Raw genomic sequence first — 113,937 nt, 5'->3', positions numbered from 1 at the left:
TGGGCAAATCCTCCTCTTCGCTGGTCAATGCCTCGACCTGGGCGCTGATGCTGACAGGGCGCGTGTTGCAGGATGGCGAGGGCATGGCCAACGTCCTGCGCGGTGCCATGCGCCGCCTGGGCGAGCCGGTGATCCGCGCCGCCGTGGGCCGCGCCATGCGCGAGATGGGGCGGCAGTTCGTGCTGGGCGAGACGGTGAACGCGGCCATGTCCCGCGCCGCCGGAATGGAGGCCAAGGGCTACAGCTATTCCTACGACATGCTGGGCGAGGCCGCGATGAGGGCGGACGATGCGCAGACCTATTTCGAGGCCTACGCCCACGCCATCGACACCCTGGCCGCCGCCTGCCGGTCGGACGACATCCGCGACAATCCCGGCATCTCGATCAAGCTGTCGGCCCTGCATCCCCGCTACGAGGAAGCGCAGCGCGACCGCGTGATGGAGGAATTGGTGCCGCGCGTGCGCACCCTCGCCCGCGCCGCCCGCGCGGCGCATATGGGCCTCAACATCGACGCGGAAGAGGCCGACCGGCTGGACCTGTCGCTGGACGTGATCGAAGCCGTGCTTTCCGATGACGCCTTGGCGGGCTGGGACGGGTTCGGGGTCGTGGTGCAGGCCTATGGGCTGCGCGCCGCCCCGGTGCTTGACTGGCTGCACGCGCTGGCGGACCGGCTGGACCGGCGCCTCATGGTGCGGCTGGTCAAGGGTGCCTATTGGGATACCGAGATCAAGCGCGCGCAGGTCGAGGGCTTGCCCGGGTTCCCGGTCTTCACGCGCAAGGTGGCGACCGACGTCTCCTACCTTTGCAATGCGCGCAAATTGCTGGGCATGACGGATCGCATCTACCCTCAATTCGCCACCCACAACGCGCAGACGGTCGCCGCGATCCTGGAAATGGCCGATGACCCGACCGCGTTCGAGTTCCAGCGTCTTCACGGCATGGGCGAGACGCTGCACGAAGAGGTCCGGCGCGGCAACGCCACGCGCTGCCGGATCTACGCGCCCGTCGGTGCGCATCGCGATCTGCTGGCCTATCTCGTGCGGCGGCTGCTGGAAAACGGGGCGAATTCCAGCTTCGTGCACCAGGTGCTGGATGCGGATGTGCCGGTCGCGGCGGTCGCCGCCGACCCGTTCGAGCAGATCGCCACGACTGGTGCGAATAGCGCCGTCACCCGGCCGAATGCGCTGTTCGGCAAGGGGCGGGTGAACTCAAAAGGCTTCGACCTGGCCGACCCGCTGACGCTGGCCGAGATCGAGGCCGCCAGAAAACCCTTTGCCGGGCATCGCTGGACCGCCGCGCCGCTCATTGCCGGCGACCTTGCCCCCGGCACCAGCCGCGAAGTGCACGCGCCCGCCAATCCCGAGGACAGGGTCGGCACCGTGCAGGAGGCCAGCCCACAGGACATCGCCACAGCCCTTGACCATGCCCGCCCATGGGATGCCCCCGCCGCGACACGCGCCGAGGTCTTGCGGCGCGCCGCCGCCCTGTACGAGGCGCATTTCGGAGAACTGTTCGCCCTGCTCGCCCGCGAAGCCGGCAAGACGCTGCCCGACGCGGTTGGCGAACTCCGCGAAGCGGTGGATTTCCTGCGCTACTACGCCAATGAGGCGGACGCCCTCACCACGCCGGCCCGAGGCCTTTTCACCTGCATCTCGCCGTGGAACTTCCCGCTTGCGATTTTCACCGGCCAGATCTCTGCCGCGCTGGCGGCAGGCAACGGTGTGTTGGCGAAACCCGCTGAAACTACGAGCCTGATCGCGCACCGCGCCGTGCAATTGATGCACGAGGCGGGCGTGCCGCGTGCCGCGCTGCAACTCCTGCCCGGCGAGGGGGGCGTGGTGGGCGCGGCACTCACCTCCGACCCGCGTATTGCCGGGGTCTGCTTCACCGGCTCGACCGCGACTGCACAGGCGATAAACCGTGCCATGGCCGACCACCTGCCGCCCACCGCGCCGCTGATCGCGGAAACCGGCGGGCTGAACGCGATGGTGGTCGACTCCACCGCCCTGCCGGAACAGGTCATCCGCGACATCCTTGCCTCGGCCTTCCAATCCGCGGGGCAACGCTGCTCGGCGCTGCGGATGCTTTATGTGCAGGAGGATGTGGCCGACGGCGTGATCGACATGCTGAAGGGCGCGATGGCGGAATTGCGCCTTGGCGATCCGTGGCACCTCTCCACCGATATCGGCCCCGTCATCGACGCCAGGGCGCAGGCGGATATCGAGGCCCATATCGACACCGCCCGATCCGAAGGGCGCTTGATCGCCCAGCTCGGCCGCCCCGCGCAGGGCCATGTCGTGCCGCCCACCCTCCTGTCACTGCCGGGCGGCATCGCGGAGCTGACGCGCGAGGTCTTTGGCCCCGTCCTTCATGTCGCAACCTACAAGGCGCGCGATCTGGACAAGGTGATCAAGGCCGTGAATGCCAAGGGCTATGGCCTGACCTTCGGCATGCACAGCCGCATCGACGACCGGGTGCAGCAGGTCTGCGCCGCCATCCGGGTCGGCAACACCTATATCAACCGCAACCAGATCGGGGCCGTGGTCGGCAGCCAGCCCTTCGGCGGAGAGGGCCTGTCAGGCACCGGACCCAAGGCGGGCGGCCCGCATTATGTCAGCCGGTTCACGCAAGCCCCGCTGCGACGGGAACGGGCGACGGACGCCCCCGCCGTGGATCGCGCCATGCTGGACAAGGCGCTCGCCGCCCTGCCCGATCCACGGGATGAAACCTTGTCCGCACGCTCGCTTCCCGGACCGACGGGGGAGTCGAACCGCCTGAGCACACATCCGCGCGGGCGGGTCCTTTGCCTCGGCCCCGGCAAGGAGGCGGCGGAAGACCAGGCACGGCTGGCCCGGGAGGCGGGCTGCACCGCGCTGGCGGTGGCGCCTGGGGTGGATGACGGACTGTCCGGGCATGTGCCGTCCGACTGGCTGGAAACGCTCGCCCCCCTCGACGCGGTGATCTGTTGGGCCGAGGACGCCACCCTGCGCCCGATCGCGCAGGCGCTGGCCAAGCGCGACGGGCCGATCCTGCCCCTGATCGCCGAGGCCGACCCGACCCCGCGCCTGACCCTCGAACGGCATCTGTGCATCGACACGACGGCGGCGGGCGGAAACGCGCAGCTTCTTGCGGCGGCGGGCTGACCGCACCCCGCGAACGAGCGACGTGATGACAGCCGTCACACAGACGGTTGCTTGGTGTGAATTTTCCCGCCATGGTGGAGAAGCCGCCCACCGGTATACCGGTGAGGGGCCAAGAAAAGTGTCACAAACACGGATTACGCCGAACCGGCACACCGACAGTAAATGATCCTTCAGGGAGGATAGACCGTGACCCGATCGAAATTCGCCGCGTCCACCGCGCTTGCAACTGGCCTGATCGTGCTGGCCGGCGCGGCCAGCGCCCAGGAAATCCGCTTCATGTGCTACTCGGATGGCAATGAATGCGAAGTCTATGACGACGTTCTGACCCGGTTCGAGGCCGAGAACGACGGCGTCGACGTGATCGTCGACGTGGTGCCTTACCAGGCGATCCTCGAAAACCTGCCCGTGCAGCTCGCCGCTGGCACCGGCCCGGACCTGGCCAAGGTCACCGACCTCGGCGGGTTGAACGAATACTACCTCGACCTGACACCCTACGTGGATGCCAACGCCTGGGAAGAGGCCTTCGGCGGCACGCTCGACTGGTATCGCGGCGGCCCCGATGACACGGGCATCTACGGCATGCACAGCCAGCTGACCATCACCGGCGCCTTCGTCAACGCCACGCTCTTCGAGCAGGCGGGCGTCGAGATGCCTGGCGAAGACGCCACCTGGGAGGACTGGGCCGAGGCCAGCCGTGCCGTGGCCGAAGCCACCGACACCCCCTTCCCCATGGCGATCGACCGGTCGGGCCACCGTGTCGCCGGTCCCGCGATCAGCTATGGCGCGGCGCTTTTCGGCGAGGACGGCACCCCCACGCTGTCCGATGACGGCTTCGCCGCCTTCGTCGCGCAATTCGTCGCCTGGAACGAGGACGGCACCATGGCGCGCGATGTCTGGGCTGGCCAGGGCGGCGCGACCTACCAGGACGCGGCGCAGGAATTCATCAACGGCGAATTGGTATTCTACTATTCCGGCAGCTGGCAGGTCGGGCGCATGGACGAACAGGTCGGCGATTTCTTCGACTGGCAGGTCGTGGGCTCCCCCTGCGGTCCGGCTGGCGCCTGTTCCGGCATGCCGGGTGGCGCGGGCATCGTCGGCTTCGAGCAGACCGACCACCCCGAGATCGTCGCCGCCGTGATCGACTTCCTCGCCCAGCCCGAGATCTATGCCGAGGTCACCTCGCGCACGCGCAACCTGCCCGCGCATCTCGGTGTCGGCGACATGGTCGAATACCAGGACGTGTCGGCCCCTGCCGCCGCCGCCCTGACGGCCTTTGCCGCCGATCTGCCCGACGTGGCCCCGGCGGCCTTCGCCTACCAGGGCTATGCCGGCAACCGCGCGATGTTCGGCATCACCGTCGAACGGGTCAGCCAGGCCATCGTGGGTGAGTTGAGCGTCGAAGACGCCGTGGGCCGCATGGCCGATGACCTCGCCGCCGCGATGGCGGAAACCCAGTAACACAGGTTCGGTCCCCGCCCTCTCGGGGCGCGGGGACCTGCCCTGACGGTCACGACCCGATGCTCAGCCTCATCTCTCCGCTCATGCGGATCGTCGAGATCCCCATGCTGGCGCTTCAGCGCCTTCTGGGCATGAACAAACTGGCCTGGGTGTTCCTTGCGCCGAACCTGGTGCTGTTCGGCCTTTTCGCCTTCCTGCCCGTCATCCTGAATTTCAGTTATGCCACCACGGGCGGCGACAACGTACTTCTGGCCGACCGCCCCGATGTCGGCCTGCGCAATTTCGTGCAACTGACCGATTGCACCAACCATTTCGACCCCAACTCCTGCCGCGAGGACAAGTTCTGGCGCGCGGTGTGGAACACGACCTGGTTCGTGACGCTTCAGGTCGGCTTCATGGTCGGCTTCTCGCTGCTGACCGCGCTGATCCTCAACCGCGACATCCGCGCGCGCGGCTTCTTCCGGGCCGTCTTCTTCTTTCCCGTCCTCCTGTCACCCGTCGTCGTCGCCCTGATCTGGAAGTGGATCCTGCAACGCGAGGGCGTGCTGAATGCCTTTCTCGACTGGACCGGCGCGGGTGGGATCAACTGGCTGGTGGACGCCGGGTGGGCCTTCGCGTGGTCGGTCTTCATTTCGGTCTGGGCGCATATGGGGTTCTACACGCTGATCCTGCTGGCCGGGCTGCAAGCGATCCCGCGCGATGTCTACGAAGCCGCGATCATGGACCGCGCCAGCCCCTGGCGCAGCCTGACGCGGATCACCCTGCCCTTGCTCGCCCCGACCATGCTCGTCGTTCTTGTCCTCGCCCTCATCAAGGGCGTGCAGACCTTCGACGAGGTCTATGCGTTTACCGGCGGCGGCCCGGGCACGGCGACGACTTTCATCATCCAGTATATCTACGAACGCGGCTTTGCCGGGGCGCCGCGCCTCTTCGGCCTTGCCGCCGCGGCCTCGCTGCTGGTGGCGCTGGTGCTGATCCTGCTGACGCTCGTGCAACTGTGGCTCAACCGGAGGAATGTCGATGGCTAGGGTCTGGGCCTTCCTGACGAACACGCGCGGCGGCGCACGGCTGCACTGGACCGACTGGGCCAGCTACGCCTACCTGACGCTTGGCATTTTCCTGATGTTCGGCCCCGTCGTCTGGCTGGTCATGTCCTCCTTCAAGACCGAGGCCGACCTGCAACGCTATCCCCCCACCTTCCTGCCCTACCAGCAGCAAACCGTGATGGTGGACGGCTATGACGACCCCCTGCCCCTGTTCCGGATGACCGGCGGGGAGTATGAGGGGCAGGTCCTCGCCCAGTTGCGCCGCGTGGGCCTGCAGGCACAGATGATCGACCCGGAAAACCCCACCGAACGCCTGCGCGTCACCATAGACCAGCGCGAGCCGGTGGACCGCATCGCGCTGGCGACCGAGAACTACACCGACCTCTTCGAGCGGTTTTCCTTCCTGCGCTATTTCTGGAACTCGACCTTCATCACCATCATGGCTACCGCGCTGATTCTGCTGGTCAACTCCATGGCCGCCTTCGCGCTGTCGAAATACGAGTTTCGGGGCCGCACCACCGTGCTCCTCCTCGTCATCTCGACCCTGATGATCCCGCAGACGGTCGTGCTGGTCCCGCTGTTCCTGATCGTCACCGAACTGGGCCTGTTCAACTCCCTCTGGGGCGTGATCATCCCCGGCGCGGCCACGCCGACCGGCGTCTTTCTGCTGCGTCAGTACATGCTGACCATCCCCGACGAGATCCTCGATGCCGCGCGCATGGACAAGGCCTCGGAATGGAAAATCTACTGGCGCATCATCCTGCCGCTCTCGGCACCCGCCATCGCGGTGTTGGCCATCCTCGCCATCATGTGGCGCTGGAACGATTTCCTCTGGCCGCTGATCGTGCTCACCCAATCGGAGAATTTCACCCTGCAACTCGCGCTCAACTCCTTCCAGGGAGAGCTTCAGACAGATTGGTCCTCGCTTCTGGCGATGACGGTGCTGACGCTTCTGCCCATCGCCTGCGTCTTCATGTTCCTGCAGAAATACATCGCGACCGGGATCGCATCGACGGGGGGCAAGTAAGTGGCAAAGCTGGACCTGCGCGGCGTGCGCAAATCCTATGGCACGGTCGAGGTCATCAAGGGCATCGACCTGACCGTCGACCATGGCGAGTTCTGCGTCTTCGTCGGCCCCTCGGGCTGTGGGAAATCCACGCTTCTGCGCATGATCGCGGGGCTGGAAAGCATCACCGGCGGCGAGGTCGCCATCGGGGAGGAGGTCGTCAACGCCATCCCCGCCGCCGACCGGGGCCTGGCCATGGTGTTCCAGTCCTACGCGCTCTATCCGCACATGACCGTGCGCCAGAACCTCTCGTTCGGGCTGGAAAACATCCAGACGCCCAAACCCCAGATCCGCGAGAAGGTCGAGGCGGTCGCCAAGATGCTCCAGATCGACATGCTGCTCGACCGCCGCCCCAAGGACCTGTCCGGCGGGCAGCGCCAGCGCGTCGCCATCGGCCGCGCCGTGGTGCGCGAACCCAACATCTTCCTCTTCGACGAGCCGCTATCGAACCTCGATGCCGAGTTGCGCGTCGACATGCGCGGCGAGATCGCGGCGCTGCACAAGCGCCTTGGCAACACGATGGTCTACGTCACCCATGACCAAGTCGAAGCGATGACCATGGCCGACAAGATCGCCGTCCTGCGCCTGGGCGAGTTGGAACAGTTCGGCCGCCCGCTGGACCTGTTCAACAATCCCGCGAACCTGTTCGTGGCCGGGTTCATCGGCAGCCCCAAGATGAACTTCCTGCAAGGCCGCACCGATGCCGATGACCGCAACCGGCTGATCCTCGACACCGGCGACACGATCGACCTGCCCGAGGGGCGGTTCACCCAAGCCCCCGGCCAGACGGTCACCCTCGGCCTGCGCCCGACCGAGCTTCAGCCCGACCCCGACGGCGCGTTGCATGCCCATGTCGGCGCAGTGGAACAGCTCGGCTCGGAAAGCTATCTCTACGGCACGTTCCAGAACGAAACCCCGGTTACCGTGCACAATCCCGGCCAAACGACCATCCGCCCCGGCGACAAGGTCGCCCTCACCGCGAAGTCCACCGCGATGCACCTGTTCGACACGGAAACCGGCCTCACCCTGCGCGGTTAAGGCCCCCCTTCATCTTGGCCGAAAAACTCCGTGGGTCCGGGGGCAGCGCCCCCGATGCGCGGACAAGGCCCCCGGACGGGGGCACGCAGGCCGCGCAGCCCCCCCTACGGCACCTCGTGGCCAAGCGCGGCGGTGTAGATCTCGAACCAGTCCTGCCGGTCCAGCGTGACCTTCAGCGCATCCGACAGCCCCGCGATCCGGTCGAGGCTGTTGGTGCCCATCACCGGCAAGATCTTGGCCGGATGCCGCAAGAGCCATGCCACCGCGACAGCCGCCGCGTCGACGCCCTGCTCTGCACCGATCCGCTCCAGCACCGCGCGAACGGCAGCGCCCTCCTCCGCGAACAGCCGCCCCCCGGCCAGCGGCGACCACGCCATCACCGGCACCCCCGCCTGCTGATGGAAGGCCAGGTCCCCATTGGTGAACGGATCAATGTGCAGCACGCTCATCTCGATCTGGTTCGTGACCAGCGCCTCGCGCATCGCCGATTGCAGCAGCTTCCAATCCCAGGGGCGGAAATTCGACACGCCCACCGCGCGCACCTTGCCCGAGGCGACGAGGCCATCCAGCGCGCGGCCCGTCTCTTCGTGGTCCATCAGCGGGTCGGGGCGGTGGATCAGCAAAAGGTCCACCCGGTCTGTCGCCATCTCTCTCAACGACCGCTCGACCGATGCCGTGATGTACCCCGCCGAGGTGTCGTAATACTTCACCCGCTTATCCGCGTGATACCCGGCAGGCGCCACGATATCGCATTTCGTCACCAGCTCGACCCGGTCGCGCAGGTCAGGGGCGGCACGGAAGGCCGCCCCCAGAAGCTGCTCGGCACCGTAATCGCCATAGATATCGGCCTGGTCCATCGTGGTGATGCCTTGTGCAAGACAGGCCTCGACCTTCGCCTGAACATGCGCGGGCGAGGTGTCCGCGTCATCCCCCAGCCGCCACATGCCATAGACGATGCGCGACAATTCCAGCGGTCCAACTGCGATCCGGTCCATCAGCGTCTCTCCCCTGCGCCAAGCGGTGTGTTCGGCAGGCCCTCTGGCATCCGGCCATATACTTCGGGCAGCGAACAGGTTTTCAATTCCGGCAAGACCAGTCTTCCGAACTGGCGGCATTCATCCAGGTGCGGGTAGCCCGAGAAGATGAAGGCGCGAATGCCCATCTTCCTGTAGGCCTCGATCTCCGACAGCACCTGGTCGGCGGAGCCCACCAGCGCCGCGCCGCAGCCCGAGCGCGCGCGCCCGATCCCGGTCCAAAGATGCGGCTCGACATAGCCGAACTGGTCGGCCAGTTCCCGCGCGCGGGCCTGGTGACTGACGCCAAGCGATCCGGAATCATGGGCGCGTTCCCGGATCAATTGCCCCAACTCGTCATCCAGCTTCGAGGTCAGGTGGTCCGCATACTCGCGCGCCTCGGCCTCGGTGTCGCGCACGATCACATGCACGCGCAGCCCGTAATCCAGCGTCCGGCCGTAGCGTTCGGCGACCGCGTTCACCGCTTTCATACGCTCGGCGATCTGCTCCTTGGGCTCGGGCCACATCAGGTAGACGTCGCAATGCTCGCCGCACAGTTCCAGCGCGTCGGGCGAATATCCCCCGAAATACAACAAGGGCCCGCCGGTCTGGTAGGGCTTGGCCGGATCAGTCGTCAGACCTTTGAAATCATAGACTTGTCCTGCGAAGTTGATCTCGTCCCGCGTCCAGGCCTGTTTCAGGATTTCCACAACCTCGCGCGAGCGCTGGTAGCGGAACGCGCTGTCGGCCTTCTCGCCCGGAAAGTCGGACGAAATGATGTTCACCGTCAGCCGCCCTTCCAGCATGTGGTCGAGCGTCGCGATGGTGCGCGCCAGCATGATCGGCTGCATCTCTCCGCAGCGCACGGCAGCCAGCATGTTGATTGTCTCGGTCACCTGGCTGCCCGCGGCCACGAAGCTGAGCGTGTCCTGGCCCACCTGGTAGCTGGAGGGGCACAGGATGTTGCGAAACCCCTGCGCCTCGGCCTCCTGCAAGATAGACGAGCAATGCGCCCAACTGGATCTGAGCCGCCCGTCGGGCACGCCGAGATACTCGTAATCGTCGGAACAGAGTGCGGCGAACCACGATACCTCGGCGGCGTCGAGATCGGCGGATGTGACGGGGACAACGGTCATTCTGGGCTCCTCCCTGCCTCGAATTCACCCTTTGCGTAGCAGCCCCGCCACGTGTAGATCAATGGTATAACAATTTGATCCGCGCCACCGCTTCGGGGAGGAGGAGCATGGCCACGCCGCCGCACGCAGAGCCGGGCGCCCTGCCCGCCTATCTGCGCATCGCAGAACACCTGACCATCGAGATCGGCACCGGGCGGATGGCCCCGGGCGACCGCCTGCCGCCCGAACGGCAGATGGCGGACGGCTATGGCGTGTCGCCCGTCACGCTGCGCAAGGCGCTGGCCGTCGTGACCGAACGCGGGCTGATCGAGCGGCGGCACGGGTCGGGCAATTACGTTCTCGGCGGCCCGCGCGATAGAGGCATCTACGCCTTCTTCCGGCTGGAAAGGATCGAGGGCGGCGGCCTGCCCACGGCGCGCGTCATCTCGCTCGACGGCATGACGAAACCCGGCGACCTGCCCGATATCGGCGCGGCCAACTGGGCCTGGCGCATCCGGCGCATCCGCGCGCTCGACGGCACGCCCGCCTCGGCCGAGGAGATCTGGCTCGACCCGCGCCATGCGCCACGGCTTGCCCCGTCGATGCTGTCGGAGTCGCTTTACAAGACCTATGCCGAGAAACTGGGCTTCACCGTCATCCGGGCCGAGGACCGCGTGGGCGTGGAGCCGCTGCCGGCCTGGGCCGCGCCCGAGATCGGCCTGCCCGAGGGCCAGCCCATGGGCCTTGTCGCCCGGCTCAGCTTCGACCAGGACGGCCAGCCCATCGAGTATTCGCAAAGCTGGTTCGATCCGGCCCGCGCGCGCTACGTCGCGCGCATTCCATGACACCGCGCTGCAGGGGAGGACAAGGCGCATGACCCGATACGGCATCCTGGGATGCGGGATGATGGGGCGGGAGCATATCCGCAACATCGCCCTTCTGGCGGAGGCCGAGGTCAGCGCCTTCGTCGAACCCGACGAGGAGCAGGCGTTGTTCACCCGCGCGCTGGTGCCGGGGGCCACGCGGGCCAACGACCTGCCCGCGCTTCTGAACCGCAACGACGTGGATGCGCTGGTCATCGCCTCGCCCAACCACCGCCATATCGGCCAGTTGCAGGAGGTCGCGGCGACACGCCCCCTGCCCGTTCTGGTCGAGAAACCCGTTTTCACCCGGGCCGAGGATGCGCCGCACCTTGCGAAACTGGCGCGCAGCTTTCCCGCCCCGATCTGGGTCGCGATGGAATATCGCTACATGCCCCCCGTCGCCCGGTTCCGCGAGATGGCGGATGCGGCCACCGGCGGCATCCGCATGCTGACGATCCGCGAACACCGCTTTCCCTTCCTGAAAAAGGTGGGGGACTGGAACCGGTTCAACCACAATACCGGCGGCACGCTGGTCGAGAAATGCTGCCATTTCTTCGACCTGATGCGCGTCATCCTGAATGATGACCCGGTGCGCGTCATGGCCAGCGCCGGTCAGGCCGTGAACCACCTCGACGAGAGCTATGACGGCGCGGTGCCCGACATCTGGGACCACGGCTATGTCATCGTGGATTTCGCGCGCGGCGCGCGGGCCATGCTGGAACTGTCCATGTTCGCCGAAGGCTCGGAATACCAGGAGGAGATTTCCGCCATCGGCCCCGAGGGCAAGATCGAGGCCAAGGTGCCCGGTCCCACCCGGTTCTGGAACCACGATATCGGCCCCGCCCCCATCCCGCGCGTCATCGTCAGCCCGCGCAACCCCACAGGCCCGCGCGAGATCGAGATCCCGGTTGACCGCCAACTGCTCGATGCGGGGGATCATAACGGCGCGACCTACTACCAGCACCAGCGCTTTCTGGAGGCGATCCGTCACGGCCGCCGCCCCGAGGTGACGCTGGACGACGGCGCGTGGGCGGTCAAAATGGGCCTTGCCGCGCAGGAATCGGCCCGGACCGGGCAGGCCGTGGCGCTGGATTGAAGGACGGGCATGGACGAGCGGATCGATATCGGCATCGACGGCGGGGGCACGGGCTGCCGCGTCGCCCTGTCGATTGCGGGGGGCGCACCGATCGAGACACGGGGCGGCCCGGCCAATATCGTGACCGATCCCGCCGGGGCCGAAGCCGCGATCCGCGAGGCGCTGGTCGAAGCGCTTGGCGCGGCCGGCCTGGGGTGGTCCGACCTTCCCCGGGCGCGGATCTGCGCGGGCCTTGCCGGGGGGCGCTTGCCCGGCGCGGCCGACAGTTTCGCGACCCGCCTGCCCTTCCTTGCCTATGTCGTGGACGATTCCGTGACAGCCATGGAAGGCGCGCTGGACGGGGCCGACGGCACCCTGGCCAGCCTTGGCACCGGTTCCTTCTTCATCCGCAAGGCGCAGGGTGACACCCGCCATATCGGCGGCTGGGGCTTTCGCCTCGGTGACGAGGGGTCGGCCGCGTGGCTGGGTCGCCGCGCGCTGTCGCGCGCCCTGCGCGTAAGCGACGGTCGCCTGCCCGAAGACCCCCTTGCCGACGCGCTGATCGAGGCGACGCCGCCCCACCCGGTTCTCTTCGCCCGCGACGCCGTTCCCGGCGATTTCGCGCAACTGGCCCGGCTGGTGCTGCGCCACAAGGAAACCCCGATGGCGCAGGGCCTGATCGCGGACACGGTGGCCGCGCTGAGGGAGGGGCTTGCGGATGTAGGCCATGTACCGGGCGAGCTCCTGGTACTGTCGGGCGGGATGGGTGAGTTGCTCGCGCCGCTTCTCCCCGACGAGTTGACCAAGGCCTGCCGCCCCGCTGCCGGACGCCCGCTGGACGGTGCGCTCCGCCTCGCCCGGGCGCTGCCATGAAGCTTGGTTCGGTCGACCTTCTCGATGGTGCCGGCCTGCACCGGGGCATGGAGATCGAGATCAAGGGCGGGCGCATCGCGGCGCTGCGCAAGGGCAAGGCGCGCGAGGACGCGCCGCTCCTCTGCCCCGCGCCCTTGGACATTCAGGTCAATGGCGGCGCGGGGCGGATGCTGGGCGAGTGCGAAGCGCCCGGCGACGTGCTGGAGATCCTCGCCGCCCATCGCCACCTCGGCACCGGGGCGATCCTGCCCACGCTGATCTCGGACACCCCGCAGGCCATCTCCCGGGCAATCTCGCTGATCGCGGCTGCGAAAGCGGCTGATCCCGGAATCCTTGGCCTGCACCTGGAAGGGCCGCACCTCGCCATTGCCGGGGCGCATGACCCGGGCCGGCTGCGCGACCTGACCGACGCGGATGTCGACCGCTATCTTGCTGCGAGGGCGCGCGTCGGGGTTCTGATGATCACGCTCGCCCCCGAACGCGCCAACCCGCAACAGATTGCGCGGCTGTCCGAGGGCGGCGTCATCGTGGCGCTCGGACATTCCGATTGCGACTACGACACGGCCTGCGCCGCGCTGGAGGCCGGGGCGCGCATGGTCACGCATCTGTTCAACGCGATGTCGGGGCTGCATCACCGCCGGCCGGGTCTTGTCGGCGCGGCGCTGGACCGGGCCGCGTGGTTCGGCCTGATCGCTGACGGCCATCATGTGCATGACGCGGCCCTGCGCCTCGCCCTGCGCGCCCGGCCCGAGGCCGCGATCCCGGTCTCGGACGCGATGGCCGTGGCGGGCACCGACCGGACAGGCTTCACCCTCAACGGTCGCGCGATCACCCGCAAGGCCGGTCGCCTGACGCTGGAGGACGGCACATTGGCGGGCGCCGACCTCAGCCTGGTCGAGGGGCTGCGCCATATCCGGCAGGTGATGGAGTTGCCTTGGCAGGAGGTGTTGCCCATGGGCTTCGACCGGCCGCATCGGCTGCTGTTCGGAGTGCCGAACCGGATCACCGAAGGCGCACCTGCGCACCTGCTGAAACTGGAAAAGGGCAACCTGTCGGTTCTGGACGCCAAGGACTGGCGCGCCCTGTCGGCACAGTCCTAAAGCGCCTGCCCCACCAGGGCCCCGATCCCGCCGGTCACCAACATCGCCGCAACGCCCCAGAAGACCACGCGCATCGCCGCCGGAAGGCGCGGTGCACCCCCCGCCTGCGCCCCAAGCGCCCCCAGCAACGCAAGCGCCAGCAGCGTCGCGGTGGCCACGGTGTATTTCACCGCCTCGAGCGGCGCCAGAACGGCGACGGCCAAGGGAATCGCCGCCCCCGCGGCAAAGGTCAGGGCCGAGACGACGGCGGCCTGCACCGGCTGCGGCGGGGACAGGTCCGTCAACCCGATCTCGTCGCGCAGATGCGCGCCGAGCGCGTCCTTTTCGGTCAGTTCCTGCGCCACCTGCCGGGCCAGATCCGGCGACAGCCCGCGCTGTTCGTAGATCGCGGCCAACTCGTCCAACTCACCCTGCGGATTGGCCTCCAGCTCGGCCAGTTCCCGGGCGACATCGGCACGTTCCACATCCGCCTGGCTGGAGACCGAGACATATTCGCCCGCCGCCATGCTGAGCGCGCCCGCGCTCGTCCCGGCGATCCCGGCCAGAAGGATCGTTACCTTGTCACTCGATCCCGCCGCGACCCCGACCAGCAGCGAGGCCGTCGAAAGGATGCCGTCATTGGCCCCCATGACAGCCGCGCGCAGCCAGCCGGAGCGCCCCGAAAGATGCGGCTCGTCATGGGCCGAGGGAATGCCGTGTCCGTTCGGGCGCATCAGTTTGGCAACCGCATCTTGCCGGGGTTGAAAATATTGAGCGGGTCGACCGCCCGCTTGATCGCCGCCATCATCTCCATCGCGCCCGCGCCCAACTCCGCTTCGAGATACCCCGCCTTGCCCTGGCCGATTCCGTGTTCGCCGGTGCAGGTGCCATCCATCGAGATCGCCAACTCGTTGAGCCAGCCGATGTAGTTCTCGGCGGCGGCGATCTCCTGGCTGTTATCGACATCGATCAAGAGCAGGACATGGAAATTCCCGTCGCCCACATGGCCCACGACCGGCGCGACGAAGCCCATCTCGGCGGCCTTGTCCTGCGCCGCTGCAACGCAATCGGCCAACCGGCTGACCGGCACGCAAACATCGGTCGAGATCCCCTTGGCCCCGGGCCGCAGCCCGAGCGAGGCCCAATAGGCGTCATGACGGGCCTGCCACAGGCGGCTGCGTTCTTCCTCATGCGTGGTGAAGGAAAACCCAGTTCCCCCGGCCTCGCCCGCGATCTCGCCAAAGACCTCGGCCTGTTCCGCGACGCCCCCCTCGGTGCCATGGAATTCCAGCAGCAGAAGCGGCGTTTCCGGCAGGCTGAGCTTGGAATAGGCGTTCACGCCCTTGACCGTCAGCGTGTCCAGCAACTCGATCCGGGCGACGGGCAGGCCGTATTGGATGGTGGCGATCACCGCGTCGCAGGCGTCCTTCACGCTTGGGAAGGAACAGGTCGCGGCCGAGACCGCTTCGGGGATTCCCTGCAGGCGCAGGGTCATCTCGGAGATGATCCCCAAGGTTCCTTCGGAGCCGACGATCAGCCGCGTCAGGTCATAGCCCGCGCTGGTCTTGCGGGCGCGCGAGGCCGTCTTGACCACCTCGCCCGAAGGCAGCACGGCAGTCAGCGCCAGCACGTTGTCCTTCATCGTGCCGTAGCGCACGGCGTTGGTGCCGCTGGCGCTGGTGGCCGCCATCCCGCCAAGCGAGGCATCCGCGCCGGGATCGACCGGAAAGAACAGGCCCGTGTCGCGCAGATGGGTGTTCAGCGCCTTTCGCGTCACGCCGGGCTGGATCACCACGTCCATATCCTCGGGATGCACCGCCACGATGCGATCCATGCGCGACATGTCCAGCGTCACGCCCCCCGCAGGGGCGTTCACATGACCTTCAAGCGAGGTGCCGGTGCCGAAGGGAATGATCGGAACGCGGTATTCGGCGCAGACCCGGACGATCTCCTGCACTTCCTCCGTGCTTTGGGGAAAGATCACGGCGTCGGGGGGCTGATTGCGCAGCCACGTGGTCGTGTGGCCATGCTGTTCGCGCAACGCCTGCCCGGTCTCGACCCGGGCCTCGCCCAGTTTCTGACGCAGGACATCCAGCGCGGTGGCGATACCGCTTTCGTTCCGTGGCAGATCGACGATCAGGGCCATGGCCATTCCTTCTTTCGTGGTCTCGCGGAGGGCTGACGTGCCGTTACTCGGCGGCCTGCGTTTCGGCCGCGCGGGCCGCTTCCAGTTCCTCTGCCTTCTTCTCGACCTGCTCGACGATGTGGTTGATCATCTGGTCGTTCGACATCTTGTGGCTCTGCTTGCCGGCCAGGTAGACCATGCCGGATCCGGCCCCGCCGCCGGTGAAACCCACATCCGTCATCAGCGCCTCGCCCGGCCCGTTCACCACGCAGCCGATGATCGAAAGGCTCATCGGGGTCTTGATATGCTCCAGCCGCTTTTCAAGCGTCTCGACCGTCTTGATGACGTCGAACCCCTGCCGCGCGCAGGATGGGCAGGAGATGATGTTGACGCCGCGATGGCGCAGCCCCAGCGATTTCAGGATCTCGAAGCCGATCCGCACCTCTTCCACCGGGTCGGCGGACAGGCTGACGCGCATCGTGTCGCCGATCCCCATCCACAAGAGGCTCCCCAGCCCGATGGCCGATTTCACCGTGCCGCCGACGAAGCCGCCCGCCTCGGTGATACCCATGTGGAAGGGCGCATCGGTCTGTTCGCTCAACTGCTGGTAGGCCGCGGCGGTCATGAAGATGTCCGAGGCCTTCATCGAAATCTTGAAGTTCAGGAAGTCGTTGTCTTCAAGGATCTTGATATGATCCATGCCGCTTTCGACCATCGCGTCGGGGCACGGCTCACCGTATTTTTCCAGAAGGTGCTTTTCAAGGCTGCCGGCATTCACGCCGATGCGGATCGAACAGCCATGATCGCGGGCGGCCTTGATAACCTCCTTCACGCGCTTCTCGTCGCCGATATTGCCCGGATTGATGCGCAGGCACCCCGCGCCGGCCTCGGCGGCCTCGATCGCGCGCTTGTAGTGAAAATGGATATCGGCCACGAGCGGCACGGGGCTTTCGCGCACGATTTCCTTCATCGCCTTGCCGCTTTCGGCATCCGGCACCGAGACGCGCACGATATCGGCCCCGGCCTCGGCGCAGCGCTGGATCTGTTCAACCGTGGCCTTCACATCCGTGGTCAGCGTGTTGGTCATGGTCTGCACGCTGATCGGGGCGTCGCCGCCGACGGGCACGTTGCCGACATAGATCTTGCGGCTTTTGCGGCGCTCGATATCGCGCCAGGGGCGGACGGGATTGTGCGACATGTCAGGGCCTTTGCGCTCGGATCCGTTTGGCGCGCAGGATAGACCTGTCGGCGCGGGGCGACAACGCCAGAGCGGCGTCAAACGAGGGGATGCGGCGGAATGATCCGGTCAGGCGCGCCCGATCACTGCCCGCCAAGGACAAGTTCGGCGACCTCGGGCAGGTCCGGGTCGGCATCGGCATCGGCCATCGCGAAATTGCTGCTGATCGCGTCCGCCGACAATTCCACGTCGCGCACGATAGACGCGCCGACCCCGGCCGGGCCGAGCGTCACGCCATTGACCGCGAAATAGAGCGAGCCCGCATTGCCCGACCGCAACAGCGGCGCGCCATCGGTTTCCGGCAGCGCATAGCTGTCGCCCGCGTTCAGCGTGCCTTCGAACAGCGTCGTGCCCGAAGGCGAGGTCACGCGAATCCAGGTCGGGCGCACGGCGAACAGCAACACCTCGTCCGATCCGGTCTCGGTCACCTGTACCGTCCCGGTTGCGGCCTGCTCGCGATCCGGCGCGGCAACGGCGAACTCCGTGCCCTCAAGCTCGGGATTGGCGCGCAAGCCGGTCAGGGTGCCCACCTCGTCGGGGTCGAGCGTGGCCAAAGCCTCGTTGCGCGGCGCGATGACGGGCGCTTCAAGCGGTTGCGGGCGGTACAGGCGGCCAATGCTCTCGGGCTCGGGCACGGCAATGTCGAAGCCCTGCTCGACATCGAACGCCCCTTCGGTCGCCCCGGCAAGCGGGTCGAGCTGTGCCAAGGGCGCGGGGGCATCGTCCACCGGCGCGATTTGCAGGCGCTGAATATCGTTCAACACGGCCCAGGCGCCGTAGCCGATGCCAAGCGCCAGGACGATCAGCACGGCGAAAGAGCCAAGCGCCCCCGGTTCGACCCGGCTGAGGACCGAGTCGCGCATCGGCGCGAAGCCGATCGGCGCACGCGCCATGACCTCGTTCGGGTCCACCCGGCGCGGCACGTCCGGCGTGCTGCGGCGCGCTTCGGCCGCCTGCTTTGCTGAGAAGCCGTGAACCCCGCGGAACCCGGTCTCGTCGCAGAAGCGGCGGAAGGTCCATTCCGGGTCCATCTGCAGGTAGCGTGCATAGGAGCGGACATAGCCGGCGATGAAGCCCGGCGATTGGAACGCGCCCACGTCCCCGTTCTCGATGGCCGCGATATAGGTCGCGCGGATGCGCAATTCGCGCTCCACGTCCAGCAGCGACTTGCCCAGCGTGGCCCGTTCGCCCCGCATCAGGTCGCCCAGGGAGACATCGCTCAGATCGTAATTCTCGAAATCGGGGCTTGCAGGCTCGGTCGTTGACGGATCGTCACCGTAGGACAGCTCTGGTCCCTCGGTGTCCTCGTCCCAATACTGACCGTTATCCTGGCCCATGCGGCCTGCCCCGTTTACGCCCTGACACACCACATATCGCGGTATGCTCTGTAGCTTTATCCAGATGTTACCCCAAAGCGCGGCGATTCCCTAGACTCGCCGCGCGACAGGTTGGGTTTAGCATGGGTCCAAGGGGTGTTGCACCAGCAGAAAGCGCTAGCCGGCCAGTTCGGCGCGATTCAGCGCACAATGGCTCCAGAGTGCATCCATTGCGTGCACAAGTGCGTCCATCATCTTCGGATCATGCACCGGCGACGGCGTGAAACGCAGGCGCTCCGTCCCGCGCGGGACGGTGGGGAAGTTGATCGGCTGGACGTAGATCCCGAACTCGCTGAGCAGCATGTCGGAGATCTTTTTCGTGTGCACCGGGTCGCCCACGATCACGGGCACGATGTGCGAGCCGTGGTCGATGATCGGCAGGCCAAGACCCTTCAGGCGCAGTTTCAGCACCGCGGCGCGCTCCTGTTGCAGATCGCGCAGCGCCTGGTCGGTCTTGAGATGACGAACCGAGGCCGCCGCCCCCGCGGCGACCGCCGGCGGGATTGAGGTGGTGAAGATGAACCCCGGCGCGTAGGAGCGCACGGCGTCGCACATGCGGGCCGAGGCCGCGATATAGCCCCCCATCACGCCAAAGGCCTTGCCGAGCGTGCCGTTGATGATGTCCACGCGATGCGCGATGCCCAGCTGTTCGCTGACGCCGCCGCCGCGCGGGCCGTACATGCCGACCGCGTGCACCTCGTCCAGATAGGTCAGCGCGCCGAATTCCTCGGCCAATTCCACCAGCGCTTCGATCGGGCCGAAATCGCCATCCATGGAATAGACCGATTCGAACGCGATCAGCTTCGGCGCGGCCGGGTCGTCGGCCTCCAGCAACTCGCGCAGATGGGCGAGGTCGTTGTGACGGAAGATCCGCTTCGCGCCCCCATTGCGGCGGATGCCCTCGATCATCGAGGCATGGTTCAACTCGTCGGAATAGATGATCAGGCCGGGGAACAGCCGCGGCAGCGTCGAGAGCGTCGCGTCATTGGCAATATAGGCCGAGGTAAAGACCAGGGCGGCCTCCTTGCCGTGCAGGTCGGCCAGTTCCCCTTCCAGTGCCTTGTGGTAGACCGTGGTGCCAGAGATGTTGCGCGTCCCGCCCGAGCCTGCGCCCGTTGCATCCAGCGCATCGTGCATGGCGCCCAGAACAACCGGGTGCTGCCCCATGCCGAGGTAGTCGTTGCCGCACCAGACGGTGATGTCCTGCTCGGTGCCATCGGGCTTTTTCCAGACGGCGTTGGGAAACTGCCCCTTGCGGCGCTCGATATCGATGAAGGTGCGGTAACGGCCTTCTTCGTGAAGGCGGTCGATGGCGGCGGCAAGCGCGCGGTCGTAATCCACTGGCGGTCTCCCTTCCGGATGAGCCGCCCAGTTCGCGCGGGCGGCCCCAAAAAGACGCTGGCTCTTGATGTAACGGACAGCTTTCGTCCTGTTCGTCACCCCACATAGGACGACACGGCCAGCAGGGCCAAGTTACAAATCGACGCGCTGTGAACATTGACCTGAGTCAACCAACGGATGAGCATCGGGGTTGCTGAGACCGCATGTCGCGTTTGGCACCCACGCCGCCCGCCTCCCCCGGTCGCCTTTGGCTGGACAGTGCCGTCAGGCGGCGTAGTCTCGCGCCGATCCATCGGGCAGCCCGGCTGCCCATATCCCTTCACGAGCACGAGGCCCTATCATGTCCATGGACGCCGTTCTTTCCCGCATCGATTCCGATCTCGACGCCGCCACCGGGCGGCTGTTCGACCTGTTGCGCATCCCCTCGATCTCGACCGATCCGGCCTATTCCGCCGATGTCGCCCGCGCCGCCGACTGGCTGGCCAGGGAATTGTCGGATCTCGGCTTCGACGCTTCGGTCCGCCCGACCGACGGGCACCCGATGGTCGTGGCCCATGGCGGCCCCGAGGACGGGCGTCACATCCTGTTCTACGGCCATTACGACGTGCAGCCCGTCGACCCGCTGGAGCTTTGGTCGCGCGACCCGTTCGACCCGGCGATCGAGGACAAGGACGGCCGCAAGGTCATCCGCGCGCGCGGCGCCTCGGACGACAAGGGCCAGCTCATGACCTTTGTCGAGGCCTGCCGCGCCTGGAAGGCCGAGACCGGCACCCTGCCCGCCCGCGTCACCATCTTCCTCGAAGGCGAGGAAGAATCGGGCTCACCCTCGCTCGTGCCCTTCCTCAAGGCCAATGCCGAGGAACTGAAGGCCGAGATCGCGCTGATCTGCGACACCGGCCTGTATGCCGAGGGCGTGCCGGGCATCGTGACCCAGTTGCGCGGCCTTCTGGGCGAGGAGATCACCGTCACCGGCCCGGACAAAGATCTGCATTCCGGCCTCTTCGGCGGGATCGCGATGAACCCGATCCGGGTGCTGACCCGCGTGCTCGCCAATCTCCACGACGCCCATGGCCATGTGCAGGTGCCGGGGTTCTACGACGGCGTGGCCGAGCTGCCGCCCGAGTTGAAGGAGCAATGGAACAACCTCGGCTTCGACGCCGAACGCTTCCTCGGATCGGTGGGGCTGACCCATCCGGCGGGCGAGGACGACCGCACCGGGCTGGAAATGATCTGGTCGCGCCCGACCGCCGAGATCAACGGCATCTGGGGCGGCTATACCGGCGCGGGCTTCAAGACGGTTCTTCCCTCGCAGGCCCATGCCAAGGTCAGTTTCCGCCTCGTCGCGGGCCAGGACCCCCATGTTCTGCGCGAAAGCTTCCGCGACTGGGTGATCCAGCAAATGCCCCTCGACTGCCACGTGTCCTTCGAAGGGCACGGCGCCTCGCCCGCCTCGCGCATGGATATCTCGCACCCGGCCTTCGAGATGGCGCGCCAGGCGCTCAGCGCCGAATGGCCGGGCGAAGCGGCCTTCATCGGCGGCGGCGGCTCGATCCCGGTCGCGGGCTATTTCAAGACGGTGCTTGAGATGGATGCGCTCTTGGCCGGGTTCGGCAAGGATGACGACCAGATCCATTCCCCGAACGAGAAATACGACCTCGACAGTTTTCACCGCGGCACGCGAAGCTGGGCACGCATCCTCGGCGGTTTCGCGTCCTGATCCCCTCTTTATCCCCGAAATATGCTCGGGGAGAGCGCGAGAGGGGCAGACAGCCCCTCTCGCCCCGGTCGCCCGGCGCGCAGCGCAGGGCGAAAAACCTCAAAAGCGGGTCGCCCGGCGCGCAGCGCGGGGCGAAACACCTCAGACGCGGGGCGCGGGCGTGATCGGTTGCGCCGCCACGACGCGCCCTGTCCCGCGCCAGAACCGCGTCATCATCAGAACGCCCGCCACGACCAGCCCGATGGTCAGGCCCAGCCAGATCCCGACGCCGCCCAGACCCGCCGGAAACCCCAGCGCCCAGGCGCAGGGGATGCCGATCACCCAGTAGCTGATCACCGCGTAGATCATCGGCACGCGCGTATCCTGAACCCCGCGCAACAGCCCCAAGGCCATCACCTGCGCCGCGTCCACAAGCTGGAACAAGGCCGCCACCAGCAGCAGTTGCGCGCCAAGCGCGATGATCGCGGGCCGCAGCGGATCGTCGGGATCGATGAACAGCGCCATCATCTCTTCCGGCACGCTGACGAACAGCGCCACCGTTGCGGCCACCGTCAGGCCCGACAGGGCCAGGGCCGCCCAGGCCGCCATCCGCAAGGCCTCGGCATCGCGCGTGCCCCAGGCCCGCCCGGCCCGGACCGTCGCAGCCGAGCTCAACCCGATATGCACCATGAAGGTGACCGAGGTGATCTGGAGCGCGATGCCATGCGCCGCCAGATGCTCGGTGTCGATCCAGCCCATCATGACCATGGTCGCGATGAACAGGCCCGACTCGCTCAGAAGCGTCAGCGCGATGGGCCAGCCCAGCTTGAAGACCGAGGCGAAGGCCTCCCAGTCCGGGCGCCATAACCGCGCGAAGAGCGTGTATTCCGCCAGCCCCCGCGCGCGGGCCGCGTAGACCGCCAGAACCAGCAGGATCAGCAGATGCGTCCCGAGCGAGGCGATGGCCGCCCCCAGCACGCCCAGCTCCGGTGCGCCGAGATTGCCGAAGATCAGCACCCAGTTCATCGCGATGTTCAGAACCACCCCGGCCAGCCACGCCCACAGCACCACGCGCGGCCGCTCCAGCGCCGACAGGTGGCTGCGCAGCACCGTGATCAGCACCGCCGGCCCGATCGCAAGCCCGGCCACCCGCAGATAGGTCTGCGCGAGGGCCGACAGGTCGTCTTCCTGCCCAAGCCCCAGCAGGATCGGACCCGAGAACCAGAAAACCGGAACGGCCAGGATCGAGAACAGGATCGCGATCCACAGCCCCATGCGCGTCACCCGCCGCACCTGCCGCACATCCTCGTTGGATGCGGCCGAGGCCACCATAGGCATCACGGCCAATCCGAATCCCATGCCAAGGATCAGCAGCATGTGAAAGAAGGAGGACCCCAGCGCCACGGCGGCCAGTTCCTCGACCCCGTACCAGCCCATCATGACCGTATCGGTCAGCCCGATGGCCACCTGCGCCAATTGCCCGCCGATCAGGGGCAGGCCAAGGGCGAGGGTCCGCTTGATATGCTCGGCAAAGGTCATGACCCGGCTTTATGCCCGCCCCTTCGCCGGGGCAAGGCTCAGAGAGCAGCAATCGCGAGGCTGCCCGCGATCCATGCGATGATCAGGCCAACGGCAATCTCGATCCCCGGCTGGATCTGCGCCAAGCGCCCCGCGCCGCCGCTCAGCCCGCCGACCACGCCGCGCCGCGCCCAGACCGCCGCGGCCGCCACCGCGACGGTCACCGAGGCCGTCCCGAGCGCCATGGCCACCACCCCGGCCACGCCAAGCGCAAAAATGCCCATCTGCGCGGTCAGGATCAGCAGGAACAACGCCCCCGTGCAGGGCCGCAGCGCCACCGCCCCGATCAGGGCGGCCACCTCGCGCCAGGAGGTGGCGGCGGCCACCGCGGCCGGGTCCGGCGCATGGGCATGACCGCAGGTCGCGCAGACGGCGCCTTCGCCTGAATGTGCGTGATCGTGGTGATGCGTCGGCGCCACGCCGCGCCGCAAAGCGCGCAGCCCCCGCGCGGCCAGCCACAGCCCGACCAGGGCAATCGCGGCGAAACTCAGCGGATCGAACAGGCGCTCGGCCAGGTCCGTCATCCGCTCCCGCGTCCAGCCCACCAGCCACAGCCCGGCCCCGACCAGCAGGATGGCCGTCCCCCCCTGCGCCAGGCTTGCGGCCAGCGCGACACCCGACAGGCGCAATGCCCCGACCGTCCGCGCCGCGCCGTAGCCCCCGATCAGCAGCTTGCCATGCCCCGGCCCCACGGCATGAAAGAAACCATAGCCGAACGAGACCCCCAGAAGCGCGGCCAGGGCCCCCGGCTCTCCGGCCCGCAAAGCGCGCAGGGCGCGCGCCATCGCGTTCTGCGCCGCGCGCTGCCCTTCCGTCGCCCAGGCGACAATCACCCTGTCCCCGCCGGTCAGGTAGAGCAGTGCCAGCACGCCCAACACAGCCATCAGGGTCACCGCAATCACCCGTCGCATGTAACCACCAGCCGATCCGCGAACAGCTCCCCCACGGCAGGGAAGTTGTCCTCGGCGGCCACCGCGCCACCGATATCGGCAATCGCGGCCTCCAGCCCCGCATAGGCGGCGTCCAGATCGGCACGGACAAGTGCAACCTCGCAGGGCGCCTCATCGCCCGTTTCGTCCATGACCGCACTGGACAAGGTGGCCTCGAACGCGACGAAGAAGGCCGGGTCGAACACCCCGGCAACCAGTTGCGCCGCGCCGCCCGGATCGCCGGACACCAGCCTGCGATGCACGGTTTCGATCTGGCCCTCGGGCAACAGCGTGAGGGACACCGCCTCGGGCGCGCCCAGCGTCAACTCCACGCCATCGCGCAACAGCTCAAGCCCGCCCTCGAACCCGCTGTTCCAGTTCAGGTCGAAGCCCAGGGTCTCCGCGATCTCGCTTTCGGTCAGGACGCCGTCGAAATCCGGGTCCAGCCCGAAATCCTGCAAAAGGATCAGGGTATAGAGTTCATCATAGCGCCACGTCACCTCGACCGCGGTGACCTGTCCGTCGGTATTGCGGCTGAGCACCAGCCCCGCGTCGATAAAGACATGCGGGTGCGCCAGCGCCATGCCGGGGGCCAGCAGGCTCAGGACAAGGGCGGAGAAGCCAGCGAGGGTCCGCGAGAACATCATGGGTCGCATGTGCCGTGTTGCCGGCGAGGGTTCAAGGTCGACGGGACGCGCGCGCCCCGGTTCGGCAGCCCGACGCCGACGCGGGCACGTTAACGATCTGTTAATTTTTCCAGGCGCTTTTACTGTTTACGCCCGAGCAGGGGATTGTTGACTAAAATCAAGACAGTCTGCCACATTTTTGCCTCTTTCAAAGCCGATTTTGGTCGTATGTTTTTGTGAGGGATAATTGCGTGAAAAAAGTGTTTTCAAATTTCCTCCACGACGAGGGTGGTGCGATCACCGTCGATTACACCGTGCTGAGCGCGGCTGTGGTCGGCATGACGATTGCTGCGACCGCCGTCGTGACGGGTAGCATTGAAAACCTGACGCAGCGGATCGACACCGAACTGCGGACGCGCCAACTCAACGACAGCTTCATCGGCTTCGACTCGTCCCATTTCGAGGCGCTTTACGAGGCCGGGCTTGTCACCGAGGAAGGGGCCGCCGACCTCTTCGCGGCCGCGAACGGGATGATGAACCAGGACATCATCAATGCGCTCGAGGCCGGGCTCGAAAGCATCCAGAACGGCACGATCACAATCGAGGAAGCGGCAGAACTCTACGCGATCGCCTCCGTGGCCTACCAGCGGAACATCGTGCCCGACGAGATCATCGACTATTACTTCAACTTCTCGGGCGGCAGCGGCTACGGCATGGTCGAAACGAACTGATCCGAAGCCCTCGCAGGTTCCTTGACAAAGCGCGCCGCCCGGTCGGGGCGGCGCGCTTCGTTTCAAGGGTGGGTTCGGTCAGGTCCGCGTCTTGCGCGTGTCTGGATGCAGCGACGCGCCCAGGATGTGGTCGGCCTTGTGGATCACATGCCCCGCCTGTCCCACGATCAGCGGATCGGGCGCGTGGGCGATGTGAAGATCCTTGTCCGGGTAATCGAGACTGTCGAGGAAATGCAGCATGCAGTTCAGCCGCGCGCGTTTCTTGTCGTCGGACTTGATCACCGTCCAGGGCGCATCGGCCGTGTCGGTGTAGAAGAACATCGCTTCCTTCGCCTCGGTATAATCGTCCCATTTATCGAGCGACGCCTTGTCGATGGGGGACAATTTCCAACGCTTCAGAGGGTCGGTCTCGCGCGCGGCGAAGCGGCGGCGCTGTTCCTCCTGCGTGACCGAGAACCAGTATTTGTAAAGGCGAATGCCCGAGCGCACGAGCATCCGTTCGAGGTCCGGCGTCTGGCGCATGAATTCGAGGTATTCGTTGGGCTCGCAAAAGCCCATGACCCGCTCGACGCCCGCGCGATTGTACCAGGAGCGGTCGTAGAACACCATTTCGCCCGATGTCGGAAGATGCTGGATGTAGCGCTGGAAATACCACTGGCCGCGCTCCTCGTCGGTGGGTTTGTTCAGCGCCACCACGCGGGCCTCGCGCGGATTCAGGTGCTCGTTGAAGCGTTTGATCGTGCCGCCCTTGCCGGCGGCGTCCCGGCCTTCGAACAGAATGACCATCTTCTGCCCGGTCTCGGCCACCCATTTCTGCACCTTCAGCAACTCGGCCTGAAGCTTGGCCTTCTGCGCCTCGTAACTGCGGCGGCTGAGCTTGGTCTGGTACGGATACTCGCCCGTCTCAAAGGCCTGCCGGATCTCGGCCGGGGACGGCGCTTTTCGGCGCGGGCGCCCCACGGGCTTGGATGCGGGCTTGGCCGCAGGCCTTTCGTCCGGCCGGTCGATCTCTGCTGCGCCCGCAGCTTGGGCCTCGGCCCCGGCGGTTTCGGTGACGGGGCTGGAGGTCTCGGCGGCAATATCGTTCACGGGTATTGTCCCTTCGCTACGGGCTGTTCGCGGTTTTGGTATGTGCACAGTCTGCCACTCCCGCGCAGGTTGCGCCTTGAGGCATGTCAAGAAAGCGTCATAAACGGGCGGCCGAGCAGCGGGAAATTTGGTGATTACGCCCGCTCCATGTATTCTTTCGGCATTTGAACGGGGCGCGATTGACCAGCCCCAAGCAAGGGAGGGAACGCCATGCGCCTGCATGCACCCCATCGTGCCCTTTACTCGGTTCTGCTGTGCACCGTTTTCGCAGTCATCGCGGCCATAAGTATCCCTCAGCCGCTTCGCGCCCAGACATCTTTCGAAACCGCCATCGACCAAGCGCTTGAAAGCCTTGGCGAAACCTTCGAGCCGGGCGAGGTGGAGGCGTTCGCGGCCTTCCTTGCCAGCGACGCGCCCGATGCGATGACCGGGGACACGATCGGTCACCTGTTGTTCATGCGCCGTCATTTCGATCGCGCCGCCTGGTTTTTCGGAACCGACGCCCGGGCGGCGCCGGACGCCGCCAGCCTGTCGAATTTCGCGGCCACGCTGGCCGTCACGGCAGACGATCTCGGCGATGGCGCTCCGGCGGAATGGATGCGCGCGGCCGAACTCGCGGCCAAGGCGGCAGCCGCGCTCGCGCCCGACGACGCAGCGGTTCAGAACAACCTCGGCACCGTCGCCCGCCTTGCGGGCGATCCGGAAACCGCGGCGGCGGCGGCGCGGTTGGCGACGGAACTCGACCCGAACATGCCGCTGTTCTGGTCGAACCTCGCACGCGCCCTCACCGCGCTCGGTGATTTCGAGGGGGCGGCACAGGCCCTTGACCGCGCCCGCCAGTTGGAGCCCAACGGACCGGCGCATCTGTTGACCGCCCGCGCCTTGCCGCAGGTCGCGCCCAGCTATTCCGATATTCTGCAAAACAGCTGCGACGTGAATTTCCGATGCCAGGAGATCTGCCCCCGGTCGATCATCGGCGGCATCAATTCGGTGACCTGCGAGATAGAACAGATGTCGGCCACCATGGCCTGCCGCGAAGGTCAGCCCTACCCGACCTCGTTCGATTGTTCCGAGGATCTGCCCGAATACGGCATCCTGATCCCGGGACTGAATTCCGGCTTTTCCATCCTCTTTCCCGGCGTCACCGTCCACGTTCTCGTGCAGGGCGACGGATCGGTGGATGTCCGCGTCGAGGGAGGGGTCAATATCGGCCCCCTGAACCTCTACCTGCGCGGAGACGGGCATTATTCGCCCCCCGGCGGCGTTGCGGTCGACAATGTCGGCGGCGGCGCCTCGATCAATCTCTTGCCTGCATCCGAGGCGAACAGGCTGGTCAGCGAGCGGGCGAACATGCCACCCTTCGCGCTTGAACTCGAGGGCATCATTGGACAATCCGTCGACCTCGACGGGGAACTCTACGGCATGCCGGTCATCATGTTCTGAGCGCGCACCTGCCGCACAGGGGCAAAAGGCCTTGGCAGGGGCGGCGCTCTCTTTTCCCCGCCCCCCAAACCTGCCATGATGTGCGCCAACACATACAAGATAGAGCAGCGCCCCATGCCCAACGACCTGTTGTCCGGCACGCCCGAGCCACAAGACTACGACGCTTCCTCGATCGAGGTGCTGGAGGGTCTGGAACCCGTCCGCAAACGCCCCGGCATGTATATCGGCGGCACCGATGAGCGCGCGCTGCATCATCTCGTGGCCGAGGTGCTGGACAACTCGATGGACGAGGCCGTGGCGGGCCATGCCAACCGCATCGAGGTGGAGTTGCACGAGGATTATTCCGTCACGATCCGCGACAACGGGCGCGGCATCCCGGTCGATCCGCATCCGAAATTCCCCGACAAATCCGCGCTCGAGGTGATCCTGTGCACGCTGCACGCGGGCGGCAAGTTCTCGGGCAAGGCGTACCAGACCTCGGGCGGCTTGCATGGTGTGGGCGTCTCGGTGGTGAACGCGCTGTCGGATCGCGTCACGGTCGAGGTGGCGCGCAACCGCGAGCTGTTTTCGCAAAGCTTCTCGCGCGGCATCCCGCAAGGCCCGGTCGAGAAGCTGGGCGCGACGGCCAACCGGCGCGGCACCTCCGTCACCTTCCATGCCGATGACCAGATCTTCGGCAGCCACCGCTTCAAGCCCGCGCGCCTGTTCAAGATGGTCCGCTCCAAGGCCTATCTGTTCTCGGGGGTCGAGATCCGCTGGAAATCGGCCATCGACGATGGCGAAACCCCGACCGAGGCCACGTTCCACTTTCCCGGTGGCCTTGCCGATTACCTGACCGAGACATTGGGCAATTCCGCCACCTATACCGACGCCCCCTTCGCCGGAAAGGTCGAGTTCCAGCCCCGGTTCGGCGTGCCGGGATCGGTCGAATGGGCCATCACCTGGACGCCCGCGCGCGACGGCTTCATCCAGTCCTACTGTAACACCGTGCCTACGCCCGAGGGCGGCACGCATGAGGCCGGGTTCTGGGCCGCGATCCTGAAGGGCATCCGCGCCTATGGCGAGCTGGTCGGCAACAAGAAGGCTGGCAACATCAACCGCGACGACCTGACCTCGGGTGGCTGCGCGCTGGTGTCGTGCTTCATCGCCGAGCCGGAATTCGTCGGCCAGACCAAGGACCGCCTCGCCACGACCGAGGCGCAGCGGCTGGTCGAGGCCAGCGTGCGGGACCATTTCGACAACTGGCTGGCGGCAAACACCAAGGCCGCAGGTTCGATCCTCGATTTCCTCGTGCTGCGCGCCGAGGAGCGTTTGCGCCGCCGGGCCGAGAAGGAAACCGCGCGCAAATCGGCCACCAAACGCCTGCGCCTGCCCGGCAAGCTGGTCGATTGCTCCCGCTCCGCGCGGGAAGGGACCGAGTTGTTCATCGTCGAGGGCGACAGCGCGGGCGGCTCGGCCAAGATGGGCCGGGACCGCAAGACGCAGGCCCTGCTGCCGCTGAGGGGCAAGATCCTGAACGTGCTGGGCGCGGCCAGTTCGAAACTGGGCCAGAACGCCGAGATTTCCGACCTGTGCCAGGCGCTTGGCGTGGGCATGGGCACGAAATTCAACATCGAGGACCTGCGCTACGAGAAGGTCATCATCATGACCGACGCCGACGTGGACGGGGCGCATATCGCCTCGCTCCTGATGACGTTCTTCTTCAGCCAGATGCGCCCGCTGATCGACAAGGGGCATCTTTACCTCGCCTGCCCGCCGCTGTTCCGCCTGACCCAAGGGGCGCGGCGTGTCTACTGCCTCGACGAGGCCGAGCGCGACGCGTGGCTGGCCAAGGGCCTGGGCGGCAAGGGCAAGATCGACGTGTCGCGCTTCAAGGGCCTGGGCGAGATGGACGCGAAGGACCTGAAGGAAACCACGATGGACCCCGCCAGCCGCAAGCTGATCCGGGTGTCGATCGACGACGAGGTGCCCGGCGAGACCGGCGACCTGGTGGAGCGCCTGATGGGCAAGAAGCCGGAACTGCGCTTCCAGTATATTCAGGAGAACGCGCGGTTCGTGGAGGAGCTGGATGTATAGACGCGCCGATACTGGCGCCAGGACATGACACGGCATGGGGCAAACCCCTTGGCAGACGGACGAAATGAGGGGAGGAGACTCGAATGCCGAAGGGTGTAGCAGGGAAAGGTTAAGGAAGGGTTGAGACTGCCCCGTTAATCACTGCGAGATAAGCCGATTTACTCGCGACAATCTGAGCAATTCAAAAATATGGTAAGATCGACGGTTCTCCTTGATGAACTTCAAGCTTATGGCAGCGGATTAGAAAAATCCGAATCCTTCGTATTTCGATGCTCCTCGGAAATTATCCCAACACGATCCTATCCTGAGATTTCCAAGTCCCTTCATCGTTACTCCTTTTTTCTTCCATATGCCATGGAGAGATCCAACACCTTTTTTGAACTTATCCGCCACAGCAAGATTATCGACGCACAGATAGTTGCTCGATCCATTCTCGATTCCCTTGCAAAAACGTGGATATGTTGCATTGGAAACGCGACAGAAGACGAAGAGATCGAAAAAGAATTAAGACGGCTTTTCTATTTTGAATTTCGCCGAAACAGGAGTAAATTTGAAGCAGTTGACAGAAATGCAAGTCTTTTTGGGAAAGAATCGTCACTTTCAAAAATTTCTCATACTGAAAAAGCTTTCGGCGAAAAACTCTCGAGCGGTTCATCCAGCAGAACGAAGAATTTCTTTGAGTTTTCCCGGATTGCAGGTAGAGCAGAAAAGTTCCTTGAACCGTTCAACATAAAGCTTCCAACTGACGAATTTAAATTCTCATATAATCTGCTGAGTTCGTTTGTGCACGGCAGCGGAGCGGCCCTCTTTGAGTTCAATCAAAATATCGAGGAACTCGTCGCCTATGGACATGTAACGGACAGGCTAAATGCTACTGGTACTATTTTTTCTGTTGTTGCCGCTTGGTACTATACGCATGCCATCTATCATCTAAGCGTATATGGACAAAGAGGTAACTTCTCCGAACTGCATTCGAGTTTTAAAGAGATTTACGACCTACTATTGCCGATTGCAGACCGCCAAACACGCGAATTCTCAAAGACAATGCAAGGGTTATAGGTGGTCGGATGCGGATTTCTCGCCTTTGGGCATAGACACTGTTTCGGCTACATCCCTGCGCCGATCCGCCGCCGCGGTGCCGCTTGATCCACCCTGCCCCAAGGTCAACACTCTCCCTGGCAGGGAGGGACAGACCGATGTGCTGGAGCGAAGGGGCGAGCCTCGCCATGGTGGGCGTGGGTGCGGTTGCAACCGTGGTCACGATCAAGCGGGGCGACCCGATCGCCATCCCGGTCACGCTGGCCTTTTTCGCCGCGATGGAGGCGTTGCAGGTCTGGGGCTACGAGGTGATCGACCAATGCGGCACGCCCTCGAACAGGTGGGCGACGATCCTGTCCTGGGTCCATATCTCGCTGCAACCGATCTTCATCAACGCCTTTGCCATGGCCATCGCCGCGCCGATGCTGTCGCGGCGCGCGCGGCTTGCCGTGCTGGCGGCGGCGGGGGTGGCCTCGGTCTTGCTGCTGGCGCGGATGGTGCCCCTGGAATGGGCCGGGATGTGCCGCCCCGGCACCGTGCTGTGCGGGGCCGAGTGGTGCACCATCACCGGCACCTGGCACCTGGCCTGGGACATGCCGCTGAACGACCTGGCGTCGCGGCTGCTGGGGGTCGAGATCCCGGGCGGCTGGACCTATCCCGATTACATGCTGGCGGTGTTCGTGCTGCCGCTGGTCTACGGGGCGTGGCGGCTGGTGATCGTGCACCTCGTCCTCGGGCCCGCGCTGGCCATCATGCTGACGGACATGCCCAACGAGATGCCGGCGGTCTGGTGCCTGTTCTCGATCGGCCTGGTGCTGATCGGGCTAAGCCCGCTGGTGCGCCGGAAGATCGCCCCGGGGCAGCGCGCGGCACCATAGCGCGCGCGGCGCGGCGGGGCGGACCCACCGGAGCCTTCACCGGCTTTCAGCCGGACCGATGCTCACTCCTGACGGCTCTCGAGGAAGGCGACGAGGTCGACGACTTCGGACGAGGTCAGCACGGTCTGGCCGCCTTCGGTGCGCAGGACCTCGGACATGTCGGAAAACACGAAGCCGAAAAGCGGCATGTCCCCCCCATGGCTGAGGATCGGGTCGCGCCCGTCGATGCGCCAGGCGATGCCCGCGCGGGGGAACGTGCCGTCATAGCGTGCCGCGATGCGCGTCAGGTCGGGGGGCCGCACCAGAAGCACCTCGGCCATGGGGCCATCGCCGCGCAGGCCGGCCCCATGGCAGACGGCGCAATTCTCGGCATAAAGCCGTGCCCCACGGGTGGCGTCCTGCGCCGCAACGGGGGGCGCCGCAAGCAGGGCGGCAAGGATCAGACCGGTGCGGATCATTCCTGTATCTCCATCAGGTAGGCCACCAGATCGGCGATCGGGCGGGCCACGAGGATCGGTTGCCCCGTATCGGTGGCAAGCGGCACGTCGGCCCCCTGCCCCTCGAACCAGCGCCCGAATAGCGGCATGTCCCCCCCATGGGCCAGGATCGGGTCCCGCCCGTCGATCTGGCGGATGACCTGAAGCGTCGGGAATTCGCCGCCATTGCGGGCGCTCAGCTGTGTCAGGATCGTCGGCTCGATGGTCAGAAGTTCGGCCATGCGCCCGTCGCCCTGCGCCTCGACCCCGTGGCAGGCGGCGCAATAGGCCTCGTAGAGCAACGCGCCCTCCGCCGTGTCCTGCGCCATGGCCGGCGCGGCCGCCATGGCGATCAAGGCCGCCCAAATCACCGGTTTCATGGCTGTCCTCCTTCTGTACGCGCGATGTCCTTGCGCCAATGGTGGCGCGTGGCGCGTCGCGGGGCCTTGATCGGTGTCAAAGCCGGACCGCCGCTCTCGACATGGGCGGACAAGCGCCTAAGCTGCCGGCATGACCCGTGCGCTGATCCTTCTGTTCTGTGTCCTTCTGGCCGCCTGCGGACGCCCGCTGACCGAGGCGGAGCGCGCCTACATGGCCGATCTGCAAGGCGACAGCTTCGATGCCGACGCGGTGCGGATCGTGGAAAACCCGCTGGTGGGCCTTGGCGTACAACGCTACCCGGCGCGCCCGCAGGTCACCTGCCGCGAGAGGATCTATCCGCCGCCGGACACGCCGATCATCGAGGGGCGGACGGGCGGCATCACGCTGTTCAACACGCTGCATGTGCGCGAGGATATCTTCCTCGACGATTACGTGGGCGGGCGCGATGGACGGCGGAACCTTGCCGCCGCGATGTTCTTTGCCCATGAGATGACCCATGTCTGGCAATGGCAGAACCGCGCGGTCACGGGCTACCACCCGTTCCGCGCCTTCGCCGAACATGCCCGCATCGAGGATCCCTACCTGTTCGACCCGGATGACGCGCGGCGCTTCCTCGATTACGGGTACGAGCAGCAGGCCTCTCTTGTAGAAGAATACGTGTGCTGCCGCGCGGTCGAGCCAAATGGCGCGCGGACTGGCCGGCTCGAGCGGTTGCTGCGCCAGGTGATGCCGGTCACGCCGCTGCAATCGCGGGCCGATCAGATAGAAGAAGTCGTGCCGTGGAACGGCGCGGATTTGCGCGGCATCTGTTCGTGAGAAGGATATGAAATCAATGCCCTACCAGGCGTTCATCATGTTGCTGGCGGGTGTCGGCATTCCCCTTCTGGCAGCGTTGAACGCAAGACTGGGGGCGAATATCGGATCACCCGCCGCGGCGGCGGTGGTGCTGTTCGTCGTCGCCTTCTCGGCAGCGGTCGTGGTGACGTTGATCACCGGCCCAAGCGCGTTGCGGGCGCTTTCGGGACAACCCTGGCACCTGTTCACGGCGGGGCTGTTCGTGGCCTTCTACGTGCTGACGATCACTTGGATCGCGCCGAGTTTCGGTGTCGGCAACGCGGTGTTTTTCGTGCTGATCGGGCAGTTGATCTCGGCCGCGGCCATCGACCATTTCGGCCTGTTCGGGTCGCAGGTGACGCCGGTTTCGGCGACGCGAGTGCTGGGCATCCTCGTGATGGCGGCAGGCGTCGCGATCACCCAACTGGCGCCAAGGGGTTAGCCGCCCGCCTTTTCCTCCAGCGTCAGCCATTCCTCTTCGAGGTCCGAGAGCTTGGACTGCCGTTCCGACAGCGCCTCGGTCGCCTTTTGCGCCTTGACCGGTTCGCGAGTGTAGATCTCGGCATCGGAGAGCAGGTCGGAGAGCTTGGCGATCTCGGCCTCCAGCCGTTCGATCAGCGCGGGAAGCTCTTTCAAACGGTGTTGTTCCGTGAAGCTGAGCCCGGTTTTCGCGGCCGGGACCGGGGCGGCGGCGGGTTTGGCCGCTTTCGCGGGCTTGTCCGATTTCGCCGTCGCTTCGGTTGGCGTATCGGCCCCCGAAGCGGCGCGTTGCGCCAGCATGTCGGACCACCCGCCCGCATAGGCGACGGCGCGACCCTGCCCCTCCAGCGCGACGGTCAAGGTCGCGACCCGGTCGAGGAAATCGCGGTCATGGCTGACCAACAGGACAGTGCCGGGATAATCGCCCAATAGATCCTGTAGAAGATCGAGCGTTTCGACATCCAGATCGTTCGTCGGTTCGTCCAGCACCAGCAGGTTCGACTCGCGCGCCATGATCCGGGCCAGCAGCAGCCGCGCCTTTTCGCCCCCCGACAGGGATTTGACAGGCGCACGGGCCTGCGCCTCGTCGAAGAGGAAATCCTTGAGATAGCCCACGACATGCCGCGGCGTGCCCCGCACCAGCACCTGGTCCGAGCGGCCGGACACGCCGATGGTCGGGTCGTTCGTCAGGCTTTCCCACAGCGTCGCCTCCGGATCCAGCGCCGCGCGGGCCTGGTCGAACACGGCCATCTCGATCCCGGTCCCGAGGGTGACGGTGCCCTCATCGGGCTCCAACTCGCCGGTCAGCATTTTCAGAAGCGTCGTCTTGCCCGCACCGTTCGGGCCGACAAAGGCCACGCGGTCGCCGCGCAACACGCGCAGATCGAAGGGTTTCAGGATCGTCTGATCGCCGTAAACCTTTGAAATCCCTTTCGCCTCAATGACACGCTTGCCCGATTGCGGCCCGGCCTCCAGCGCCATGGCGGCGGTGCCCTGGCGGCGGATCATGTTGGCGCGGGTTTCGCGCAGGTCCTGCAGGGCGCGCACACGGCCCATGTTGCGCTTGCGCCGCGCGCTGATGCCTTCGACGGCCCATCGCGCCTCGGCCTTGATCTTGCGGTCGAGCTTGTGACGCGCAAGGTCTTCCTCTTCCCAGATCTTGTCGCGCCAATCCTCGAACCGATCAAAGGCGCGGTCCATGCGCCGCACCTCGCCCCGGTCGAGCCAGAGCGTCGCGCGCGCCAGCGCCTGCAGGAAGGCCCGGTCATGCGAGATCAGGACGAAGCCCGCCTTGGTGCGGGTCAGCTCGCCTTCCAGCCACTGGATCGCGTCGATATCGAGGTGGTTGGTCGGCTCGTCCAGCAGCATCAGGTCCGGCGCTTCGGCCAGCAGGCGCGCCAGCGCGGCGCGGCGGCGTTCCCCGCCCGAGGCGCGCGAGGTTTCGGCGTCGAGGTTGAGCTTCAGCCCCTCGGCGGCGGCCTCGACCCGCCAGGCCTCGGACGGGCCAAGCGTGGCGGTGGCGAAATCGCCCAGGGTCGCGAAGCCGCTGAAATCGGGGTCCTGTTCGAGGTAGCCGGTCGTCGTGCCCTCGGGCAGGACACGCGCGCCGCGGTCGGGTTCGACAAGCCCAGCCATCACCTTCATCAGGGTCGATTTGCCCGAGCCGTTGCGGCCCACCAGCGCCAGCCGGTCGCCTTCGTGGATCACGAGGTCGAGACCGTCGAAAACGGGATCGCCCCCGAAGGTCAGGGCGATATCGGAAAGTTGCAAGAGAGGTGCGCGCGCCATGGGCGCGGAGCTATGGGGATTGCCGGGCGGCGTCAATGGGCCGGTGTCATTTGGGGCGCGCGATCACTCTGCGCCGAGCATCCATTCCCCGTCCGGCCAGAACGCATGGAAGGCAAAGGCGAACAGGACGTCGTGCACCACGTCCATGCCCGAGGCATCCCGCACGCGGATCTGGCCGATATCGCGCCCCTCGGAGATGCGGGCGGTGTCGAGGGCCGAGGCGGTGCCGGCCTGCCAGGTGATGCTCACCCCCGCCTCGGTCAGCACGCCGGCGTCGGACAGCCGCTGGAGGGGCCAGGCGCGGTCGCCCACCCGCAGGACTCGCGCCAAAGGGTCGATGCCATGGGGCGGATCCTCACCATCATAGAGGAAGGGCCGCGCGCTGGTGTCATAGCCGACATAGGGGTTGCGGCCATAGGGGCGGCGGGCGTCGGGTTCGTCCATCACCAGGCCATCGGGATGCGCTGTGCGGAAACTGTCCCAGCTTTCCACCCATGCAGGCAGCGCGGTCAGCTCCGTTCCCGCCATCTCGCCCACGATGGCGCGGCCAACCGCCTGTTGCCACCAGCTTTCGGTCTCGCGGTCATACATCACCATGTCGGAGAACCGCAGGTTGCCCGAAACGCCGAAGCTGAGCGTGCGCCCCGCGACCCGCCGGTCAAAGACAAGGGCGGTGTTGCAGAGCGGGCAGAAGGTGACGGCCACGGGCTGGCCCGCGACCTCGTCATTCACGATCTCGTGCCAGGTCAGGTAGCGCAGCGGGTAGGCGCGGGGCGTTGCATCCCCGAGGGCAAGGGTCAGGACGGGTTCCGCGTCGCCGAGGCGATCCTCGGCCTGTGCGGGGATCATCGCGGGGTCGTCCAGCGCCGGGATCCCGTCGCGCGGCACGCCGCCCGAGCGGATTTCGGACAGGTCGACAATGGCGTTGTCGAAATCGGTATTGGGCCATTGCCCCCGGTCGAGTGCCGTGGACTGGCCGATGGCCATGCCGGTCAGGGCCACGCTTGCGCCCACGATTGCGATGAATGTGCGTAGAAACACGGCCAACCTCCCTGCGCGGTAACGCAACGTCAGGTTGACAAGAAAAAGGGGGCCGCAACAGCCCCCCTCACGCGCTTGTGGTTGCGCGTCAGATCAGCCTTCGTCGGCTTCGCCCCCGTCATCCTCGGGCGGCGGGGCGACAGGATCTTCCTCCAGCACGCGCAAGGCGACCATGCGGTCGGGCTGACCGATCACTGCACCGTTGCGGCCCCGGCCGCGCTTGATCGCGTCGACCACGTCCATGCCGTCCACGACCTGCCCCACGACGGTGTAGTTCCCGTCAAGCGGCGGGGCCGGCTCGAACATGATGAAGAATTGCGAATTGGCGCTGTTGGGGCTTTGGGCGCGGGCCATGCCGACGATGCCGCGCTCGTAGGGGATGTCCGAGAACTCGGCGTTCAGGTCGGGATAGTCCGACCCGCCCCGACCGGCATAGCGCATATCCATGCCCATACGGCCAAACTCCACGTCGCCGGTCTGGGCCATGAACCCGTCGATCACGCGGTGGAACACCACGTCGTCATAAGCACCTTCCTCGGCCAGCGTCACGATACGCGCGACATGCTCGGGCGCGACCTCTTCAAACAGGTCAATGACGATGGTGCCGCTGGCGTCGCCTTCGACGTCGATCTCCAGCCCCGTGGCCAGCGCTGGGGTGGCTGCAAGGCAGCAAAGCGCGGCGAGGAGCTTACGCATCGGCCGCCACCTTGACGCTGATCATCTTGTCGGGGTTCGCGGGCGGCTCGCCGCGCGTGATGGCGTCGACATGCTCCATCCCTGCGATGACACGGCCATAGACGGTGTATTGGCCGTTCAGGAAATGATTGTCCTTGAAGTTGATGAAGAACTGGCTGTTGGCCGAGTTCGGGTTCTGCGAGCGCGCGGCCCCGAGCGTGCCGCGATCATGCGGGATGCGCGAGAACTCTGCCGGAAGGTCGGGCTTGTCCGAGCCGCCGGTGCCTGCGCGGCGGATGTTGCCGCCCTCGGCCTGCCCATGCTCCACGTCGCCGGTCTGGGCCATGAAGCCCTCGATCACGCGGTGGAAGATCACGCCATCATAGGCGCCTTCGCGGGCCAGTTCCTTCATCCGCGCGACATGCTGGGGCGCGATGTCGGGCAAAAGCTCGATGGTGACGGTGCCGTCCTTCAGCTCCATCAGGATGGTGTTCTCGGGATCCTTGATCTCGGCCATGTGGTGTCCTCTGGTATGCGAAAGCCCGGGCGCGCGGCCTCAGGCGAATTTCTCTTTCAGCGCGGCCTCGACCGCGGGTGGAACGAAGTGGCTCACGTCGCCGCCGAGGCGCGCGATCTCCTTGACCAGCTTCGAGGCGATCGGCTGGCGATCGGCCTCGGCCATCAGGAAGACGGTCACGATATCGGAGTCGAGAAAGCGGTTCATCCCCACCATCTGGAACTCGTATTCGAAATCCGCAACCGCGCGCAGACCCCGAATGATGATATCGGCCCCGACATCGCGGGCGCAATCGATCAACAGGTTCTCGAACGGGTGGGCGACGATCTCGGTCCCGGTCTTGGCCGAAAGCTTGGCGCATTCGGCCTCGACCATGGCGACGCGTTCTTCGAGGTCGAACAGCGGCCCCTTGTCACGATTGATCGCGACGCCGATCACCAGCTTGTCCACCAGTTTGCAGGCGCGCTTGATGATATCGACATGACCCAGCGTGATCGGGTCGAATGTCCCCGGATATAGACCTGTGCGCATCGGCTGGCTTCCCCGTCTCCCTTTTCCGGGGCCGACGCAACATTATTGCGCCGCGGGATGCAACCCGAAAAGGCGCGGCATCGACGACCGAGCGCCGCCGGAGCCGCGCGCATGGCTGGCGTCCCGCCGCAGAATTTTGGCGAAAATTCTGCTGGCCTCAGAAGCCCTTGATCATGCCTTCCAGCGCGTCCTTCTCCATTTCCAGCTTCTGGAGCTGCGCCTTGACCACGTCGCCGATGGAGATCAGGCCGACCATCTCGCCCGCCTCGATCACCGGCATGTGGCGGAACCGCCCCTGGGTCATGCGTACCAGCACGGCGTCCGAGGCATCGGCCAGGCCGCAATGCACGATGTCGCGGGTCATCATGGCATCGACGGTTTCCGCCATGCATTTCGCGCCCTTCTGGCTAAGCTCGCGGACGATGTCGCGTTCCGACACGATGCCCTTGACCTGCTTGCCGTCGGGCGAGACGACGACCGCCCCGATCCGCCGGGTCGCCAGCAGTTTGGCGGCGGCAGCAACCGAGGAGCCGGGCGGCAGCGTCACCACCCCGTCATCGGATTTCGCCTTGAGTATCTGTTGCACGAGCATGCGCGTCTCCTCCCTTGAATGGCGCCGGCGGCCCTCTCCCTAAGGTTGAGCCTCGCGCGGAGTGCGACATTCTGTCAAGAAATAAGGACGGTTGCCCGACAATCAGGCGACGGCCGCCTCCAGGCGGGCCAGTTCCGCGCGCATCCCGTCGCGCAACAGCCGCGCGACCCGGTCGAGCCGCGCGTCACGCGGCCCGGCATGGCTGACCAGCCAGAAGGTGCGGGTCAGCGCCACCTCGCCAGGCAGGACGCGGCGCAGTTCCGGCGCGAAAGGCAGCGCGAAATCATGCACCACGGCCAAGCCCGCCCCGGCGCGGGCAAGGTTCAGCTGCACCGAGATGGAATTCGAGGCCAGCGGCACATGCGCGACCCCGAGCGCCGACAGGTAGTCCAGTTCGGCGTCGAAGATCATGTCGGGGATATAGCCGATCATGCGCGCGCCCTTGAGGTCTGCGGGGCTGGTCGGGGCGCCGTGCCGCGCGATCCAATCGTCCGAGGCGGCGAGCGACAGGCGATACTCCGACAAGGCCTCGGCCCGCAGCCGGTCGGTCTTGGGCCGCGAGACGGCGATGGCGAGATCGGCCTCGCGACGCGACAGGTTCACGACGCGCGGCAGGGCGAGGATCTGGATATCGAGCGCGGGATGCGCCTCGGCGATCCGGGCGCAGACCTGGGGCAGCAGGTAATTGGCGCACCCGTCCGGCGCGCCGATGCGGATGGTGCCGGACAGCCCCTCCCCCGCGCCGCTGGCCTCGCCCGTTCCGGCGCGCAGCGCGGCCTCGGCGGCCTCGGCATGGGTCATCAGCTTCTGCCCGGCCTCGGTCAGCGCGTAGCCCTGTGGCGACTTGGCGAACAGCGTGGCGCCAAGCCCCTCCTCCAGCCGCGCGACGCGGCGACCGACCGTGGCCGGGTCCATTCTCAGGTCACGCCCGGCCCCGGTCAGGCTTTCGGCCCGCGCCGTGGCGAGGAAAACGCGCAGATCATCCCAGTTTCGCACGGCCTATCCTTGCATTCTCGCAAAACGACTTTGGCAACCTTTCTGTTTTGCCCGCGTCTTTGCAAGACTAGACTGCGCCCCGAGAGACGCGAGCCACATTCCCAGGGAGGATGAGATGCAAGAGATCGGACATTGGATCAACGGCCAGCACGTTGCCGGCACGTCGGGCCGCACGGCGGATGTGATGAACCCCGCCACCGGCGAGGTGCAGGGCAAGGTGGCGCTGGCCACGACCGCGGAACTGGACGCCGCCGTCGCCGCCGCCGCCGAGGCGCAGAAGGGCTGGGCCGCGACCAACCCGCAGCGCCGCGCGCGGGTGATGATGAAATTCGGCGCACTGATCAACGAACACATGGACGAGCTGGGCGAGCTGGTCAGCCGCGAGCACGGCAAGACCCTGCCCGACGGGCGCGGCGACGTGCAGCGCGGGCTTGAGGTGGTCGAGGTCTGCATGGGCGGCCCCGCCCTTCTGAAAGGCGAATTCACCGACGATGGCGGCCCCGGCATCGACCTTTACTCGATGCGCCAGCCCCTTGGTGTCGTGGCGGGCATCACGCCCTTCAACTTCCCCGCGATGATCCCGCTGTGGAAGATGGCCCCGGCGCTGACCTGCGGCAACGCGATGATCCTGAAACCGTCCGAGCGGTGCCCCTCGACCTCGCTGCGGCTGGCCGAACTGCTGAAAGAGGCCGGTCTGCCCGATGGCGTGTTGCAGGTCGTCAACGGCGACAAGGAAAGCGTCGACGCGATCCTCGACAACGAGACCGTGCAGGCCGTTGGCTTCGTCGGCTCGACCCCGATTGCGCAGTACATCTACGGTCGCGCCGCCAATAACGGCAAGCGGGCGCAGTGCTTCGGCGGCGCCAAGAACCACATGATCATCATGCCCGACGCCGACATGGACAAGGCCGCCGACGCGCTGGTGGGCGCAGGCTTTGGCGCGGCGGGCGAACGCTGCATGGCGATCTCGGTCGCGGTGCCGGTGGGCAAGGAAACCGCCGACACGCTGCGCGAGAAGCTGATCCCGCGCATCGAGAAGCTGAAGGTCGGCCCCTACACCGCCGGCGACGACGTGGATTACGGCCCCGTCATCACCGCGCAGGCCAAGGATCGCATCCTCGGGCTGATCGACAGCGGCGTGGACCAGGGCGCAGAACTGGTCGTGGACGGGCGCGGGTTCGAATTGCAGGGCTACGAGAACGGCTATTTCGTCGGCCCCAGCTTCTTCGACAATGTCACCCCCGACATGGAGATCTACAAGGAAGAGATCTTCGGCCCGGTCCTGAGCCAGGTGCGCGCCGACAGCTATGAAGAGGCGCTGAAGCTGACCATGGACAACCCCTATGGCAACGGCACGGCGATCTTCACCGCCGATGGCGACACGGCGCGCGATTTCGCCCACCGGGTCAACGTGGGCATGGTCGGCATCAACTTCCCGATCCCGGTGCCGCTCAGCTACCACACCTTCGGCGGCTGGAAGAAATCGGCCTTCGGCGACCTGAACCAGTACGGTCCCGATGCCTTCCGCTTCTATACCAAGACCAAGACCGTCACGGCGCGCTGGTTCTCGGGCATCAAGGACGGGGCCGCGTTCAACTTCAAGGCCATGGACTGAGGCCTGACCGCTCACCCGCGGACGACGCCCCCGTGCCACAGGTGCGGGGGCGTTTTTCATTTCGTCTTCCGGCATCTCTCTCGAACGGCTAGACAAATCGACGGATCAACGGGGAATGCCGTCAATGCCGGTCGATTACAGGGTGCTGCCCGAATACAACCTGGTTTACGTGCGCTATTCAGGTCGCGCGGCGCTGGACGAAAGCTTTGCCGTTTTCGGCAAGTTCGCGCGCGATCCTTTGGCCACGCCGGGTCAGAAGCATTTCGTGGACCTTTCGAAAGTGACCGAAATCGAGGAAGACTTCCCCAAGCTCATTGCCCTGCAGGCCCGGAAGGTCGGGGAATTCATGCGTGGCCTCGCGCCCTCCATGCTGCTCTATTTCGCGCCCGGCCCTGTGCCTTACGCGATGGCGCGCATGGTCCTGCGCAGTTGGGAGGGGCTCGATGGTCCGACCGTTCTGGTGCAGCAGGACGAGATGATGGCCTTTTCCCTGCTCGGCCTTCCGGAAATGACCCTGAGCGACCTCGCTGGTCGCATGGCATGAAAAAAGCCGCCCCGAACAAGGGGGCGGCCAGGGGGAGAGGGAAACGAGGGAGAGGCAATCAGCGCGTGCTGCCCAGACCGCCTTCGCTGGCAAACCCGTCGATTTGCGCGGTCAGGCCGTTGCCGCGCGGGTCGTCCAAACCGGCAGCTTCGGCCGCGAACCCGGTAAAGAGACCGGCGATAACGGCGATGGCGAGGACGGAGCGGATGAACATGGCCCTGGTCCTTTGGCAGAAAGAGCGGTCGTCTTGACCTCAAGCTAAGCGAAGCGCGGCACGGGCGGGATGGCGGAAATCCCGACCCGCCGCCGCGCCGGCCTCGCCATGGGCAGACAAAAATCGGCGCGCCCCGAGGATTTCTCGCGAAAAACCGGGGCGGCTTGGGACAGGGAAGAGAGATCGCGGCACGGGCCGGGCGCGTCGGGGAAACGGGGAGGAAAGAAACGGCCCGACCCATGCGGCGATGGAAAAAAGATACGCCCCGCCGCCCTGCGCCGCCATTGCGGGAAACCCTACCCCCGCGTCGCCTTTTCCCTTGGCAAGCCCGCGCGCAGCCTGTTTCCTGATCCCTGCGCCGTGCTTGGGAGACGAGAGGGGCCGCGATGACCGAGGACGCCTACACGCTGGGCATCGAGGAGGAATACCTTCTCGTGGACAAGGAGACGGGCAACCTCGCCGAGGCGCCCGAGGCCCTGATGGAGGCCTGCTCCAGCAAGCTGGAGGGCCAGGTCAGCCCGGAATTCCTGCAATGCCAGATCGAGATCGGCACGACCGTCTGCGCCGATATCGACGCGGCGCGCTCGGACCTGAAACACCTGCGCAGCACCGTGGCCGCCTGCGCGGGAGAGTTCGGCCTCGCGCCCATTGCCGTGTCCTGCCATCCCTTCGCCGACTGGAAGGTGCAGCACCACACCGACAAGGACCGCTACAACCAGTTGGCGCAGGATCTGGGCGGGGTCGTGCGGCGCATGCTGATCTGCGGCATGCATGTGCATGTGGGCGTCCCCGATGACGAAATGCGCCTCGACCTGATGCGGCAGCTGACCTATTTCCTGCCGCATCTGCTGGCGCTGTCGGCCTCCTCGCCCTACTGGCAGGGGGTGGATACGGGGCTCGCCTCCTACCGGCTGACGGTGTTCGACAACCTGCCCCGGACGGGCCTGCCGCCCGTCTTCCACTCCTGGGCCGAGTATGAACGCGCCACGGGCACGCTGATCGAGCTGGGCCTGATCGAGGACACGACCAAGATCTGGTGGGATCTGCGCCCGTCCCACCGCTTCCCGACGCTGGAGACGCGCATCTGCGATGTCGGACCGCGGCTGGAACACACGCTGGCGCTGGCTGCCCTGACCCAATGCCTGACGCGGATGCTGGTGCGACTGCGGCACCAGAATCTGCGCTGGCGGGTCTATGACCGGTTCCTGGTGAACGAGAACCGCTGGCGTGCACAACGCTACGGAGTGACCGAAGGGTTGATCGATTTCGGCCGTGGCAAGATCACGCCCGTCGGCGAGCTGATCGACGAGGTGATCGAGATCCTGACCGAGGATGCCGAGGCCTTGGGCTGCCTGCCCGACCTGTTACGCCTGCGCGAGATCATCGAAGGCGGCACCTCGTCCGAACGGCAGCGTGGCGTCTATGCCGGGGCGCGCACCGCCGGAAAGGACCATGACGCGGCCATGCGCGACGTGGTCGCCCACCTGATCGAGGAATTTCACGCCGATCTGTAGGGCACCAAGCAGCGCTTGCAAAACTCCTGCAACAGTCGGTAATTAAACGAGCGTTCAATTATACGCATGGACGGTAAGGGAGGGTCTGCCATGGATTTCGCACTCAGCGAGGAACAAGAAGCCATTTTCGACATGGCCACGGCCTTTGGCGAGGCCGAGATCGCGCCCCATGCGCAGGCCTGGGAACGCGAGGGGACGATCCCGAAAGACCTGTGGCCCAAGCTGGCCGAGCTTGGCTTCGGCGGCCTCTACGTCTCGGAAGAGAATGGCGGTTCGGGCCTCAGCCGGCTGGACGCCACGCTGGTGTTCGAGGCGCTCAGCCAGTCCTGCGCCTCGGTCGCGGCATTTTTGTCGATCCACAACATGTGCGCCAAGATGCTGGACAATTACGCCAGCGCGGAGTTGCGCGACCGCTACCTGCCCCGCGCGCTGACGATGGAGACGTTCTTCTCCTACTGCCTGACCGAACCGGGCTCGGGCTCGGACGCGGCGGCGCTGAAGACGCGCGCCGAGCGCACGAACGAGGGCTACGTGATGAACGGCACCAAGGCCTTCATCTCGGGCGGCGGCTATTCGGATGCCTATATCGTCATGGCCCGCACCGGCGAGGACGGGCCGCGCGGCATCTCGTCGATCATCGTCGATGACGGGGCCGAGGGGCTGTCCTTCGGCGGGCTGGAGGACAAGATGGGCTGGCGCAGCCAACCCACGCGGCAGGTGCAGTTCGACGATTGCAAGGTGCCCGCCGGGAACCTGCTGGGCGAGGAAGGCAAGGGCTTTCGCTATGCCATGGCGGGGCTGGATGGCGGGCGGCTGAACATCGCGGCCTGTTCGCTGGGGGCCGCGCAGGCGGCGCTGGACGCGACGCTGACCTATATGGGCGAGCGCAAGGCCTTCGGCAAACCCATCGACCAGTTCCAGGCCTTGCAGTTCCGGCTGGCCGAGATGGAGATCGAGTTGCAGGCCGCGCGCACCTTCCTGCGGCAGGCGGCGTGGAAGCTGGACGAAAACCACCCCGACGCCACCAAGTTCTGCGCCATGGCCAAGAAACACGTCACCGAGGTGGGCAGCCGCGTCGCCGATCAATGCCTGCAACTGCATGGCGGCTACGGCTATCTTGCCGATTACGGGATCGAGAAGATCGTCCGCGATTTGCGGGTGCACCAGATCCTGGAAGGCACCAACGAGATCATGCGCCTGATCGTGGCGCGCCAGATGCTGGCCGAGCGCGGCTGAGTTTCGGGCGCGCCTCGGCGGACCGTCGCTGGGCATCTGTGAAGAGTGAGGAAAGGGGTGATCGTGACGATGAGTGACGACATCGACATCCGGATCGTGGGCCGCGCGGGGCGCATCACCCTCAATCGGCCCGACGCGCTGAACGCGCTGAGCTGGGACATGTGCCTGCGGATCGAGGCCGCGCTGGATGAATGGACCGGCGATGACGCTGTCGCGCTGCTGGTGATCGACGCCGCGGGCGACAAGGCGTTCTGCGCAGGCGGCGATATCGCGGAGCTGTATGCCACCGGCACGGCGGGCGATTTCGCCTATGGACGTCGCTTCTGGGCCGACGAGTACCGGATGAACGCCAAGCTGTTCAATTTCCCCAAGCCCGTGATCAGCCTGATGCAGGGCTTCACGATGGGCGGCGGGGTCGGCGTCGGCTGTCACGGGTCGCACCGGGTGGTCTGCGAGAGCAGCCAGATCGCCATGCCCGAGGCCGGGATCGGCCTGATCCCCGATGTGGGGGGCTCGCTTTTGCTGGCCCGCGCGCCGGGGCGGCTGGGCGAATACCTCGGCGTGACCTGCGACCGGATGGGACCGGGCGACGCGATCCATGCCGAGTTTGCCGACTACTACATCCCGCGCGACCGCTGGCCCGACCTGATCGCGGAGCTGTGCGAGATCGGCGATTGGGAGGCGGTGGACCGCGCCGCCGAGACCGCCCCGGACAGCCCGCTGAAAGAGGCACAGGCCCAGATCGACCGGCTGTTTTCGGGCGAGACCCTGCGCGATATCCTCGTGGATCTGAACCACCATGACGGGGCCGTGCGCGACAAGGCGATGAAGGCCATCGGGCGCAATTCGCCGCTGGCCATGGCCTGCGCGGTCGAGATCATCCACCGCGTGCGGCTGCGCGACTCGATCGAGGCCGCGCTGGAGCAGGAATACCGCTACACCTACCGCGCGATGGAGGACGGCGATTTCCTCGAAGGCATCCGCGCCGCGATCATCGACAAGGACCGCACCCCGACATGGAAGCACGATGCACCGGAGGCACCCGGCCCGGCCGAGGTCTCGCGCATGCTGCTGCCGCTCGGGGGCGAGGGGTTGAAACTCTGACACGACCGGCGAATACGCCGAAATGGGAGGGAGAGGCATGAAGATCGGATTCATCGGACTGGGCAACATGGGCGCCCCCATGGCGGCGAACCTCGTCGCGGCGGGGCATGAGGTGACGGGGTTCGACCTTGCGGCCCCTGCCCCCGGCGGCGTGAGCATGGCCGCCAGCGCCGCCGAGGCGGCGAAAGGGGCCGAGGTGGTCATCACCATGCTGCCCAACGGAACCATCCTGCGCGCCGTCGCCGAGGAGGTTCTGCCCGCGATGGAGCCGGGCGCGATCCTGCTCGATTGCTCAACGGTTGACGTGGCCTCGGCCCGCGACGCGGCGGCGATGGCCGCCGAAAAGGGGCTTGGGTTCCTCGACGCGCCGGTCTCGGGCGGGGTTGGCGGGGCTGCCGCGGGCACGCTGACCTTCATGGTGGGGGGCGAGGATGCGGCCTTTGCCACCGCCAAGCCGCTTTTCGACGTGATGGGGCAGAAAGCCGTCCATTGCGGGCCGGCGGGTAACGGACAAGCCGCCAAGATCTGCAACAACATGATCCTGGGCGTGACAATGATCGCCACCTGCGAGGCCTTTGCACTGGCCGACAAGCTGGGCCTCGACCGGCAGGCGATGTTCGACGTGGTCTCGACCTCCTCGGGGCAAAGCTGGTCGATGAACACCTACTGCCCTGCCCCCGGCGTCGGCCCCACCAGCCCGGCGGACAACGACTACAATCCCGGCTTTGCCGCCGACCTGATGCTGAAGGACCTGCGCCTGAGCCAGTCGGCTGCCGAGGCCGCCGATGCCGACACGCCCATGGGGGCGCTGGCCTCGGCGCTCTACGCGCAATTCGTCGAGTCGGAGGATGGCGCGGGCCGCGACTTCTCCGCGATGCTGCCACGCTTCGAGAAACGGGGGCGAAGCACCTGAAAAGCCACAAATAAAGGTTTTTCTTGACCTGTTGCGAAAATGTGGCACACTCACCTTTGACATCCCAAGACTTGTCCGCAAGTTGAGCCCGGTGTCGACAACAGGAATATTGGTGCACCTCACGTCTTAGGCACCGGGCTGCGGACACCCTCGTAAGACACGACCACTTTGAACCCTGCTTCGGCAGGGTTTTCTTTTGGCCGGACGACCGCCGGGATTTCAAAAAACTCTACATAATTTCAACGCGATACGCGATATGTGAAAAAGATTAACTTTCTCCCCTTGCGAGGAAAGCCTGCATCCCCCACATTTGTAAATGTGATTAACATTAACATTTGCCATCGAAACGGGAGACTTCACATGACCGCACCTGCACCCAACGCCCCCGCCCCGGCCGCCAGCCCCATGGCGCAAGAGGCGAAGGGCTGGTTTTCCCGCGCCGAAGAGTGGCTGGACGCCCGCGGAAAGGGCGCCTGGATCGCCGCCATGGTGCTTGGGTTCATCCTCTTCTGGCCCATCGGACTCGCCCTTCTTGCCTACATGATCTGGAGCAAACGCATGTTCAACGCATCCTGCAAATCCCGCCGCCACGCCATGACGCGCCACGCGTTCAAAAGCTCGGGCAACAGCGCCTTCGACGCCTACAAGGCCGACACGCTGCGCCGCCTCGAGGAAGAGCAGGAGGCCTTCGAATCCTTCCTGCAGCGCCTGCGCGACGCCAAGGACAAGGCCGAGTTCGACGAGTTCATGGACGAGCGCGCCAAGACGGCCAAGACCGACGACAGCGTCGAGGCCTGATCAGCCATCCCCCCGGTCGGGCCCTTCCCCTGCCCGGCCCCGCCGCGCCCCCTCTGTCCCGGATGTTCCCGAGGGGGCGCGGCATATTCGGTTTCCCCCTCTTTTCGAATCTGCCTGGACCCGCCATGTCCCATGCCATGACCTACAACTCCGCCCTGCCCGACCCCGACTATGACCATGCCTATTACGACGGCGTCCCGGCGAAACGCCTGTTCGCCTGGGTCATCGACGTGCTGATCGTGACGCTGATCACCCTGGTTCTGGGCGTCATCACCCTCACGGCGCTGCTCTGGATCTGGCCAGTCGTCTATGTGACCGTCGCGTTTCTTTATCGCTGGGGATCGGTGGCGACATGGTCCGCCACCCTCGGCATGCGATTGATGAACCTGCAACTGCGCGGACGGACGGGCCATGTGCTCAGCACGGGGGAGGCCGCGGCCCATACGGGCCTCTACCTGTTCCTCTCGGCCTCGATGATCCTGCAACTTGTCTCGGTCGGCGCGATCGCGCTGTCGCAACGTCACCAAGGGCTGCACGACCTGATCCTCGGGACTGCGGCGCTCAACCGGCCGCAGTAAGGCGCAAATCCATTTCCTAGAAAAACTGTTGCCCCGCGCCACGCCCCTGTTGCAGTTTGGCGCGGGGATCATTTTCTAGGACGGTATGCGCCACACTCTGCCCATAGCGCCGCAATTCTATGTGACGGCTCCGCAAAGCTGCCCGTATCTCGACGGGCGGCGCGAGCGGAAGCTGTTTACCGCGTTGCAGGGCGACCAGGCCGAGACGCTGAACAATGCGCTGTCCAAGCAGGGCTTTCGCCGGTCGCAGAATGTCCTTTACCGCCCGTCCTGCACTGACTGCGCAGCTTGCCTGTCGGCCCGGATCAAGGTGTCGGAGTTCGAGCCATCGCGCGGCCAGCGCCGGGTGACCCGGCGCAACGTCACGATCGAGCGCACCGCGCGCTCGGCCTGGGCGACCGAGGAGCAATACGCGCTCTTCCGGCGCTACCTGGATGCGCGCCATGCCGATGGCGGCATGGCGGATATGGACGTGTTCGAATTCGCCGCCATGATCGAGGAAACGCCGGTCAAGACGCGGGTCGTGGAATACCGCGACAGTACGGACGATGCCCTGATCGCCGTGTGCCTCACCGATATCCTCGATGACGGGTTGAGCCTGGTCTATTCCTTCTTCGATCCCGACCGGATGAAGGACTCGCTCGGCACTTACGTGATCCTCGACCACGTGGCGCTTGCCCGCGAGGTCGGACTGCCCTTTGTTTATCTCGGCTACTGGGTGCCCGGGTCGGCCAAGATGGGCTACAAGGCCCTGTTCTCGGGGCTGGAGGTCTATGTCGACGGCGGCTGGCAACCGCTTGGCGACCCGGAAGACTATTCCAACCAGACGCATCCCCTGTCGATCGACCCGATCGCGCAGCAGGTGGCGCAGATCAACCTGCCCGACCTGCGCGGCGAGGACTGACACGCCAACCCCGACGGATCCGCGACACGAAAAAGGGGGCCGCGCGGCCCCCTTCTTGATTTCACTCGGCGCAATGCCGGTTACGGCAGCAGGTCCGGGATGATCGTCACGATTCCCGGGAACAACCACAGCAGGACCAGACCCAGAACCTGGATGCCCACGAAGGGGATCACGCCGCGGTAGATATGCCCGGTGGTCACCGATTTCGGCGCCACGCCCCGCAGGTAGAACAGTGCGAAGCCGAACGGCGGCGTCAGGAACGACGTCTGCAGGTTCACCGCGATCATGATCGTCACCCATTTCGGATCGAGCGTGCCCCCGTAGATGACGGGGCCGACGATCGGGATCACGATGTAGATGATCTCGAGGAAGTCGAGCACGAAGCCGAGGATGAACAGGATCAGCATCACCAGCAGGAACACCGCCCATTCATTGTCGAAGGCGCGCAGGAACTGCTGGATGTAATGCTCCCCCCCGAAGGAGATCAGCACGAGGTTCAGAAGCTGCGAGCCGATCAGGATGGTGAAGACCATCGACGTCACCTTCGCCGTCTCGCGCACCACCGGGCCCAGGATGTTCATCCGGAACAGGACCCAGCAGGCGTAGAGCAGGCCGAAGAAGGCGAAGTGATAGGCACCCTGCGCGATGATGTAAGCCAACCAATCCTCGAACGGGACAGTCTCGCGCGTGATGCGCAGGTCGAAATTGACCCCGATCAGGATCATGATGACCAGCGCGAAGGAGGCCCAGATGATCAGCTTGGACCACCCGTCCTCTTCCTTCAGCTTGCGGTAGGCCGCCAGCATGATGGCGCCAGCCGCCCCAAGCGCCGCAGCCGGCGTCGGGTTGGTGATGCCGCCCAGGATGGAGCCAAGCACCGCCACGATCAGCACCAGCGGCGGGAAGACCACGCGCAGAAGCTCGTTCTGCCCCAGCCGCCCCATCGCGATACGGCAGCCGTAGAGCGTCAGGATCGTCGGGATGGCGAGGATCAGGAAGGTCGCCCCCGCCCCGGTCAGTGGCCCGATGAAGGCGATATCGGCCATGAGCGCAAGCACCACCCCGGCACCGCCCACCAGCAGCGGCGTCGGGCTGGACGAGGGCGAGACGCCGCGGGCGATGATCAGCACAAGCGCCAGCAGGATGAAGATCGTGGCCACGCCCGACCCGATCGGCGGCGCGTTTTCCAGCGCCGCGGCGCGGGCCTCGACCAGTTCTTCCTCGGTCAGTTCGACCGGGCCATCGCTCGTCCCGGCGGCGGCGCTGGCCTCGCGTGCGGCGACGGCCTCGTCCCACGCCTCTTGGCCGTGCAGCTCGATCATCGCCATCTGGCACTGTTCCGAGACATTCGTGCGCAGCGTGTTGTTGCGATCCTGCTCGGCATAATCCGAGACGATCACGCTCTGGCTGCCGACGATCCCGGCCGAGGCCGCGAGGACGACGGCAAGGATCAGCCCCACCGGCGCGTAGAGATACCAGGTCAACGCTTCGTTGCGCGTCACCGGCTCACCGGAGCTGGCGGCGAACTGGACCGGCGGCGCGCTGGCCGGGCGGAACAGGGCGAAGCCGAAGGCATAGGCGCCGTAGAGGAAGGCAAGGAACAGGCCCGGCAAAAGCGCGGCCTGGAACAGCGTGCCGACCGACAGAACCGCAGGCTCCCCAAGGTAGGTCAGCGCGTCGGAACAGCCCGCAAGCTGGGCGCGGATTTCCTGACCGGTGGCGTAAAGGTCACCGACCAGCGTGCCCAGGAGAACGATCACGATCGAGGGCGGGATGATCTGCCCCAGCGTCCCCGAGGCCGCGATCACACCCGTGGCAAGCTCGGGCGAGTAGTTGTTGCGCAGCATGGTCGGCAGGGCCAGCAGGCCCATGGTCACCACGGTTGCGCCGACGATCCCGGTCGAGGCGGCAAGGAACGCGCCCACCAGCACGATGGACACGGCCAGGCCGCCCGGAAGCGGGCCGAAAACGCGCGCCATGGTGGTCAGCAGGTCCTCGGCGATCTTCGAGCGTTCCAGCGTGATGCCCATCATCACGAACATCAGAACCGCCAGCAGCGTCTCGATGGACTGGCCCGCGATCACGCGCTCGTTCATGCGGTTCACGATGAACGAGATGTTGCGGTCCATCGCCTGTTCCCAGCCGCCGGGGAACAGGTGTTCCTCGATCCTTGGCAAGTCCGGGTATCGGAAGACGGATATGGCATCTCGGGCCACCCCCTCGGCCACGAGGGCCGAATACTCCGCCGATCCGGTGTCGATGGCCTGGTGGATCAGCAGCCCTGCGGAGTCGAGGGCTGCGATGATGCCGAAGGAAATGACGCCGGCGCCGCCGATGGCGAATGCCACCGGGAAGCCCGTCATGATCCCCGCGAAGAGAGTCAGGAAGACGATGATCAGACCGATCTCGACCCCATCCAAACCGAAAAGCATCTCTCTGATGTCCCCTTAGCTGCGCGGGCTTGGCGCCCGCGTCTTATGATGTCGGATCAGGTCGAACCCGAGTGAATGGCGTGTTCAAGGTCCTCGGCCTCGTCCCCCATGACGTCACGGTCGAGGTATTTGCCCTCGCTCTCCTCACCCTCGAGCCATTCGAGGTAGGAGCGCCAGAAGAAGGACATGGCATGCAGGAAGACCAGCACGCAGTAGGCCACGAGCAGGATCTTGAACAGGAAGTAGGCGTTGAACCCGTTCGGGCTGAAGCCGATGGTTTCGACATTCCAGCGCAGGACGCGCGCCTGCATCAGCATCCGGTCCAGTTCGGCCGAGGCCGACGGGTTCGGCACGACAAGGTGCCGCCACATGAAGAACCAGGCGTACAGGTAAGTCAGAACGATGGCGGGCATCATGAAGATGATGCTGCCGACCATGTCGATCATGCGCTTGGTGCGGAACTTGACCGCCGAATAGACGAGGTCGACCCGAACATGGCCACCCTGAACGAAGGTGTAGCTCACGCAGAGCGTCACGACCAACGCGTTGTAAAGCTTCAGTTCTTCGCCCCACCAGCTGAGATCCTGCACGAAAGCGGTGCCAAGCGGCCCGAGCTGGATCTCGGCCACCCGGAAGATCCGTTGCAGGAACACGATCATGACCTGCTGCAAGACCATCAGAAGGCCGGACCAGGACACGATGCGCCCGATGCCGTTGGCGAACCATTCCAGCCCGCGCACACAGGCCCAGAGGATCTCGCGCTTCCAGGCCATGCCAAGCGCGGTGATCACGAGGAAGGTTGTGAAAACGACGAAGAAGAACTCGACCGAGCCACCGTAATAGATGAACCGCACCAGCGATTCCGGGTTGCTCCAGTCTAGCCATGCAGCGGGATTGGTGATGGCGAGAAACAGGTGATACGGCGCCAGAGCGATATTCTGTAGCACCCACAGGATGAAGTCGATCATGCGGTGGTCCCCCGGACGCGCCCTGCCCCGGGCAGCGTCGACACTCGGATTGGTCGCAAGCAACTATCCCGCCCGGCGCCAGTGCGGCCCGGGCGGGACGAAGCGTCAGGTTCGGATCAGGCCGCGTTCACGCGGTTACGCTGGCGCATGTACTCGCCATCGCCGATTTCGAACCAGTTGGCCGATTCTTCGAGGGACGCGAAGTAGCTGTTGGCGATTTCCGCGTAGATCGGATCGCCCATGTTCTCTTCACGAACCTCGGCCGAGGCGCGACCGAAGGCATCCCAGACGTCGTCGGGGAATTCGCGCACCTGCACGCCGGCGGCCTGCAGACGGGCCAGAGCGGCACCGTTTTCGGCCAGCGACAGCGCGGTGTTCTGCGCGTGGGTGGCCGTGGTGGCAATCTCGACGATCTTCTGCTGCTGCGGCGTCAGCGATTCCCAGACCTCGAGGTTGAACACGAGGGCAAGGGCCGAGCCCGGCTCGTGGAAGCCCGAGGTGTAGTAGTTGGTGGTGACTTCCTGGAAGCCCATGCGCTCGTCCGCGTAGGGGCCGATCCATTCCGCGCCGTCGATCTGACCCGAGGACAGGGCCTGGTAGATTTCGCCGCCGGGGATGTTCTGCACCGATGCGCCGAGACGACCGAGCACCTGGCCACCCTGGCCCGGCATGCGGAAGCGCAGGCCCTGCAGGTCGTCCGCCGAGTTGATCTCGGTGTTGAACCAGCCGCCGGGCTGCATTGCGGTCATGCCGCACATGAACGGTTTGAGGTTGAACAGCGACGACAGGTTGTCGTGCAGGTCCTGACCGCCGCGGCGGTAATACCAGTTGGCCATCTCCTGCGACGTCATGCCGAAGGGCACGGAGGTGAAGAAGGCGAAAGCAGGGTGCTGGTTCAGGAAGTAATATTCGGCCGAGTGATACAGGTCGGCCTGGCCCGACGACACGGCGTCGAACACTTCGAACGCGCCGACGAGGCTGCCGGCCGGGTTCTTGTTGATGGTCAGCTGGCCGTCCGTCATCTCGGCGATGTAATCCACGGCCATCTGGGCCGCGTCGTCGAAGATGGCGAACCCGTCCGGCACGGACGTCACGAGCGTCAGCTCGCGGCGGCCTTGTGCGTAGACCGGTGCTGCCAGCGTTGCGGATGCTGCCGCCGCGCCGCCGAGTGCCGACGTGCGCAGGAATGAACGACGATCCATTCAGGTATCCTCCCCATTAGGATGTCCCGTGGCCCCCCTCGGACCTCGGGTTATTACTTCGAATGCCGGCACGTTAGCGAAGGCATTGGGCGCAGAAAACACATTTCCGCATCCGAACCCCACATTTTTGTAAAATTTCCTTACCAAAATCGCCCGCTTTGCAGGCAGTCAACCTTTGGTTGCACCCCGGATACGGCATGCCCGCGCGAGTCTGCCGTTGGGTGCACCCGCGCCGCGCCGCGAGAGTCGCAAAATCACCTCAGCGCGCGGACCGCGGACCGAAAGTTTCGCGAGAGAGCGCCCATGCGACATATTGTTCAGAAAAATGGCCGGATCGGGCGTTTTCTCGGTTGACGGCCACAGGACGCCTTCCTAGTGTCCCGCGCAGTTTCGGACAGGAGCCTGAAGATGCTTCACCTTATTCTTGTAGTGGTAGATCGGATGCGCATGGGTCGGTGACGACAGCCATATCGGAACCCCATGCGCCCTCGGACACCCGCCGGGGGCTTTTTTATGCCGGAACGCAAGGCCAAGGGGCCAATGGAAGAGAGCGGTAAGTTAGCAATGGAAGGACATCCGCGATGACACGCCAGATGACAGGCGCGAAGATGGTGATCGAAGCCCTCAAGGAGCAGGGTGTCGATACGGTATTCGGCTACCCGGGCGGCGCGGTGCTCCCCATCTATGACGAGATCTTCCAGCAAAACGAGATCCGCCACATCCTCGTGCGTCACGAACAGGGCGCGGTGCATGCCGCCGAGGGTTATGCCCGCTCGACCGGCAAGCCCGGCGTCGTTCTGGTGACCTCCGGCCCCGGCGCGACGAACGCGGTCACGGGCCTTGTCGATGCGCTGATGGATTCGATCCCGCTGGTCGTGCTGACCGGTCAGGTGCCGACCTTCATGATCGGCTCGGACGCCTTTCAGGAGGCCGACACCGTCGGCATCACCCGCCCCTGCACCAAGATGAACTGGCTGGTGAAGGACACCGACAAGCTGTCGGGCACGATCCACGAGGCCTTCCACATCGCCACCGAAGGCCGCCCCGGCCCGGTTCTGGTCGACCTGCCCAAGGACGTGCAATTCGCCACGGGCACCTACACCTCGAAGCCGCAGGTCAAAAGCCACTACCAGCCGCGCGTGAAGGGCGACACCGCCATGATCGAAGCGCTGGTCGAGGCGATGGAACAGGCCGAGCGCCCGATCTTCTACACCGGCGGCGGCGTCATCAACTCCGGCCCCAAGGCCAGCCAGTTGTTGCGCGAACTGGTCGAGGCGACGGGGTTCCCGATCACCTCGACGCTGATGGGTCTGGGCAGCTACCCGGCCTCGGGTGACAAGTGGCTGGGGATGCTTGGCATGCACGGTCTCTACGAGGCCAACCTCGCGATGCATGACTGCGACCTGATGATCAATATCGGCGCGCGCTTCGACGACCGCATCACCGGCCGCATCGCCGATTTCAGCCCCGGCTCGCGCAAGGCGCATATCGATATCGACCCGTCCTCGATCAACAAGGTGATCCACGCCGATTTCCCGATCATCGGCGACGTGGCGCATGTGCTGGAAGACATGCTGCGCATCTGGAAGGCGCGCGGGCGCAAGACCCAGTCCGAGGCGCTGGCCAAGTGGTGGGAGCAGATCGACCAGTGGCGCGCGGTGAAATGCCTGCGCTACACCAACTCGGAGACGGTCATCAAACCGCAATACGCGCTGGAACGCCTTGAGGCGCTGACCAAGGGGCGCGACCGCTACATCGCGACCGAGGTGGGCCAGCACCAGATGTGGGCCGCGCAGTTCCTGGGCTTCGAGGACCCGAACCGCTGGATGACCTCGGGCGGGCTTGGCACCATGGGCTATGGCGTGCCGGCCTCGATCGGGGTGCAGATCGCCCACCCCGAGGCGCTGGTCATCAATGTCGCCGGCGAAGGCTCGTGGCTGATGAACATGCAGGAAATGGGCACCGCGGTGCAGTATCGCGCGCCGGTCAAGCAGTTCATCCTCAACAACGAGCGCCTGGGCATGGTGCGCCAGTGGCAGGAACTGCTGCATGGCGAACGCTACTCGCACAGCTGGTCCGAGGCGCTGCCCGATTTCGTGAAACTGGCCGAGGCGTTTGGCTGCAAGGGCATTCTCTGTAGCGATCCGGCCGATCTGGACGACGCGATCATGGAAATGCTCGACTATGACGGGCCGGTGATCTTCGACTGCGTGGTCGAAAAACACGAGAACTGTTTCCCGATGATCCCCTCGGGCAAGGCCCATAACGAGATGCTCCTGGGCGAGGCCGAGACGCAGGGCGTCATCCAGGAAGGCGGCGCCGTTCTCGTCTAAAAGCGTAAAAAAAGCATGTTTGGAAGGCGGGTCCGGTTCGGCCCGCCTTTTTCTTTGCCGCCCGACCCTTAGCGTCCTTGCCGTCTGGATGCGCCGGTTCATGGCCTGAAAGCGACATTAAAAATGTCGTTTTTCACCCTTTCAAGTCGCCCCTCGACATGTTGTGCTGGAACCTTTCCCGGCCCCATGGGTTGGCGAACGGCAAGAAAAACGAAAACGGGAGGGACACGTGTTCAAACACATCATGGTTCCGGTCGATCTCGGCCATGTCGAAAAGCTCGATCGTGCACTCAGTGTCGCTGCGGACCTCGCGCGCCACTACGCCGCGCGCGTGACCTATGTAGGCGTCACGTCACCGCAACCGGGCTCGGTCGCGCACACGCCCGAGGAGTTCGCCGAAAAGCTGGCGCGGTTCACGGCCGCGCAGGCCGAGGTGCGCCGCATCGAGGATGTCGCCTCGGACCCGGTCACGGTGCATGACCCGTCGGTCGATCTCGACAAGACGCTGGCGAAAACGGGCGAAGACCTTGGCGCCGATCTTATCGTCATGGGCTCGCACATCCCGCGTCGCTTCGACATGCGCAGCCATGGCGGGCATCTCGCGGCGCTGAGCCATCACTCGGTGATGATCGTGCGCGACGACGCGTGAGCAACGGCGACGCCAAAACCAAGACCCCACGAAAGACCGCCCCCCACAAGCCGGACCCCGGCGCCGGGCGGCCCACATCAAAGGGAACGCGTATGACAGAAGAAAACACGGACATGCAGGGGATCCCCGCGCCCGAGGGCGACGCGGACCTGATCTCCACCGACTACAATATCGGACAGGACAATATCGAAGGCACCGTCGGCCCCTTCGGTTTCGACATTCACAACCCGGTCTTCCTGATCTCCGGCCTCTCGGTCGTGGCCTTCGTGTTTTACACGCTGGCGCTGCCGGAACAGTCCGGGGATCTGTTTTCCTGGCTCTTTTCCCAAGTGACGCAGGGCTTCGACTGGTTCTTCCTCGGCGCGGCCAACATCTTCGTCATCTTCTGCCTCGTGCTGATCTTCACGCCGCTGGGATCGGTCCGGCTGGGCGGTGTCGATGCCCGGCCCGACTATACCTATGCGGGCTGGTTCGCGATGCTGTTCGCCGCCGGCATGGGCATCGGCCTGATGTTCTACGGCGTGTCGGAACCGATGAGCCATTTCTCCTCCTCGATGGGCGGCACGGCCGCCGAGGGGGGCGTGCGCACCGACTGGGCGCCGCTTGGCGCGGCAGCCGGCGACGAACAGGCCGCCATTCGCCTTGGCATGGCCGCGACCATCTTCCACTGGGCGCTGCACCCCTGGGCGATCTACGCCGTCGTGGCGCTGGCGCTGGCGCTGTTCAGCTACAACAAGGGCCTGCCGCTGACGATCCGCTCGGCCTTTTACCCGATCCTGGGTGAGCGCGTCTGGGGCTGGTGGGGCCATGTCATCGACACGCTGGCGGTATTTGCCACGCTCTTCGGCCTTGCCACTTCGCTCGGCTTTGGCGCGACGCAGGCCAATGCCGGTCTCAACCACCTGTTCGGGGTCCCGATCAGCAACACCACCGAGGTGATCCTGATCTCGGCGATCACCGCCGTGGCGCTGATCTCGGTGCTGCGCGGCCTGGATGGCGGGGTGAAGGTCCTCTCCGAGATCAACATGGGGCTGGCCTTCGTGCTCCTGCTCTTCGTGCTGCTGGCCGGACCGACCATCGCGATCCTGACCGGCTTTGCCGATTACCTCTGGGCCTATGTCGTCAACCTGCCCGCACTGTCGAACCCGGTCGGGCGCGAAGACACCAACTTCATGCAGGGCTGGACGTCCTTCTACTGGGCGTGGTGGATCTCCTGGTCGCCCTTCGTCGGCATGTTCATCGCCCGTGTCAGCCGGGGCCGCAGCGTGCGCGAGTTCATCATCTGCGTCCTGCTGATCCCCTCGCTGGTCTGCGTGCTGTGGATGTCCGTTTTCGGCGGCGTCGCGATCCAGCAGGTCGTGCAGGATGGCTATACCGCCGCCCAGGAGGCCGATCTGCCGCTGCAACTCTTCTACATGCTGGAAGCACTGCCGCTGGCCTCGATCACCTCCTTCGTCGGGATCATTCTCGTGATCGTGTTCTTCGTCACCTCGTCGGATTCCGGCTCGCTGGTCATCGACACGATCACGGCGGGCGGCAAGATCGACGCGCCGGTGCCGCAGCGCGTGTTCTGGTGCACCTTCGAGGGCGCGGTCGCCATCGTGCTGCTGCTCTCGGCGGGGGGGCTTGCCTCGCTGCAATCCATGGTGATCTCGACCGGCCTGCCCTTCACGGTCGTCCTGCTGCTGATGTGCTGGGCGATCTTCCGCGGGCTTCAGTCGGAACGCGCCAATACCTGATCCGCACCTCGGATCACGGACCAATCACCGCCCCCGCCGGGATCGCGCTTGATCCCGGCGGGGGCATGTGTATTCAGGGCGGACCGCAAAGGGAGACCCGGGTTCATGTCGCCGCTCAATATCGAAAAAGGCTCCACCAGCCATTCCGCCTACGACCTCCGCAGCCACATGTCGGACGAGGTTGAAACCCACACCCTCGCCGTCCTGGTGCAGAACGAGGCAGGCGTGCTGGCACGGGTCATCGGCCTGTTCTCGGGGCGCGGCTACAACATCGAAAGCCTGACCGTCGCCGAAGTCGACCGCGAGGGGCACCGCTCGCGCATCACCATCGTGACCAGCGGCACGCCGCAGGTGATCCAGCAGATCCGCATGCAGCTCGAACGCATGGTGCCGGTCCACGAGGTGTCGGACCTGACCGTCGAAGGTGCCTTCGTCAGCCGCGAACTGGCGCTGATCAAGGTCGTCTCCAAGGGCGAACACCGGGTCGAGGCGCTGCGCATCGCCGAGATCTTCCGCGCCAATGTGGTCGACTCGACGCTGGAGTCCTTCGTGTTCGAGATCACCGGCACGCCGGAAAAGGTCGATGCCTTTTGCGAGTTGATGCGCCCGCTTGGCGATGTCCGCCTGGCCCGCACGGGCGTCGCGGCCATCGCGCGCGGGCTGTGATCCGCACCGCATCCCTCGCCGCCGGGCTGGCCTTCGGGCTGGCCCTGCCGCTGGCCGCGCAAGAGATGGGCGGCGTTGCCCTGAACGCGCCGCTGCCCGGCACCCTGCCCGACCCCGCGGGCCGCGAAGTGCAAGGCCCCTTCGCCTACACGCTCTGGCAGTTTGAGGACGGCACCGCCATGTCGGCCACCGCCGACGCGCAAACGGGCGCGGTCTATTACGCCGAGATCTGGAATGACGAGGGCGGCGCAAGGCCCGCCCCCGTTCCCGGCCTGGTGTTCGGCGAAACCACGCAGGCCGAGTTGGTCGCGCGTTTCGGGTCCGAAGGCATCGTCTTCGAGGATCGGGGCCGCGCCGCGGCGGCCGGCGACATGGCCGCCTTCTTCCACAGCTACGAGATCGAGGGCGGCACTGCCGTCGTCTCCTTCGTCACCATCATGCCGTTGGCCGAGGCCAGCCCCGAAACCGCCGGGGCGGCCCTGCTCGATTCCGTGATCCTTGGGCACGGGCCCTATCTCGACCTGATCTGGGGCGCCAACCGGGGCCGGATCGAGGGCTATGCGCCCATCGCCGACCCCTTCACCGGCGACTGACGAAAACGCATCCGGGAAACGGCGCCGGGACGAACAAGGCCCGCCGTCCCGACGCGGGGTAACTGGGGACGTTCCCCGGATGCCGGCCCGGGCACGAGGTGTCTGCGGGGCCCCGCGCCCGGACCGATCCCCCGGGCGATCAGCCCGCCGGGATCAGGCCAGCCTCTTCGGCCGTCGCGATTTCCTCGGCGCTCAGCATGCCGTCGCCATCGGCATCCAGCGCCGCGAATTCCTCTTCGGTCATCTCCGGCATCGCGGCGAGGACCTCTTCGTAGCTGACCATCCCGTCACCGTCGGCGTCGAGGCTCTCGGCCTGCCCCATGGCAAGGCCCGCCCCCACGATCAGCGCGGTGAAAGCCCCGGTCAGAACGGCGAGCGTGGATCCGCGGCGCGGGGTCAGAAGCATCTCGGTCATGTGTCATCTCTCCTCATTACAGGGTCGCTTGGGCTCACGGCATCTGCCGCACCCGTAAAGGAAGACAGCCGAACGCCGGGTTTCTTCCCTGTCCCGGTCCACCTGCCCTGGCATCGGCATGGCCCCGCGCGCCGGGGCGGTTTCGCTCGGCGCCGCTCCGCGCATCCAAATCGCGCGTGGCAAGGCCTCGCCCATCGCCGCCCGCCATCGGCGGGGCACCGCGCGCGCGGCACGGCGGGTCTGGACGGGATGCGGGACGCAGGCTCAGCCTTGCGCGAGTGCCACCAGTTTCGGGACCGCCCCAGATGATGACCAGCGACGACGACGAAACCGCCCTCCCCGTCCCTGTCGATCTCGTCCCGGTCGATCTGGCCCCGCCCCCGGTGGCGGACCCGCGCGCCTTCACGGCCCTTCTTCCCGACCTCAGGCGGCACGCGCAGCGGCTGGCCCGCAGCGCCGAGGATGCCGACGACCTTGTTCAGGACACGCTCCTGCGTGTCTGGGCGCGGCTGGAAGAAGCGCGGCGCGGCGCCCCCGACGCCAAGCCGGTCGAAGACCTGCGCGCCTATGCCTTCGCCACGCTGCGCGGCCGCGCCACGGCGCGCCACGGCCAGGGCCTGCGCCCCGTGCCGGACAGCCACCGCCTCGCCCCGCCGCCGCCCGCGTTGGTGAACCACGCCGAGGAGGAAGCGCCCAAGGGCACCGACCGCCTGGCCGTGTCCGAGGCGCTGGCCGCCCTCGACCGCTTGCCGCCCCGGCAGGCCCGCCTTCTCAGGATGCGCGCCATCGACGGGCTGAGCTATGCGCAGATCGCCAAGGTCACCGGCCTGCCCATGGGCACCGTCACCTCGCGCATGGCGCGGGGCCGCGCCGCGCTGCGCGACGCGCTCGACCTGCCCGAGGGCGCGTCGGTCACCGATCTGCTCGGCCCGCGCTGACACCACCACCAAGGCCCAATCCCGACATGCCCCATGTCGCCCGCGGGCAAGACGCCCCTGCCCGCCTCCGTCCACCGTTTCGGCCACCCGCACGACAGACAACGGAGGCCGACATGCCCGAGGATATCCGCCCCGCCCCGCTCGATCGCGTCCGCGCCCCGATCGACCGCGCCAACGGCCTGCCCAACGCGCATTACATCGACCCCGCGACCATCGCCGAGGAAAACCGCGCCGTCCTGGAAACCACATGGGCCGCGCTGGCCGTGGGGGCCGACGTGCCCGAACCGGGCGATGCCAAACCGATGGAGTTCCTTGGCCAGCCGCTTCTGCTCTTGCGCGACGACGCCGGCGCGGTCCGCGTGTTCTACAACATCTGCCGCCATCGCGGCATGATCCTGGTCGAGGAGCCCCGCAAGATCGAGGGCGCGATCCGCTGCCCCTATCATTCCTGGTGCTATGCCAAGGATGGCCGCCTGGTCGCCACGCCGCATGTCGGCGGGCCGGGCCAGAACGCCCACCCAGGCATCGAGCGCGCGACCCTCGGCCTGGTCGAGGTGCGCAGCCATGTCTGGATGGATGTCGTCTTCATCAACCTGTCCGGCGACGCGCCCGAGTTCGCCGAGGTGCACGCCGACCTGATCGCCCGCTGGGCCGAGTTCGACCGCCCGCTCTATCACGGCGGCGCGGACAGCACCTTCATGCTGCAGGTGAACACCAACTGGAAACTCGCCGTCGAGAATTACTGCGAAAGCTACCACCTGCCTTGGGTCCATCCCGGCCTGAACAGCTATTCCCGGCTGGAGGACCACTACCATATCGAGCAACCGGGCCAGTATTCCGGTCAGGGCACCCTCGTCTACCGCCAGCTGCGCGGCACCATGGAAGAGGTCTTTCCCGATTTCGACGGGCTGTCGGACAAGTGGGACACGGGCGCGGAATACGTGGCCGTCTATCCCAACCTGTTGTTGGGCGTGCATCGCGACCACACCTTCGCCATCGTGCTGGAACCCGTCGCCCATGACCGCACGCGCGAGCATGTGCATATCTACTACGCGCAGCCGCAGACCGACGAGGTGATGCGCGCCAAGAACGCAACGCAATGGAAAGGCGTCTTCGTCGAGGATATCTTCGTGGTCGAGGGGATGCAGCGTGGCCGCTTTGCCAGCGGCTTCGATGGCGGGCGGTTTTCGCCCGCGATGGACGGGCCGACGCATTGCTTCCACGCCTGGGTCGCTGGCCGGTTGGAGGCCTTGCGCGAGGGCACGGCATGAGCCTCGCACCCGAGGCCTGGCTGCCCGATGGCGGGCCAGTCCCACCCGATCCGGCGCGCGCGGCGCTCGATGCGGCGCTCCTGACCGCGCACGCGATGAATGACCGCGACGCGCTGATCCGCCTCTATGCCGAGGCGGCCGAGATCAGCGACGGCACCGCCGCCGCCTTCTACCTGACCCATGCCTTCGTCTTCGCCTTGGAGGCCGGTGACCCGCGCGCGCCTGTCCTGCGCGCGAAACTGGTCGAGATCGGGGCGGATATCCCCTAGGCGCGCTCAGCCGGTGCCGAGGATGATGCGCACGTAATCCTGCGTTTCCGCATAAGGCGGGATGCCGTTATGCGCCCGCACGGCTTCGGGGCCCGCATTATAAGCCGCAAGCGCGTGATCCCAGCGACCGAAATCGCGATATTGCTGCGCCAGATAGCGCGCGCCCGCATCCAGATTGGCGCTCGGGTCGGTCGGATCGACGCCCAGAAGGCTGGCCGTGTCCGGCATAAGCTGCGCCAGGCCGATCGCGCCTGCATGGCTGACCGCCTCGGGGTTCCAGCCGCTTTCCTGGTGCACGAGGCGCAGGAACAGGTCCTCGGGGATGCCATGGCGGCGCGCGGCGCTGCGGGCCACGTCCAGCCACGGGCCGGAATACCCACCGGCATAGGCCGGGATCCCATCGCGACGTTCGGCATCGGGGCGCAGGCGGGCAGAGAACTGGTATTGCGTGGAGGCGCGGTTATCGAGCAGCGTAAACGCGCTGCCGAACCGGTCGGGCAGGCCTTGCGCCGACGCCACGGCAGGCACCGCCGCGACGACCGCGGCCACGATCACCCGAAAGCTTCCCCGAAAGCGCATCCGATCTCTCCATCCCCGTCAAAACCGGGCGGAATATACGGATTTTGCGCGGAATTTCCAGCCTGCGCCGCGTCAGGCCACCGCGTCGGCCATTCGCCGCGCAGGGACTTGGCGAAAAATACCGCGCCGATAAGCCTTTTATTAAAGTTTTTGTGGTGATCTAAACGCTGAAACCGAGCCGCGGCGGGAATCGTCCCGTGTCCGCGGCGTGACTGATGCAAAGGCGTGGAGGACGAAGATGGCCGGTTCCGTCAACAAGGTGATCCTGATCGGCAACCTGGGCCGCGACCCCGAGGTGCGCAGCTTTCAGAACGGCGGCAAGGTGTGCAATTTGCGCATCGCCACCTCCGAAACCTGGAAGGACCGCAACACGGGCGAACGGCGCGAGCGGACCGAGTGGCACTCGGTCGCGATCTTCAACGAGAACCTCGCACGACTGGCCGAGCAGTACCTGCGCAAAGGCTCCAAGGTCTATATCGAGGGCAAGCTGGAGACCCGCAAATGGCAGGACCAAAGCGGGCAGGACCGGTATTCGACCGAGGTCGTGCTGCGCCCCTATGCCGGCGAGTTGACCTTCCTCGACGGGCGTGACGGCGGCCAGGGTGGCGGCGGCGGCTATAGCGGCGGCGCCTCGGGCGGCGGCTACGGCGGCGGCTCCAGCTTCCCCGACGATCGCGGCGGCCCCTCGGGCGGCGGCTATGGCGGCCCGTCGGGTGGCAACGACATGGATGACGAGATCCCGTTCTGAGGCGGGATGCGTCCAGCAATCACGACTGTTTGACACGAGGGCTCCGCGTGCTTCGCGCCGGGCCGGGGATGGGGCGATGCAGCCGATCAATCCGAACGTGAGGGGCACCTTTCCGCCACCGGTGATGGAGGCGCGCCGCTGGATCGCGGGCAAAAGCTTTCCGCCCGACCGTCCGCTGATCAACCTCAGCCAGGCCGCGCCCGTGGACCCGCCCCCCGAGGCGCTGAAACAGGCGATGGCCCGCGCCGTGATGGAGGATGACGCCACCCATCTCTACGGGCCGGTCCTGGGCAACCAGGACCTGCGCGACGAACTCGCCAGCCAATGGTCCAAGGCCTATGGCGGCACGATCCGCCCCGCGCAGGTCGCCGTCACCGCAGGCTGCAACCAGGCCTTCTGCGCCGCGATGGCGACGATCGCAGGCCCCGGCGACGAGGTCATCCTGCCCCTGCCCTGTTACTTCAACCACAAGATGTGGCTGGACATGCAGGGTGTGGCCACCGTCGGCCTGCCCACCGATGACGACCTTCTGCCCGACCCCGAGCGCGCCGCGCACCTCATCACCGAGCGCACCCGCGCCATCGTGCTGGTGACCCCCAACAACCCCGCGGGCGTCGAGTATCCGCCCGCGCTCATCGCCGCTTTCCGCGACCTCGCCCGCGCCCATGGCCTCGCGCTGCTGGTCGATGAAACCTACCGCGATTTCCATTCCTCTACCGATGCGCCGCATGACCTTTTCACCGATCCCGATTGGGACGAAACGCTGGTTCATCTCTATTCCTTCTCCAAGGCCTACCGCCTGACCGGCCACCGCGTCGGCGCCCTGATGGCCTCGGAGGCGCGGCTGGCCGAGGTCGAGAAATTCCTCGACACGGTTGCCATCTGCCCGCCGCAGGTGGGCCAGGTCGGCGCGCTTTGGGGGATGCGGAACCTGTCCGAGTGGCTGGCCGGCGAACGGCTGGAGATCCTCGCGCGGCGCGACGCCCTGATCGCGGGGTTCCAGCGCCTTCCCGACTGGCAGCTTCTGGGCTGCGGCGCCTATTTCGCCTATGTCCGCCACCCGTTCGACGCGCCCTCGGACACGGTCGCCAAGCGGCTGGTGGATGACGCGGGCCTGCTGACCCTGCCGGGCACCATGTTCGGCCCGCTGAAACCAGAGGGCGGCAGCGGACAGGCCGAGGCGACGCTCCGCATCGCCTTCGCCAATGCTGACGCGGACGGGCTGGCCGAAGTGGCGCAGAGACTGGCCGCGATCACCCCCTGAGCAACCCTTGCCCCGCCCCGGCCTTCCGCGTAAGTCGGACAGGCGGAATTGCGACGATGAAAGGACGAAAAACCCCATGGCGAAATCGGCTGTGAAGAAAGCCTCCAACGTCTTCGTCTGGATCATCCTCGGCCTTCTGATGATCGGCCTTGCCGGCTTTGGCATCGGGTCCTTCGGCGGCTCGGCCACGCGCGTGGGCCAGGTGGGCGATGTCGAGATCACGGCAAATGATTATGCCCGCGCGCTGCAAAACGAGATCCGCGCCCGCATCGCCGAGACGGGCGAGCCGGTAAACCTCGCCGATCTGCGCGCGCAAGGCATCGACACCGCCGTGCTGCAGGCCATGGTCGCCCGCGCCGCGCTGTCGAACGCCGCGATGGAGATGGGCCTGTCGGTCGGCGACGAAGAGGTCGCGCGCCAGATCACCGAGATCGACGCCTTCGCGGGCGTGGACGGGGAATTCGACCGCGAAAGCTATGAGTTCGTGCTGTCGCAGCAGGGCCTCGACCCGGCCGAGTTCGAAGAGGACGTGCGCGAGGACACCGCGCGCTCGATCCTGCAAATGGCAGTTGTGGGCGGCCTTTCGGCCCCTGCCGTCTATGCCGAGACGCTGGTCGCCTTCCAGGGCGAGACGCGCGATTTCTCGATCCTCAGCGTGACCGAGGGCGATCTGGCCGATGGTCTGCCCGAGCCGACGGACGCGGAGCTCGCCGCCTATTACGACGAGAACCCCGAACGCTTCATCCGCCCGCAGGCCAAGGCGATCACCTATGCCTGGATCACGCCAGAACAGATCATGGACGATGTCGAGGTCGACGAAGACACCTTGCGCACCCTCTATGACGAGCGGATCGAGCTTTACGTCCAGCCCGAACGCCGCCTTCTGGAACGGCTGGTCTTTGGCACCGAAGAGGCCGCGCAAGAGGCCGTCGACGCGATCGCGGCCGGGGAGACGGATTTCGACACGCTGGTCGCCGAGCGGGAACTGACGCTGGAAGACGTGGATGTCGGCGAGGTGGCCGAGGGCGATCTGCCCGCCGCCGCCGCCGAGGTGATCTTCAACGACACCGAGAGTGAAATTCTCGGGCCGCTGCCCTCGACGCTCGGCCCCGCGATCTACCGCGTGAACGCCGTGTTGCAGGCGACCGAGGTGCCGTTCGAAGAGGCCCGCGACGACCTGCGCCAGGAACTGGCCGAAGACGCCGCCCGACGCGAGATCGACGACATGCGCGAGATGATAGACGACGAACTGGCCTCGGGCGCGACGCTGGAAGAATTGGCGAACCTCACCGCGATGACCCTTGGGCAGATCGAATATGTCGCCACCTCGGAAGACGATATCGCGGCCTATGACGCCTTCCGGGATGCGGCCGATGCCGTGCGCGAGGGCGACTTCCCCGAATTGCTGGACCTCTCCGATGGCGGGCTTTTCGCGCTGCGCCTTGACGAGGTGATCCCGCCGAGCCTGCCGCCGCTGGACGAGATCGAGGACGAGGTCTCCGCAGCCTGGCGCGCCACCGCGCTGCGCGCTGCCGTGGCCGAGCGCGCCTCGGACCTGGTGACCGAACTGGCCGAGGGCGCCGCGCTGGAGGATCTGGGCGACGTGACCGAGGAACGCCTCATCCGCCGTCAGGATTTCGTACCCGGCATGCCGCCCACGATGGTGGCGCAGGCGTTCCAGTTGGACGAGCCGGGCGATATCGTCATGGTTCCGGCCGCCGAGGCCGCGCATATCGTGCGCCTCGACGCGATCAACCCCGCCGCGCGCGACGCGCCCGACACCTCGATCCTGTTGCAGATCCTGTCCCAGACCGTGACGCAATCGCTGGCGCAGGACATTTTCGAAAGCTACGGGCAGGCGCTTGAGGTGCAGGCAGGCATCGAGCTTGACCAAGGCGTGATCAACGCCGTGCACGCGACGTTCCCGTAATGGCCCTGACCCCGGATTTCCAAACCTTCGAGGCCGGCTGGACAGCCGGGAAGAACCAGCTGGTCTATGCAAGGCTGGCGGCCGATCTCGACACGCCCGTCTCGCTTATGCTGAAGCTGACCGAGGCCGGACGCGATGCCTTCATCCTCGAATCCGTCACCGGCGGAGAGGTGCGCGGGCGCTACTCGATCATCGGGATGAAACCCGACCTGATCTGGGAATGCCGGGGCGAGGAAAGCCGCCTGAACCGCGCCGCGCGCTACGATCGCGAGGCGTTCGAGCCCTGCGACGCGCCGCCGCTGGAAGCCGTGCGCGCCCTGCTGGCGGAATCCGCCATCGACATGCCCCCCGACCTGCCCGCCGCCGCAGCGGGGCTGTTCGGCTATCTCGGCTATGACATGATCCGGCTGGTCGAGCATCTGCCGAACGTGAACCCCGACCCGCTCGGCCTGCCCGACGCGGTGCTGATGCGCCCCTCGGTCGTGGCGGTTCTGGACGGGGTGAAAGGCGAGGTGACGGTCGTGGCGCCCGCCTGGGCCTCGTCCGGCCTGTCGGCGCGCGCCGCCTATGCGCAGGCCGCCGAGCGTGTCTCGGACGCGCTGCGCGACCTCGAACGCGCGCCGCCCGCCGCCGCGCGCGAGATGGGCGCGGCGCTGGAAGTGGGCGAGCCGGTCTCGAATTTCGCCAAAGCCGACTATCTCGCCGCCGTGGAAACCGCCAAGGACTACATCCGCGCGGGCGACATCTTCCAGGTGGTGCCCTCGCAGCGCTGGACGCTCGACTTCCCGCAGCCGCCTTTCGCGCTCTATCGCGCGCTGCGGCGCACGAACCCGTCGCCCTTCATGTTCTATTTCAATTTCGGCGGCTTCCAGGTGATCGGCGCCAGCCCCGAGATCCTTGTTCGGGTCTTCGGCGGAGAGGTCACGATCCGCCCCATCGCGGGCACCCGCCCCCGCGGCGCGACCCCGGAGGAGGATCGCGCGCTGGAGGCCGACCTGATGGCCGACGAAAAGGAACTGGCCGAACACCTGATGCTGCTGGACCTGGGCCGCAACGACGTGGGCCGCGTCGCCAGGATCGGCACGGTTCATCCGACCGAGGAATTCATCGTCGAACGCTACAGCCACGTCATGCATATCGTCTCCAACGTCGTGGGCGAGTTGAGCGAGGAGCATGACGCGCTGTCGGCGCTTCTGGCCGGTCTGCCCGCAGGCACGGTGTCGGGCGCGCCCAAGGTGCGCGCGATGGAGATCATCGACGAGTTGGAGCCGGAAAAGCGCGGCGTCTATGGCGGTGGCGTGGGCTATTTCAGCGCCGGGGGCGACATGGACATGTGCATCGCGCTGCGCACCGCCGTGGTGCAGGATGGCAAGCTCTATATCCAGGCGGGCGGCGGCGTCGTCTATGACAGCGACCCCGAGGCCGAATTCATGGAAACCGTGAACAAGTCCCGCGCCATCCGCAAGGCGGCCGAGGATGCGGGTCATTTCACCGGGCGCGGCAACAGCTGACCATCCGGGGCTTTGCCTGGGTTAACCGTCAGTCCTGCACGGACCGGCGCAGCACCTCGGAAACGGGCGCGACGGCAACCCCTTCGTCACGGCCAGACAATGCCCATGAAAACAATGCCGTTACCGTGTCGGGCCGGGTGCGACCGGCGACGACGACCGCACCTTCCTGCTGCGCGGCGAACTCGGCGCGCCCCAGGTAGCGGGTGATGACGGTCGCGCGCTGATTCTCGTCATCGAGCAGGCGGAACAGCGTCGCGGCGGGCACATCGACCCTGAGCGCGCTTTGCTCGGCGGCGTTCAACCCGCGCGGAAAGGCCAGCAATCCCTGCCCCGCCGCACCGGCCCGCCCCACCACCGCATCGAGCGCCGGACGGTTCGACTGGATGCGGTTGTCCGGCGTGTCGAGGATGGCGATGGCCTCGGGCACAGCCTCGGAAGCCGCGGACAGTGCGACCTCGGCATCCTGCGCCGTCGCGTCGGCGGGCACCGCCGTGCCCAGCATCAGCACCTCGAACCCGGCTTCGCGGAAAGCGGCGGCGCGCATGGCGGCATCGGGGCGCAGCGGGTCGATGGCGAACGCGACCGGGAAGGAAAACCGTGTCAGCGTGGGGATATCCAGGCCCGCCTCGGGATCGTCGATCAGGATGACGGCGATCAACGGGCGGGTCTCGCTGCTGTCGAAAGGCACGGAATAGGCGGCGAGCGCGCCTGTCGCTGCCTCGGCTTCCGGCTCGGGCGCGGCGGCGTCCTCGTCTGCCGCGGGCTCAGACGCCTCAGGGACGGACGCCGTGATCTGAGGCAAGGTCCCGCTCTCGCCGGGGCGCAACCGCCTCGGTTGAACGGGGGCGTCGGACGCGAAGCCGTCCTCTTGCGGCGCGTCGGCCTGCGGCGCCGGATCGGCGGTCGCGGCGGGCGGCTGCGGCACGGCGGGTGCCGGCGCGGTCGGGATCACCGAGGGCGTGCTCAGGTCATCCTCGGTCACGAGGCCGACCGGCGCGCTGCCTTCAGGTTGCACGAGGCGGCGGACAGGCGGCAGAGGTGCGTCGGGGTCGATCACCGGTTCTGGCGAGGCGGGGGCTTCCTCATCGGCAACCGGGCCCTCGGGCGTCGTCGGAGCCGGGTCGACAGCGGCGGCCTCCTCAGTCACCGGGGCGGGCTCCGTGACTGCTTCGGGGGCCGCGTCGGCCTCGACTGCAGCGTCCGGCTCGGGCGGGACAACCTGCGGCAGGGGCGCGGTGCGCGTGGACGGGATCGGCGCGGCCTCGGTGCCCTGGCTGGGCAGGACGGTGGGCTGCGGTCGCGCCGGGCTGGCCGCATCGCCCGCCCCCATGGACGGCGGGGCAAGGTCGAGTGTGGCGAGCGCACCCGGCGCGGGCGCGGTGGGTACGGTCGCGATATCGGGTTGCGGCGCCGGCGCGGTGTCGAGGGCTTGCGGGCTGGTGCCATCGGGCGCAGGCAAGGCGCGCGGCGCGGCGGCGGCGGGGGCTTCGTCGGTCGTGGGAAGCGCGGCCTCTTCCTCGGGCGGCGGGCGATTGAACTCGCTGCCGGAGGGCAGAGGGATCTCGGTGGCGGGACCGCTGGCGTCGGGCTGGTCGCTGCCGGGTTCGGGCGTGGGGGCCGGTTCGGGCGCTGGAGCCTCGGCGGGTTCGGGCGCCGTTTCAGGCGGGGCGGCGTCCGCCTCGGCCTCGTCGGGCGAAGCCTCGTCCTCTGCGGGAGCGTCGCCCTGCCCTGCGCCCGTGCCGAGAGCCGTTGGAGACACGCTTTCGACCTCGGGGGCCGGGGCCGTGGCCATGCGTAGTCCCCGTTCGGGCAGCGGCGTCGACAGCGACACGGCCACCGATACGATCAGCGCCACCAGCGCCCCCCAGATCACGCCCAGAAAGATGCCGCGCCCCATTCGAAGTCCTTCCTGCTCAAGCCGTTTGCCGGGCTGCGTTTCATCCCGGCGCCATCTGCCCCGTCCGCGCCGTCTTGTCCGGTCGTCATTGCCTTGACCCCGAAGCGCGGCTTTGGGAGATGTATACAACGGGCGCGGCGCGCCTTCACCCCTTTTCGCGAAAGGCTGGCGCGATGTTGCTGCTGATCGATAATTACGACAGCTTCACCTACAATCTGGTCCATTACCTGGGCGAGTTGGGTGCCGAGATGAAGGTCGTGCGCAACGACGCGCTGAGCGTGCAGGATGCGCTGGCCCTGCAGCCAGAGGCGATCGTGCTGTCGCCCGGCCCCTGTGATCCCGCGCAGGCCGGCATCTGCGTGCCGCTGACGCGCGCCGCCGCCGGGGCGGGTGTGCCGCTCTTTGGCGTTTGCCTTGGCCATCAGACCATCGGCGAGGCCTTTGGCGGCAAGGTGATCCGCCACTCCGAGATCGTGCATGGCAAGATGGGCGAGATCCGCCACGAGGGCAAAGGCGTGTTCGCGGGCCTCCCCTCTCCGCTTCTGGCGACGCGGTATCACTCGCTGGTGGTCGAGCGCGCCAGCCTGCCCGATGAGCTTGAGATCACGGCCGAACTGGACGATGGCACGATCATGGGTCTGCGCCACAAGACGCTGCCCATCGAAGGCGTGCAATTCCACCCCGAAAGCATCCGGTCCGAGCACGGCCACGCGATGCTGAAGACTTTCCTCGACATGGCCAAGGAGGCCGTTCCGGCATGAGCGATGCGATGAAACCCCTGATCTACGCGGCCTCCGAGGGGCCGCTGTCGCGCGCGCAGGCAGAGCACGCCTTTGACGAGTTGTTCGAGGGCCGCGCGACCCCGGCGCAGATCGCGGGGCTGCTGATGGCCATGCGGGCGCGCGGCGAGTCGGTCGCCGAATATGCCGCCGCCGCCGCCGTGATGCGCGCCAAGTGCACGTCGGTCAAAGCGCCCGAGGGCGCGATAGACATCGTGGGCACCGGCGGCGACGGCAAGGGGACGCTGAACATCTCGACCGCGACGGCCTTTGCGGTGGCGGGCGCCGGCGTGCCGGTGGCCAAGCACGGCAACCGCAATCTCAGTTCCAAGTCCGGCGCGGCGGACGCATTGGGCGAGATGGGCGTCAACGTGATGGTCGGGCCGGAGGTGGTTGAACGCGCGCTGACCGAGGCCGGGATCGGCTTCATGATGGCCCCGATGCACCACCCTGCCATGAAACACGTGATGCCCGTCCGGCAGGAGCTTGGCTGCAAGACGATCTTCAACATCCTCGGGCCGCTGACCAACCCCGCGGGCGTGAAACGGCAGTTGACCGGGGCCTTCGCCATCGACCTGATTTTCCCCATGGCCGAGACGTTGCAGGCGCTCGGCTCCGAGGCCGCGTGGCTGGTCCATGGCGCGGACGGGACGGACGAGATCTCGATTTCCGGCGCGACCTCGGTCGCGGAACTCAAGGACAACAAGATCACGGGGCGCGAGGTGCATCCCGAAGAGGCCGGACTGCCCGAACACCCGTTCCGCGACATCCTTGGCGGCACGCCCGCCGAGAATGCCGCCGCCTTCCGTGCCCTGCTGGATGGCGCGCCGGGGGCTTACCGCGATGCCGTTCTGTTGAATGCCGCCGCCGCGCTGGTGGTGGCGGGCAAGGTCAGCGGCCTGCGCGAGGGGGCCGAGATGGCCGCCGACAGCATCGATTCCGGACGCGCCAAATCCGCGGTCGAGGCGCTGGCGCGGGTGACATCGGCCGCCTGAAACCACCTGAGACGGTGCGCCACGGCGCACCCCAGCCATCGTCAACGAGGGGCCGCATGAGCACCATTCTCGACAAGATCAAGGCCTACAAGCTGGAAGAGATCGCCGCCGCCAAGGCGGCGCGCCCGCGCAGCACGGTGGAAGAGGCCGCGCGCGCAGCCCCGCGCATCCGCCCCTTCGGCGACGCGCTCCGCGCGGCCTCGGCCACCGGCTATGGCCTGATCGCCGAGATCAAGAAAGCCAGCCCGTCCAAGGGTCTGATCCGCGAAGATTTCGACCCGCCCGTGCTGGCCCGTGCCTACGAGGCCGGCGGCGCGACCTGCCTGTCGGTCCTGACCGACACGCCATCCTTCCAGGGCGCGCCGGAATACCTGAGCCGCGCGCGCGCGGCCTCCAACCTGCCCTGCCTGCGCAAGGATTTCCTCTATGACACCTACCAGGTGGCCGAGGCGCGCGCCTGGGGCGCGGATTGCATCCTGATCATCATGGCCTCGGTCGAGGATGGGCAGGCGGCCGAGCTTGAAGACGCCGCGCGGCACTGGGGCATGGACGCCCTGATCGAAGTGCATGACGGGGCGGAACTGGACCGCGCGATGAAACTGAAAAGCCCGCTTCTGGGGATCAACAACCGCAATCTCAACACCTTCGAGACCACGCTGGAGACGACGCGCACATTGGCCGCGCGGGTGCCGGACGACCGGATGGTGATCTCGGAGTCGGGCCTGTTCACGCCCGACGATCTGGCCGAGATGGCCCGCTGCGGGGCGCGCACCTTCCTGATCGGCGAAAGCCTGATGCGGCAGGCGGATGTGACCGAGGCCACCCGCGCCCTGCTCGCCGATCCCCTGCCGGTGGAGGCGTGATGTCAGGCAAGCTCACCCATTTCGATGCCGGCGGGCAGGCGCATATGGTCGATGTCTCCGACAAGGCCGTCACATCGCGGATCGCCGTGGCCGAATGCCATGTGCGGATGCAGCCCGAGACGCTGGCCCTCGTCACCACGGGCGATGCCAGGAAGGGCGACGTGCTGGGCGTGGCCCGTCTGGCCGGGATCATGGGGGCGAAGAAAACCGCCGAGCTGATCCCGCTGTGCCATCCGCTGCCGATCACCAAGGTCACGGTCGACCTGACCCCGGACGCGGACCTGCCCGGCGTGCGGATCGAGGCGACCGTCAAGACCACCGGGCAAACCGGCGTCGAGATGGAGGCGCTGACCGCCGCGTCGACCGCCGCGCTGACCGTCTATGACATGCTGAAAGCCGCCGAAAAATCCATGGAAATCGGCGGCTTGCGCGTCGTGTTGAAGGATGGCGGCAAATCCGGGCGGTACGAGGCCGGGGCGCGCGCATGATCACCGTCGAGGAAGCCCTCTCTGCCTGCCTTGCGCTGACCCGCCCGTTGGAGGCCGAGACCGTGCCGCTGGCCGAAGGCGCGGGGCGCGTTCTGGCCGACCCGGTCTTCGCCAAGCGTGACCAGCCGCCCTTCGCCGCCTCGGCCATGGATGGCTACGCCGTGCGCGATATAGAAGCGATCCCCGGCCGCCGCCTGCGGGTCGTGGGCGAGGCCCCGGCTGGCCGGGCTTGGTCTGGCCGCATCGGGCCGGGCGAGGCCCTACGGATCTTCACCGGCGCGCCCGTGCCCGAGGGCGCGGACCGCATCGTCATCCAGGAAGACGTGACCGTGGATGGCGACACGATCACGCTGGGAAAAACGCTGGATCACGGCCTGCACCTGCGCCCCTCGGGGGCGGATTTTCGCGAAGGCGCCCGGATCGAGGCGCCGCGCCGCCTGTCACCGGCCGACATCGCGCTGGCCGCCGCGATGAACGCGCCAACCCTTTCGGTCACGCGCCGCCCCGAGGTGGCGCTGATCGCCACCGGCGACGAGCTGGTCAGCCCCGGCGAAGACCCCGGCCCCGATCAGATCATCGCCTCGAATACCTATGGTCTGAAGGCGCTGATCGAGGCCGAGGGCGGCCATGCCCGCCTCTTGCCGATCGCGCGGGACAATCGCGAGAGCCTTGAGACGGTCTTTGCACTGGCCAGCGATGCGGACCTGATCGTGACGGTGGGCGGGGCATCGGTGGGCGACCATGACCTGGTGGCAGAGGTCGCGACCGGGCTGGGCCTTGAACGCGCCTTCTACAAGATCGCGATGCGCCCCGGCAAACCGCTGATGGCGGGCCGCCTTGGCGAGGCCGCCCTGCTGGGCCTGCCCGGAAACCCGGTTTCGGCCATGGTGTGCGGGCATCTGTTCCTCGTGCCGATGCTGCGGGCCTTCCTTGGGCTGCCCGCGGGCGCGCGCCGCCGCCGTCGCGCCCGCCTGATGGCCGATCTCGACCCGAACGGGCCGCGCGAACACTACATGCGCGCCGAGGTCGTTCCCGGCGCCGACCTGCCCGAGATCACGCCCTTCGACCGGCAGGACAGTTCGCTCCTGTCGATCTTCAGCCGGGCCAACGCGCTGCTCGTCCGCCCCGTCGACGACGGGCGCAGACGCGCGGGCGAGATCGTCGAATACCTCCCCCTCGGGCCGCTCATCACCTGATCTGTTCCGATTCGTTGACACACAGCGGGAACACGTGTAGAACGCAAGGTGAACGAATGTGAGCAGGCGGGCGGTGCAACGCCGCGAGGCAAGGAGGCTGGATCATGCTGACACGCAAACAGCGCGACCTTCTGGAGTTCATCCACAAGCGGGTGCAGCGCGACGGGGTGCCCCCGTCCTTCGACGAGATGAAAGAGGCGCTGGATCTGCGCTCGAAATCGGGCATTCACCGGTTGATCACCGCTTTGGAAGAGCGGGGCTTCATCCGCCGCCTCGCCCACCGGGCGCGCGCGATCGAGATCGTGAAAATGCCCGAGGCGATGGAAAGCGGCGGGTTTACCCCGCGCGTGATCGATGGCGACCGCCCCGATGCGCCGCCCCCCTCAGGCGCGATGCCCGTTGCGGCCACGGCGACCGATCTGCCCGTGATGGGCCGGATCGCCGCCGGCACCCCGATCGAGGCGATCAGCGAGGTCGCGGCGCATGTCGCGGTCCCGCAACAGATGCTGAGTTCGGGCCGCAGCCATTACGCCCTTGAGGTGCGGGGCGACTCGATGATCGAAGCCGGGATCAACGATGGCGACATCGTCGTGATCGAGGAAAGCTCTGCCGTGGACAATGGCGATATCGTCGTGGCCCTCGTCGAAGGGCACGAAGCGACGCTCAAGCGGTTCCGGCGCAGCGGCGGCATGATCGCCCTTGAAGCGGCCAACCCCGCCTATGAAACCCGCGTGCTGCGAGAGGACCAAGTGGCCGTTCAGGGCAAACTGGTGGGCCTGATCCGCACCTACTGATCGACCGGCCCTTACGGCCTGGATGACCACAGCCTCTGCCCCTGCCGGGCGGAGGCTGTTTCGATTGAGACATCGCCCGCCGCGATGGACAGGGTGATGGCCCCGGTTCGGCGCAGGAGTGTTGCGTCGATCACCCGGCATTGGGGCGGCAGGCCCGAGGCACGCGCCATGCCGGGCGGGTGGTTTTGCGAAACGGGCAGGATCGCGGAGGTCAGCGGCGGGTCCGTCTCTTCCGCGGGTTCGGACAGGACGATCACGTCATGGGTCGCGCAGGCCGCTGCCGCATCCGGCAAGGCCCGACGCCCCGATCCATGCCAGAGGCGCACGCCCTCCACCACCATCGACATGCCGGCCCCCTCAGGCCGCCATCCGTCGCGCGCATGGGCCGCCTCCTGATCGGCGAGATCGCCATCATTCTCCAGCCAGATCCCCGCAACGAACCCGTCGCCGCGGGATCGGGAGAGGGCCCGGCCCGCCTCTGTCATCACGCCGACCAACCGCCCGGTGTCGGAGATCAGCACCTGCGGGCGGGATGCGCCCGTCCACAGCACAAAGGCCAGCAGCGCCGGGAAAAGGCCCAGCCAGCGCGCCCGCCCCTGCCACAGGATCACCCAAAGCGCGCCCAGGCTGATCAGGCCAAGGACGCTTGCGGGCGGCGTGACCACGGCGCGCGTCGCACCCGGCATGGCCGCGATACGCTCGGCCACGGACAGGATCCATGTCAGCCCCGGCTCCATCACGGCAAAGGCAAGCGGCGCCCCCCCGGCTGGCCAGAGAAGCGCGGCGACGACCGCCGCCGGGATGATCAGGCTGCCCATCACCGGCACCGTCAAAAGGTTCGCCACCAGCCCGTAGACCGCGATCCGGTTGAAATGCGCGGCCGCGAAGGGCGCGGTCGCCAGCCCCGCCACGGCGGAGGAGAGCACCAGCGCCGCAATCCACCGCGCCCATTTCGGCCAGGCGGTCATCCCCTCCACCCCGCGCATCGCGTTGAACACGGCCACCAGGGCCGTTGTCGCGGCGAAGGACATCTGGAACCCCGGCGACATCAGCGTCTCGGGCCGGTGCGCCAGAACGATCAGCGCCGCGATGGCCACGGACCGGAGCGTCACCGCGCGCCGATCCAGCAAAACCGCCACGAACATCACGCCCACCTGGATGAAGGCGCGTTCGGTCGCGACGTTTCCCCCCGAAAGCGCAAGGTAAAAAGCGCCGGAGGCAAGCGCAGCGACCGCCGCCCATTTTCGGATCGGGTAGCGCAAGGCCAGTGCCGGGATCAGGGCGAGAACGGCGCGCAAGGCCGCGTAGACGAACCCGGTCAAAAGCCCCATGTGCAGGCCCGAAATGGCCAGGAGATGCGCGATATTGGCGGCGCGCATGTCCTCGACCGGGCTGGCTTCGAGCCCCGAACGATCGCCGGTCAGAACGGCGGCGGCGAAGGCGCCCGGCTGACCGTCGATCTGCGCGCGGATGGCTGCGCTGAGCTGCATGCGGAGATGGAACAGCGGCGCCTCTCCGGGCGGGCGCGGCGCCGCCAGAAGGACCGGCGTGCGCGTGTAGCCGACCGCCCCGAGCGACAGGAACCACGCGTGACGCTGGAAATCGAAGCCGCCGGGTTCGGCCGGACCGGAGGGCGGAGAGAGATGCCCGGTCATCATCACCCGCATCCCCGGCGCCGGGTCCAGCCAGCGTTGATCGCCATGGAGCGCGACGCGGACGCGGCGCGGAACCCGCTCAGGCCGCATGTCTTCGAGGCGGACATCGGCAAGCGTAAGGCGCAAGGCGTCCGAGGCGGAGCGGTCTATGCCGACGACGCGGCCTTCGATCGGCCCGTAATAGCGGAAATCGAGGACCGGACCGGCGACGGAATGGGCCCGCGCCCCGGCCAGCAACAGGCCCGCCGCAACCAGCATCAGGGCGAAGCCGAACGGCCCCAACGCCTCGCGCCGAGCGACGACGAGCGCCAGGCCAAGGACGGCCACAAGTGCAACAGCCAGGTAGGCATTGGCCGTCGGTTCGACAGGCAGGGCAAAATAGATCGCGACGCCGATCGCCAGCGCGACGGGTGACCAAGGCATCAGCGCCCCGCGCTGGCCCTGCTGCACCGCGTTCACGGCGGCGAGGATCGGCCACGCGCGCACCCTTGCACCCCTCCATCGCAGTCGAGTAAGTCCCCCCTGTCTAGCCAAGACAAGGTTTCCAACTGGTTAACGCGGGCGCCTGGATGCGCGCCCGGAAGGGATCACATGGCCGATCACGACACCGTCGTTACCCGTTTCGCCCCCTCGCCCACCGGCTTTCTGCATATCGGCGGCGCGCGCACCGCGCTGTTCAACTGGCTCTATGCGCGCGGACGCGGCGGCAAGTTCCAGCTGCGGATCGAAGACACGGACCGCGCCCGGTCGACGCCCGAGGCCACGCAGGCCATCCTTGACGGGTTGGAATGGCTGGGGCTCGATCATGACGGGCCGGTGATCAGCCAGTTCGCTCGCCACGAGCGTCACGCCGAGGTCGCGCAGGAGATGCTGGCCGCGGGTCACGCCTACAAGTGCTTTGCGACGCAGGAGGAAATCCAGGCCTTTCGCGATGCGGCCAAGGCCGAGGGGCGCTCGACCCTGTTCCTCAGCCCGTGGCGCGACGCAGCGGAGGCGGACCATCCGGCCGGCCAGCCTTACGTGGTGCGCCTGAAGGCCCCGCGCGACGGCGAGACGGTGATCGAGGACGCGGTGCAGGGCCGCGTGACGGTGAAGAACGCACAGCTGGACGACATGGTGCTGCTGCGCTCGGACGGGACGCCGACATACATGCTGGCCGTGGTGGTGGACGACCACGACATGGGCGTGACCCATGCCATTCGCGGCGACGACCACCTGAACAACGCGGCCCGGCAGGCGCAGATCTACCACGCGATGGGCTGGGCCGAGCCGGTCTGGGCGCATATCCCGCTGATTCACGGCCCCGACGGCAAGAAATTGTCCAAGCGTCACGGGGCCCTCGGCGTGATGGAATACGCGCAGATGGGCTACCCGCCCGCCGCGATGCGCAATTACCTCGCCCGCCTTGGCTGGTCGCATGGCGATGACGAATTGTTCACCGACGCGCAGGCGACGGACTGGTTCGACCTGTCGGGAATCGGCAAGTCTCCTGCCCGGCTCGACATGAAAAAACTGGAGAATGTCGCCGGGTGGCACATCGCGCGGATGGCGGATGATGAAATTGTAAGCGAAGTGGAGCGGTTCCTTGCGCTGACGCAGCACGAGCCGCTTTCGCAATCGCAGAAAGATGGATTGTCCGACGCGATGTTCTGCCTGAAGGAACGCGCGAAGTCCTTGCCCGATCTCATTGAAAAGGCAGAGTTTGTTCTGGCGTCCCGCCCCATCCAGCCCGATGAGAAGGCCGCCAAGGCGCTTGATCCTGTATCCCGTGGTATACTGCGAGAATTGACTGCGCAGTTGCAGAATGTTAGCTGGACGCGAGAGACGTTGGAGACCACGCTCAACGCCGCCGCGGACGCCCACGAGGTGAAGTTCGGCAAGCTTGCAGGCCCCCTTCGGGCGGCCCTTGCAGGGCGGAGTGTCACCCCCAGCGTGTTCGACATGATGCTCGTCATCGGTCGGGACGAAACCATCGCCCGCCTGACGGACGCCGCCTCCCGCCCGGAATAATACGGGCGGGGCGCATACTCAGCGTGGGGTCCGCGACTGCAATGTCCGGCCCCTATCCCCTGCCCGCGCCCCGGCGCGGCAGTTCAGTTGGAGAGGGACGACAATGGCAGACACCAGAACCGCCACCTTGACCATCGACGGCAAATCCTACGATTTGCCCGTGCGGTCGCCCAGTGCCGGGCCCGATGTGGTCGATATCGGCAAACTCTATGCCCAGGCAGGCGTTTTCACGCATGACCCCGGCTTTACCTCGACCTCGTCCTGCGACAGCTCGATCACCTTTATCGACGGCGACAAGGGCGAGTTGCTGCATCGCGGCTACCCGATCGACCAGCTGGCCGAGAAATCGCATTTCCTCGAAGTGTGCTACCTGCTTCTGTATGGTGAATTGCCCAGTGCCGCCGAGCTGGAAAAATTCGAGACCACGATCACGCATCACACGATGATCCACGAGCAGATGGGGAACTTCTTCCGCGGGTTCCGCCGCGATGCTCATCCGATGGCGGTCATGGTCGGCGTGGTCGGCGCGATGTCGGCCTTCTACCACGACTCGACCGATATCAACGATCCCCGCCAGCGCGAGATCGCCTCGCATCGCCTGATCGCGAAAATGCCGACCATCGCGGCATGGGCGTTCAAATACACGATTGGTCAGCCCTTTGTGTATCCGCGCAACGATCTGGATTACGCCTCGAACTTCCTGCGCATGTGTTTTGCCGTGCCCTGCGAAGAGTACAAGGTCGATCCGATCCTGAGCCGCGCGATGGACCGGATCTTCACGCTGCATGCCGACCATGAGCAGAACGCCTCGACCTCGACGGTGCGGCTCGCATCGTCCTCGGGCGCGAACCCGTTCGCCTGCATCGCGGCCGGCATCGCCTGCCTCTGGGGGCCGGCGCATGGCGGTGCGAACCAGGCCTGCCTGGAAATGCTCAAGGAAATCGGCACGCCCGACCGCATCCCCGAGTTCATCGACCGCGCCAAGGACAAGAACGATCCATTCCGCCTGATGGGCTTTGGCCACCGCGTCTACAAGAACCACGACCCGCGCGCGACGGTGATGAAACAGTCCGCCCACGAGGTGCTGGACCTGCTGGGGATCGAGAACAACCCGATCCTGCAAGTCGCGATGGAGCTGGAAAAGACAGCCCTCGAAGACCCCTATTTCGCCGAGAAAAAGCTGTTCCCGAATGTCGATTTCTATTCGGGCATCATCCTCGAGGCGATGGGCTTCCCGACCTCGATGTTCACGCCGATCTTCGCGGTCAGCCGCACCGTGGGCTGGGTCAGCCAGTGGAAGGAACAGCTGACCGATCCGGCGATGAAAATCGGCCGCCCGCGCCAGCTTTACACCGGCGAGACGCATCGCGACTACGTCGAGATCGAGAACCGCTGACAGCGCGACCGACGCAATCGAAAAGGCCGCCCTGTTTCGGGCGGCCTTTTTTGTTTCAGAAGCTTATGGCGCGATCTTCAAGCGGCGGCACGCTCTGCTGCCAGGTCGCGAATCCGTCCGATCATCGCCCGCACCCCGTTCGAGCGTTGTGACGAGAGGTGCTCGTCCAGACCCAGCCGCCCCAACTCGGCCTGCGCGTCGACCTTCAGGACCTCGGCAGCCGTGAGGCCTGCGTAAAGGGCGTGCAGAATGGCGATGAGGCCGCGCACGATGATGGCGTCGCTGTCGCCCTCGAAGTCGAAGGTCGCGTCAGCCCCCTCGCCCTCGATCCGGGGCAGGATCCAGACCTGGCTGGCGCAGCCCTCGACCTTGGTCGCGGGCACCTTCACCGCGTCGTCCAGCGCGGGCATCGCCTTGCCCAGTTCGATGACGTGGCGGTAGCGCTCTTCCCAATCGTCGAGGAAGTCGAACGTCTCCGCGATCTCTTCGAAGGCTTCGGTCGCCATGATCTGCCCCTTTCGCTGCTACGCCCCTGAGGTAGGCGGGCTGGCCGCGACAGTCCAGTGGCGCTTTTCATCGCAGGGCCAATCGGATAGACAACGCCGCAACCGAAGCCCGGAGATTGCCCCATGCTGCGCGCCCTTGTCGTCCTGTCGCTGATCGTTTCGCTGTCGGCCTGCGGAAGCCGCCTCAACCCGATGAACTGGTTCGGGGGCGACGAGGAGGAACGCGTGCGTGTCGTCGAAGGCGAGGAGGTCACCTCCTCCGATCCGCGCCCGCTGGTGACGGAGGTCATCGCCCTCAGCGTCGAGGCCACGACATCGGGGGCCATCGCGCGCGCCACCGGGGTGGTTCCCACCCAAGGCTACTGGCAGGCCGAACTGGTGCCCGCAGGCCGCGAAGACGGCACCCTGATCTTTGAATTCCGCGCCGCCCCGCCCGACACGCCGCAACCCACCGGAAGCCCCGCCACGCGCGAAATCATCGCCGCCACCGCGCTCGGGCGCGGCGACCTCGAAGGCGTGCGGTCCATCCTGGTAATCGGGCAGGCCAACCGTCGCTCGGTCACCCGCCGCTAAACCCGCCTAGACCGGGACGATCTTGACCTTCTGACCGACGGCGGACAGCGCGACCTCTCCCCGCAACAGGCGCAGGGCGTCTTCGCCGAACACCTCGCGGCGCCAGCCGGTGGCCCAGATCCCGTCATGCTCGCCATTGGCGATATCGTCGAGATCCGAGGAGGAGGCGATCAGCTTGGACGCCACGCCGGCCTCTTCCGCCTTGGCTTTCAGAAGGACGCGCAACAGGTCGGCAAGGGCCGGGTTCAGGCCCGAGCGGTCGCGCGCCTTCGGCAGCTTCGGCATATCCTCGGGATTCATCTCCAGCCCGCGCTTGACGGCGGCGACAAGTCCCTCGGCAATCGCCCCCTTGCGGGCATCGCGCAGCAGCAGGCGGGATTTCGACAGGTCCTGCACCGATCTCGGCTTGGTCGAGGCCAGTTCCATCAGCGCATCATCCTTGAGGATGCGGTTGCGCGGAATGTTCTTTTCCTGCGCGGTCCGCTCCCGATAGGCGGCCAGTTCCTTGGCGACGGCCAAGAGTTTCGGAGAGGAGGAGCGTAGTTTCAGACGCTTCCACGCATTCTCCGGCTCCACCACGTAGTTCTCGGCATCGGTCAGGCTGGCCAGTTCCTCTTCCAGCCAATGGGTGCGGCCGGATGTCTTGAGGCGGTCGGACAGGTATTCATAGATCTGGCGCAGGTGGGTCACATCGGCCAGCGCATAGGTTTTCTGCGCATCGCTGAGCGGGCGGCGCGACCAGTCGGTAAAGCGGGACGACTTGTCGAGGCTCGCCTTGGCGATCTTGCGCACCAGCGTCTCGTAGCCGACCTGGTCACCGAAACCGCAGACCATCGCCGCCACCTGCGTATCGAAAAGCGGCGCGGGCACCACATCGCCCTCGACATGGAAAATCTCGAGGTCCTGCCGCGCGGCGTGAAACACCTTCACGACGCCGGTGTTGCGAAACAGCTCGTAAAGCGGGGCAAGGTCCATGCCGTCGGCCAGCGGGTCCACCAGAACCGCATCGCTGTCATCCTCGCCCGGCAGGGCCAGTTGCACGAGGCACAGCTGCGCGAAATAGGTGCGTTCGCGCAGGAACTCGGTATCGACGGTGACGTAGGGGGCTTGGGCGGCGCGGGCGCAAAAGGCGGCCAGCGCGTCGGTGGTGGTCAGGGTCTCAGGCACGGGTCATCCGTTCGTGGCACAACTTGGCATCTCGCGGTGATAGGCGAGCGGTCGAGGAAAGAAAAGAGAGGGCGCGCCCTAGCCCGCCGGTTCCGGCAGGAAGACCGGGCGGCGATCCCCGGCAGCGAAGCGGCGCAGCACGGCAGGATAGAGCAGATGTTCCTGCTCCAGCACCCGGGCGGCGAGGTCGCCGGGCGTGTCGCCGGGCAGGATCGGCACCCGCGCCTGCCCGAGGATGGGGCCATCATCGAGGGCCGGTGTCACCTCGTGCACCGTGCATCCCGCCTCGGCATCGCCCGCCTCGATCGCGCGGGCATGGGTATGCAGCCCGCGATAGTTCGGCAGGAGCGAGGGGTGAATGTTCAGCATCCTTCCCTGCCACTGGCTGACGAAGCCTTCGGTCAGAACCCGCATGAACCCGGCAAGGCAAAGCATGTCAGGGGCGTGCGGGGTAATGGCCTCGGTCAGCGCAGCCTCGAAGGCCGCGCGATCCTTGCCAAAGGGGCGATGATCGACGGCCGCTGTCGGGATACCCATTTCGGCGGCTTTCGTCAGGCCACCGGCCGTCGGATCATTCGCAAGGACAAGGCAGGGACGTGCCGGGTGATCCCTGGTCATGGAGCGCGCAAGGGCCACCATGTTGGACCCGCCGCCGGAAATCAGGATCGCGACGCGTTTCGTCACGAAAGCGCCCCGGAGTAGCGCACGCCCTGCCCGGCAACCACCTGCCCGATCCGGCAGACCGTTTCGCCCTCGGAGGACAGGAGGTCTGCGACCGCATCGGCGCGGTCGGCGGCAACGCTCAGAACCATGCCGATCCCGGCATTGAAGGTCTTGAGCAGTTCCGGCGTCTCCAGCCCGCCTTCGGCGGCCAGCCATGCGAAGACCGGCGGCAAGGTCCAGGAGGACAGGTCAATCTCGGCCCCCAGCCCCTCGGGCAGAACGCGGGGCAGGTTCTCGGTCAGGCCGCCGCCGGTGATATGGGCGAGCGCGTGAACCCCGCCCGCGCGAACTGCTGCAAGGACCGGCTTCACGTAAAGCCGCGTGGGCGTCAGAAGGGCTGTGCCGAGGCTTTGCTCCGAAGCGAAAGGGGCCGGCGCCTGCCAATCGAGGCCGGAGCGGTCCACCACCTTGCGCACCAGCGAATAGCCGTTCGAATGCACCCCGTCCGAGGCCAGCCCCAGAAGCACGTCGCCCTCCGCCACGCCAGCCGGCAGGCCCTGTCCGCGCTCCATCGCGCCCACGGCAAAACCGGCAAGGTCGAAATCCCCCGGCGCATACATGCCCGGCATCTCTGCCGTCTCCCCGCCGATCAGGGCGCAGCCGGACAGGCGACACCCCTCGGCGATGCCGGTCACGATCCGGGCCGCGGCCCCAACCTCCAGCTTGCCGGTCGCGAAATAGTCAAGGAAGAACAGGGGTTCCGCCCCCTGGCAGACGAGGTCGTTGACGCACATCGCGACAAGGTCGATCCCGATCGTGTCGAAGGCCTCGGTCTCGATCGCGATCTTGAGCTTGGTGCCCACGCCGTCGGTCGCGGCGACCAGCACCGGGTCGCTGTAGCCTGCGGCCTTGAGGTCGAAGAGCGCCCCGAACCCGCCAAGCCCATCGACCACGCCGGGCCGCCGTGTCGCCGCTGCGGCGGGCTTGATGGCATCGACCAACGCGTTGCCTGCATCGATATCGACCCCTGCCTCGGCATAGGTCAGGCCCGGTTTGCGATCGCCCATGTCAGCGCCTCCATATTTCCTGGCAGGCCCCTAGCAGGGCCTTGCGCGTTCGTCCATGCGGCGTGGGACCTTGCCCCAATTTCGACACAATTCTCGTCGATTCTTTTTTAAAAAGAAAACAATCGAGGCAGGCAGCATGGCGAACTCCGCGGGAGTCGAAGTATTTTTCGTGGTCGATGGTCCGCGTCTGGAGGCTCAGGCCTGCCTGTTGGTCCCGACGCTCAGGGCGCATCTCGATGCGCGCAGCCAGCGCGCGGTGGCCTATGTCCGCAGCGACTATATCGACAAGATCGATCCCCTGACCGCCGAGGTTCTGGAGCGCTCGGGCATTTCCCTGCGCGAGATCCCGCACACCCATCTCGGCCACCTGCCGTGGTCAGCACCCTACCCGCAAGGAAACAAGCTCCTGGCGGCTGCGGATGAGCGGGACTGCGAGGTCTCGGTCTTCATGGATACCGACATGGTTCTGGCGCGGCCCGTGAATTTCGCAAGGGAACTCGGGCGGGCGCAGATCGCGGCCAGCGTCTCGGACTATGCAAGCCCCGGCACCGACGCGGACAGCTGGCGGTCGCATTACGCCCTTTTCGGCCTCGACCTGCCAGAGCAACGCGTCCGATTGCGCGGCGGGCGTCGCCTGACCACCCTGCCCTATTTCAACGCGGGACTGGTCATCTTCCGCGAGGCCGATGCAAATGGCGATCCGACGGGGATCGGGCGTAGCTGGCTTGAGGCGGCCCTGTTGCTGGAGAAGGCCGGAGACGCCGTGGCGGACCGCACCTTTATCGATCAACTGGCCCTCCCGATCCTGGGCTACAAGATCGAGGCTCCGGTCAAGAAGCTGGCGCAGCGGATGAACTTCAACATCCAGGCCTTCGGCGCCGCACCTGCGAGCGCCGCCGACATCGTGCATTACCACAATATCGGGGTTCTCTGGCAGCACGCCGACCACGCCCGCAATGCGCTTGCGGAGTTGCATGCCCTGATCGGGCCGGACGGCATCGAGCGGTTCGCGCAGACCTTTTTCCCGCACATCAAGCGCAAGCGGATGAAGCAGTATCTGCCGGAATTCGCCACCCCGCTCCCACGTCGCGAGGCCGCCTGACCAAGGGCACGGTCACGGCGTCCGGTTGCCCCCGTTTCCGGGCGCGGAGGCACCGGCCGCCCGTTTGCCGATGGACAGGAACAGCGCCAGCATCAGCCCGGTCGACGCGGCCAGGAAGAAGGTATCCCCAAGCCCCTGCGGCTCGGACAGCATCTGCCGCACCTCGGGGATGAGCACGGCGGGCACCACGACGTTCAGCACCAGGTACGGCCCGATCATCACGCCCCAGACAGCCGCCCAGTCTTTCAGCGACAGAAGCCGGTCGGCCGTCCGCGCGGCGCGCATGCCGATATCCACGGCGGGAACCGAAGCAAGGATCACGCCCGCGGCCAGCGAATTCGGCAGCCCCGCGAAGGCCACCAGCGCCGCGAAGACCAGCCGCAATCCGACGAGCCAGACGAGGTAGCGAAGACCAAGAGATGTCAGAGACGGCATGCAGTCACCGGGGATTCGGAACAGTCCTGACACCGGGAATAGGCCACGGGCCGCATACGGGCAAGCGCGCGATCCAGCACATGGCTTGACGGGCGTGGGCGGTCTGCTAAGCGTCTGGCTGGCGGGCCTGTAGCTCAATTGGTTAGAGCAGGGCGCTCATAACGCCTTGGTTGGGGGTTCAAGTCCCTCCGGGCCTACCATGGGCGCACGGCGCCCCTGCCCGCCCCGTCGCCCCGCTATCGCGGCAGCACCAGATCGACCCGCAAGCCCCCCAGACGCGCGCTTTCCGCCAACCGCAAGGTCCCGCCGTGACGCCGGGCGATATCCGTCGCGATGGCAAGACCGAGGCCCACGCCCGTGCCGCGGTCCTGGTTGCGGGCCGAGTCGAGCCGGGTGAAGGGCCGGACGGCCGCCGCGCGATCCTCGGGCGGGATGCCGGGCCCGTCATCTTCTATGGTAAAGCGCAGGGCCCCCTCCAGCAGGGTCAGGGAGAGCACCGCCCTGTCCCCGTATCTCAGCGCGTTGCCGATCAGGTTGGTCAGGGCGCGATGCACCGCATCCGGGCGCATCAAGACCCGATCGCCGCGTTCGGGTCCATCGTAGGTCACCTGCCCCCCTGCCCGCCTTGCATTGTCCACCACCCGGTTGGCCAGCGCGACGACATCCGTCTCGACCGGATCATCCAGGGCCTCGCCCCGCGCGAAATCGAGGAAAGTGTTGAGAAGGACCTCCATCTCCTCGACATCGCGAATGAGATCGGCCGCGCCCTGCTCGTCCTCCATCATGCTCAGCCCGAGGCGCATCCGGGTCAGCGGCGTGCGCAGATCGTGGCTGACCCCCGACAACATCAGCGTGCGCTGTTCGATCTGGTTCTCGATCCGGTTGCGCATGTCGAGAAAGGCGCGCCCCGCGCTGCGCACCTCGGTCGCGCCCGCCGGCCGGTACTCGACGCGCCGCCCCTTGCCGAAGGCCTCGGCCGCCTTGGCCAGACGCCGGATCGGGCGCAGCTGGTTGCGCAGGAAAAGATAGGCCAGGGCTGTCATGAAAATGCCGGTAAACCCCATGATCACGAGAAGCTGGTGCGGGTTGGACGCCGAGACACGCCGGCGGCTGACGGTCATGTCCATGGCCGGGTGCCCTGCCCCCGCAGCGACCGAGATCGTCGCGTCATCGTCGATATTGACGAGATCGACAGCCGTGACACCGGGCACGTTCGACCGCATCACGTCGATCATCACCACACCAGACAGGTCGTAGAACAGCCGACGGTCCCCTGGCTCTGACTGCGGCGGGATGGCCAATTCGATCTCAAGCGCCTCGGCCGTCGCGCGCCCGGCCGCGTCGCCGCCCGAGGCAAAACGCTCCAGCACCAGGTTCATGTCCAGGGCGAGGGCGCGGGCCATCTGTTCGGTGACATTCTCGTAATGGCGTTGAATGAAGACCGACGACACGACAAGCTGCACCCCGAGAACGGGGACGATCAGGATCAGCGCCGCCCGGCCATAAAGACCGCGGGGCAGGAAACGCTTGATCCAGGAGAAGGGCGACATGACGGCATCTAAACGCGCGACCGAAGCGATGGAAAGGGGCAGACCGATGCGGCTGGAGAAGGATCTGCGACTCATCCTCGCCCCCAACCCCTCGCCGATGACCTTCAAGGGCACGAACACCTACCTCCTCGGGACCGGAGAGGTGGCGGTGATCGACCCCGGCCCGGCCCTGCCCGAGCATCTGGAGGCCATCCTCGGCGCCCTCGACGAGGGAGAGTGCATTTCCACGATCCTCGTCACCCATTCGCACAAGGATCATTCCGGCCTTGCCCGCGATCTTGCACGGGCCACGGGTGCCCCGATTCTGGCAGCCGGTCCCTCGGATTGGGGACGGCGAGCGATCATGCAGGAGCTCGCCAGGACCGGAGAGATCGGCGGTGGCGAAGGTGTCGATCCCGATTTCGCCCCTGACAGTCTTGTCCGCGAAGGCGCGACCGTGGTTGGGCGTTGGGGCAGGATCGACGTGCTGGAAACGCCGGGCCACATGGCGAACCACCTCAGTTTCGCGTGGAACGGCGCCCTGTTCTCGGGGGACCTGATCATGGGGTGGTCCACCTCGCTCGTCTCGCCGCCCGATGGCGACATGACGGCCTTCATGGACTCGGTCTGCCGGCTGGCCGCGCGCGATGACCGCATCTACTACCCCGGCCATGGCGATCCGGTGACCCGACCCCAGGACCGCGCACAAGAGTTGCTGGCCCACCGGCGCAACCGCGAAACCCAGATCCGCGCGGCGCTGTCGGAGCTTGCGACTTCAGATGCCACGACGCTCGCGCGCCGGATCTACGACGATATCGCCCCCGAGCTGATCCCGGCCGCCGCCCGCAATGTCCTGGCCCATCTCATTGACATGCTTGAGAAAACGGAGGTCGAGGCGCTCGACCCTCCGCACCCGGGCATGCGCTTTCGCATTGCCCGAACGTAACAGTCAATTTTTCTCGCCTACCCCTCTGGACGGGCAAAAACTGTCTTGCTATACGCACCGCCAGTTCCGGCGTAGCTCAGCGGTAGAGCAGTTGACTGTTAATCAATTGGTCGTAGGTTCGATCCCTACCGCCGGAGCCAAAATCATCTGATAATACTGAATGCTGCGTGATAGCCGTCGCCACTTTTGTGCTTGGCCTGGGCGTTCTTCGCTCTCGCGTGGCAGCGCTCTCGCCTATCATGACATCCGCGGCATCCCTGGCGAAGTATCCGCATCCCGATTCCCGGTCGAAGGCTGTAGCGAAGTCGCACCAGCCCTCCGCAGCAGGCCACGGCCGACCTTTGCCACGCCGCATTCGTCAAAGCCGTAAACAGAGGGGGCAGCGCACTCAGCCCTGGCGCGAACGAAAACTAGATATTTGATATATATCGCTATTTTCAATTATTGCCCTGTGATGAAAATTTCTTTTCAAAATTAAATTTCGTCCCGACGGCGCGCTGGATAATAAATTGCATCTCCCAGATCGTAAGGGTGGGTGTCCGTTGCCCATGCCTGGATTGGGAGGTCCGGGCCTAAAAATCCATGGGAGGATTAAATGTCTGACAAGAATCTCTCGCGTCGTGGCCTGCTCAGGGCCGGCGCCGCTACCGGCGTCGCGCTGTCGCTGCCGACGATCTTCACCAGCAAGGCCTACGGCTTCACCAACGAGCCGGGCGCATCTTCGGTGACGCTCGGTTTCAACGTGCCCCAGACCGGTGCCTATGCCGATGAAGGCGCGGACGAGCTGCGTGCCTACCAGCTGGCGGTCGAGCACCTGAACGGTGAAGGCGATGGCGGCATGCTCAACACCTTCTCCAGCCAGGTTCTGGACGGCACCGGCATCCTTGGCCGCCGCGTCGAGTACGTGACCGGCGATACGCAGACCTCGTCGGATGCGGCCCGCTCCTCGGCACGCTCGATGATCGAACGCGACGGCGCGATCATGATCACCGGTGGCTCGTCCTCGGGCGTGGCCATCGCCGTGCAGGGCCTGTGCCAGGACGCCGGCGTCATCTTCATGGCCGGCCTGACCCACTCCAACGACACCACCGGCAAGGATCGCCGCGCCAACGGGTTCCGTCACTTCTTCAACACGGAGATGTCGGGCCGCGCGCTGGCGCCGATCCTCGAAGCCAACTACGGCTCGGACCGCAAGGCCTACCACCTGACGGCGGATTACACCTGGGGCTGGTCGCAGGAAAACTCCATGCGCACCTACACCGAGCAGATGGGCTGGGAGACGGTCGAGACCGTGCTGACCCCGGTGGGCGCGGGCGACTTCTCGTCCTACCTGACGCCGGTTGCGAACTCGGGCGCCGACGTGCTGATCCTGAACCACTACGGCGGCGACATGGTCAACTCGCTGACCCAGGCCGTCCAGTTCGGTCTGCGCGAGGCACAGGCCAACGGCAAGCAGTTTGAGATCATCGTGCCGCTTTTCTCGCGCCTCATGGCCCGCGGTGCCGGTGAAGCGATCCAGGGGATCTTCGGTTCGACGAACTGGCACTGGTCGCTGCAGGACGAAGGCAGCCGGGCCTTCACCCGCTCCTTCGGCGAGCGCTATGGCTTCCCGCCGTCGCAGGCGGCGCATACCTGCTACGTGCAGACGCTGCTTTATGCCGATGCCGTGACCCGCGCCGGCACCTTCAACCCCTGCGGCGTGGTCGAAGCGCTCGAAGGGTTCGAGTTCGACGGCCTGGGCAATGGTCCGACGCTCTATCGCGCCGAAGACCACCAGTGCTTCAAGGACGTGCTGGTCGTGCGCGGCAAAGAGAACCCGGACAACGAGTTCGACCTTCTCGAAATCGTCGAGGTCACCCCTCGCGAGACCGTCACCTACCCGGTCGATCACCCCGACTTCGCGGGTGGCGCATTGGGCAGCTGCAACCCGGGCGCCTAAGCCCAGGCACGGGATCGACCCGGGCGCCGCCGCGCCCGGGTCTTTTCGCCCCATCCTCCCGACCGCGCCTGACCGCGCCGCCGGGATGCGTGCACAGCAGGGGCACTTCGGCAAGAACATCGGCAGATCGGCAAAGGGACCCGTGCGGCCATGGAAACGATAATTCTGCAAATTCTGAACGGGCTGGACAAAGGCTCGGCCTACGCGCTCATCGCGCTGGGGCTGACGCTGATCTTCGGTACGCTCGGCGTCGTCAATTTCGCCCATGGCGCGCTGTTCATGCTGGGCGCTTTCGTCACGGTCACGCTCAGCCGCGTTCTGACGCTGTCGTTCGAGACCATCGACGAGACGCGCACCGACTTCCTGGGCAACCCGATGCGGGTGGACACCCCCTATGTCGAGGCCTGGTTCGGGCCTGAATTCGGCGGTGCGCTGATCGACTGGGCGGTGCCGCTATCGATCCTTTTCGCCATTCCGATCATGGCGATCATCGGGGTCGCGATGGAACGCGGCCTGATCAAGTTCTTCTACAAACGGCCCCACGCGGACCAGATCCTCGTGACCTTTGGCCTCGCCATCGTGTTGCAGGAGATCGTCAAGGCCTTCTTCGGCGCCAACCCGATCCCGATGCCGGCACCCGACGCCTTCGTCGGGTCGTTCGATTTCGGTCAGCTTCTGGGCTTCGATCCCTATGCGATCATGTATCCCTACTGGCGCCTGATCTATTTCGCCTTCGCCGCCGTGGTGATCGGCGCGGTCTTCGCCTTCCTGCAATTCACCACCTTCGGGATGGTGGTGCGCGCCGGCATGGCCGACCGGGAGACGGTGGGCCTTCTGGGCATCGACATCGACAAACGCTTCGTCACCATGTTCGCGATCGCCGCGATCGTCGCGGGCCTTGCGGGGGTGATGTACACGCCGATCCTGTCGCCCAACTATCACATGGGCATGGACTTCCTCGTGCTCAGTTTCGTGGTGGTCGTGGTGGGCGGCATGGGCAGCCTTCCGGGCGCCGTTCTGGCGGGCTTCCTGCTGGGCATCCTGCAGAGCTTTGCCTCGATGTCGTTCTTCATCGACCTCATCCCCGGCATCAACCAGGTCATCATCTACCTGGTCGCCGTCGTCGTGCTTTTGACCCGTCCGCGTGGCCTTATGGGCCGCAAGGGCGTCATGGAGGACTGATCCCATGCTCGGACTGAACAAGGCGGATCTGAGGCTCTTCCTCATCGTCATCGCGCTGCTTGTCTTTGCGCCTTTCATCATGAACCCCTTCCCGGAATCGGTGGGCCTGGCGCAGTTCAACGGCGGCTACCCCGACCTGCTGCAAAAGCTGGTGATCTTCGGGATCTTCGCCGTGGGCTTCAACATCCTCTTCGGCCTGACCGGCTATCTCAGCTTCGGTCACGCGGCCTTCCTCGGGATCGGCTCCTATGCCGGGGTCTGGATGATGAAGCTTCTGACCATGAACGTGATCCCGGCGCTGATCGTGTCGGTTATCACGGCGGGCATCCTGTCGCTGATCATCGGCTTCGTCGCGCTGCGCCGGTCGGGCATCTACTTCTCGATCCTGACGCTGGCCTTCGCGCAGATGTTCTACAGCCTCGCCTATTCGGTCCTGACGCCGATCACGGGCGGTGAATCGGGGCTGACCCTGTCGCTGGAAGATCCGCGCATCCTCGGCGTCAGCCAGACCGAAAGCGGCAACATCCCGGTGCCCCATATCTTCGGGCTGGAGATGAGCGCGAGCACCACCTGGAATGTCGGGGATTGGTCCTTCACCTTCAATGTCGGCTACTATTTCGCGGCCATCGTGATGGTCGGTGCCATGTATCTCGCCATCCGGCTGTTCCGGTCGCCCTTCGGCCTGATGCTGCGCGCGGTCAAGTCGAACCAGGCCCGGATGAGCTATACCGGCCTGAACGCGCGGCCCTACACGCTGGCGGCTTTCGTGATCTCGGGCATGTATGCCGGTCTCGCCGGTGGACTGATGGTCGCGATGGACCCCTTGGCCGGGGCCGAGCGGATGCTCTGGACCGCCTCGGGCGAGGTCGTGCTGATGACCATCCTCGGCGGCGCGGGCACGCTGATCGGCCCGATCCTTGGGGCGGGCCTCATCAAGTATCTGGAGTCGATCATCTCCACGATCAACGACGCGATCCTGCACAGCTGGTTCGCCGCCCTGCCCGGCTGGTTGGAAAACACGCTGGTCTTCATCCTGCACCCGTTCATCGGCAAGGGCTGGCACCTGACGCTGGGGATCGTGTTCATGCTGGTGGTGATCTTCCTGCCCGGCGGCATCGTCGAGGGCGGCAAGCGGATCGGCAACCTATTCCGCCGCAAACGCGGGCGCGAGGACCAGACCGGCCCCGCCACCCCTGCCCCGAAACCCGGCGAGTGAGGAGAGACGGCCATGGGTATCCTAGAAGTCACGGACGTCAACAAGCGCTTCGGCGGCCTGCAAGCACTGGGGAACGTGAACCTCAGCGTGCAGGAAGGCACCTGCCACGCCATCATCGGCCCCAACGGAGCGGGCAAGTCCACGCTGCTGAACTGCCTCGTGGGCAAGCTCATCCCCGACACCGGGACGGTCACGTTCGAGGGGCAAAGCGTGCTTGGCCGCAAGCCCTACGAGATCAACCAGATGGGCATCAGCCGCGTGTTCCAGACCCCCGAGATCTTCGGCGATCTGACGGTGCTGGAAAACATGCTGATGCCGGTTTTTGCCCGGCGCGACGGCACCTTCCGCCTGCATGCCTACGAGACCATCGCCAACGAGCGGGAATTGCTCGACGAGGCGGAGGGCATGCTTGACGAGGTGAACATGCTCGACAAGCGGCACATGCATTCCGCCTCGCTCTCGCGCGGGGACAAGCGGCGGCTGGAGATGGCCATGTGCCTCGTGCAGAAGCCCAAGCTGCTGCTGCTTGACGAGCCGACCGCCGGCATGGCGCGCGCCGATACCAACAACACGATCGACCTGCTCAAGGAGATCAAGGAAAAGCGCAACATCACCATGGCGATCATCGAACACGACATGCATGTCGTCTTCAGCCTCGCCGACCGGATCACGGTCCTGGCCCAGGGCACGCCGCTGGTCGAGGACATCCCCGAGAAAATCAAGGGCCACCCGAAGGTCCGCGAAGCTTATCTTGGCGAGGCGCAGGTCTGAGGACCGGCAGGAGGAACAGAGATGAACGTCAAACCTGAATGGGACCCGAACGCCAACCATGCCAGCCACGCGCCGGCCTTCCTGTCGGTCTGGGAGATCGACGCCTATTACGACGAAAGCTACATCGTCCAGCGCATCAGCTTCAACGTGCACGAGGGCGAGATCCTCGCCCTGCTGGGGCGCAACGGTGCGGGCAAGACCTCGACCCTGCGCACCATCGCGCGGGTGGACGACCCCGAGTTGCGCCATGGCGAGATCTGGCTCGACCACCAGCCCCTGCACGAGATGAAGGCCCACCAGGCGGCACAGAACGGCCTTGCGCTGGTGCCCGAGGACCGGCGCATCATCCCGGGCCTGACGGTCGAGGAAAACCTCAAGCTTGCGCAGATCGCCCCGCCCCATGGCTGGTCGATGGAGCGTATCTACGAGCTGTTCCCCCGCCTCGGCGAGCGCCGCAAGCAGGAAGGGGTCACGCTGTCCGGGGGCGAACAGCAGATGCTGGCCATCGCCCGCGCGCTTGCGCGCGACATCAAGATCCTTCTGCTCGATGAACCCTACGAAGGGCTGGCCCCCGTCATCGTCCAGGAAATCGCCAAGACCCTGAACGTGATCCGCGACCAGGGTATCACCACCATCATCGTGGAACAGAACGCCGTGGCCGCGCTGGAACTGGCCGACCGCGCCGTGATCCTCGACACCGGCTCGGTCGTCTTTGACGGCGACGCCAAGGAGGTCTTGGATAACAACGAGTTGCGCGAGGAATACCTCGCCATCTGAGATGCCTGCCCGGCGGCTCACCCCGCCCGGCACGTCAACGCCTCGCCCAATCTCGGGCGGGGCGTTTTTCGTTGCGAGTCGCGGGGATCGCCCGAAACCGGCACCGAAACCGCACAATATCGCGGGGCGGCGCCAGAAGTTTCGCTCAAGAATTGTGCAAGTGCCGAATGCCGCGACGCAGCGGCACGCTTTGCCTGTGCGCAGCGCCGAGCCCGTGCGACTTTCAGATTGTCGGACGCCTCGGGATCAGTCTCCTCCCTTCCTTTGCCGATCTCAAAGGCGCCGACGCGAAAAGACTGGCTGACGATCCGCCTCCTCGTCTCTCTTCCACTTGGCCGGATCGTCAGCTTTTTCGCGGAGTAGAAGCAGTCAGGGCGCAAGGGCGTCCGGGTCATTGCTCCCGTTTCACGCGCGGGCCGTCCGGGCCCCGGAACAGGAGAACGACCATGACCGCATCGACCGGCAGCTACAGCTACGACGAATTGAACCGGGAATCCCGCATCGGGGGGATGGGCACCGAGGGAACACATCAGGTCGCCCTGATCGACCTGGGCGAATTCGAGACCCGCAAGGCCGAGATCGCCGACCAGCTGTGGCAGGCCGCGACCACGCTCGGCCTGTTCCAACTGACCGGCCACGGCATCCCGCTGGCACAGATCGAGGAGGCGTTCGCGCTGTCCGAAAAATTCTTCGCCCAGCCCATGGAGGTGAAGGAAACCATGCCGCTGCGCCCCGGCACCAACGCGGGTTGGGAGTTCAAGGCGCAGGTTCGCCCCTCGACCGGTACGCCGGATCAGAAGGAAAGCTACCAGATCACCCTGCCCCGCATGGACGGCCTCTGGCCAGCCGAAGCGGCGCTGCCCGCGTTCAAGGACAAGATGCTGGCCTTCGAGCGCGCCAACCGGGAGGTCGCGATGAAGGTGCTCTCGTGTTTCGCTCTGAAACTGGGGTTTGCCGAAGATCTCTTTACCCGCGCCCATGACCCGGCCTCGCCCGAGTATCAATCCACCCTGCGCCTGATCCACTACCTGCCGATGGAAAACGCCAAGCCCGAGGATTTCGAGGGCTGGCGGGCCGGTGCCCATACCGATTTCGATTGCCTGACGCTCTTGCATCAGAAAACCGGCCAGGGCGGGTTGCAGGTCTGCCCCGGCTACGCCGCCGAAGATGGCGCCTGGACCAGTGTCGAACCGGTCACCGGCATCATCACCTGCAATATCGGCGACATGCTGATGCGCTGGTCCGATGACCGCCTGTTGTCGAACCCGCACCGCGTGCGGATGCCGCGCCCTGACGAGTATCTCGGGCCGCGCTACTCGATCCCCTTCTTCGCACAGGCCAACAAGGATTTCGTCCTGCGTGGCCCGGCCGGGAAATACCCGCCGATCACCGCGGGCGATTACATCCTCGAGCGGATCAAGGCGAATTACGATGCGCTGAAATCCACGGGCTGACAGGCACTTGCCCCTGTGTCCGCCGTGCAACGTTGCGGCGGCGGACACAATTCCGCCACATTGTTTCCCCGGTTTTGCTCGATTTGTGGCAAGAATTAGACTTTCATGAAATTACGTTTCATGACGGTTTGGAGCAATATTATGCCGACAGCACCTCAACCCACCCCGGCGAAGGGCCAGAAGCCCGAAAAACCGCGCCCGGCCCCGGTCCGCTTCAAGGATTGGGCCAGCATCTGATAGGCTGATCTTCGGGAGGTCCCGAGGATGAGCAACACCCCGGCGGAAGACTCCGTCACCACGATCCGCAACATCGGACCGGCCCTCGCCCGCGCGGGCATTCGCACGGCGACCGAGCTGCGACGGATCGGGGCGGAAACCGCCTACACCCGCATGATCGAAACCGGCACGCGGCCGCATTTCATCGGGTTCTACGTCTTGGTCATGAGCCTGCAAGGACGCCCCTGGAACGACTGCAAAGGCGCCGAGAAAGCCGCGCTGCGCGAAACCTTCGACGCGATCGTCGCAAGGACCCGGCAGAGCGGCGGTGCACACCCCGAACTCGAACGGATCCTCGACCGGATCGGGACCGGCGCCCGCCGTTAAAAAGCGAACCCAAAAAGTTTCTTTTTGACGCGACGGAAGTTGACCCATGTCAAACACTTTTCCGTGCACCTTCGCATACTCTGGAATCATTCCAACGGGCTTCCAGGAAGCGCGCAAACCGAATGGAGTGTCATACCATGTTCCGCACCACGCTCACCGCCGGTGTCGCCCTTGCAACCGCCCTTGCAGGTCCCGCGCTGGCGAACGATGAGTTGCGTGAATACGCAAACGAGTTGTTCGAGCCGATCCCGCTGTCGACCCCCGATCTAGCCAACGGCAACATGGTCACCCGCCAGCGTGTCGATCTCGGTGCGATGCTGTTCTTCGATCCGCGCATGTCACGCTCGGGCCTGTTCTCCTGCCAGTCCTGCCACAATGTCGGCACGGGCGGGGTCGACGGCCTGGAAACCTCGATTGGCCATGGCTGGCAGGCCGGTCCGCGCAACTCGCCCACCGTGTTCAACGCCGTGTTCAACGTCGCCCAGTTCTGGGACGGTCGCGCCGCCGACCTTGCCGAACAGGCCACCGGCCCGGTTCAGGCCGGTGTCGAGATGAACAACACGCCCGAGCGCGTGATCGCGACGCTGAACTCCATGCAGGCCTATGTGGACGCCTTCCAGGAGGCCTTCCCGGGCGAGGAAGATCCTGTCACCTTTGACAATTTCGCCCTTGCCATCGAGGCATTCGAAGCCACGCTGACCACGCCGAACTCGCGGTTCGACCAGTTCCTGATGGGGGCCGACAGCCTGGATGAACAGGAACTGGCCGGCCTGAACGCCTTTATCGATCAGGGCTGTGCCGCTTGCCACGCGGGCGTCAACATGGGTGGCCAGGACTATTACCCGTTCGGCCTTGTCGAGCGTCCGGGTGCCAACGTGCTGCCCGAGGGCGACCGCGGCCGCTTTGCCGTGACGGAAACCGCGATAGACGATTACGTCTTCCGCGCCGCACCGCTGCGCAACATCGAACTGACCGCCCCCTATTTCCACTCCGGCGCCGTCTGGGACCTGGAAGAAGCCGTGGCCGTCATGGGCGTCGCCCAGCTGGGTGCCGAACTCAGCGAACAGGAGATCTCGGACATCGCCGCCTTCCTGCGCACGCTGACCGGCGAAATCCCCGAGGTCGTGCACCCGGTCCTGCCGACGCGCACCGCGGATACGCCGCTGCCCGAGCCGATGTAAACACCAGTTTCGGCGCACTCTCCCCTCCCTCCTCCCGGCGGGTCGGGCGCCGAACAGGGGACTGCGACGGGCGCTTCCCCCGCGCAGTCCCCAAAAGACCAAAGGCCGTCTCATACGAGGCGGCCTTTTCTTTTGGAATATCTGATTTATCGGTTTTGTTGCAGATACACCAAACCCACACCCCCATGCGCGCACGGGTCGAAACGGCCCCCGAGTGGGAGGCCGTCGGAACCTATCCCGATGATGACCGTTCCCGTCACAGACAATGACGCAGCCTCACAGGGAGATCATCATGGATATCCTGCGCATCATCGCCTCCATCATCCTGCCGCCCCTTGGCGTGTTTCTGGAGGTCGGCCTGACCAAGCATTTCTGGATCAATATCGTTCTGACGATTTTGGGCTACATCCCCGGCATCGTGCACGCGCTGTACATCATCCTGCGCGACCAGCCGCGCACGGTGTAACCGATGACCGGCCCCGAGACCCAAAGGCACTTGGAACGGCTCGATCGACTGGCGACCCGGCTGGACAGCGCGTTCCGCATTCCCTTCACCGGAATCCGCATCGGGTATGACGGGCTGATCGGCCTGATCCCGGGCGTGGGCGATACGCTCGCCCTCGCCCCTGCCGCCTACATCCTGCTGTCGGCGCGGCGGCTTGGGGCCTCAACACCCGTCCTTTTGCGCATGACCGGCACCTATGCGCTGGATTACGCGGTGGGTCTCGTGCCCGTGCTCGGCGACGTGTTCGACATCGGGTTCAAGGCCAACCGCCGCAGCATCGCGACCCTGCGGCAGCACCTGCACGAAAAAGGGCGGGCGCCGACCGCGGCACCCGCCCCTTCGCAATCCGGTATCGCCGACGTTTAGCCGACCAGTTCAAGCCCGGCGAAGAAATACGCGATTTCCTCGGCTGCGGTTTCGGGTGCGTCCGAACCGTGGACCGAGTTCTCGCCCTTGGACAGCGCGAATTCCTTGCGGATGGTGCCTTCGGCGGCTTCGGCCGGATCGGTGGCGCCCATCACTTCACGGTACTTCGCAATCGCGTTCTCACCTTCCAGCACTTGCACGACGACCGGCTCGGAGGCCATGAATTCGCACAGTTCACCGTAGAAGGGGCGCTCCTTGTGGACGGCGTAGAAGGTGCCGGCCTGGGCGGGGGTCATGTGGATGCGCTTCTGCGCGATTATGCGCAGGCCGGCGGCTTCGATCTTGGCGTTGATCGCGCCGGTCAGGTTGCGCTTGGTGGCGTCGGGCTTGATGATGGAAAAGGTGCGCTGAATGGCCATGTCTCGCTCCGTTGAAACGGGGTGGGTTAAGGATCGCGCGCCCTCTAACACGGGGGTTGCGGGTTGAAAAGGCGATGATTGACAGCCCGCACGCGGCACGTCACACCGCGCCCATGCTGCGTATCTCAGACATCTCCTATTCCGTCGCCGGCCGGTCCCTTCTGGAAGGGGCCTCGGCCACCATTCCCGCCGGGCACAAGGTGGGCATCGTGGGCCGCAATGGCACCGGCAAGACGACGCTCTTCCGCCTGATCCGGGGCGAGTTGACGCTGGACAGCGGCAGCATCGAGGTGCCCGCCCGCGCCCGCATCGGCGGCGTCGCGCAGGAGGTGCCGTCGTCCGAGACGTCGCTGATCGACACGGTGCTGGAGGCCGATGTCGAACGCGCCGCCCTGCTGGCCGAGGCCGAAACGGCAGACGGACACCGCATGGCCGACATCCAGACGCGCCTGACCGATATCGACGCCTGGTCGGCCGAGGCGCGCGCCGCCTCGATCCTCAAGGGGTTGGGCTTTACCGATGCCGAGCAGCAGATGCCCTGTTCCGCCTTCTCGGGCGGCTGGCGCATGCGCGTGGCGCTGGCGGGCGTGCTGTTTGCGCAGCCCGATGTGCTGCTGCTGGACGAACCGACCAACTACCTCGACCTCGAAGGCGCGCTGTGGCTGGAAAGCTACCTGGCGAAATACCCGCACACCGTCCTGGTCATCAGCCATGATCGCGATCTGCTGAACCGGGCGGTGGGGCATATCCTGCACCTGACCGACAAGAAGCTGACGCTCTATTCCGGGGGCTACGACACCTTCGCCCGGACCCGGGCCGAACAGCGCGCGGTGCAGGCCGCCGCCGCCAAGAAGCAGGATGCGCAGCGCGCTCATCTGCAAAGCTTCGTCGACCGGTTCCGCGCCAAGGCCTCCAAGGCCAAACAGGCGCAATCGCGGGTCAAGATGCTGGAAAGGATGGAAACGATCCGCGCGCCCGAGGATGCCGCGCGCACCGTCTTCACCTTCCCCGAGCCGGACCAGCTGTCGCCGCCCATCGTGAACCTCGAAGGGGCGTCGGTGGGCTATGACGGCACGGCCGTTCTGGCGCGGCTGAACCTGCGGATCGACCAGGATGACCGCATCGCCCTGCTGGGCCGCAATGGCGAGGGGAAATCCACCCTCTCCAAGCTGCTGGCGGGCAAGTTGCAGACGATGGAGGGGCGCGTCACCGCCTCGTCCAAGCTGCGGGTCGGGTATTTCGCGCAGCACCAGGTGGACGAGTTGCACCTCGACGAGACGCCGCTCCAGCACATCCAACGTGAGCGCCCCAACGAGGCGCCGCCGAAACTGCGTGCGCGGCTGGCGGGCTTCGGCCTTGGCGCGGACCAGGCCGAAACGCTGGTGGGCAAGCTGTCCGGCGGGCAGAAGGCGCGCCTGTCGCTTCTGCTGGCGACGCTGGACGCGCCGCATATGCTGATCCTGGACGAACCGACCAACCACCTCGACATCGAAAGCCGCGAGGCGCTGGTCGAGGCGCTGACCGCCTATTCCGGCGCGGTGATCCTCGTCAGCCATGACATGCATCTGCTCAGCCTGGTGGCCGACCGGCTTTGGCTGGTGAAGGACGGGCGCGTCGCCCCCTATGACGGCGATCTGGCCAGCTATCGGCAGATGCTGTTGAAGGGCGAGGACAAGCCGCCAAAACCCGAGAAAGCTGCGGAAAAACCCAAACCCAAGCGCCCCAGTCCGGACCAGATCAAGGAACTGCGCGCCGAGGTCCGCCGCGCCGAAGCGCGCGTGCAGAAGATCGAGGAGATGCGCGAGAAACTGGCCGCGAAACTGGCCGATCCCGCGCTTTACGAAGACGACCGCGCGGGCGATCTTGGGGTTTGGCAGAGGAAATACGCCGAGGTGATGGACGGCCTCGACCGCGCCGAGGCCCTCTGGATGGCCGCAGCCGAACGTCTCGAACAGGCGGATGCGACTTAAGGCGACCCCTCTAACTCATTGAAATTGTTTTTAAATCTTGACCGCGCGGCGCGACAGCGTGCCGCGCGCAGGCCGCATTTCAAAACATATATTTCTTATGTATATTATTGACAGGTGCAAATTGAAGGAGCCCTGTCATGGCCACCCCCGCCGGATACACGCGGACGCAGATCCGCCTTCACTGGATCATCATGGGCCTCGTCGCCCTGCAATACGTCTTCAAGGGTGCGATTTCGCAAGCCTGGGCCGATTGGTTGAACGGGGCCGAGATCGCCTTCAACCCGATGATCGCGCAGCACGTGTTTCTGGGCGCGCTGGTCGCCCTGTTGACCATCTGGCGCCTCGCCCTGCGCTTCAGCCACGGCGCCCCCGCCCCGGCGGGAGACGAAAGCGCACCTGGCAAGGCCAAGGTGGCGCTCGCGACGCAATGGGCCTTTTATGCCCTGCTGCTGCTGATGCCGATCTCCGGCTCGGTTGCGTGGTTTGGCGGGGCCGAAGGCGCCGCGACGGCGCACAATATCCTGAAATTCGTTCTGCTGGCCCTGATCGCACTCCATGTCGTGGGCGCGCTGGTGCAGCAATTCGTTCAGAAAACCAACGTCATGGCCCGGATGAAACATCCCGTGGCCTGACCCGAGGAACACAGACACATGACCACCCTGAAAACGACCTTGCTGATCCTGGCCATTGGCGCGGGCGCGGCCTTTGCCGATGCGCACGCCGCGCCGGGATCGCAATTCATGACCGCATGGGACCTCGACGCCGACGGCACCGCCACACTGGCCGAACTGCAAGAGATGCGCGGCACCGTCTTCGGCATGTTCGACGCCGATGAGGACGGCGTCCTGAGCGCCGAGGAATACGTCGCCTTCGACGCGGCCCGGATTGCCGACATGGAGAATTTCGAAGGGCCTGCCCCGGCCCGCGAGATGATGCAGAGGGTGGCCGACGGGCTTGGCCTGCCCCCCAACGACACCGACGGAAACGGCAGCGTCACACGTGAAGAGTTCATCGCCGGAGCCGAAAGCTGGCTCGATCAGATCGACCGGGACGGGGACGGCGCCGTGACCAGCGCAGATTTCATGCGCTGAAGGGGCCGGGGCGCGTGTCTCGTTTGCACCCGAGGCGCGCGCCCCGACCCGCCCTTTTTCGATCCATGAGCATTGACCTTTGCGCGCCCGCGCGGCACGGGTCTCAGCATGGAACTGGCCGCATATATCCCCGCCTTCGTGGCGCTCTTCGTCATCATCGACCCGATTGGCATGGCGCCGCTTTTCGTGGCGCTGACGGCGGGGATGGATGCCGTGCAACGGCGCAAGGTGGCGATCCGCTCGTGCCTGGTGGCCTTTGGCTTGCTGACGCTGTTCGGCATGGCAGGCGAAGCGGTGCTGAACTTCCTCGGGATCTCCATGCCGGCCTTTCGCATGGCAGGCGGCATCCTGTTGTTCCTGACCGCCCTCGACATGTTGTTCGAACGACGCAGCCAGCGCCGGCAGGGTCAGGCCGAGGCCGAGCATTCGGACGACCCGTCGGTCTTTCCGTTGGCGATCCCGCTGATCGCGGGACCCGGCTCCATCGCGACGATGATCCTCTTGACCGGGCAGGAAGGGGGCGATCTGCTGCACATCGCGCTGATCCATGCGGTCATGGCGGTCGTCTTGCTGGTGGTCTTCACGCTGTTCCTGCTGGCCGGGCGGTTGGAGCGCCTGCTGGGCGAGACCGGGATCAACGTGGTGACGCGGCTCCTGGGCATGCTGCTGGCCGCCCTGTCGGTGCAATTCGTGATCGACGGTTTGCGCGACCTGGCCGTGATCTGACGCCTCATCCACCCTATATGTTGGGCAAAGGGGTGTGCTGATGCTGAATGGCGAACAAATCGGAAGCCTGATCTACCTTGCGCTGCTGGGTACGGCGATTGCCGGTTGGCTTATGGCCTCGAACCGCCGCAATATCGGAAAGCTGACGCAATACGCGGCGATCTGGATTTTCATTTTCCTCGGCGCCATCGTCGCCGTAGGCCTCGTCACCGACATCCGCAACGACCTCGCCCCGCGCCAATCGGTGATGATGGAAGGCACACGGATCGAGGTGCCGCAAGCCGCCGACGGGCATTTCTACCTGGTTCTGGGGGTCAACGGCACGCCGGTGCGCTTTGTCGTCGACACAGGTGCAAGCGACGTGGTGCTCAACCGATCGGATGCCGAACGGGCGGGGCTCGACCTCGACTCGCTGATCTTCTCGGGCCGCGCCAGTACCGCGAATGGCATCGTCGAAACCTCGCCCGTCCGGGTCGATGCGCTGGAACTGGGTGGTATCGTGGACACCGGGGTGCGCGTCGTGGTGAACGGCGCCGAGATGCGCGCCAGCCTGCTGGGGATGAGCTACCTGCGACGGTTCGACCGCATCGAGATTGCCGACGGGCGTTTGCTGCTGGAGCGCTGACGCGCCCGTCAGGCGCCGTCTCGCCCGCCGGATTGCGCCTTCATTTCCCACCGACCGGATTCTTCCGACCAGTATTTCGCCTCTGCCCCTGCGTCGGTCAGGGATTTCCACTGTTCGCGGGCCGTCTGGACAGCCGCCGAGTCATGCCCGTCGAACAGGATCATGACGCGCGACAGCGCGGCGACCTCCGGTGCGCTCACGGCGGCCCCTTCGACGGAGACGAGGCAATCGGGCTGGTTGACCGCCGCCTCTGCGGTGGTCAGAAGGATCGGCTGATCGGTATCATGCGGCCCGCCGGACCGTCCGTGCGGCAGGAACTCGTCCCCCGACGGCCCAAGCCAGAGCTGCGCATCCAGCCGTTCCAGCATGTCGTCGGTCCTGCCGCGCACGGCCACGCGCCACCCCTGTTGGAGCGACTTCTCCAGCAGGCTGCGCAGCGTCACGTCGAGCGGCTGGCGCGTCAGGTGGTAGAAAAAGGCCGCGCCCAACCGCCCTACCCTTCGTAATTGTCACGCACGAGCCGGTCGAGCGCCAGAACGCCCCAGCCCGTTGCGCCCTTCGGCGCCAGCATCGTGTCGGATTTCACACTGGCCACCCCCGCGATGTCGAGATGGATCCACGGCGTGTCTTCCTTGACGAAACGCCCGAGGAACTGCGCCGCCGTGATCGAGCCCGCCGCGCGCCCGCCCACGTTCTTCATGTCGGCGATGCGGCTTTTGAGCAAATCGTCATAGGCCTGCCCCATCGGCAGACGCCACGCGCCTTCGCCCTCGGCGGCGGCAGCCTTGAGAAAGGCATTGGCAAACGCATCGTTGTTCGAGAAGACGCCGCCATTCTCATGCCCCAGCGCGATGACCATCGCGCCGGTCAGCGTCGCCAGATCGACCATCCCGGCGGGGGCGAATTTCTCTTGCGCGTACCACATGACATCGCAGAGCACCAAGCGCCCCTCGGCATCGGTGTTGATGACCTCGATCGTATCGCCCTTCATGGATTTGACAACGTCGCCCGGACGCTGCGCCCGGCCCGAGGGCATGTTTTCCACCAGCCCGACAAGGCCCACGACATTGGCCTTGGCCTTGCGCTGCGCGATGGCGCGCATGGCCCCTGCCACGACGCCCGCGCCGCCCATGTCCATGGTCATGTCTTCCATGCCGCCGGCGGGTTTCAGGCTGATCCCGCCCGTGTCGAAGACGACGCCCTTGCCAACCAGCGCAAGCGGCGCCTCGTCACCGCCACCCTTCCACTCCATCACCACGACCTTCGAGGGGCTTTCGGACCCGTGCCCAACGGCCAGAAGGGCGCGCATCCCGAGCTGTTCAAGCTCGTCTTCCCCCAGAACGGTAACCTCGACCCCCAGCCCCGACAGCGCCTTGAGGCGCCCGGCGAACTCCACGGTGGTCAGAACGTTGGCGGGTTCGTTCACGAGGTCACGGGTGAAAAACACACCGTCGGCCAGCGCGGCCTTGTCGGCCCAGGCATCAGTGGCGGCATCGGGTTTGGTGACCATGACGGTCGCGCCCTCGGCAGGGTCGCTGTCATCGCTCTTGTGATCGGTGAAATCGTAGCTGCGCAGGCTGAGGCCGAGGGCCAGTTCCTCGATCTTGTTGGTCGATCCGGCGCAGAGCGTCAGCGCGCCCTTGCCCCGCACCTTGGCCAGCGATGCCCCGGCCTTGCGCGCGTCCTCGACCGACGGGCGGCGCGAGAGTTTCAGCACCACCAGCATGTCGGCCGCCATCCCGGCGGGGAACGCCATCGTGATCGCATCCCCTTCCTTGGCCTTGGCGAACCGATCCGCCTCGACCAGCCGGGCCAGCGTGCCCTTGGTCAGACGGTTCAGGCGGCGCGCGGCGGGGTCCAGCTTGCCCTCGGGTGTGACGATCACGGCCAGGGTGCCCCCGGCGTCCTTCAGCGCGTCGAGATCGGTTTCGGTGAAGTCGATGGTGATCGGCGTCGTCATGGCCAAGGCCCCCTGCTCAGGTCAGCGTGTCATTCTTGTCGCGACATTAGGGCGGCGATGGGCGGAAGGCCAGATCACCCTTACGGCGGCGATGGAATTGGATTAAAACAAGATAACCGCGTTCGGCTGCCACCGGGCGCATCATCTGGGGTCCTCGCGCCACGCGCCAAAGACCCGAGGAAGGGAAGTGCCAGACGATGGGGGCGAAACGGCGTGGGGCGGTATGACCGCTATATCCTTGCGCAGCTTATGGTGCTGTTCGGCTTTTTCAGCCTCGTCCTCGTCTCCGTCTACTGGATCGAGGCGGCGATCGATTTGTTCGATGCGCTGATCGCGGACGGGCAGAACCTGTCGGTGTTCCTGGAATTCACCGCGCTCAGCCTGCCCGAGATCATGTTGATGGTCCTGCCGGTATCCAGCTTCGTGGCGACGCTTTACGTCTTCAACCGGATGATCAACGAAAGCGAGTTGGTGGTGTTGCAGACCGCCGGCCTGTCGGCGGCAAGGTTGCTGCGCCCGGTGTTTCTGTTCGGGATGATGCTGACGATCCTCGTTCTGATCCTCGCCAATGTCCTCGCCCCGGCGGCACGCGGCCAATACAATGACCGCCGCGCCGAAGTGGGCGAGGATGTCACGGGCCGTTTCCTGCGCGAGGGGCAGTTCATCCACCCGGCGGACGGGCTGACCGTCTACATCCGCGAGATCACCGAGTTGGGCGAGTTTCGCGACCTGTTCCTGCAAGATGCGTCGGCCGATACGGTCGAGGTGACCTACACCGCCACCACGGCCCTTCTGGTGCGGTCCGAAACCGGGCCGCGGCTTGTGATGTTCGACGGGATGGCGCAGTCGCTGGACCGTGAAACGGGGCGGCTCTCGACGGTGCAATTCGCCGATTTCACCTATGATATCGGGGCCCTGATCGCCGATGGCGGGGCGCGGCGCCTTGATGCGCGGGAACTCTCGACGCTGACGCTGATCTTCGCCGATGAAACGCTGGCCGAGGCCCTGCGCGACCCGTTGGCCGATGTGCTCTATGAAGGGCATGACCGGATCGGGCGTTCACTGTTCGTCATGTTCCCCCCCCTGATCGCCGCGGCGACGCTGATGCTGGGGCATTTCTCGCGCTTCGGGGTCTGGCGGCAGATCCTGATCGCGGTCATTCTGATCGTGCCATTGCAGGTGGTCTGGAACTGGTCCGAGGCGACGGCCACGCGCGATCCGTCGCTCTGGCCCCTGGCCTATTTGCAGGCTGGCCTCGCCGCGGCAATCACCTTGGCCTTGCTCGTGCTTGCCGGGCTAAGCCGACGGCGGCGCAGCGGTCTGATGCGCCGCATCAGGGCGGTGCCGGCATGATCCTGCATCTTTATATCGCCCGTCGCTTCTTGCGTGCGCTCTTCATTGTCGTGGCGGTCTTCGTGGGCATCCTCATGCCCATCGACATTGCCGAACACCTGGGGCGTGTCGGGCCCGACAACGGACTGGGCGCGGTGTTCCAGCTTTCGCTGCTGAACCTGCCCGGCGCGCTTTATGCTTGGCTGCCCCTCTTCGTCATGATCGCAACGCTCTTCATGTTCCTTGGGCTGGCGCGCACCTCGGAACTGGTTGTGGTGCGCGCGGCAGGTCGCTCGGCCCTGCGGTCCGCAGCCTCGCCGGTTGCGGTGGCCTTCCTGCTGGGCGTCGCGGCGCTTGCGGTGCTGAACCCGATCGTGGCGGCCACCACGCGGCAATACGATCTGACCTTCGCCCGGATGCGCGGGCTGGAGGAGCGCACCCTCTCGGTCAGCGACGAAGGCTTGTGGCTGCGGCAGGGCACGCCCGACAGCCAGACAGTGATCCATGCCGACGCGACCAATTCGGACGGCACACATCTGTTCGGCGCCACCTTTTTCGGGTTCGACGCCAACGGCCTGCTGACCCAGCGGATCACGGCACGCGAGGCGCTTCTCGAAGACGGCGCCTGGGACCTGACGGGGGTCACGCTCTGGCCCATCGCGGGCGCCGCCAACCCGCAGGCCGCCGCCGAGCGGTTCGAACGGCTCGTCCTGCCCTCGACGCTCACGGCCGAGCAGATTCGCGACAGTTTCGGCGCGCCCGAGACGGTGCCGATCTACGAGCTGCCCGGCTTCATCGCGCAGTTGAACGCCGCCGGGTTTGCCGCCGTTCAACATCGCATCTGGCTACAGATGCAATTGTCGAATCCGCTGATGCTCTCGGCCATGGTTCTGATCGGCGCGGGCTTCACGATGCGGCATACGCGATTCGGCAAGACGGGAATTATGGTCTTGGGTGCGGTTTTACTTGGATTCGGGGTGTTCTTTATCCGAGATTTCGCAGAAGTTCTGGGTGAGACCGGACAGCTGCCCGCCACGCTGGTCGCTTGGGCGCCCCCCGTGGCCGCCATTCTGCTGGCAGTGGGGCTGTTGTTGCACACGGAGGACGGATGACACGCCGCGCGCGTCATATCGTGACGACGGCCCTTGCCGCGGGGCTGATCGCGTTCGCCCCCTTGGACGGAACGCGCGCTCAAGGCGTGCCCGCAACCCTGATCGCCGATGACATCCAGTTCGACAGCGTGGGACAGGCCATTACCGCGCGCGGCGGGGTCGAGGTTTTCTGGCAGGGCACCCGGCTGCGCGCCGGCGCCATCACGTACAGCCAGAACGGCGACCAGATCACGGTCGAAGGTCCGATCACCCTGATCGACGGCACGGGCGACACGATCATCGTCGCGGATTTCGCCGACCTGTCGGCGGACCTGCAAAACGGCGTGCTGCAATCGGCACGGCTGGTGCTGGATCGGCAGTTGCAGATCGCGGCGACGCAGATCGACCGCACCGACGGGCGCTACACCCAGATGTACCAGGCCGTCGCGTCCTCTTGCGAAGTCTGCTTCGGCAACCCGGTCCCGCTGTGGGAAATCCGCGCCGAACGCGTGATCCATGACGCCGAGGAACAGCAGCTCTATTTCGAGGGCGCGCAATTCCGCGTGATGGGCGTGCCGGTCATGTACCTGCCGCAGATGCGTCTGCCGGACCCCTCGCTGAACCGGGCAACCGGTTTCCTCGCGCCCTCGATCCGCTCGGATGATGTGACCGGGACGCAATTGCAGGTGCCCTATTTCATCATGCTGGGCGACCATGCCGACCTGACGCTGACGCCATGGCTGGGCACCGGCGACAGCCAGACGGTGGAGTTGCGCTACCGGCAGGCCTTCCGCAATGGCGGCATCGGCGCGACGGGCGCGATCACCGCCGACGACCTGACCGACGACGACCTGCGCGGTTTCCTGTTCGCCTATGGCCATTTCGACCTGCCGCGCGATCTTGAACTGGATTTCGCGCTCGAGGCCGTCACCGACGACGGCTACCTGACGACATACGATTTCGACGATCCCGACCTTCTGGAAAGTTTCCTGCGCATCAGCCGCGTCGATGCGGACAGCTATTTCGAAGCCGGTGGCACGCTTTACAATTCCCTGCGCGACGGCGTCGACAACGACGAGTTGACGACCCAGGTGGCCCAGGCCAGCTACACGCGACGCTTTATTCCGGACCTGATCGGCGGGATCGCCGAGTTGAGCCTCGAAGCGATGAGCTATGCTCGCCCGTCTGACGAGATCGGCTACACCGTCCCGCTCGATCCATCGACGCCGCCGCTTGGCACCGACGTTTCGCGCCTGACGGCGGGCATCGACTGGCAGCGCTCTCACGTCCTGCCCGCAGGCGTGTTGCTGACCTACGAGGCCGCACTCTTCGCAGATCTTTACAGCGTGTCCGAAGATCCGGCGCTGAACGGCACCACGACGCGCGTGACGCCCTACGGTCAGATCGAACTGCGCTGGCCGACCCAGAACGTGACAGCCAACGGCGTCAGCCACTTGTTGGAGCCGGTCGTTCAACTGGCATGGTCACGCACGACAGGCGACAGCGTCCCCGTGGAAGACAGCGCCATCGTGGAATTCGACGAGGCGAATCTCTTTGCGCTGGACCGTTACCCCGGCTCCGACCGGCGCGAGGAAGGTACGCGGGCCAATATCGGCCTGAACTACACCCGCACCGACCCGCTGGGATGGTCCGCTGGCATCACGGCGGGCCTCGTTCTGCGCGAAGAGGAAATCAACCCTTTCACCGCCGGGTCGGGCCTCGACGGGTTGCAGTCCGACTGGCTCTTCGCGGCCCATGTCGGCCTTGATGACCAGTGGCGCCTGATCAACCGGGCAATTTTCGACAGTGATTTCGACTTCACCTCGAACGAGATCGCCCTGACATGGACGAACGAGAGCTACGACCTCGCCTCCAGCTATATCTGGCTTGAGGCCGATCAAGCCGAGGGGCGCGACGAGGACCTGTCCGAATGGGCGCTCGATGCCAGTTACCGGATCGACGATTTCTGGCAAGCCGGTGTCGATTGGCGCTACGATTTCGTGGAAGATGAACCGACCCGCACCGGGTTGTCCATCGGCTACCAAAACGAATGCGTGGACGTCGAATTCACGATGTCACGCCGCTACACGACAGCCAGCGACCTGGAACCGGCCACGTCCTTCGGGCTGACCGTATCGCTGAGCGGCTTTGGCGCGACGCGCGAGGGCCGCAGTCAGGCGCGCGCCTGCCGACAATGACGCATGGGTCATGAGGGGTTGCACAGCGCCCCCTTGCAGGGCCATGTGTCGAGGGACGAAACGCAAGACCGCCGGCGCGGCCCCGGGCCAGGCCTCCGGCCGATGCCGCACCGCAGACGAAGAGCAGACCGTATGACCCAGTTTCACCAGACACCGCGCTTGATGCCGATCCCCTTCCTTGCCCTTGTGACGGCGGGGTTGGCGATGCTTCTCGTGATGGCCCTGCCGGTCACGGCGCAAAGCCCGTTCTCGGCGGCGGCGCGTGTGAATGACGATGTCGTCACCTACTACGAAATCCGGCAACGTCAGCAGTTCCTCGAGGTTCTCAACGCCCCGAACACCGGCGCCGACGAGGTGCTGGAAACCCTGATCGAAGAACGCCTGAAGCGTCAGGCCGGCGAGATGATGGGGCTGGTTGCGGACGCCGAACAGATCGAGGCCGGCGTCGAAGAATTCGCCGCCCGCGCCAACCTCGGCCCCGAGCAGTTCATCCGCGCGCTGGTCGAGGAAGGCGTGGCGCCCGAGACCTTCCGGGATTTCGTGGCGAACGGGATCACCTGGCGCAATGTCGTCGGTGCGCGGTTCGGGCGGCAGGCCGAGGTCAGCGAAGATGAAGTCGAGCGCGCCGTTGCCGCAGGGTTCGACACCGGCGGGATGCGCGTGCGACTGGCCGAGTTGATCGTGCCGATCACGGCGCAGAACCAGGCGAACCTCGTCAGCGAATTGAACCGGCTGCGCGCGCAGGTCCAGGGCTCGACCAGCCGCTTTTCGGAAGCCGCCAGCCGGTTTTCCGCCGCCCCCTCGCGCGAGAATGGCGGCCTGACCGATTGGCGCCCCCTGACGGCCCTTCCGCCGCAAATGCAGCAGATGATGATGAACATGTCCGTCGGGCAGGTGACCGAGCCGATCAATCTCGGCAACGCCGTGGCGTTGTTCCAATTGCGCGGCCTGAGCGAGCCGACCGTGGCCGCCCCCGAAGTGTCCTCCGTGGATTACCTGACCATCGCCATCCCCGGCGGGCGCACGGCCGAGGCGCTGGCCGAGGCACAGCGCCTAGGCGACCAGGTGGATACCTGCGACGATTTCTACGGCGTGCTGCCCGGCGGGTTCGAGCGCGTGACCCAAGCCGTGCGCGAGATCCCCAGCGACATCGCCGTGGCCTTGTCGCGCCTCGACGAGAACGAGTTCTCGACCGAGGTGACACGAGGAGAAGGCGCGGTTCTGTTGATGACCATGTTGTGCGAGCGCAATTACGACGTGCCGGACACCGCCTATGAAGAGGTGCGTGCAGCCCTGTTCTCGCAGCGGCTGGAAGCCTTCGCATCCAGTTACCTGCAGGAATTGCGCGCGGACGCCATCATTTTCTACACCGAAGGCTGAGGCGCTGTCGGTGACACAGCCTGCCCCGATTGTCTTGACCCTGGGCGAGCCCGCCGGCATCGGCCCCGAGATCGCCGCCGCAGCCTGGGGCCGCCTGTCCGGTCGGCTGCCCTTTTTCGTTCTGGGCGATCCGAAACACCTTGAAGGGCTCGGCGTGCCCATCGCACCGATCCATGCCCCGGCTGAGGCCGGGACGGCGATTTTCCATGGCCTGCCCGTCCTGCCCCATGCCTTTCCCGCCGCGCGTGAGCCCGGGCGGCCATCGGCAGAAAATGCCTCTGCGGTCATCGAGGCGATCGCGCGGGCCGTCGACCTGGTGATGCGGGGCGAGGCCGGGGCGCTGACGACCGGGCCGATCCACAAGAAGGCCTTGCAGGACGGCGCCGGGTTCCGTTTCCCGGGCCACACGGAATACCTGGCCCATCTGGGCGGCGTCGACCGCGTGGTGATGATGCTGGCCGGGCCGGACCTGCGGGTGGTGCCGACAACCATCCATATCGCGCTGCGCGATGTGCCGGCGGCCCTGACCCGTCCCTTGCTGATGGACACGATCCGCATCACCGAGGCTGCGCTCAGGCACGATTTCGGGATCGAGACGCCGCGCCTGGCCATCGCCGGTCTGAACCCGCATGCCGGTGAAGGCGGGGCGATGGGCATGGAAGAGATCGAGTTGATCGGCCCGGTGATCGAGGCGTTGAAAGCCGAGGGGCTGGCGCTGTCGGGGCCGCATTCCGCCGACACGCTGTTCCACGCCAAGGCCCGCGCCCGCTATGACGCGGCGATCTGCATGTATCACGACCAAGCGCTGATCCCGATCAAGACGCTGGCTTTCGACCAGGGGGTGAACGTGACCCTGGGGCTGCCCTTCATTCGCACCTCGCCCGATCATGGCACGGCGTTCGACATCGCGGGCCAGGGCATCGCCGACCCGGCCAGCCTGATCGCCGCGCTGGAGATGGCGGCCGAGATGGCCATCGCCCGCAGCGCGCGACGCTAGGACCCGTCGAGGGACCGCGCCGTCAGGGGCATCGAGCCCCTTCCGGCGCCGACGCCTTGGGCGTCTTGCATATTTGAAGGATAAAGATGCAGCAGGTTGGGGCCTGTCGGCAGATGCTTGCGCCGGGAACCGGCTTCTGCGCATCTGGGCGCATGAGCGCCATCGACAATCTTCCCCCCTTGCGAGAGGTCATCGCGGCACACGGTCTGTCCGCGCGTAAATCGCTGGGGCAGAACTTTCTGCTGGACCTGAACCTGACGGCGCGGATCGCGCGGGTGGCGGGCGATCTGACAGGCGCCGATGTGCTGGAGGTCGGCCCCGGCCCGGGCGGGTTGACGCGCGGGCTTTTGGCGGAAGGCGCGCGGCGCGTCGTGGCGGTGGAAAAAGACGCCCGCTGCCTGCCCGCGCTGGCGGAAATCGCGGCAGCCTATCCGGGTCGGCTGGAGGTTCTGAACGCCGATGCGCTCGAGGTCGATTGGGCCGCGCACCTGACCCCGCCGGTCAAGGTGGTGGCAAACCTGCCTTACAATGTCGGAACGGAATTGCTGGTGCGCTGGCTGACGCCGCCCGCCTGGCCGCCGCTCTGGACCTCGCTGACGCTGATGTTCCAGCGCGAAGTGGCCGAGCGGATCGTGGCGCAGCCCGGGTCGAAGGCCTACGGGCGGCTGGCGATCCTGTCGCAATGGCGGACCGAGGCGAAGATCGCGCTGAGCCTGCCGCCCGAGGCCTTCACCCCGCCCCCCAAGGTCCGCTCTGCCGTGGTTCACCTGACCGCCCTGCCCGCGCCGCGCTTTCCAGCCGACCCGGACGTGTTGAGCCGGGTGGTCGCCGCAGCGTTCAACCAGCGGCGCAAGATGCTGCGCGCCAGCCTGAAGGGCGTGGCCCCGGATATCGAGGAGCGGTTGCGTGCCGCCGGGATCAAG

General features: G+C 66.1%; 107 protein-coding genes and 2 tRNA genes (2 of these 109 running past the window's edge). 72 read left to right on the top strand and 37 right to left on the bottom strand.

The genetic code is table 11. The features are described 5' to 3' along the window. From putA to ABD923_RS05030, 5 genes are all read left to right on the top strand, one after another. On the top strand, window positions 1–3,143 hold the 3' portion of the coding sequence (gene putA, locus ABD923_RS05050; RefSeq protein WP_259546321.1) for a bifunctional proline dehydrogenase/L-glutamate gamma-semialdehyde dehydrogenase PutA. It extends 352 nt beyond the left edge of the window; only the last 3,143 of its 3,495 coding nucleotides appear in the window; its start codon lies off the left edge, out of view; it ends in the stop codon at window positions 3,141–3,143. Window positions 3,144–3,329: 186 nt separating this feature from the next. Next, window positions 3,330–4,601, top strand: a complete 1,272-nt coding sequence (locus tag ABD923_RS05045) for an ABC transporter substrate-binding protein (RefSeq protein WP_259546322.1) — start codon at window positions 3,330–3,332, stop codon at window positions 4,599–4,601. Between the two features lie 59 nt (window positions 4,602–4,660). Beyond that, window positions 4,661–5,629, top strand: a complete 969-nt coding sequence (locus ABD923_RS05040; protein ID WP_222187629.1) for a carbohydrate ABC transporter permease — start codon at window positions 4,661–4,663, stop codon at window positions 5,627–5,629. Then, window positions 5,622–6,674, top strand: coding sequence for a carbohydrate ABC transporter permease (locus tag ABD923_RS05035; RefSeq protein WP_259546324.1), 1,053 nt, complete (start codon window positions 5,622–5,624; stop codon window positions 6,672–6,674). Before ABD923_RS05040 ends, ABD923_RS05035 begins: the two co-directional genes overlap by 8 nt. After that, window positions 6,675–7,751 (top strand): ABC transporter ATP-binding protein, encoded by a 1,077-nt coding sequence (locus ABD923_RS05030; protein ID WP_259546325.1) that lies wholly within the window; start codon window positions 6,675–6,677, stop codon window positions 7,749–7,751. A 104-nt stretch (window positions 7,752–7,855) separates the two neighbouring features. Here ABD923_RS05030 and ABD923_RS05025 read toward each other — a convergent pair whose 3' ends face one another. Beyond that, window positions 7,856–8,746, bottom strand: coding sequence for an aldo/keto reductase (locus tag ABD923_RS05025; RefSeq protein WP_259546326.1), 891 nt, complete (start codon window positions 8,744–8,746; stop codon window positions 7,856–7,858). After that, complete coding sequence (locus ABD923_RS05020; RefSeq protein ID WP_259546327.1) at window positions 8,746–9,900, bottom strand: LLM class flavin-dependent oxidoreductase; 1,155 nt, start codon at window positions 9,898–9,900, stop codon at window positions 8,746–8,748. The genes ABD923_RS05025 and ABD923_RS05020 overlap by 1 nt, the downstream gene beginning before the upstream one ends. A gap of 107 nt (window positions 9,901–10,007) precedes the next feature. On the opposite strand from ABD923_RS05020, the gene ABD923_RS05015 reads away from it, so the two are divergent. From ABD923_RS05015 to ABD923_RS05000, 4 genes are read left to right on the top strand one after another with little or no spacing between them, the layout of a single operon-like run. Next, entirely contained in the window at window positions 10,008–10,724 is a 717-nt protein-coding gene (locus ABD923_RS05015; RefSeq protein ID WP_259546328.1) for a GntR family transcriptional regulator, read from the top strand. A 28-nt stretch (window positions 10,725–10,752) separates the two neighbouring features. Then, window positions 10,753–11,838, top strand: a complete 1,086-nt coding sequence (locus tag ABD923_RS05010; protein WP_259546330.1) for a Gfo/Idh/MocA family protein — start codon at window positions 10,753–10,755, stop codon at window positions 11,836–11,838. A gap of 9 nt (window positions 11,839–11,847) precedes the next feature. Continuing rightward, on the top strand, window positions 11,848–12,690 hold the full coding sequence (locus ABD923_RS05005; RefSeq protein WP_259546332.1) for a glucosamine kinase nucleotide-binding domain-containing protein: 843 nt from the start codon (window positions 11,848–11,850) through the stop codon (window positions 12,688–12,690). After that, window positions 12,687–13,790, top strand: a complete 1,104-nt coding sequence (locus ABD923_RS05000; RefSeq protein ID WP_259546334.1) for an N-acetylglucosamine-6-phosphate deacetylase — start codon at window positions 12,687–12,689, stop codon at window positions 13,788–13,790. Before ABD923_RS05005 ends, ABD923_RS05000 begins: the two co-directional genes overlap by 4 nt. Here the strand turns inward: ABD923_RS05000 and ABD923_RS04995 are convergent. From ABD923_RS04995 to hemA, 5 genes are all read right to left on the bottom strand, one after another. After that, window positions 13,787–14,503, bottom strand: a complete 717-nt coding sequence (locus ABD923_RS04995) for a VIT1/CCC1 transporter family protein (protein WP_259546336.1) — start codon at window positions 14,501–14,503, stop codon at window positions 13,787–13,789. The genes ABD923_RS05000 and ABD923_RS04995 overlap by 4 nt on opposite strands. After that, window positions 14,503–15,915 carry an FAD-linked oxidase C-terminal domain-containing protein gene (locus ABD923_RS04990; RefSeq protein WP_259546338.1) on the bottom strand — a complete coding sequence of 471 codons (1,413 nt, stop codon included), beginning with the start codon at window positions 15,913–15,915 and terminating at the stop codon, window positions 14,503–14,505. Before ABD923_RS04990 ends, ABD923_RS04995 begins: the two co-directional genes overlap by 1 nt. A gap of 43 nt (window positions 15,916–15,958) precedes the next feature. Continuing rightward, window positions 15,959–17,092: a flavodoxin-dependent (E)-4-hydroxy-3-methylbut-2-enyl-diphosphate synthase gene (gene ispG, locus ABD923_RS04985; protein ID WP_259546340.1), complete on the bottom strand. Its 1,134-nt coding sequence runs from the start codon at window positions 17,090–17,092 to the stop codon at window positions 15,959–15,961. A gap of 122 nt (window positions 17,093–17,214) precedes the next feature. Beyond that, window positions 17,215–18,468: a helix-turn-helix domain-containing protein gene (locus ABD923_RS04980; protein ID WP_259546342.1), complete on the bottom strand. Its 1,254-nt coding sequence runs from the start codon at window positions 18,466–18,468 to the stop codon at window positions 17,215–17,217. A 156-nt stretch (window positions 18,469–18,624) separates the two neighbouring features. Continuing rightward, window positions 18,625–19,848 carry a 5-aminolevulinate synthase gene (gene hemA / locus ABD923_RS04975; protein ID WP_259546344.1) on the bottom strand — a complete coding sequence of 408 codons (1,224 nt, stop codon included), beginning with the start codon at window positions 19,846–19,848 and terminating at the stop codon, window positions 18,625–18,627. Window positions 19,849–20,188: 340 nt separating this feature from the next. Between hemA and ABD923_RS04970 the strand changes: the two genes are divergently transcribed. Continuing rightward, entirely contained in the window at window positions 20,189–21,565 is a 1,377-nt protein-coding gene (locus ABD923_RS04970; protein WP_259546346.1) for a M20/M25/M40 family metallo-hydrolase, read from the top strand. Window positions 21,566–21,706: 141 nt separating this feature from the next. Here ABD923_RS04970 and ABD923_RS04965 read toward each other — a convergent pair whose 3' ends face one another. The 3 genes from ABD923_RS04965 to ABD923_RS04955 are packed head-to-tail and all read right to left on the bottom strand — an operon-like array spanning window position 21,707 to window position 24,698. Then, window positions 21,707–23,083 (bottom strand): MATE family efflux transporter, encoded by a 1,377-nt coding sequence (locus ABD923_RS04965; RefSeq protein WP_259546347.1) that lies wholly within the window; start codon window positions 23,081–23,083, stop codon window positions 21,707–21,709. Between the two features lie 38 nt (window positions 23,084–23,121). Then, window positions 23,122–24,033, bottom strand: a complete 912-nt coding sequence (locus tag ABD923_RS04960) for a nickel/cobalt transporter (protein WP_259546349.1) — start codon at window positions 24,031–24,033, stop codon at window positions 23,122–23,124. Continuing rightward, window positions 24,021–24,698 carry a DUF1007 family protein gene (locus tag ABD923_RS04955; protein WP_345229429.1) on the bottom strand — a complete coding sequence of 226 codons (678 nt, stop codon included), beginning with the start codon at window positions 24,696–24,698 and terminating at the stop codon, window positions 24,021–24,023. The genes ABD923_RS04960 and ABD923_RS04955 overlap by 13 nt, the downstream gene beginning before the upstream one ends. A 230-nt stretch (window positions 24,699–24,928) precedes the next feature. On the opposite strand from ABD923_RS04955, the gene ABD923_RS04950 reads away from it, so the two are divergent. Further along, a complete protein-coding gene (locus ABD923_RS04950; RefSeq protein WP_259546351.1) occupies window positions 24,929–25,408 on the top strand; it encodes a Flp family type IVb pilin in 480 nt (159 codons plus the stop codon). 78 nt (window positions 25,409–25,486) lie between these two features. On the opposite strand, the gene ppk2 is transcribed toward ABD923_RS04950, so the two are convergent. After that, on the bottom strand, window positions 25,487–26,488 hold the full coding sequence (gene ppk2 / locus ABD923_RS04945) for a polyphosphate kinase 2 (RefSeq protein ID WP_405048284.1): 1,002 nt from the start codon (window positions 26,486–26,488) through the stop codon (window positions 25,487–25,489). A gap of 219 nt (window positions 26,489–26,707) precedes the next feature. Here ppk2 and ABD923_RS04940 point away from each other — a divergent pair, with 219 nt between their 5' ends. The 4 genes from ABD923_RS04940 (at window position 26,708) to ABD923_RS04925 (ending at window position 31,932) form a co-directional block, all read left to right on the top strand. Beyond that, complete coding sequence (locus ABD923_RS04940; RefSeq protein ID WP_259546354.1) at window positions 26,708–27,940, top strand: tetratricopeptide repeat protein; 1,233 nt, start codon at window positions 26,708–26,710, stop codon at window positions 27,938–27,940. Window positions 27,941–28,054: 114 nt separating this feature from the next. Further along, window positions 28,055–30,016 (top strand): DNA topoisomerase IV subunit B, encoded by a 1,962-nt coding sequence (gene parE / locus ABD923_RS04935; RefSeq protein ID WP_259546355.1) that lies wholly within the window; start codon window positions 28,055–28,057, stop codon window positions 30,014–30,016. A gap of 354 nt (window positions 30,017–30,370) precedes the next feature. Further along, window positions 30,371–31,075, top strand: a complete 705-nt coding sequence (locus ABD923_RS04930; RefSeq protein ID WP_476691406.1) for a DUF5677 domain-containing protein — start codon at window positions 30,371–30,373, stop codon at window positions 31,073–31,075. 137 nt (window positions 31,076–31,212) lie between these two features. Further along, entirely contained in the window at window positions 31,213–31,932 is a 720-nt protein-coding gene (locus tag ABD923_RS04925) for a DUF5765 domain-containing protein (protein WP_259546357.1), read from the top strand. 62 nt (window positions 31,933–31,994) lie between these two features. On the opposite strand, the gene ABD923_RS04920 is transcribed toward ABD923_RS04925, so the two are convergent. Next, window positions 31,995–32,390 carry a c-type cytochrome gene (locus tag ABD923_RS04920; protein ID WP_259546358.1) on the bottom strand — a complete coding sequence of 132 codons (396 nt, stop codon included), beginning with the start codon at window positions 32,388–32,390 and terminating at the stop codon, window positions 31,995–31,997. Further along, a complete protein-coding gene (locus tag ABD923_RS04915) occupies window positions 32,387–32,788 on the bottom strand; it encodes a c-type cytochrome (protein ID WP_259546359.1) in 402 nt (133 codons plus the stop codon). The genes ABD923_RS04920 and ABD923_RS04915 overlap by 4 nt, the downstream gene beginning before the upstream one ends. A gap of 130 nt (window positions 32,789–32,918) precedes the next feature. Here ABD923_RS04915 and ABD923_RS04910 point away from each other — a divergent pair, with 130 nt between their 5' ends. Together ABD923_RS04910 and ABD923_RS04905 are read left to right on the top strand one after the other, a co-directional pair. After that, window positions 32,919–33,605: a hypothetical protein gene (locus ABD923_RS04910; protein ID WP_259546360.1), complete on the top strand. Its 687-nt coding sequence runs from the start codon at window positions 32,919–32,921 to the stop codon at window positions 33,603–33,605. A 16-nt stretch (window positions 33,606–33,621) separates the two neighbouring features. Further along, window positions 33,622–34,065, top strand: coding sequence for a DMT family transporter (locus tag ABD923_RS04905; RefSeq protein WP_259547415.1), 444 nt, complete (start codon window positions 33,622–33,624; stop codon window positions 34,063–34,065). Here ABD923_RS04905 and ABD923_RS04900 read toward each other — a convergent pair. The 7 genes from ABD923_RS04900 to ABD923_RS04870 all read right to left on the bottom strand — a co-directional run bounded on the left by ABD923_RS04900 (window position 34,062) and on the right by ABD923_RS04870 (window position 40,243). Continuing rightward, on the bottom strand, window positions 34,062–35,891 hold the full coding sequence (locus ABD923_RS04900) for an ABC-F family ATP-binding cassette domain-containing protein (RefSeq protein WP_259546361.1): 1,830 nt from the start codon (window positions 35,889–35,891) through the stop codon (window positions 34,062–34,064). The genes ABD923_RS04905 and ABD923_RS04900 overlap by 4 nt on opposite strands. A gap of 63 nt (window positions 35,892–35,954) precedes the next feature. Next, the gene (locus tag ABD923_RS04895) at window positions 35,955–36,878 is read right to left on the bottom strand and encodes a DUF3179 domain-containing protein (RefSeq protein WP_259547416.1); all 924 of its coding nucleotides are present in this window, start codon (window positions 36,876–36,878) and stop codon (window positions 35,955–35,957) included. A gap of 147 nt (window positions 36,879–37,025) precedes the next feature. After that, window positions 37,026–37,628 (bottom strand): peptidylprolyl isomerase, encoded by a 603-nt coding sequence (locus ABD923_RS04890; RefSeq protein WP_259546362.1) that lies wholly within the window; start codon window positions 37,626–37,628, stop codon window positions 37,026–37,028. After that, window positions 37,621–38,124, bottom strand: a complete 504-nt coding sequence (locus tag ABD923_RS04885) for a peptidylprolyl isomerase (protein ID WP_259546364.1) — start codon at window positions 38,122–38,124, stop codon at window positions 37,621–37,623. The genes ABD923_RS04890 and ABD923_RS04885 overlap by 8 nt, the downstream gene beginning before the upstream one ends. 39 nt (window positions 38,125–38,163) lie before the next feature. Continuing rightward, window positions 38,164–38,655, bottom strand: a complete 492-nt coding sequence (gene coaD, locus ABD923_RS04880; RefSeq protein ID WP_259546365.1) for a pantetheine-phosphate adenylyltransferase — start codon at window positions 38,653–38,655, stop codon at window positions 38,164–38,166. 157 nt (window positions 38,656–38,812) lie between these two features. Next, entirely contained in the window at window positions 38,813–39,247 is a 435-nt protein-coding gene (locus ABD923_RS04875) for a CBS domain-containing protein (RefSeq protein WP_259546366.1), read from the bottom strand. A 102-nt stretch (window positions 39,248–39,349) separates the two neighbouring features. Further along, complete coding sequence (locus tag ABD923_RS04870; protein WP_259546367.1) at window positions 39,350–40,243, bottom strand: LysR family transcriptional regulator; 894 nt, start codon at window positions 40,241–40,243, stop codon at window positions 39,350–39,352. 115 nt (window positions 40,244–40,358) lie between these two features. Here ABD923_RS04870 and ABD923_RS04865 point away from each other — a divergent pair, with 115 nt between their 5' ends. After that, window positions 40,359–41,858 (top strand): CoA-acylating methylmalonate-semialdehyde dehydrogenase, encoded by a 1,500-nt coding sequence (locus tag ABD923_RS04865; RefSeq protein WP_259546368.1) that lies wholly within the window; start codon window positions 40,359–40,361, stop codon window positions 41,856–41,858. A 124-nt stretch (window positions 41,859–41,982) separates the two neighbouring features. Then, window positions 41,983–42,402: a hypothetical protein gene (locus ABD923_RS04860; RefSeq protein ID WP_345229428.1), complete on the top strand. Its 420-nt coding sequence runs from the start codon at window positions 41,983–41,985 to the stop codon at window positions 42,400–42,402. A 58-nt stretch (window positions 42,403–42,460) separates the two neighbouring features. On the opposite strand, the gene ABD923_RS04855 is transcribed toward ABD923_RS04860, so the two are convergent. Continuing rightward, window positions 42,461–42,616 (bottom strand): hypothetical protein, encoded by a 156-nt coding sequence (locus ABD923_RS04855; RefSeq protein WP_259546370.1) that lies wholly within the window; start codon window positions 42,614–42,616, stop codon window positions 42,461–42,463. Window positions 42,617–43,002: 386 nt separating this feature from the next. On the opposite strand from ABD923_RS04855, the gene ABD923_RS04850 reads away from it, so the two are divergent. The 7 genes from ABD923_RS04850 to ABD923_RS04820 all read left to right on the top strand — a co-directional run bounded on the left by ABD923_RS04850 (window position 43,003) and on the right by ABD923_RS04820 (window position 49,663). Further along, window positions 43,003–44,130 carry a carboxylate-amine ligase gene (locus tag ABD923_RS04850; RefSeq protein WP_259546371.1) on the top strand — a complete coding sequence of 376 codons (1,128 nt, stop codon included), beginning with the start codon at window positions 43,003–43,005 and terminating at the stop codon, window positions 44,128–44,130. A 90-nt stretch (window positions 44,131–44,220) separates the two neighbouring features. Continuing rightward, complete coding sequence (locus tag ABD923_RS04845; protein WP_259546372.1) at window positions 44,221–45,366, top strand: acyl-CoA dehydrogenase family protein; 1,146 nt, start codon at window positions 44,221–44,223, stop codon at window positions 45,364–45,366. A 69-nt stretch (window positions 45,367–45,435) separates the two neighbouring features. Continuing rightward, the gene (locus tag ABD923_RS04840; RefSeq protein ID WP_259546373.1) at window positions 45,436–46,470 is read left to right on the top strand and encodes an enoyl-CoA hydratase/isomerase family protein; all 1,035 of its coding nucleotides are present in this window, start codon (window positions 45,436–45,438) and stop codon (window positions 46,468–46,470) included. Window positions 46,471–46,507: 37 nt separating this feature from the next. Continuing rightward, complete coding sequence (mmsB, locus tag ABD923_RS04835) at window positions 46,508–47,383, top strand: 3-hydroxyisobutyrate dehydrogenase (protein WP_259546374.1); 876 nt, start codon at window positions 46,508–46,510, stop codon at window positions 47,381–47,383. Window positions 47,384–47,743: 360 nt separating this feature from the next. Further along, the gene (locus ABD923_RS04830; RefSeq protein WP_259546375.1) at window positions 47,744–48,181 is read left to right on the top strand and encodes a DUF2852 domain-containing protein; all 438 of its coding nucleotides are present in this window, start codon (window positions 47,744–47,746) and stop codon (window positions 48,179–48,181) included. Between the two features lie 137 nt (window positions 48,182–48,318). After that, complete coding sequence (locus ABD923_RS04825) at window positions 48,319–48,759, top strand: RDD family protein (protein WP_259546376.1); 441 nt, start codon at window positions 48,319–48,321, stop codon at window positions 48,757–48,759. An 85-nt stretch (window positions 48,760–48,844) separates the two neighbouring features. Then, a complete protein-coding gene (locus ABD923_RS04820) occupies window positions 48,845–49,663 on the top strand; it encodes an arginyltransferase (RefSeq protein ID WP_259546377.1) in 819 nt (272 codons plus the stop codon). An 80-nt stretch (window positions 49,664–49,743) separates the two neighbouring features. Here ABD923_RS04820 and ABD923_RS04815 read toward each other — a convergent pair whose 3' ends face one another. From ABD923_RS04815 to ABD923_RS04805, 3 genes are all read right to left on the bottom strand, one after another. After that, window positions 49,744–52,095 (bottom strand): TRAP transporter large permease, encoded by a 2,352-nt coding sequence (locus tag ABD923_RS04815; protein WP_259546378.1) that lies wholly within the window; start codon window positions 52,093–52,095, stop codon window positions 49,744–49,746. Between the two features lie 56 nt (window positions 52,096–52,151). Continuing rightward, complete coding sequence (locus tag ABD923_RS04810) at window positions 52,152–53,063, bottom strand: TRAP transporter small permease subunit (protein ID WP_259546379.1); 912 nt, start codon at window positions 53,061–53,063, stop codon at window positions 52,152–52,154. A gap of 116 nt (window positions 53,064–53,179) precedes the next feature. Then, window positions 53,180–54,265, bottom strand: a complete 1,086-nt coding sequence (locus ABD923_RS04805; RefSeq protein WP_259546380.1) for a TRAP transporter substrate-binding protein — start codon at window positions 54,263–54,265, stop codon at window positions 53,180–53,182. A gap of 581 nt (window positions 54,266–54,846) precedes the next feature. Between ABD923_RS04805 and ABD923_RS04800 the strand changes: the two genes are divergently transcribed. The 5 genes from ABD923_RS04800 to ABD923_RS04780 all read left to right on the top strand — a co-directional run bounded on the left by ABD923_RS04800 (window position 54,847) and on the right by ABD923_RS04780 (window position 60,245). Further along, window positions 54,847–56,598 (top strand): acetolactate synthase 3 large subunit, encoded by a 1,752-nt coding sequence (locus ABD923_RS04800; RefSeq protein ID WP_259546382.1) that lies wholly within the window; start codon window positions 54,847–54,849, stop codon window positions 56,596–56,598. 229 nt (window positions 56,599–56,827) lie between these two features. Then, entirely contained in the window at window positions 56,828–57,247 is a 420-nt protein-coding gene (locus ABD923_RS04795; protein ID WP_259546383.1) for a universal stress protein, read from the top strand. A 92-nt stretch (window positions 57,248–57,339) separates the two neighbouring features. Then, window positions 57,340–58,986 carry a BCCT family transporter gene (locus tag ABD923_RS04790; RefSeq protein WP_259546384.1) on the top strand — a complete coding sequence of 549 codons (1,647 nt, stop codon included), beginning with the start codon at window positions 57,340–57,342 and terminating at the stop codon, window positions 58,984–58,986. A 105-nt stretch (window positions 58,987–59,091) separates the two neighbouring features. Next, window positions 59,092–59,652, top strand: coding sequence for an acetolactate synthase small subunit (ilvN, locus tag ABD923_RS04785; protein WP_259546385.1), 561 nt, complete (start codon window positions 59,092–59,094; stop codon window positions 59,650–59,652). Next, a complete protein-coding gene (locus tag ABD923_RS04780; protein ID WP_259546386.1) occupies window positions 59,649–60,245 on the top strand; it encodes a hypothetical protein in 597 nt (198 codons plus the stop codon). Before ilvN ends, ABD923_RS04780 begins: the two co-directional genes overlap by 4 nt. Before the next feature lie 139 nt (window positions 60,246–60,384). Here ABD923_RS04780 and ABD923_RS04775 read toward each other — a convergent pair whose 3' ends face one another. Continuing rightward, on the bottom strand, window positions 60,385–60,660 hold the full coding sequence (locus ABD923_RS04775; protein WP_259546387.1) for an EF-hand domain-containing protein: 276 nt from the start codon (window positions 60,658–60,660) through the stop codon (window positions 60,385–60,387). Between the two features lie 305 nt (window positions 60,661–60,965). Between ABD923_RS04775 and ABD923_RS04770 the strand changes: the two genes are divergently transcribed. The 3 genes from ABD923_RS04770 to ABD923_RS04760 all read left to right on the top strand — a co-directional run bounded on the left by ABD923_RS04770 (window position 60,966) and on the right by ABD923_RS04760 (window position 63,138). Beyond that, window positions 60,966–61,598 (top strand): RNA polymerase sigma factor, encoded by a 633-nt coding sequence (locus ABD923_RS04770; RefSeq protein WP_259546388.1) that lies wholly within the window; start codon window positions 60,966–60,968, stop codon window positions 61,596–61,598. A gap of 113 nt (window positions 61,599–61,711) precedes the next feature. Next, entirely contained in the window at window positions 61,712–62,869 is a 1,158-nt protein-coding gene (locus tag ABD923_RS04765) for an aromatic ring-hydroxylating oxygenase subunit alpha (RefSeq protein ID WP_259546389.1), read from the top strand. Next, on the top strand, window positions 62,866–63,138 hold the full coding sequence (locus ABD923_RS04760; RefSeq protein ID WP_259547466.1) for a hypothetical protein: 273 nt from the start codon (window positions 62,866–62,868) through the stop codon (window positions 63,136–63,138). The genes ABD923_RS04765 and ABD923_RS04760 overlap by 4 nt, the downstream gene beginning before the upstream one ends. A 6-nt stretch (window positions 63,139–63,144) precedes the next feature. Here ABD923_RS04760 and ABD923_RS04755 read toward each other — a convergent pair whose 3' ends face one another. Beyond that, window positions 63,145–63,717 carry a lytic transglycosylase domain-containing protein gene (locus ABD923_RS04755; RefSeq protein WP_259546390.1) on the bottom strand — a complete coding sequence of 191 codons (573 nt, stop codon included), beginning with the start codon at window positions 63,715–63,717 and terminating at the stop codon, window positions 63,145–63,147. Window positions 63,718–63,955: 238 nt separating this feature from the next. Here ABD923_RS04755 and ssb point away from each other — a divergent pair, with 238 nt between their 5' ends. The 4 genes from ssb (at window position 63,956) to trpE (ending at window position 69,170) form a co-directional block, all read left to right on the top strand. After that, entirely contained in the window at window positions 63,956–64,465 is a 510-nt protein-coding gene (ssb, locus tag ABD923_RS04750; protein WP_259546391.1) for a single-stranded DNA-binding protein, read from the top strand. A 76-nt stretch (window positions 64,466–64,541) separates the two neighbouring features. After that, window positions 64,542–65,729 carry an aminotransferase gene (locus ABD923_RS04745; RefSeq protein WP_259546392.1) on the top strand — a complete coding sequence of 396 codons (1,188 nt, stop codon included), beginning with the start codon at window positions 64,542–64,544 and terminating at the stop codon, window positions 65,727–65,729. Window positions 65,730–65,805: 76 nt separating this feature from the next. After that, entirely contained in the window at window positions 65,806–67,659 is a 1,854-nt protein-coding gene (locus tag ABD923_RS04740) for a peptidylprolyl isomerase (protein ID WP_259546393.1), read from the top strand. Continuing rightward, complete coding sequence (gene trpE / locus ABD923_RS04735; protein WP_259546394.1) at window positions 67,659–69,170, top strand: anthranilate synthase component I; 1,512 nt, start codon at window positions 67,659–67,661, stop codon at window positions 69,168–69,170. The genes ABD923_RS04740 and trpE overlap by 1 nt, the downstream gene beginning before the upstream one ends. Before the next feature lie 28 nt (window positions 69,171–69,198). Here the strand turns inward: trpE and ABD923_RS04730 are convergent, their stop codons facing one another. After that, on the bottom strand, window positions 69,199–71,067 hold the full coding sequence (locus tag ABD923_RS04730; protein ID WP_259546395.1) for a polysaccharide deacteylase family 2 protein: 1,869 nt from the start codon (window positions 71,065–71,067) through the stop codon (window positions 69,199–69,201). Window positions 71,068–71,240: 173 nt separating this feature from the next. On the opposite strand from ABD923_RS04730, the gene ABD923_RS04725 reads away from it, so the two are divergent. The 6 genes from ABD923_RS04725 (at window position 71,241) to lexA (ending at window position 76,182) form a co-directional block, all read left to right on the top strand. Beyond that, the gene (locus tag ABD923_RS04725) at window positions 71,241–71,828 is read left to right on the top strand and encodes an anthranilate synthase component II (RefSeq protein ID WP_259546396.1); all 588 of its coding nucleotides are present in this window, start codon (window positions 71,241–71,243) and stop codon (window positions 71,826–71,828) included. Beyond that, entirely contained in the window at window positions 71,825–72,841 is a 1,017-nt protein-coding gene (gene trpD / locus ABD923_RS04720) for an anthranilate phosphoribosyltransferase (protein ID WP_259546397.1), read from the top strand. Before ABD923_RS04725 ends, trpD begins: the two co-directional genes overlap by 4 nt. Before the next feature lie 56 nt (window positions 72,842–72,897). Further along, a complete protein-coding gene (gene trpC, locus ABD923_RS04715; RefSeq protein ID WP_259546398.1) occupies window positions 72,898–73,704 on the top strand; it encodes an indole-3-glycerol phosphate synthase TrpC in 807 nt (268 codons plus the stop codon). Next, window positions 73,704–74,192, top strand: coding sequence for a cyclic pyranopterin monophosphate synthase MoaC (gene moaC, locus ABD923_RS04710; RefSeq protein ID WP_259546399.1), 489 nt, complete (start codon window positions 73,704–73,706; stop codon window positions 74,190–74,192). Before trpC ends, moaC begins: the two co-directional genes overlap by 1 nt. After that, window positions 74,189–75,388 (top strand): molybdopterin molybdotransferase MoeA, encoded by a 1,200-nt coding sequence (locus tag ABD923_RS04705; protein ID WP_259546400.1) that lies wholly within the window; start codon window positions 74,189–74,191, stop codon window positions 75,386–75,388. The genes moaC and ABD923_RS04705 overlap by 4 nt, the downstream gene beginning before the upstream one ends. A gap of 104 nt (window positions 75,389–75,492) precedes the next feature. Beyond that, a complete protein-coding gene (gene lexA, locus ABD923_RS04700) occupies window positions 75,493–76,182 on the top strand; it encodes a transcriptional repressor LexA (protein WP_222187739.1) in 690 nt (229 codons plus the stop codon). Between the two features lie 11 nt (window positions 76,183–76,193). Here lexA and ABD923_RS04695 read toward each other — a convergent pair whose 3' ends face one another. Next, window positions 76,194–78,323, bottom strand: a complete 2,130-nt coding sequence (locus ABD923_RS04695; RefSeq protein ID WP_259546401.1) for a ComEC/Rec2 family competence protein — start codon at window positions 78,321–78,323, stop codon at window positions 76,194–76,196. A gap of 105 nt (window positions 78,324–78,428) precedes the next feature. On the opposite strand from ABD923_RS04695, the gene gltX reads away from it, so the two are divergent. Next, entirely contained in the window at window positions 78,429–79,847 is a 1,419-nt protein-coding gene (gene gltX / locus ABD923_RS04690) for a glutamate--tRNA ligase (RefSeq protein WP_259546402.1), read from the top strand. 103 nt (window positions 79,848–79,950) lie between these two features. Further along, entirely contained in the window at window positions 79,951–81,243 is a 1,293-nt protein-coding gene (gene gltA / locus ABD923_RS04685; RefSeq protein ID WP_259546404.1) for a citrate synthase, read from the top strand. Window positions 81,244–81,320: 77 nt separating this feature from the next. Here the strand turns inward: gltA and ABD923_RS04680 are convergent, their stop codons facing one another. Next, complete coding sequence (locus ABD923_RS04680) at window positions 81,321–81,749, bottom strand: SufE family protein (RefSeq protein ID WP_259546406.1); 429 nt, start codon at window positions 81,747–81,749, stop codon at window positions 81,321–81,323. 123 nt (window positions 81,750–81,872) lie between these two features. On the opposite strand from ABD923_RS04680, the gene ABD923_RS04675 reads away from it, so the two are divergent. Next, on the top strand, window positions 81,873–82,322 hold the full coding sequence (locus tag ABD923_RS04675) for a hypothetical protein (RefSeq protein WP_222187745.1): 450 nt from the start codon (window positions 81,873–81,875) through the stop codon (window positions 82,320–82,322). A 6-nt stretch (window positions 82,323–82,328) separates the two neighbouring features. Here ABD923_RS04675 and rnd read toward each other — a convergent pair whose 3' ends face one another. The 3 genes from rnd to purM form a co-directional block, all read right to left on the bottom strand. Then, on the bottom strand, window positions 82,329–83,489 hold the full coding sequence (rnd, locus tag ABD923_RS04670; RefSeq protein WP_259546407.1) for a ribonuclease D: 1,161 nt from the start codon (window positions 83,487–83,489) through the stop codon (window positions 82,329–82,331). Between the two features lie 78 nt (window positions 83,490–83,567). Beyond that, on the bottom strand, window positions 83,568–84,173 hold the full coding sequence (gene purN, locus ABD923_RS04665; protein WP_259546408.1) for a phosphoribosylglycinamide formyltransferase: 606 nt from the start codon (window positions 84,171–84,173) through the stop codon (window positions 83,568–83,570). Next, window positions 84,170–85,219 (bottom strand): phosphoribosylformylglycinamidine cyclo-ligase, encoded by a 1,050-nt coding sequence (purM, locus tag ABD923_RS04660; protein WP_259546409.1) that lies wholly within the window; start codon window positions 85,217–85,219, stop codon window positions 84,170–84,172. The genes purN and purM overlap by 4 nt, the downstream gene beginning before the upstream one ends. 136 nt (window positions 85,220–85,355) lie before the next feature. Here purM and ABD923_RS04655 point away from each other — a divergent pair, with 136 nt between their 5' ends. Further along, window positions 85,356–86,321 carry a hypothetical protein gene (locus ABD923_RS04655; protein ID WP_259546410.1) on the top strand — a complete coding sequence of 322 codons (966 nt, stop codon included), beginning with the start codon at window positions 85,356–85,358 and terminating at the stop codon, window positions 86,319–86,321. Window positions 86,322–86,333: 12 nt separating this feature from the next. On the opposite strand, the gene ABD923_RS04650 is transcribed toward ABD923_RS04655, so the two are convergent. Further along, window positions 86,334–86,756 (bottom strand): hypothetical protein, encoded by a 423-nt coding sequence (locus ABD923_RS04650; protein ID WP_259546411.1) that lies wholly within the window; start codon window positions 86,754–86,756, stop codon window positions 86,334–86,336. A 123-nt stretch (window positions 86,757–86,879) separates the two neighbouring features. On the opposite strand from ABD923_RS04650, the gene ABD923_RS04645 reads away from it, so the two are divergent. Beyond that, window positions 86,880–86,956, top strand: a tRNA-Ile gene (locus tag ABD923_RS04645). Window positions 86,957–86,992: 36 nt separating this feature from the next. Here the strand turns inward: ABD923_RS04645 and ABD923_RS04640 are convergent. Next, window positions 86,993–88,306 carry an ATP-binding protein gene (locus ABD923_RS04640; RefSeq protein WP_259546412.1) on the bottom strand — a complete coding sequence of 438 codons (1,314 nt, stop codon included), beginning with the start codon at window positions 88,304–88,306 and terminating at the stop codon, window positions 86,993–86,995. Here ABD923_RS04640 and ABD923_RS04635 point away from each other — a divergent pair. The 12 genes from ABD923_RS04635 (at window position 88,305) to ABD923_RS04580 (ending at window position 99,225) form a co-directional block, all read left to right on the top strand. After that, window positions 88,305–89,231: an MBL fold metallo-hydrolase gene (locus ABD923_RS04635; RefSeq protein ID WP_259546413.1), complete on the top strand. Its 927-nt coding sequence runs from the start codon at window positions 88,305–88,307 to the stop codon at window positions 89,229–89,231. The two genes, ABD923_RS04640 and ABD923_RS04635, sit on opposite strands and share 2 nt — an antisense overlap. A 65-nt stretch (window positions 89,232–89,296) precedes the next feature. Continuing rightward, window positions 89,297–89,371, top strand: a tRNA-Asn gene (locus ABD923_RS04630). Window positions 89,372–89,826: 455 nt separating this feature from the next. Further along, window positions 89,827–91,170 carry a substrate-binding protein gene (locus ABD923_RS04625; RefSeq protein ID WP_259546414.1) on the top strand — a complete coding sequence of 448 codons (1,344 nt, stop codon included), beginning with the start codon at window positions 89,827–89,829 and terminating at the stop codon, window positions 91,168–91,170. A gap of 150 nt (window positions 91,171–91,320) precedes the next feature. After that, on the top strand, window positions 91,321–92,352 hold the full coding sequence (locus ABD923_RS04620) for a branched-chain amino acid ABC transporter permease (protein WP_259546415.1): 1,032 nt from the start codon (window positions 91,321–91,323) through the stop codon (window positions 92,350–92,352). A gap of 4 nt (window positions 92,353–92,356) precedes the next feature. Further along, window positions 92,357–93,568 carry a branched-chain amino acid ABC transporter permease gene (locus ABD923_RS04615; RefSeq protein ID WP_259546416.1) on the top strand — a complete coding sequence of 404 codons (1,212 nt, stop codon included), beginning with the start codon at window positions 92,357–92,359 and terminating at the stop codon, window positions 93,566–93,568. 12 nt (window positions 93,569–93,580) lie between these two features. Then, window positions 93,581–94,339, top strand: coding sequence for an ABC transporter ATP-binding protein (locus tag ABD923_RS04610; protein ID WP_259546417.1), 759 nt, complete (start codon window positions 93,581–93,583; stop codon window positions 94,337–94,339). Window positions 94,340–94,360: 21 nt separating this feature from the next. Continuing rightward, window positions 94,361–95,116 carry an ABC transporter ATP-binding protein gene (locus ABD923_RS04605; RefSeq protein WP_259546419.1) on the top strand — a complete coding sequence of 252 codons (756 nt, stop codon included), beginning with the start codon at window positions 94,361–94,363 and terminating at the stop codon, window positions 95,114–95,116. A gap of 446 nt (window positions 95,117–95,562) precedes the next feature. Then, window positions 95,563–96,570, top strand: coding sequence for an isopenicillin N synthase family dioxygenase (locus ABD923_RS04600; protein ID WP_259546421.1), 1,008 nt, complete (start codon window positions 95,563–95,565; stop codon window positions 96,568–96,570). 264 nt (window positions 96,571–96,834) lie between these two features. Next, window positions 96,835–97,173: a TfoX/Sxy family protein gene (locus ABD923_RS04595; protein WP_259546422.1), complete on the top strand. Its 339-nt coding sequence runs from the start codon at window positions 96,835–96,837 to the stop codon at window positions 97,171–97,173. A 137-nt stretch (window positions 97,174–97,310) separates the two neighbouring features. Further along, a complete protein-coding gene (locus ABD923_RS04590) occupies window positions 97,311–98,354 on the top strand; it encodes a cytochrome-c peroxidase (RefSeq protein ID WP_259546423.1) in 1,044 nt (347 codons plus the stop codon). Window positions 98,355–98,646: 292 nt separating this feature from the next. Continuing rightward, entirely contained in the window at window positions 98,647–98,820 is a 174-nt protein-coding gene (locus ABD923_RS04585; protein WP_259546424.1) for a YqaE/Pmp3 family membrane protein, read from the top strand. Window positions 98,821–98,823: 3 nt separating this feature from the next. Then, window positions 98,824–99,225 (top strand): DUF4112 domain-containing protein, encoded by a 402-nt coding sequence (locus ABD923_RS04580; protein ID WP_345229427.1) that lies wholly within the window; start codon window positions 98,824–98,826, stop codon window positions 99,223–99,225. Here the strand turns inward: ABD923_RS04580 and ndk are convergent. Next, a complete protein-coding gene (gene ndk, locus ABD923_RS04575; protein ID WP_222187875.1) occupies window positions 99,222–99,644 on the bottom strand; it encodes a nucleoside-diphosphate kinase in 423 nt (140 codons plus the stop codon). The two genes, ABD923_RS04580 and ndk, sit on opposite strands and share 4 nt — an antisense overlap. A 113-nt stretch (window positions 99,645–99,757) precedes the next feature. Here ndk and ABD923_RS04570 point away from each other — a divergent pair, with 113 nt between their 5' ends. The 5 genes from ABD923_RS04570 to ABD923_RS04550 all read left to right on the top strand — a co-directional run bounded on the left by ABD923_RS04570 (window position 99,758) and on the right by ABD923_RS04550 (window position 104,056). Further along, window positions 99,758–101,614, top strand: coding sequence for an ABC-F family ATP-binding cassette domain-containing protein (locus tag ABD923_RS04570; RefSeq protein WP_259546426.1), 1,857 nt, complete (start codon window positions 99,758–99,760; stop codon window positions 101,612–101,614). A gap of 137 nt (window positions 101,615–101,751) precedes the next feature. Continuing rightward, entirely contained in the window at window positions 101,752–102,246 is a 495-nt protein-coding gene (locus ABD923_RS04565; protein WP_259546427.1) for a cytochrome b, read from the top strand. A gap of 18 nt (window positions 102,247–102,264) precedes the next feature. Beyond that, window positions 102,265–102,705, top strand: a complete 441-nt coding sequence (locus ABD923_RS04560; protein WP_259546428.1) for an EF-hand domain-containing protein — start codon at window positions 102,265–102,267, stop codon at window positions 102,703–102,705. A 108-nt stretch (window positions 102,706–102,813) separates the two neighbouring features. Beyond that, entirely contained in the window at window positions 102,814–103,431 is a 618-nt protein-coding gene (locus tag ABD923_RS04555; protein ID WP_259546430.1) for a MarC family protein, read from the top strand. Between the two features lie 40 nt (window positions 103,432–103,471). Next, window positions 103,472–104,056, top strand: a complete 585-nt coding sequence (locus ABD923_RS04550; RefSeq protein WP_310796367.1) for a retropepsin-like aspartic protease family protein — start codon at window positions 103,472–103,474, stop codon at window positions 104,054–104,056. Between the two features lie 8 nt (window positions 104,057–104,064). On the opposite strand, the gene ABD923_RS04545 is transcribed toward ABD923_RS04550, so the two are convergent. Then, a complete protein-coding gene (locus ABD923_RS04545; protein WP_259546431.1) occupies window positions 104,065–104,544 on the bottom strand; it encodes a DNA polymerase III subunit chi in 480 nt (159 codons plus the stop codon). 5 nt (window positions 104,545–104,549) lie between these two features. Beyond that, a complete protein-coding gene (locus tag ABD923_RS04540) occupies window positions 104,550–106,016 on the bottom strand; it encodes a leucyl aminopeptidase (protein ID WP_259546432.1) in 1,467 nt (488 codons plus the stop codon). Between the two features lie 213 nt (window positions 106,017–106,229). Here ABD923_RS04540 and lptF point away from each other — a divergent pair, with 213 nt between their 5' ends. From lptF to rsmA, 6 genes are all read left to right on the top strand, one after another. Then, entirely contained in the window at window positions 106,230–107,369 is a 1,140-nt protein-coding gene (lptF, locus tag ABD923_RS04535; protein ID WP_259546433.1) for an LPS export ABC transporter permease LptF, read from the top strand. Continuing rightward, on the top strand, window positions 107,366–108,460 hold the full coding sequence (lptG, locus tag ABD923_RS04530) for an LPS export ABC transporter permease LptG (protein ID WP_259546434.1): 1,095 nt from the start codon (window positions 107,366–107,368) through the stop codon (window positions 108,458–108,460). Before lptF ends, lptG begins: the two co-directional genes overlap by 4 nt. Next, a complete protein-coding gene (locus ABD923_RS04525; RefSeq protein WP_259546435.1) occupies window positions 108,457–110,637 on the top strand; it encodes an LPS-assembly protein LptD in 2,181 nt (726 codons plus the stop codon). Before lptG ends, ABD923_RS04525 begins: the two co-directional genes overlap by 4 nt. Window positions 110,638–110,769: 132 nt before the next feature. Beyond that, window positions 110,770–112,017: a peptidylprolyl isomerase gene (locus tag ABD923_RS04520; RefSeq protein ID WP_259546436.1), complete on the top strand. Its 1,248-nt coding sequence runs from the start codon at window positions 110,770–110,772 to the stop codon at window positions 112,015–112,017. 10 nt (window positions 112,018–112,027) lie between these two features. Then, window positions 112,028–113,014 (top strand): 4-hydroxythreonine-4-phosphate dehydrogenase PdxA, encoded by a 987-nt coding sequence (gene pdxA, locus ABD923_RS04515; protein WP_259546437.1) that lies wholly within the window; start codon window positions 112,028–112,030, stop codon window positions 113,012–113,014. A gap of 152 nt (window positions 113,015–113,166) precedes the next feature. Then, window positions 113,167–113,937: the 5' portion of a 16S rRNA (adenine(1518)-N(6)/adenine(1519)-N(6))-dimethyltransferase RsmA gene (gene rsmA / locus ABD923_RS04510; protein WP_259546438.1), read on the top strand. The gene runs 72 nt beyond the window's last position; 771 of the gene's 843 nt are visible here — the first part of the coding sequence; it begins with the start codon at window positions 113,167–113,169; the stop codon falls past the right edge of the window.

The organism is [Roseibacterium] beibuensis (assembly GCF_039542305.1).
Taxonomy (GTDB): Bacteria; Pseudomonadota; Alphaproteobacteria; order Rhodobacterales; family Rhodobacteraceae; genus Roseibacterium; species Roseibacterium beibuensis.
This window is presented reverse-complemented; position numbering and strand designations above follow the sequence as displayed.

Coding starts and splice junctions, on each gene's coding strand:
- ABD923_RS05040 (WP_222187629.1), top strand. CDS start 4,661: ATGCTCAGCCTCATCTCTCCGCTCATGCGGATCGTCGAGATCCCCATG.
- ABD923_RS05035 (WP_259546324.1), top strand. CDS start 5,622: ATGGCTAGGGTCTGGGCCTTCCTGACGAACACGCGCGGCGGCGCACGG.
- ABD923_RS05025 (WP_259546326.1), bottom strand. CDS start 8,746: ATGGACCGGATCGCAGTTGGACCGCTGGAATTGTCGCGCATCGTCTAT.
- ABD923_RS05020 (WP_259546327.1), bottom strand. CDS start 9,900: ATGACCGTTGTCCCCGTCACATCCGCCGATCTCGACGCCGCCGAGGTA.
- ABD923_RS05015 (WP_259546328.1), top strand. CDS start 10,008: ATGGCCACGCCGCCGCACGCAGAGCCGGGCGCCCTGCCCGCCTATCTG.
- ABD923_RS05010 (WP_259546330.1), top strand. CDS start 10,753: ATGACCCGATACGGCATCCTGGGATGCGGGATGATGGGGCGGGAGCAT.
- ABD923_RS05005 (WP_259546332.1), top strand. CDS start 11,848: ATGGACGAGCGGATCGATATCGGCATCGACGGCGGGGGCACGGGCTGC.
- ABD923_RS05000 (WP_259546334.1), top strand. CDS start 12,687: ATGAAGCTTGGTTCGGTCGACCTTCTCGATGGTGCCGGCCTGCACCGG.
- ABD923_RS04995 (WP_259546336.1), bottom strand. CDS start 14,503: ATGCGCCCGAACGGACACGGCATTCCCTCGGCCCATGACGAGCCGCAT.
- ABD923_RS04990 (WP_259546338.1), bottom strand. CDS start 15,915: ATGGCCCTGATCGTCGATCTGCCACGGAACGAAAGCGGTATCGCCACC.
- ispG (WP_259546340.1), bottom strand. CDS start 17,092: ATGTCGCACAATCCCGTCCGCCCCTGGCGCGATATCGAGCGCCGCAAA.
- ABD923_RS04980 (WP_259546342.1), bottom strand. CDS start 18,468: ATGGGCCAGGATAACGGTCAGTATTGGGACGAGGACACCGAGGGACCA.
- ABD923_RS04970 (WP_259546346.1), top strand. CDS start 20,189: ATGTCCATGGACGCCGTTCTTTCCCGCATCGATTCCGATCTCGACGCC.
- ABD923_RS04965 (WP_259546347.1), bottom strand. CDS start 23,083: ATGACCTTTGCCGAGCATATCAAGCGGACCCTCGCCCTTGGCCTGCCC.
- ABD923_RS04960 (WP_259546349.1), bottom strand. CDS start 24,033: ATGCGACGGGTGATTGCGGTGACCCTGATGGCTGTGTTGGGCGTGCTG.
- ABD923_RS04955 (WP_345229429.1), bottom strand. CDS start 24,698: ATGATGTTCTCGCGGACCCTCGCTGGCTTCTCCGCCCTTGTCCTGAGC.
- ABD923_RS04940 (WP_259546354.1), top strand. CDS start 26,708: ATGCGCCTGCATGCACCCCATCGTGCCCTTTACTCGGTTCTGCTGTGC.
- parE (WP_259546355.1), top strand. CDS start 28,055: ATGCCCAACGACCTGTTGTCCGGCACGCCCGAGCCACAAGACTACGAC.
- ABD923_RS04930 (WP_476691406.1), top strand. CDS start 30,371: ATGGAGAGATCCAACACCTTTTTTGAACTTATCCGCCACAGCAAGATT.
- ABD923_RS04925 (WP_259546357.1), top strand. CDS start 31,213: ATGTGCTGGAGCGAAGGGGCGAGCCTCGCCATGGTGGGCGTGGGTGCG.
- ABD923_RS04920 (WP_259546358.1), bottom strand. CDS start 32,390: ATGATCCGCACCGGTCTGATCCTTGCCGCCCTGCTTGCGGCGCCCCCC.
- ABD923_RS04915 (WP_259546359.1), bottom strand. CDS start 32,788: ATGAAACCGGTGATTTGGGCGGCCTTGATCGCCATGGCGGCCGCGCCG.
- ABD923_RS04910 (WP_259546360.1), top strand. CDS start 32,919: ATGACCCGTGCGCTGATCCTTCTGTTCTGTGTCCTTCTGGCCGCCTGC.
- ABD923_RS04905 (WP_259547415.1), top strand. CDS start 33,622: ATGCCCTACCAGGCGTTCATCATGTTGCTGGCGGGTGTCGGCATTCCC.
- ABD923_RS04900 (WP_259546361.1), bottom strand. CDS start 35,891: ATGGCGCGCGCACCTCTCTTGCAACTTTCCGATATCGCCCTGACCTTC.
- ABD923_RS04895 (WP_259547416.1), bottom strand. CDS start 36,878: ATGGCCATCGGCCAGTCCACGGCACTCGACCGGGGGCAATGGCCCAAT.
- ABD923_RS04890 (WP_259546362.1), bottom strand. CDS start 37,628: ATGCGTAAGCTCCTCGCCGCGCTTTGCTGCCTTGCAGCCACCCCAGCG.
- ABD923_RS04885 (WP_259546364.1), bottom strand. CDS start 38,124: ATGGCCGAGATCAAGGATCCCGAGAACACCATCCTGATGGAGCTGAAG.
- coaD (WP_259546365.1), bottom strand. CDS start 38,655: ATGCGCACAGGTCTATATCCGGGGACATTCGACCCGATCACGCTGGGT.
- ABD923_RS04875 (WP_259546366.1), bottom strand. CDS start 39,247: ATGCTCGTGCAACAGATACTCAAGGCGAAATCCGATGACGGGGTGGTG.
- ABD923_RS04865 (WP_259546368.1), top strand. CDS start 40,359: ATGCAAGAGATCGGACATTGGATCAACGGCCAGCACGTTGCCGGCACG.
- ABD923_RS04860 (WP_345229428.1), top strand. CDS start 41,983: ATGCCGGTCGATTACAGGGTGCTGCCCGAATACAACCTGGTTTACGTG.
- ABD923_RS04855 (WP_259546370.1), bottom strand. CDS start 42,616: ATGTTCATCCGCTCCGTCCTCGCCATCGCCGTTATCGCCGGTCTCTTT.
- ABD923_RS04850 (WP_259546371.1), top strand. CDS start 43,003: ATGACCGAGGACGCCTACACGCTGGGCATCGAGGAGGAATACCTTCTC.
- ABD923_RS04845 (WP_259546372.1), top strand. CDS start 44,221: ATGGATTTCGCACTCAGCGAGGAACAAGAAGCCATTTTCGACATGGCC.
- ABD923_RS04840 (WP_259546373.1), top strand. CDS start 45,436: ATGAGTGACGACATCGACATCCGGATCGTGGGCCGCGCGGGGCGCATC.
- mmsB (WP_259546374.1), top strand. CDS start 46,508: ATGAAGATCGGATTCATCGGACTGGGCAACATGGGCGCCCCCATGGCG.
- ABD923_RS04830 (WP_259546375.1), top strand. CDS start 47,744: ATGACCGCACCTGCACCCAACGCCCCCGCCCCGGCCGCCAGCCCCATG.
- ABD923_RS04825 (WP_259546376.1), top strand. CDS start 48,319: ATGACCTACAACTCCGCCCTGCCCGACCCCGACTATGACCATGCCTAT.
- ABD923_RS04820 (WP_259546377.1), top strand. CDS start 48,845: ATGCGCCACACTCTGCCCATAGCGCCGCAATTCTATGTGACGGCTCCG.
- ABD923_RS04815 (WP_259546378.1), bottom strand. CDS start 52,095: ATGCTTTTCGGTTTGGATGGGGTCGAGATCGGTCTGATCATCGTCTTC.
- ABD923_RS04810 (WP_259546379.1), bottom strand. CDS start 53,063: ATGATCGACTTCATCCTGTGGGTGCTACAGAATATCGCTCTGGCGCCG.
- ABD923_RS04805 (WP_259546380.1), bottom strand. CDS start 54,265: ATGGATCGTCGTTCATTCCTGCGCACGTCGGCACTCGGCGGCGCGGCG.
- ABD923_RS04800 (WP_259546382.1), top strand. CDS start 54,847: ATGACACGCCAGATGACAGGCGCGAAGATGGTGATCGAAGCCCTCAAG.
- ABD923_RS04790 (WP_259546384.1), top strand. CDS start 57,340: ATGACAGAAGAAAACACGGACATGCAGGGGATCCCCGCGCCCGAGGGC.
- ilvN (WP_259546385.1), top strand. CDS start 59,092: ATGTCGCCGCTCAATATCGAAAAAGGCTCCACCAGCCATTCCGCCTAC.
- ABD923_RS04775 (WP_259546387.1), bottom strand. CDS start 60,660: ATGACCGAGATGCTTCTGACCCCGCGCCGCGGATCCACGCTCGCCGTT.
- ABD923_RS04770 (WP_259546388.1), top strand. CDS start 60,966: ATGATGACCAGCGACGACGACGAAACCGCCCTCCCCGTCCCTGTCGAT.
- ABD923_RS04765 (WP_259546389.1), top strand. CDS start 61,712: ATGCCCGAGGATATCCGCCCCGCCCCGCTCGATCGCGTCCGCGCCCCG.
- ABD923_RS04760 (WP_259547466.1), top strand. CDS start 62,866: ATGAGCCTCGCACCCGAGGCCTGGCTGCCCGATGGCGGGCCAGTCCCA.
- ABD923_RS04755 (WP_259546390.1), bottom strand. CDS start 63,717: ATGCGCTTTCGGGGAAGCTTTCGGGTGATCGTGGCCGCGGTCGTCGCG.
- ssb (WP_259546391.1), top strand. CDS start 63,956: ATGGCCGGTTCCGTCAACAAGGTGATCCTGATCGGCAACCTGGGCCGC.
- ABD923_RS04745 (WP_259546392.1), top strand. CDS start 64,542: ATGCAGCCGATCAATCCGAACGTGAGGGGCACCTTTCCGCCACCGGTG.
- ABD923_RS04740 (WP_259546393.1), top strand. CDS start 65,806: ATGGCGAAATCGGCTGTGAAGAAAGCCTCCAACGTCTTCGTCTGGATC.
- trpE (WP_259546394.1), top strand. CDS start 67,659: ATGGCCCTGACCCCGGATTTCCAAACCTTCGAGGCCGGCTGGACAGCC.
- ABD923_RS04730 (WP_259546395.1), bottom strand. CDS start 71,067: ATGGGGCGCGGCATCTTTCTGGGCGTGATCTGGGGGGCGCTGGTGGCG.
- ABD923_RS04725 (WP_259546396.1), top strand. CDS start 71,241: ATGTTGCTGCTGATCGATAATTACGACAGCTTCACCTACAATCTGGTC.
- trpD (WP_259546397.1), top strand. CDS start 71,825: ATGAGCGATGCGATGAAACCCCTGATCTACGCGGCCTCCGAGGGGCCG.
- trpC (WP_259546398.1), top strand. CDS start 72,898: ATGAGCACCATTCTCGACAAGATCAAGGCCTACAAGCTGGAAGAGATC.
- moaC (WP_259546399.1), top strand. CDS start 73,704: ATGTCAGGCAAGCTCACCCATTTCGATGCCGGCGGGCAGGCGCATATG.
- ABD923_RS04705 (WP_259546400.1), top strand. CDS start 74,189: ATGATCACCGTCGAGGAAGCCCTCTCTGCCTGCCTTGCGCTGACCCGC.
- lexA (WP_222187739.1), top strand. CDS start 75,493: ATGCTGACACGCAAACAGCGCGACCTTCTGGAGTTCATCCACAAGCGG.
- gltX (WP_259546402.1), top strand. CDS start 78,429: ATGGCCGATCACGACACCGTCGTTACCCGTTTCGCCCCCTCGCCCACC.
- gltA (WP_259546404.1), top strand. CDS start 79,951: ATGGCAGACACCAGAACCGCCACCTTGACCATCGACGGCAAATCCTAC.
- ABD923_RS04680 (WP_259546406.1), bottom strand. CDS start 81,749: ATGGCGACCGAAGCCTTCGAAGAGATCGCGGAGACGTTCGACTTCCTC.
- ABD923_RS04675 (WP_222187745.1), top strand. CDS start 81,873: ATGCTGCGCGCCCTTGTCGTCCTGTCGCTGATCGTTTCGCTGTCGGCC.
- purM (WP_259546409.1), bottom strand. CDS start 85,219: ATGGGCGATCGCAAACCGGGCCTGACCTATGCCGAGGCAGGGGTCGAT.
- ABD923_RS04655 (WP_259546410.1), top strand. CDS start 85,356: ATGGCGAACTCCGCGGGAGTCGAAGTATTTTTCGTGGTCGATGGTCCG.
- ABD923_RS04650 (WP_259546411.1), bottom strand. CDS start 86,756: ATGCCGTCTCTGACATCTCTTGGTCTTCGCTACCTCGTCTGGCTCGTC.
- ABD923_RS04635 (WP_259546413.1), top strand. CDS start 88,305: ATGACGGCATCTAAACGCGCGACCGAAGCGATGGAAAGGGGCAGACCG.
- ABD923_RS04640 (WP_259546412.1), bottom strand. CDS start 88,306: ATGTCGCCCTTCTCCTGGATCAAGCGTTTCCTGCCCCGCGGTCTTTAT.
- ABD923_RS04625 (WP_259546414.1), top strand. CDS start 89,827: ATGTCTGACAAGAATCTCTCGCGTCGTGGCCTGCTCAGGGCCGGCGCC.
- ABD923_RS04620 (WP_259546415.1), top strand. CDS start 91,321: ATGGAAACGATAATTCTGCAAATTCTGAACGGGCTGGACAAAGGCTCG.
- ABD923_RS04615 (WP_259546416.1), top strand. CDS start 92,357: ATGCTCGGACTGAACAAGGCGGATCTGAGGCTCTTCCTCATCGTCATC.
- ABD923_RS04610 (WP_259546417.1), top strand. CDS start 93,581: ATGGGTATCCTAGAAGTCACGGACGTCAACAAGCGCTTCGGCGGCCTG.
- ABD923_RS04605 (WP_259546419.1), top strand. CDS start 94,361: ATGAACGTCAAACCTGAATGGGACCCGAACGCCAACCATGCCAGCCAC.
- ABD923_RS04600 (WP_259546421.1), top strand. CDS start 95,563: ATGACCGCATCGACCGGCAGCTACAGCTACGACGAATTGAACCGGGAA.
- ABD923_RS04595 (WP_259546422.1), top strand. CDS start 96,835: ATGAGCAACACCCCGGCGGAAGACTCCGTCACCACGATCCGCAACATC.
- ABD923_RS04590 (WP_259546423.1), top strand. CDS start 97,311: ATGTTCCGCACCACGCTCACCGCCGGTGTCGCCCTTGCAACCGCCCTT.
- ABD923_RS04585 (WP_259546424.1), top strand. CDS start 98,647: ATGGATATCCTGCGCATCATCGCCTCCATCATCCTGCCGCCCCTTGGC.
- ABD923_RS04580 (WP_345229427.1), top strand. CDS start 98,824: ATGACCGGCCCCGAGACCCAAAGGCACTTGGAACGGCTCGATCGACTG.
- ndk (WP_222187875.1), bottom strand. CDS start 99,644: ATGGCCATTCAGCGCACCTTTTCCATCATCAAGCCCGACGCCACCAAG.
- ABD923_RS04570 (WP_259546426.1), top strand. CDS start 99,758: ATGCTGCGTATCTCAGACATCTCCTATTCCGTCGCCGGCCGGTCCCTT.
- ABD923_RS04565 (WP_259546427.1), top strand. CDS start 101,752: ATGGCCACCCCCGCCGGATACACGCGGACGCAGATCCGCCTTCACTGG.
- ABD923_RS04560 (WP_259546428.1), top strand. CDS start 102,265: ATGACCACCCTGAAAACGACCTTGCTGATCCTGGCCATTGGCGCGGGC.
- ABD923_RS04555 (WP_259546430.1), top strand. CDS start 102,814: ATGGAACTGGCCGCATATATCCCCGCCTTCGTGGCGCTCTTCGTCATC.
- ABD923_RS04550 (WP_310796367.1), top strand. CDS start 103,472: ATGCTGAATGGCGAACAAATCGGAAGCCTGATCTACCTTGCGCTGCTG.
- ABD923_RS04540 (WP_259546432.1), bottom strand. CDS start 106,016: ATGACGACGCCGATCACCATCGACTTCACCGAAACCGATCTCGACGCG.
- lptG (WP_259546434.1), top strand. CDS start 107,366: ATGATCCTGCATCTTTATATCGCCCGTCGCTTCTTGCGTGCGCTCTTC.
- ABD923_RS04525 (WP_259546435.1), top strand. CDS start 108,457: ATGACACGCCGCGCGCGTCATATCGTGACGACGGCCCTTGCCGCGGGG.
- ABD923_RS04520 (WP_259546436.1), top strand. CDS start 110,770: ATGACCCAGTTTCACCAGACACCGCGCTTGATGCCGATCCCCTTCCTT.